Annotated in this window: 85 protein-coding genes and 4 tRNA genes (2 of these 89 cut by a window edge); 52 read left to right on the forward strand and 37 right to left on the reverse strand. The window is 49.3% G+C overall.

Annotated elements, in window-relative coordinates; all coding sequences use genetic code 11:
• Positions 1–334, reverse strand: the start of a protein-coding gene (gene nusB, locus PRU_RS01220; RefSeq protein ID WP_049769049.1) for a transcription antitermination factor NusB. It extends 653 nt beyond the left edge of the window; only the first 334 of its 987 coding nucleotides appear in the window; its start codon is at positions 332–334; the stop codon falls past the left edge of the window.
• A gap of 251 nt (positions 335–585) precedes the next feature.
• On the opposite strand from nusB, the gene PRU_RS01225 reads away from it, so the two are divergent.
• The 10 genes from PRU_RS01225 to PRU_RS01270 all read left to right on the forward strand — a co-directional run bounded on the left by PRU_RS01225 (position 586) and on the right by PRU_RS01270 (position 12,841).
• Positions 586–1,182, forward strand: coding sequence for a 50S ribosomal protein L25/general stress protein Ctc (locus PRU_RS01225; protein WP_013065726.1), 597 nt, complete (start codon positions 586–588; stop codon positions 1,180–1,182).
• Between the two features lie 20 nt (positions 1,183–1,202).
• The gene (gene pth, locus PRU_RS01230) at positions 1,203–1,775 is read left to right on the forward strand and encodes an aminoacyl-tRNA hydrolase (RefSeq protein ID WP_013063468.1); all 573 of its coding nucleotides are present in this window, start codon (positions 1,203–1,205) and stop codon (positions 1,773–1,775) included.
• A gap of 3 nt (positions 1,776–1,778) precedes the next feature.
• Positions 1,779–2,159 carry an RNA-binding S4 domain-containing protein gene (locus tag PRU_RS01235; protein ID WP_013063238.1) on the forward strand — a complete coding sequence of 127 codons (381 nt, stop codon included), beginning with the start codon at positions 1,779–1,781 and terminating at the stop codon, positions 2,157–2,159.
• A gap of 14 nt (positions 2,160–2,173) precedes the next feature.
• Positions 2,174–3,166, forward strand: coding sequence for a calcium/sodium antiporter (locus PRU_RS01240; protein ID WP_013063960.1), 993 nt, complete (start codon positions 2,174–2,176; stop codon positions 3,164–3,166).
• Positions 3,167–3,212: 46 nt separating this feature from the next.
• Positions 3,213–3,908, forward strand: coding sequence for a queuosine precursor transporter (locus PRU_RS01245; RefSeq protein WP_013064422.1), 696 nt, complete (start codon positions 3,213–3,215; stop codon positions 3,906–3,908).
• A gap of 78 nt (positions 3,909–3,986) precedes the next feature.
• Entirely contained in the window at positions 3,987–4,448 is a 462-nt protein-coding gene (gene queF, locus PRU_RS01250; RefSeq protein ID WP_013065205.1) for a preQ(1) synthase, read from the forward strand.
• Positions 4,449–5,148: 700 nt separating this feature from the next.
• Positions 5,149–6,930: an oxaloacetate decarboxylase gene (locus PRU_RS01255; protein WP_013063508.1), complete on the forward strand. Its 1,782-nt coding sequence runs from the start codon at positions 5,149–5,151 to the stop codon at positions 6,928–6,930.
• Positions 6,931–7,089: 159 nt separating this feature from the next.
• Positions 7,090–7,629 (forward strand): HD domain-containing protein, encoded by a 540-nt coding sequence (locus tag PRU_RS01260; protein WP_041385505.1) that lies wholly within the window; start codon positions 7,090–7,092, stop codon positions 7,627–7,629.
• A gap of 121 nt (positions 7,630–7,750) precedes the next feature.
• Positions 7,751–10,564 (forward strand): putative LPS assembly protein LptD, encoded by a 2,814-nt coding sequence (locus PRU_RS01265; RefSeq protein ID WP_373314248.1) that lies wholly within the window; start codon positions 7,751–7,753, stop codon positions 10,562–10,564.
• 12 nt (positions 10,565–10,576) lie between these two features.
• Positions 10,577–12,841: a cation:proton antiporter gene (locus PRU_RS01270; RefSeq protein WP_013063506.1), complete on the forward strand. Its 2,265-nt coding sequence runs from the start codon at positions 10,577–10,579 to the stop codon at positions 12,839–12,841.
• Between the two features lie 45 nt (positions 12,842–12,886).
• On the opposite strand, the gene pepT is transcribed toward PRU_RS01270, so the two are convergent.
• The gene (gene pepT, locus PRU_RS01275) at positions 12,887–14,110 is read right to left on the reverse strand and encodes a peptidase T (RefSeq protein ID WP_013065617.1); all 1,224 of its coding nucleotides are present in this window, start codon (positions 14,108–14,110) and stop codon (positions 12,887–12,889) included.
• Between the two features lie 82 nt (positions 14,111–14,192).
• Positions 14,193–15,221: an acyltransferase family protein gene (locus tag PRU_RS01280; RefSeq protein WP_013064729.1), complete on the reverse strand. Its 1,029-nt coding sequence runs from the start codon at positions 15,219–15,221 to the stop codon at positions 14,193–14,195.
• A 111-nt stretch (positions 15,222–15,332) separates the two neighbouring features.
• Here PRU_RS01280 and PRU_RS01285 point away from each other — a divergent pair, with 111 nt between their 5' ends.
• Positions 15,333–15,605 (forward strand): D-Ala-D-Ala carboxypeptidase family metallohydrolase, encoded by a 273-nt coding sequence (locus PRU_RS01285; protein ID WP_041385506.1) that lies wholly within the window; start codon positions 15,333–15,335, stop codon positions 15,603–15,605.
• 68 nt (positions 15,606–15,673) lie between these two features.
• Positions 15,674–17,635: a heavy metal translocating P-type ATPase gene (locus tag PRU_RS01290; protein WP_013063186.1), complete on the forward strand. Its 1,962-nt coding sequence runs from the start codon at positions 15,674–15,676 to the stop codon at positions 17,633–17,635.
• Here the strand turns inward: PRU_RS01290 and PRU_RS01295 are convergent.
• From PRU_RS01295 to PRU_RS01310, 4 genes are all read right to left on the reverse strand, one after another.
• Complete coding sequence (locus PRU_RS01295; protein ID WP_013065300.1) at positions 17,632–18,534, reverse strand: DUF4956 domain-containing protein; 903 nt, start codon at positions 18,532–18,534, stop codon at positions 17,632–17,634. The genes PRU_RS01290 and PRU_RS01295 overlap by 4 nt on opposite strands.
• A 1-nt stretch (position 18,535) precedes the next feature.
• Positions 18,536–19,291 (reverse strand): polyphosphate polymerase domain-containing protein, encoded by a 756-nt coding sequence (locus tag PRU_RS01300; RefSeq protein WP_013064521.1) that lies wholly within the window; start codon positions 19,289–19,291, stop codon positions 18,536–18,538.
• Positions 19,292–19,379: 88 nt separating this feature from the next.
• On the reverse strand, positions 19,380–20,351 hold the full coding sequence (locus PRU_RS01305; protein WP_013064941.1) for a Gfo/Idh/MocA family protein: 972 nt from the start codon (positions 20,349–20,351) through the stop codon (positions 19,380–19,382).
• Positions 20,352–20,378: 27 nt separating this feature from the next.
• Positions 20,379–21,278: a helix-turn-helix domain-containing protein gene (locus PRU_RS01310; protein WP_013064332.1), complete on the reverse strand. Its 900-nt coding sequence runs from the start codon at positions 21,276–21,278 to the stop codon at positions 20,379–20,381.
• A gap of 159 nt (positions 21,279–21,437) precedes the next feature.
• On the opposite strand from PRU_RS01310, the gene PRU_RS01315 reads away from it, so the two are divergent.
• From PRU_RS01315 to PRU_RS01325, 3 genes are all read left to right on the forward strand, one after another.
• Positions 21,438–22,457 (forward strand): efflux RND transporter periplasmic adaptor subunit, encoded by a 1,020-nt coding sequence (locus PRU_RS01315; protein WP_013065312.1) that lies wholly within the window; start codon positions 21,438–21,440, stop codon positions 22,455–22,457.
• Between the two features lie 66 nt (positions 22,458–22,523).
• Complete coding sequence (locus PRU_RS01320) at positions 22,524–25,634, forward strand: efflux RND transporter permease subunit (protein ID WP_013063006.1); 3,111 nt, start codon at positions 22,524–22,526, stop codon at positions 25,632–25,634.
• Between the two features lie 72 nt (positions 25,635–25,706).
• Positions 25,707–27,092 carry a TolC family protein gene (locus PRU_RS01325; protein ID WP_013063756.1) on the forward strand — a complete coding sequence of 462 codons (1,386 nt, stop codon included), beginning with the start codon at positions 25,707–25,709 and terminating at the stop codon, positions 27,090–27,092.
• A 52-nt stretch (positions 27,093–27,144) separates the two neighbouring features.
• On the opposite strand, the gene PRU_RS01330 is transcribed toward PRU_RS01325, so the two are convergent.
• Genes PRU_RS01330 through PRU_RS01340 form a run of 3 tightly spaced genes read right to left on the reverse strand, consistent with a single transcriptional unit; the run spans position 27,145 to position 33,853 of the window.
• Positions 27,145–29,580 carry a glycoside hydrolase family 127 protein gene (locus PRU_RS01330; RefSeq protein WP_013064602.1) on the reverse strand — a complete coding sequence of 812 codons (2,436 nt, stop codon included), beginning with the start codon at positions 29,578–29,580 and terminating at the stop codon, positions 27,145–27,147.
• A 13-nt stretch (positions 29,581–29,593) separates the two neighbouring features.
• On the reverse strand, positions 29,594–31,906 hold the full coding sequence (locus PRU_RS01335) for a family 43 glycosylhydrolase (RefSeq protein ID WP_013065386.1): 2,313 nt from the start codon (positions 31,904–31,906) through the stop codon (positions 29,594–29,596).
• A gap of 9 nt (positions 31,907–31,915) precedes the next feature.
• The gene (locus PRU_RS01340) at positions 31,916–33,853 is read right to left on the reverse strand and encodes a glycoside hydrolase family 97 protein (RefSeq protein ID WP_224083005.1); all 1,938 of its coding nucleotides are present in this window, start codon (positions 33,851–33,853) and stop codon (positions 31,916–31,918) included.
• A gap of 223 nt (positions 33,854–34,076) precedes the next feature.
• On the opposite strand from PRU_RS01340, the gene PRU_RS01345 reads away from it, so the two are divergent.
• From PRU_RS01345 to PRU_RS01380, 8 genes are read left to right on the forward strand one after another with little or no spacing between them, the layout of a single operon-like run.
• Positions 34,077–36,479: a glycoside hydrolase family 127 protein gene (locus PRU_RS01345; RefSeq protein ID WP_041385507.1), complete on the forward strand. Its 2,403-nt coding sequence runs from the start codon at positions 34,077–34,079 to the stop codon at positions 36,477–36,479.
• A gap of 45 nt (positions 36,480–36,524) precedes the next feature.
• Complete coding sequence (locus PRU_RS01350) at positions 36,525–39,575, forward strand: SusC/RagA family TonB-linked outer membrane protein (RefSeq protein WP_080517154.1); 3,051 nt, start codon at positions 36,525–36,527, stop codon at positions 39,573–39,575.
• A gap of 15 nt (positions 39,576–39,590) precedes the next feature.
• On the forward strand, positions 39,591–41,318 hold the full coding sequence (locus PRU_RS01355) for a RagB/SusD family nutrient uptake outer membrane protein (RefSeq protein ID WP_013065653.1): 1,728 nt from the start codon (positions 39,591–39,593) through the stop codon (positions 41,316–41,318).
• Positions 41,319–41,352: 34 nt separating this feature from the next.
• On the forward strand, positions 41,353–42,876 hold the full coding sequence (locus PRU_RS01360) for a DUF4859 domain-containing protein (RefSeq protein ID WP_013063998.1): 1,524 nt from the start codon (positions 41,353–41,355) through the stop codon (positions 42,874–42,876).
• 6 nt (positions 42,877–42,882) lie between these two features.
• Entirely contained in the window at positions 42,883–45,117 is a 2,235-nt protein-coding gene (locus PRU_RS01365; RefSeq protein ID WP_013064492.1) for a DUF6055 domain-containing protein, read from the forward strand.
• A gap of 18 nt (positions 45,118–45,135) precedes the next feature.
• Positions 45,136–46,497: a CotH kinase family protein gene (locus PRU_RS01370; protein ID WP_049769050.1), complete on the forward strand. Its 1,362-nt coding sequence runs from the start codon at positions 45,136–45,138 to the stop codon at positions 46,495–46,497.
• A gap of 1 nt (position 46,498) precedes the next feature.
• Positions 46,499–47,749, forward strand: a complete 1,251-nt coding sequence (locus tag PRU_RS01375) for a DUF6055 domain-containing protein (protein ID WP_013065345.1) — start codon at positions 46,499–46,501, stop codon at positions 47,747–47,749.
• Entirely contained in the window at positions 47,746–51,690 is a 3,945-nt protein-coding gene (locus PRU_RS01380) for a hybrid sensor histidine kinase/response regulator transcription factor (protein WP_013064163.1), read from the forward strand. Before PRU_RS01375 ends, PRU_RS01380 begins: the two co-directional genes overlap by 4 nt.
• Here PRU_RS01380 and PRU_RS01385 read toward each other — a convergent pair whose 3' ends face one another.
• A complete protein-coding gene (locus PRU_RS01385; RefSeq protein ID WP_013064545.1) occupies positions 51,691–52,473 on the reverse strand; it encodes a ZIP family metal transporter in 783 nt (260 codons plus the stop codon).
• 86 nt (positions 52,474–52,559) lie between these two features.
• Complete coding sequence (locus PRU_RS16215; RefSeq protein ID WP_218140796.1) at positions 52,560–54,482, reverse strand: DUF4890 domain-containing protein; 1,923 nt, start codon at positions 54,480–54,482, stop codon at positions 52,560–52,562.
• 469 nt (positions 54,483–54,951) lie between these two features.
• On the opposite strand from PRU_RS16215, the gene PRU_RS15135 reads away from it, so the two are divergent.
• On the forward strand, positions 54,952–57,024 hold the full coding sequence (locus tag PRU_RS15135) for a PP2C family protein-serine/threonine phosphatase (RefSeq protein ID WP_049769051.1): 2,073 nt from the start codon (positions 54,952–54,954) through the stop codon (positions 57,022–57,024).
• Here the strand turns inward: PRU_RS15135 and PRU_RS15945 are convergent.
• Positions 57,021–57,122: a smalltalk protein gene (locus tag PRU_RS15945; protein ID WP_155267502.1), complete on the reverse strand. Its 102-nt coding sequence runs from the start codon at positions 57,120–57,122 to the stop codon at positions 57,021–57,023. The two genes, PRU_RS15135 and PRU_RS15945, sit on opposite strands and share 4 nt — an antisense overlap.
• Positions 57,123–57,191: 69 nt before the next feature.
• Complete coding sequence (locus PRU_RS01410) at positions 57,192–57,512, reverse strand: hypothetical protein (RefSeq protein WP_041385509.1); 321 nt, start codon at positions 57,510–57,512, stop codon at positions 57,192–57,194.
• A gap of 208 nt (positions 57,513–57,720) precedes the next feature.
• Here PRU_RS01410 and PRU_RS01415 point away from each other — a divergent pair, with 208 nt between their 5' ends.
• Positions 57,721–58,467: an MBL fold metallo-hydrolase gene (locus PRU_RS01415; protein WP_041385510.1), complete on the forward strand. Its 747-nt coding sequence runs from the start codon at positions 57,721–57,723 to the stop codon at positions 58,465–58,467.
• A gap of 102 nt (positions 58,468–58,569) precedes the next feature.
• Positions 58,570–59,409, forward strand: coding sequence for a transporter substrate-binding domain-containing protein (locus tag PRU_RS01420; RefSeq protein ID WP_224083007.1), 840 nt, complete (start codon positions 58,570–58,572; stop codon positions 59,407–59,409).
• Between the two features lie 12 nt (positions 59,410–59,421).
• On the opposite strand, the gene PRU_RS01425 is transcribed toward PRU_RS01420, so the two are convergent.
• From PRU_RS01425 to PRU_RS01445, 5 genes are all read right to left on the reverse strand, one after another.
• Positions 59,422–60,033, reverse strand: coding sequence for a class I SAM-dependent methyltransferase (locus PRU_RS01425; protein WP_013064146.1), 612 nt, complete (start codon positions 60,031–60,033; stop codon positions 59,422–59,424).
• Positions 60,034–60,168: 135 nt separating this feature from the next.
• The gene (locus PRU_RS01430) at positions 60,169–60,681 is read right to left on the reverse strand and encodes a hypothetical protein (protein WP_074684013.1); all 513 of its coding nucleotides are present in this window, start codon (positions 60,679–60,681) and stop codon (positions 60,169–60,171) included.
• A 9-nt stretch (positions 60,682–60,690) separates the two neighbouring features.
• Positions 60,691–61,977, reverse strand: a complete 1,287-nt coding sequence (locus PRU_RS01435; RefSeq protein WP_013064710.1) for a M18 family aminopeptidase — start codon at positions 61,975–61,977, stop codon at positions 60,691–60,693.
• 88 nt (positions 61,978–62,065) lie between these two features.
• Entirely contained in the window at positions 62,066–63,112 is a 1,047-nt protein-coding gene (locus PRU_RS01440) for a hypothetical protein (protein WP_041385512.1), read from the reverse strand.
• A gap of 315 nt (positions 63,113–63,427) precedes the next feature.
• Positions 63,428–63,499: transfer RNA gene (locus tag PRU_RS01445), tRNA-Arg, on the reverse strand.
• Positions 63,500–63,640: 141 nt separating this feature from the next.
• Here PRU_RS01445 and PRU_RS01450 point away from each other — a divergent pair.
• Positions 63,641–64,204 (forward strand): hypothetical protein, encoded by a 564-nt coding sequence (locus tag PRU_RS01450; RefSeq protein WP_033151431.1) that lies wholly within the window; start codon positions 63,641–63,643, stop codon positions 64,202–64,204.
• Positions 64,205–64,219: 15 nt separating this feature from the next.
• Here the strand turns inward: PRU_RS01450 and PRU_RS01455 are convergent, their stop codons facing one another.
• On the reverse strand, positions 64,220–66,265 hold the full coding sequence (locus PRU_RS01455) for a sensor histidine kinase (protein WP_041385513.1): 2,046 nt from the start codon (positions 66,263–66,265) through the stop codon (positions 64,220–64,222).
• 116 nt (positions 66,266–66,381) lie between these two features.
• A tRNA-Ser gene (locus PRU_RS01460) sits at positions 66,382–66,466 on the reverse strand.
• A gap of 131 nt (positions 66,467–66,597) precedes the next feature.
• Here PRU_RS01460 and PRU_RS01465 point away from each other — a divergent pair.
• Complete coding sequence (locus tag PRU_RS01465) at positions 66,598–69,171, forward strand: endonuclease MutS2 (protein WP_013063296.1); 2,574 nt, start codon at positions 66,598–66,600, stop codon at positions 69,169–69,171.
• Between the two features lie 227 nt (positions 69,172–69,398).
• Positions 69,399–69,845 (forward strand): lytic transglycosylase domain-containing protein, encoded by a 447-nt coding sequence (locus PRU_RS01470; protein WP_080517156.1) that lies wholly within the window; start codon positions 69,399–69,401, stop codon positions 69,843–69,845.
• A 140-nt stretch (positions 69,846–69,985) separates the two neighbouring features.
• Here PRU_RS01470 and PRU_RS01475 read toward each other — a convergent pair.
• Positions 69,986–70,058: transfer RNA gene (locus PRU_RS01475), tRNA-Met, on the reverse strand.
• Positions 70,059–70,272: 214 nt separating this feature from the next.
• Between PRU_RS01475 and PRU_RS01480 the strand changes: the two genes are divergently transcribed.
• The 18 genes from PRU_RS01480 (at position 70,273) to coaW (ending at position 92,776) form a co-directional block, all read left to right on the forward strand.
• On the forward strand, positions 70,273–70,866 hold the full coding sequence (locus PRU_RS01480) for a TetR/AcrR family transcriptional regulator (RefSeq protein ID WP_013065131.1): 594 nt from the start codon (positions 70,273–70,275) through the stop codon (positions 70,864–70,866).
• 32 nt (positions 70,867–70,898) lie between these two features.
• The gene (gene fabG, locus PRU_RS01485) at positions 70,899–71,636 is read left to right on the forward strand and encodes a 3-oxoacyl-[acyl-carrier-protein] reductase (RefSeq protein WP_013064524.1); all 738 of its coding nucleotides are present in this window, start codon (positions 70,899–70,901) and stop codon (positions 71,634–71,636) included.
• A 27-nt stretch (positions 71,637–71,663) separates the two neighbouring features.
• On the forward strand, positions 71,664–72,335 hold the full coding sequence (locus PRU_RS01490) for an RluA family pseudouridine synthase (RefSeq protein WP_013064336.1): 672 nt from the start codon (positions 71,664–71,666) through the stop codon (positions 72,333–72,335).
• A 94-nt stretch (positions 72,336–72,429) separates the two neighbouring features.
• The gene (locus PRU_RS01495; RefSeq protein WP_049769052.1) at positions 72,430–77,013 is read left to right on the forward strand and encodes a translocation/assembly module TamB domain-containing protein; all 4,584 of its coding nucleotides are present in this window, start codon (positions 72,430–72,432) and stop codon (positions 77,011–77,013) included.
• On the forward strand, positions 77,003–79,339 hold the full coding sequence (gene tamL, locus PRU_RS01500; RefSeq protein ID WP_041386497.1) for a translocation and assembly module lipoprotein TamL: 2,337 nt from the start codon (positions 77,003–77,005) through the stop codon (positions 79,337–79,339). The genes PRU_RS01495 and tamL overlap by 11 nt, the downstream gene beginning before the upstream one ends.
• Before the next feature lie 92 nt (positions 79,340–79,431).
• A complete protein-coding gene (locus PRU_RS01505; RefSeq protein ID WP_013065641.1) occupies positions 79,432–80,373 on the forward strand; it encodes a glycosyltransferase family protein in 942 nt (313 codons plus the stop codon).
• Positions 80,374–81,405 (forward strand): DHH family phosphoesterase, encoded by a 1,032-nt coding sequence (locus tag PRU_RS01510; protein ID WP_013064015.1) that lies wholly within the window; start codon positions 80,374–80,376, stop codon positions 81,403–81,405.
• 63 nt (positions 81,406–81,468) lie between these two features.
• The gene (locus tag PRU_RS01515; RefSeq protein ID WP_033151423.1) at positions 81,469–82,116 is read left to right on the forward strand and encodes a DUF4827 domain-containing protein; all 648 of its coding nucleotides are present in this window, start codon (positions 81,469–81,471) and stop codon (positions 82,114–82,116) included.
• A gap of 18 nt (positions 82,117–82,134) precedes the next feature.
• Positions 82,135–83,508, forward strand: coding sequence for a phosphoglucosamine mutase (glmM, locus tag PRU_RS01520; protein WP_013063379.1), 1,374 nt, complete (start codon positions 82,135–82,137; stop codon positions 83,506–83,508).
• Positions 83,509–83,591: 83 nt separating this feature from the next.
• Positions 83,592–84,374 (forward strand): hypothetical protein, encoded by a 783-nt coding sequence (locus PRU_RS01525; protein WP_013063997.1) that lies wholly within the window; start codon positions 83,592–83,594, stop codon positions 84,372–84,374.
• A 105-nt stretch (positions 84,375–84,479) separates the two neighbouring features.
• The gene (locus tag PRU_RS01530) at positions 84,480–84,752 is read left to right on the forward strand and encodes a co-chaperone GroES (RefSeq protein WP_013064936.1); all 273 of its coding nucleotides are present in this window, start codon (positions 84,480–84,482) and stop codon (positions 84,750–84,752) included.
• Between the two features lie 80 nt (positions 84,753–84,832).
• Positions 84,833–86,464 (forward strand): chaperonin GroEL, encoded by a 1,632-nt coding sequence (gene groL, locus PRU_RS01535; RefSeq protein WP_013065434.1) that lies wholly within the window; start codon positions 84,833–84,835, stop codon positions 86,462–86,464.
• 313 nt (positions 86,465–86,777) lie between these two features.
• Complete coding sequence (gene sppA / locus PRU_RS01540) at positions 86,778–88,574, forward strand: signal peptide peptidase SppA (RefSeq protein WP_041385515.1); 1,797 nt, start codon at positions 86,778–86,780, stop codon at positions 88,572–88,574.
• A gap of 16 nt (positions 88,575–88,590) precedes the next feature.
• Positions 88,591–89,775 carry a tetraacyldisaccharide 4'-kinase gene (lpxK, locus tag PRU_RS01545; RefSeq protein WP_013063956.1) on the forward strand — a complete coding sequence of 395 codons (1,185 nt, stop codon included), beginning with the start codon at positions 88,591–88,593 and terminating at the stop codon, positions 89,773–89,775.
• Positions 89,660–90,532 carry a purine-nucleoside phosphorylase gene (locus tag PRU_RS01550; RefSeq protein ID WP_013064423.1) on the forward strand — a complete coding sequence of 291 codons (873 nt, stop codon included), beginning with the start codon at positions 89,660–89,662 and terminating at the stop codon, positions 90,530–90,532. Before lpxK ends, PRU_RS01550 begins: the two co-directional genes overlap by 116 nt.
• Positions 90,523–91,629 carry a thiamine-phosphate kinase gene (gene thiL, locus PRU_RS01555; RefSeq protein WP_013063349.1) on the forward strand — a complete coding sequence of 369 codons (1,107 nt, stop codon included), beginning with the start codon at positions 90,523–90,525 and terminating at the stop codon, positions 91,627–91,629. Before PRU_RS01550 ends, thiL begins: the two co-directional genes overlap by 10 nt.
• A gap of 110 nt (positions 91,630–91,739) precedes the next feature.
• Positions 91,740–91,812: transfer RNA gene (locus PRU_RS01560), tRNA-Phe, on the forward strand.
• A 136-nt stretch (positions 91,813–91,948) separates the two neighbouring features.
• Positions 91,949–92,776 (forward strand): type II pantothenate kinase, encoded by an 828-nt coding sequence (coaW, locus tag PRU_RS01565; RefSeq protein WP_013064480.1) that lies wholly within the window; start codon positions 91,949–91,951, stop codon positions 92,774–92,776.
• 4 nt (positions 92,777–92,780) lie between these two features.
• Here coaW and PRU_RS01570 read toward each other — a convergent pair whose 3' ends face one another.
• The 8 genes from PRU_RS01570 to PRU_RS01605 form a co-directional block, all read right to left on the reverse strand.
• Positions 92,781–93,368: a GNAT family N-acetyltransferase gene (locus tag PRU_RS01570; RefSeq protein WP_013065153.1), complete on the reverse strand. Its 588-nt coding sequence runs from the start codon at positions 93,366–93,368 to the stop codon at positions 92,781–92,783.
• A gap of 1 nt (position 93,369) precedes the next feature.
• A complete protein-coding gene (locus PRU_RS01575) occupies positions 93,370–94,491 on the reverse strand; it encodes a hypothetical protein (protein ID WP_013064097.1) in 1,122 nt (373 codons plus the stop codon).
• A 26-nt stretch (positions 94,492–94,517) separates the two neighbouring features.
• A complete protein-coding gene (locus tag PRU_RS01580) occupies positions 94,518–95,618 on the reverse strand; it encodes a hypothetical protein (RefSeq protein ID WP_013064902.1) in 1,101 nt (366 codons plus the stop codon).
• Positions 95,615–96,862, reverse strand: coding sequence for a condensation domain-containing protein (locus PRU_RS01585; protein ID WP_013065045.1), 1,248 nt, complete (start codon positions 96,860–96,862; stop codon positions 95,615–95,617). Before PRU_RS01585 ends, PRU_RS01580 begins: the two co-directional genes overlap by 4 nt.
• Before the next feature lie 33 nt (positions 96,863–96,895).
• On the reverse strand, positions 96,896–101,404 hold the full coding sequence (locus PRU_RS01590) for an efflux RND transporter permease subunit (RefSeq protein ID WP_013063761.1): 4,509 nt from the start codon (positions 101,402–101,404) through the stop codon (positions 96,896–96,898).
• Positions 101,401–102,450, reverse strand: coding sequence for an efflux RND transporter periplasmic adaptor subunit (locus PRU_RS01595; RefSeq protein WP_049769053.1), 1,050 nt, complete (start codon positions 102,448–102,450; stop codon positions 101,401–101,403). The genes PRU_RS01590 and PRU_RS01595 overlap by 4 nt, the downstream gene beginning before the upstream one ends.
• Before the next feature lie 105 nt (positions 102,451–102,555).
• Complete coding sequence (locus PRU_RS01600; protein WP_013065461.1) at positions 102,556–103,686, reverse strand: efflux RND transporter periplasmic adaptor subunit; 1,131 nt, start codon at positions 103,684–103,686, stop codon at positions 102,556–102,558.
• Positions 103,683–105,044 carry an MATE family efflux transporter gene (locus PRU_RS01605; protein ID WP_013064728.1) on the reverse strand — a complete coding sequence of 454 codons (1,362 nt, stop codon included), beginning with the start codon at positions 105,042–105,044 and terminating at the stop codon, positions 103,683–103,685. Before PRU_RS01605 ends, PRU_RS01600 begins: the two co-directional genes overlap by 4 nt.
• A gap of 198 nt (positions 105,045–105,242) precedes the next feature.
• Here PRU_RS01605 and PRU_RS01610 point away from each other — a divergent pair, with 198 nt between their 5' ends.
• Positions 105,243–106,001 (forward strand): M15 family metallopeptidase, encoded by a 759-nt coding sequence (locus PRU_RS01610; RefSeq protein WP_224083009.1) that lies wholly within the window; start codon positions 105,243–105,245, stop codon positions 105,999–106,001.
• A gap of 215 nt (positions 106,002–106,216) precedes the next feature.
• Here PRU_RS01610 and PRU_RS01615 read toward each other — a convergent pair whose 3' ends face one another.
• Positions 106,217–107,485 carry an ATP-binding protein gene (locus PRU_RS01615; protein ID WP_033151414.1) on the reverse strand — a complete coding sequence of 423 codons (1,269 nt, stop codon included), beginning with the start codon at positions 107,483–107,485 and terminating at the stop codon, positions 106,217–106,219.
• 730 nt (positions 107,486–108,215) lie between these two features.
• Between PRU_RS01615 and PRU_RS01625 the strand changes: the two genes are divergently transcribed.
• From PRU_RS01625 to PRU_RS01640, 4 genes are all read left to right on the forward strand, one after another.
• On the forward strand, positions 108,216–108,725 hold the full coding sequence (locus tag PRU_RS01625) for a hypothetical protein (protein WP_013063121.1): 510 nt from the start codon (positions 108,216–108,218) through the stop codon (positions 108,723–108,725).
• A gap of 77 nt (positions 108,726–108,802) precedes the next feature.
• Complete coding sequence (locus PRU_RS01630) at positions 108,803–110,257, forward strand: DNA recombination protein RmuC (RefSeq protein ID WP_041385520.1); 1,455 nt, start codon at positions 108,803–108,805, stop codon at positions 110,255–110,257.
• A gap of 165 nt (positions 110,258–110,422) precedes the next feature.
• Complete coding sequence (locus tag PRU_RS01635) at positions 110,423–110,806, forward strand: hypothetical protein (protein WP_041385521.1); 384 nt, start codon at positions 110,423–110,425, stop codon at positions 110,804–110,806.
• Entirely contained in the window at positions 110,803–111,009 is a 207-nt protein-coding gene (locus tag PRU_RS01640) for a hypothetical protein (RefSeq protein ID WP_013064191.1), read from the forward strand. The genes PRU_RS01635 and PRU_RS01640 overlap by 4 nt, the downstream gene beginning before the upstream one ends.
• Before the next feature lie 27 nt (positions 111,010–111,036).
• Here PRU_RS01640 and PRU_RS01645 read toward each other — a convergent pair whose 3' ends face one another.
• The 6 genes from PRU_RS01645 to PRU_RS01670 form a co-directional block, all read right to left on the reverse strand.
• Positions 111,037–111,606: a hypothetical protein gene (locus PRU_RS01645; RefSeq protein ID WP_041385522.1), complete on the reverse strand. Its 570-nt coding sequence runs from the start codon at positions 111,604–111,606 to the stop codon at positions 111,037–111,039.
• A gap of 12 nt (positions 111,607–111,618) precedes the next feature.
• On the reverse strand, positions 111,619–112,581 hold the full coding sequence (locus PRU_RS01650; RefSeq protein ID WP_013065351.1) for an Ntn hydrolase family protein: 963 nt from the start codon (positions 112,579–112,581) through the stop codon (positions 111,619–111,621).
• A 15-nt stretch (positions 112,582–112,596) separates the two neighbouring features.
• The gene (locus PRU_RS01655) at positions 112,597–113,382 is read right to left on the reverse strand and encodes a hypothetical protein (RefSeq protein ID WP_041385523.1); all 786 of its coding nucleotides are present in this window, start codon (positions 113,380–113,382) and stop codon (positions 112,597–112,599) included.
• 93 nt (positions 113,383–113,475) lie between these two features.
• Positions 113,476–114,207: a sigma-70 family RNA polymerase sigma factor gene (locus PRU_RS15140; protein WP_074684007.1), complete on the reverse strand. Its 732-nt coding sequence runs from the start codon at positions 114,205–114,207 to the stop codon at positions 113,476–113,478.
• A 106-nt stretch (positions 114,208–114,313) separates the two neighbouring features.
• Positions 114,314–115,330, reverse strand: a complete 1,017-nt coding sequence (locus tag PRU_RS16225; RefSeq protein WP_224083010.1) for a RyR domain-containing protein — start codon at positions 115,328–115,330, stop codon at positions 114,314–114,316.
• A protein-coding gene (locus PRU_RS01670; RefSeq protein WP_041385524.1) for a hypothetical protein crosses the window boundary here: on the reverse strand, positions 115,323–115,343 show its end. Its footprint extends 600 nt past the window's final position; only the last 21 of its 621 coding nucleotides appear in the window; its start codon lies off the right edge, out of view; it ends in the stop codon at positions 115,323–115,325. Before PRU_RS01670 ends, PRU_RS16225 begins: the two co-directional genes overlap by 8 nt.

The raw sequence follows: 115,343 nt of genomic DNA on the forward strand, positions 1-115,343 counted from the left end.
CGGCATTCTCGTCCCAACCGCTCTTCTGGGTGCTGACAAAGTCGTTAAGCTGCTTATTCTCGGCCAACTGAATGGCAAAACGGTTCAATACAAAACGCTGCGATGGCTCGGGTGTGCCTTCACGCTTGGCACGCTGTACCATCACCTCCATACGGCGGCTTGCTTCTTTATTTACGGCCACCATCAGGGCCAGCATGTAGTTGTAGAGGTCATAAGCTTTCGAGAGACTGAAAAATAACTCTTTTTCAGCCGTGTCGATGTTCTTGTTACCGTTTTGATAGTAGGCGTAGGTTAACTGAACAATCTTAATTCTGATAATTTCTCTGTTAATCATCTCACTTGATGTTTTTTATTATTATACCTATTATATATATAAACTTTTCGTTTAAATCGGCTGCAAAATTAGTAAAAAAGGTCGGAATAAGCAAGAAAAATACAGAAAATTGAGGTTTTTTAGCCAAATATTTGGTTGGTATCAAAAAAAGTAGTACCTTTGCACCGCTTTTTCGGCTTCGTGCCGAGATTCGTGTGATGGCGAATTAAGCAAAACGTAAATTTTTAAACTTAATTTAGAGTAACACATTTATGAAAGAAATTAGCGTAAGTGGCCAGAAGCGTGCCACAACTGGTAAGAAGGCCAGCAAGGAAATGCGTAAGGAGGGTCTTGTACCTTGTAACATGTACGGTGAGGCAAAGGGTGAGAACGGTCTGCCCGTATCACTGTCATTTGCTATTCCTGCTTCACAGCTCCGTCGTGTTGTTTATTCACCCGATGTTTATGTTGTAAACCTGACTATCGATGGTGAGGCTCACAAGGCTGTAATGAAGGAGCTCCAGTTCCACCCAACAACAGATGCTCTGCTGCACGTTGACTTCTATGAGGTAAACGAGGAGAAGCCAATCACAATTGGTATCCCTGTTAAGCTCGTTGGTCACGCTCAGGGTGTACGTGATGGTGGTCGTCTGAGCCAGGCTGTTCGCACACTGAACGTAACAGCTCCTTACAAGCAGATTCCTGAGGTTCTGAATGTAGACGTTACAGAGCTCAAGCTCGGTAAGGCTATCAAGGTAGCTGAGCTGAACTTCGATGGTCTGCAGATCGCTACTCCTGCTCAGGTTGTAGTATGCTCAGTTAAGGCTACACGTGCTTCTCGTTCTGCAGCTGCCCAGGCTGCTGAGTAATTTATCTAATTCGTTTGCGAATGGATAAGTACTTGATTGTTGGACTGGGAAATATCGGCGACGAGTACGAGAACACCCGCCACAATACAGGCTTTATGGTATTGGATGCTTTTGCTAAGGCATCCAATATTCATTTTGATGATAAGCGCTATGGTTTTGTGGCCGAAACATCGCTGAAGGGCCGTAAAGTTATCCTGCTCAAACCATCCACCTACATGAACCTGAGCGGTAACGCCGTTCGTTACTGGTTGAACAAGGAAAATATCGAACAGAGCCGACTGCTGGTTATCAGCGATGATGTGGCGCTCCCGTTGGGTGCTTTTCGTCTGAAGTCCAGTGGCTCGAACGGAGGTCATAATGGTCTCGGACATATTCAGCAGCTCATCGGTCAGAACTATGCCCGTCTGCGTATGGGTATCGGCAATGATTTTCCGCGCGGCATGCAAGTGGATTGGGTGCTCGGCAAGTACGACGAGGAGGATATGAAAACCCTCGCACCAAGCATCGATACTGCTTGCGAAATTATCAAGAGCTTTGTATTGGCTGGTATTGATATTACTATGAACCAGTTTAACAAACTGGGCAAGAAATAGTTTATGGAAGAAGCAAGAATTGACAAGTGGCTTTGGGCATCGCGTATCTTTAAGACCCGCTCTATTGCAGCCGATGCTTGTAAGAACGGTCGCGTTACCATCGGTGGGGTGAACGTAAAACCCTCGCGTATGGTAAAGGTAGGCGAGACTGTAAGCGTGCGCAAACCGCCCATTACCTACTCGTTCCGTATTCTGAAGACTATCGAACAGCGTGTAGGAGCAAAACTCCTGCCCGAAATCTACGAGAATGTGACGGCTCCCGAGCAGTACGAACTGCTGGAGATGACGCGTATCAGTGGTTTCGTTGATCGTGCCCGTGGTACCGGTCGTCCCACCAAGAAGGATCGTCGCAGTCTGGATGCATTTATCAGCGACATGGAATAAAAACCGAGAAAACTATGACATTATTTAACATCGGACTGATCGTCGTAGGTATCATCCTCGTTATCTGGGGAGCCGATCGTATGACGGATGGAGCCTCAAAGCTGGCCCGCGACATGCGTGTGCCCGAAATCGTGATAGGTCTTACCATTGTAGCTGCCGGCACTTCGGCGCCCGAGTTGTTTGTGAGTCTGATGTCGGCCCTGAAGGGTACACCCGATCTGGCCGTAGGTAATGTGATAGGTTCTAACATCTTCAACACCCTGCTCATTGTGGGTTGTTCGGCTGCAGTAGCACCAATCGCTGTGGCACCCAACACGGTTAAGAAGGATATCCCCTTTGCCATAGGTGCTTCGTTGCTGCTCTTTATGCTGTGTGCCGACGATATGGGCTCGGTACACCTGTGGGGTAACGAAATCAGTCGTTCGGATGGTATCATCCTGCTCATCGGCTTTGTGGCCTTTATGGTTTACACCTTCCAGATGGCTGCAAAAGATGGAAAGTTGGATTTCCTTGACGAGGAGCTGGGTGTGGAGCGCGAAAAGCCCAAGAAGGATTATACGCACCTGTGGCGTAACCTGTTCTGGATTGGTCTCGGACTGGGCTGCTTAATCGTGGGCAGTCATATCTTTGTAAACGGTGCTACTTATGTGGCTTATCGTTTCGGTATCCGTCAGAGTGTGGTAGGTCTTACCATCGTGGCTGGCGGTACGTCGCTACCCGAGTTGGCTACCAGCGTGGTGGCTGCTTACAAGGGTCGTTCGGCCATGGCTATCGGAAATGTCATCGGCTCGAATGTGTTTAACATTCTGCTTATTCTCGGCATCACTTCGGTGGTTCACCCCATGCGCATTATGGGTATCACCATCGTCGACCTGATGATGATGCTGATTAGTATTGGACTGATGTGGATATTCGCAATCACCAAGTATTTTGTATCGCGCCGCGAGGGATGGGTACTGATACTTACCTTTATGGGTTACATGGGTTGGTTGCTGTATCTGTTGTAATGGATAACAGGGGTACTTGAACACCCCCTTTAAAAAAACAAGAAATATGGAAAAATTAAAAGACAATCAGAGGATCAGTGTGCTGTTTATGTTTTACGGCATACTGTTTTGCGTGTGCCTGATTACGGCAAACGTATTGGAGACAAAACAGATTTCGTTTGGACCTGCTAACATGACGGCTGGACTCATTGTGTTCCCCGTAAGTTACATCATCAACGATGTGGTTTGCGAGGTGTGGGGATACCGTCGTACGCGTCTGCTCATCTGGCTGGGCTTTGCCATGAACTTTATGTTTGTGGTGTTTGGTGCCATCGCCGACTGGATTCCTGGTGCCTCGTACTGGCATGGCGAGGAGGGATTCCATCAGATCTTCGGATTGGCACCTCGTATCGCCGGTGCATCGTTCCTGGCTTTCCTGGCAGGATCGTTTATGAATGCCTACGTGATGAGTAAGATGAAGTTGAGCTCGAACGGTAAGAATTTCTCGGCCCGTGCCGTGATGAGTACTGTCTGGGGTGAGCTTACCGACTCAATCATCTTCTTCCCCCTGGCGCTGGGTGGTGTTATCCCCTGGGAGGAGATGCCATCGCTGGTTATCACACAGGTAACACTGAAGACGGTTTACGAAATCATTGCACTTCCTGTAACCATCCGTGTGGTAAACTTTACCAAGAAGCACGACCACGAGGATGTGTTCGACAAGGATGTAACGTACAACATCTTCAAGGTCAAGGAACTTTAATGTTTAATGTTTCGCTCGGCTTTGCCGCTTGGCATCGCCAAGAATGTTTAATGTTTAATCTTTAATGTTTAATGTATTATGAACAGAGAAGTAGAAGGTTTGCAGGCACTCGGCAAGAAGACTGAGTACAAGAGCGATTATGCACCCGAGGTGCTTGAGACGTTTATGAACAAGCATCCTGAGAATGATTACTGGGTACAGTTTAACTGTCCTGAGTTTACATCGCTGTGTCCAATCACGGGTCAGCCTGATTTTGCTGAGATCAAGATTATGTATATTCCGGGTGAGAAGATGGTTGAATCTAAGAGTTTGAAGCTCTATCTGTTCAGCTTCCGTAACCATGGTGATTTCCACGAGGATTGTGTGAATGTGATAATGAAGGACTTGGTGCGCCTGATGGATCCCAAGTACATCGAGGTAATCGGTCTTTTCACTCCCCGTGGTGGTATCAGCATTTACCCCTATGCCAACTACGGTCGCCCCGGCACCAAATTCGAAGCCCTCGCCGAACAAAGACTGATGAACCACACGTTTAAGTAGTCCTCGCGTGGGTCGAAAAAGAAAGTAGTCCCAAAAACGTCCTGGCTCGGAGGCCGGATGTCCGATTATCGTAATCATTCGGAGAACTCGCTTCGCTCAAACAGCTCCTCATGTCGATTTGCTTGTCTCGCTCACGCGATACAAGAATCGAAAATGATTCCGATAATAGTACATCCTATAAATACCTCCTCGTGCGGAATGTTTTTGGGATTACTTTCTTTTTCTCTAATTTCTTTGTCCTCGCACTTCTTCGTTGGGATAAAACGTTCGAAAACATTCTTGGCTGTGCCAAGCGCTTCGCGATTACCGCACTTCGCGCTCCATGTTTCCTCACTCACTGCGTTCGTTCGAAAACATTCCGCATGAGGAGGTCTTTAGAGGAATGCAAATTCTTTGAATCAACATTGAGTCTCTGATTGCGGAACGCAATCTGAGCAACGAAATACGAAAAGCTGTTTGAGCGGAGCGAGTTCTTTGAGTGATTTGAAGAATTTGTGTTCCGGCCTCCGAGCTCAGGACGTTTTCGCACCTTTCTTTGTTTCGTTTCTTTCGGTGACGAAAGAAATGAAAATCTTCTGCATACTTAATAAAGAAAAGCCTATGCCACTACTAAAAATTATAAAATTTGTAGGATATTTGCCGCTATGTGCAGAAAAAGTGCTATATTTGCATTCAAATTTCGAAAATAAGCTTATAAAATATGGCAAAAAAGAAGATTCAATTCAGTCTCGTTTACAGAGACATGTGGCAGAGTTCAGGCAAATTCCAGCCTCGTAAAGACCAGCTGGAACGCATTGCGCCCGCCATTATCGATATGGGCTGTTTTGCCCGAGTAGAAACCAATGGTGGTGCCTTTGAGCAGGTGAACCTGATGGCAGGTGAGAATCCTAACCTGGCTGTTCGTGCTTTCTGTAAGCCTTTCAACGAGGTTGGCATTAAGACTCACATGCTGGATCGCGGTCTCAACGCACTCCGTATGTATCCTGTACCCGATGATGTTCGTGCACTGATGTATAAGGTTAAGCACGCTCAGGGTGTAGATATCACTCGTATCTTCTGTGGATTAAACGATACCCGTAATATCATTCCAAGTATCAAGTGGGCCAAGGAGGGTGGCATGACACCTCAGGCTACACTGTGTATCACCACTTCGCCAGTTCACACCGTTGAGTACTATGCTGCTATTGCTGATGAGGTAATCGCTGCTGGTGCCGAGGAGATCTGTTTGAAGGATATGGCTGGTATCGGTCAGCCTGCTATGCTGGGTGCTCTTACCAAGGCTATCAAGACCAAGCACCCCGATATCATCATTCAGTACCACGGTCACTCAGGTCCTGGTTTGTCTATGGCTTCTATCCTCGAGGTTTGTAACAACGGTGCCGATGTAATCGATACTGCTATCGAGCCTCTGTCATGGGGTAAGGTTCACCCAGATATCATCTCGGTTCGTTCTATGCTGAAGAACGAGGGCTTCGAGGTGGCCGATCTGGATATGAACGCCTATATGCAGGCACGTACACTCACTCAGGAGTTTATCGACGACTGGTTGGGTTGCTTCATCAACCCTGCTAACAAGCACATGTCATCACTGTTGCTTGGTTGCGGTCTGCCTGGTGGTATGATGGGATCTATGATGGCCGATCTTGGTCCTATCCAGAAGATGATTAATAAGGAACGCGAGAAGAAGGGTGAGAACGCACTCACTATGGACGATATGCTGGTTAAGCTGTTCAACGAGGTTGAGTACGTATGGCCAAAGGTAGGTTATCCCCCATTGGTAACACCATTCTCTCAGTACACTAAGAATATCGCTCTGATGAACCTCCTCACCATGGAGCAGGGTAAGGGTCGTTACGTGATGATGGACGATGCCATCTGGGGTATGATTCTTGGTAAGAGCGGTAAGGTGCCCGGAACAATCGCTCCCGAGCTGGTTGAGCTGGCCGAGAAGAAGGGACTGAAGTTTACCGATGCCGATCCTCACACCCTGCTGGAGAACTCACTCGACACCTTCCGTAAGGAGATGGACGAGAACGGTTGGGACTACGGACAGGACGACGAGGAGCTGTTCGAGCTGGCTATGCACCCTGAGCAGTACCGTCCATTCAAGAGCGGTCAGGCTAAGAAGCAGCTGCTGGCTGATATCCAGAAGGCTAAGGATGCCAAGCTGGGTGGTGGTCAGAAGATTTCGCAGGAAGAGATCGACGCTATCAAGCATGCTAAGGCCGACGCTGTAAAGGCTCCTCTGGCTGGTCAGCTGTTGTGGGGCTTCGGTGGCGAAGGTGTACTGGCACCATGCGTTGAGCCATTCATCGGTCAGAAGTACAAGGAGGGCGACACCTTCTGTTATCTGCAGACCAAGTGGGGCGAGATTGTATCAATCCCTGCCGCTATGGGTGGTAAGCTGGTTGATATCAGCGTTAAGCCTGGTCAGAACATTCGTCAGGGCGACACCATCGCCTGGATTGAGCGCGAAGCTTAAACTTTAAGATATTAGGCACGGATATGTTTTAGGCACGGATTTACACGGCTTTAATTTTATTAAAGACACGGCTGTAGTGAAAAAGCAGTGTTTCTTATAAAAGAGCCGCGTTAATCCGTGCCAATTTATTATTTCCATCCGTGCCAAATTTTTTTTTCTATGGATTACGAAAAGATTATTGATAAATATTATCCTGAGGATAATGAGCTTAAGCGTTTGCTGATGCATCATTCTCGTCAGGTGGCGGATAGATGCTTGAAGATTGCCAAGCAGCACCCCGAACTACGTCTGGATACCGAGTTTTTGGAAGAGGCAGCCATGCTGCACGATATCGGCATTTTTCGTTGTAATGCCCCCAGTATCCAGTGTGTAGGCACCGAACCTTACATCTGTCATGGTTATTTAGGTGGCGAGATACTGCGCAACGAGGGCTTTTTGCGCCACGCGCTGGTATGCGAACGTCATACCGGTACCGGTCTTACCCGTACACAGATTGAGCGCCAGCAACTGCCATTGCCTCTCGACCGTAGTTACGAGCCTGAGACACTCGAAGAGCAGGTGGTGTGCTATGCCGATAAGTTCTATTCAAAGTCGCATGTAGCCCACGAGCGTTCGGTAGTAGAAACAGCACAGAGTTTGGAGAAATTCGGTGCCGAAGGCGTGCAGAAGTTCCTGAAATGGGTGGATATGTTCGAATAAAGTAAAATTTTTGTGATAATCTCTGTTAATCTATGGCGAAAATCGCAGAATTATTTGTAATTTTGCACCCGTGAAAAGAAAATCGGTATTGATTGTGTTCGCTTTCGTTATCCTTTTGGTGATGGCGGAAGTGCCCATGAAGATGGTTTCCAGAGTTCAGCAAGGCTCTGGTAACAATGATAGTATTCCCACAGATAGCATCGTAAAGGATACCATCAAAGCAGCCTTCGACACCATTAAGGCTACCATCGATACCACTCAGATGGACTCTATTCAGCTCGCCATATATCGTCACAACAAAGCTATCGACGATTCGTTGGCGCAGGATAGTATCAATAAGCGCCGCAAAAATGGTATCGATTCACCAGTAGAGTATTCGGCTGAGGACTCGCTTACATACGAGGCAGCTTCGGGTTTGGCACATCTGTATGGCGACTCGAAGGTGAAGTATCAGAATATGGACCTGCAGAGCGACAAGATTTATATGAGTCTTGACAGCAGTTTGGTACATGCCACAGGTAGTTTCGATTCTACAGCCAACGGACTCAAAGGTACCCCCGTTTTCAAGATGGGTAACGATGAGTACCAGAGCGATACCATGGCCTTTAATTTCAAGACCAAGAAAGGTTTGATTTCGAGCGTATATACGCAGCAGGAAGAAGGCTTCCTTACCAGCGAACTGTCGAAGCGCGGTGCTGATGGCGAGATGTTCCTGCAGCACGGTCGTTATACCACTTGCGACGATCCGCATCCCGATTTCTACCTCGCCATGTCGCGTGCCAAGGTGCGCCCTGGTAAGGATGTGGTGTTCGGTCCTACCTATCTGGTTGTGGCCGATGTGCCTCTGCCATTGGCTATCCCTTACGGATTCTTCCCCTTCACCAAGAGCTACTCAAGCGGACTCATCATGCCTACCTATGGTGATGAGACCGAGCGTGGTTTCTATCTGCGCGATGGTGGTTACTACTTTGCCATCAACGATAAGATGGACCTGAAGCTGATAGGTGAAATCTATACCAAGGGCTCGTGGGGCCTCTCGGCAGCCTCTAACTATCGCAAGCGTTATCGCTACAGCGGTTCGTTCATGGCCAGCTATCAGAACACCATCAACGGCGAGAAGAATATGCCCGACTACACCAAGCAAACCAGTTTTAAGGTAGTGTGGAGCCATCGCCAGGATGCTAAGGCCAACCCTTACTCGCAGCTCTCGGCAAACGTAAACTTTGCCACTAGCAGTTACGAGCGCAATAACCTTACCTCGATGTACAATCCGCAAACGCTCACACAGTCAACACGTACCTCATCAGTATCGTGGAGCACCACATTCTCGAGTATCGGTATGACATTGAGCTCAACCACCAACTTAAACCAGAACATGCGTGATAGTACTATCTCGCTCACACTGCCCGATCTGAATATCTCAATCGCCCGTTTCTATCCCTTCAAGCGCAAAAAGAGGGCAGGCAATGAGCGCTGGTACGAGAAAATCTCGATGCAGTACACGGGTCAGATCAAGAACGAGATAACCACTAAAGAGGATAAACTGCTGCACTCGTCGCTCTCAAAGGACTGGAAGAACGGCATGCAGCACAATATACCTATCAGCGGTAACTTTACCCTGTTCGGCTATCTCAACCTCAACCCTTCGTTCAACTTTACCGACCGTACCTATTTCAGTAAGGTACACAAGGGCTGGGATGCCGCTGCTCAGCGCGAGGTAGTAGATACCCTGAGTGGTTTCTATAACGTTTACAACTGGAACTTCAGTGTTGGCGCCTCTACCAAGCTTTACGGTATGTGGGTGCCCAACCGTAAGATATTCGGCGATAAGATTAATGCTATCCGCCACGTGGTTACCCCAACCGTTAGCTTCAGCTATGCACCTGACTTCAGTGCATCGCGCTATGGCTATTACGACTACTATCAGAAAACCGATGCCGATGGTAAGGTAACCATGGTTGAGTACTCACCCTATCAGATTGGTACCTATGGTGTGCCTGGCAAGGGTAAAACCGGTAGCCTCTCGATGGACCTTTCGCAGAACCTCGAAATGAAGGTTAAGAGCGACGACGACTCTACAGGCTTTAAGAAGATTTCGCTCATCGACGAGTTCCGCATGTCGATGTCGTATAACTTTGCTGCCGATATCCGTCCTTGGAGCGACCTGTCAACCAGTTTGCGACTCAAACTCTCTAAGAACTATACCCTGAACCTCAACGCTGTGTTCGCATCGTATGTTTACGAGGCCGATAGCGTGGGTGCCGTACCACGTGTATCTGAACACAAGACTTATTGGGGTATGGGTAAACTCGGACGATTCCAGGGTATCTCGCAGAACCTTTCTTATACCCTCAGCAACGAGAAGATTGCCAACTTCTTTAAGCGCTTACGTGGCGAGAAAGTGGATAAGAAAGAACGTAAGAACGACGATAACGACGATGACGAGTGGGACGACACCCTCGAGTCGAACGTAGATAAGGATATGGAGAAAGCCAAGCATGGGGCTAATCGTAAAGGTAGCGGTTCGAAAGCCGAGACCGACGAGGATGGCTATATGGCCTTCCAGATGCCTTGGAGCCTGAGTATCGGTTATGGTGTTACCATGCGTGAGGACCAGACCCTCTCAAAGTTCAACTACAACACCATGCGCTATCCTTATAAGTTTAGTCAGAACCTCAATATAAGTGGTAACCTGCGCATCAGCGACGGATGGAACATCTCGTTCTCATCTGGTTACGATTTCGATAATAAGAAGATATCTATGACAACGGCCTCACTTAATCGCGACCTCCATTGCTTCAATATGTCGTGCTCGGTAGTGTTGGCACCATACACTAGTTATAACTTCTCATTCCGCTGTAACGCGTCAACGCTTACCGATGCGCTTAAGTACGACAAGCGCTCAAGTTATTCAAACGCTGTGCAGTGGTACTAAACTTAGTACGCTATGGCAGAATTACCCCCAATGATAGCCGACCTGGCACTCATCCTGATGGTGGCAGGTGTGGTTACGCTCATATTTAAACGCTTAAAGCAGCCCCTTGTGCTGGGCTACATCGTGGCAGGTTTCCTGGTTAGTCCTAACATGACCTATACGCCATCGGCTGTTGATATGGCCAACGTACACCTGTGGGCCGATATCGGTGTGATGTTCCTGCTGTTCTCGTTGGGATTGGATTTCTCGTTCAAGAAGATTCTTAAGATGGGCGCCTCGCCCGTCATATCCGCTATCACCATTATCTTCTGTATGATGATGCTCGGTATCGTGGTGGGCCATGTGTTCGGTTGGGGTAAGATGGACTGCATCTTCCTTGGAGGTATGCTCGCCATGTCGAGTACCACCATTATCTATAAAGCTTTCGACGATCTCGGATTGCGCCAGCAGCAGTTTGCCGGCATGGTTATGAGTGTGCTTATACTCGAGGATATCCTGGCTATTGTCATGATGGTGATGCTGAGTGCCCTGGCCAGCGGTTCTGATATGGGTGGCGGACAGCTTTTGCAGTCGGTCATGCGTATCGGTTTCTTCCTGATACTATGGCTGGTGGTGGGTATCTTTGCCATCCCGCTGTTTTTGCGCCGCGTGCGCCGACTCATCAATAACGAGGTGCTGCTCATCGTAGCCTTAGGCTTGTGTTGTGCCATGGCGGTGTTCTCAACCAAGGTAGGCTTCAGCTCAGCTTTCGGTGCCTTTATCATGGGTAGCATCCTGGCCGAGACCATCGAGGCCGAGCGTATCGAGAAACTCGTCGAGCCTGTTAAGAACCTCTTCGGTGCCGTGTTCTTCGTGTCGGTAGGTATGCTGGTCGATCCAAAGATTCTGGTCGAATATGCCATACCTATTCTCTGCCTGGTACTCACCATTATTGTAGGGCAGAGCGTGTTCGGCACCATCTCGTTTATGTTAGGCGGCCAGTCGCTCAAGTCGGCCATGCGTTGCGGCTTCTCGATGGCGCAGATTGGTGAGTTCTCGTTCATCATCGCCTCGTTAGGTTTGTCGCTGGGCGTTATTGGCGATTTCCTTTACCCCGTGGTGGTAGCCGTATCTGTCATCACTACCTTCTTAACCCCTTATATGATTCGTCTGGCCACGCCAGCCTATAATAACCTTGAGAAGCGTTTGCCTGGTAAGCTTATCAAGTCGCTTAACCAGTTGGCCATGGGCAATACGCATAGTCAGGAGGAGAGCAAGTGGAAACGCCTGCTCACGCAGATGACCATCAACACCATTGTTTACTCCATCCTTTCGTCGGCATCCATTGCCATGATGTTTGCCTTTGTGCTGCCCGTAACCCGCAAAATGCTGCCCGGCTGGGAGCTCCATTGGTATGCCAACGCCATCACCGGTGTGCTCACCGTGGCACTCATCGCACCATTCCTGCGTGCCATGGTCATGAAGAAGAATCACAGCGAGGAGTGGAAAGCCCTGTGGGCCGAGAGCAATCGCAACCGTTTGCCATTGTTGTTCACCATCCTGGTGCGTTTCCTCATTGCAGTCAGCTTTATCTTCTACATCTGCAATTTCCTCAGCCGATTCACCAATGCCTTGATGATTACCATCGGTTTCGTAGTCATCGTGCTCATCATCCTCTCACGCCGTACCAAGCACCGTAGCATTACACTCGAGCGCCTGTTTATCCAGAACCTGCGTTCGCGCGATATCGAGGCCCAGGTGCATGGCAAGAAACGTCCGCTCTACGAGGGCAAGCTGCTCGATCGCGATATCCATATTGCCGATTTCACGGTGCCGTTCAACTCCACTTGGATGGGACAGTCATTGTCTCAGCTCAAGCTGGGTACCAAGTATGGTGTGCATGTTAGTAGTATTCTGCGTGGAGGCCGTCGTATAAACATCCCCGATGGTTATAACATCCTGTTCCCAGGCGATGTACTTCAGGTCATCGGTAGCGACCAGCAGTTCACCGCTTTCCGCGATGCCATCGAGAACGAGGTGCTGGGTATCGATGTAGATGTAGAGATGCGCGAGATGAAGTTGCGCCAACTCATTATCGGTACCGACAGTCCGTTTGTGGGTCAGACCCTCATCGAGAGTCGTATCCGCGATCGCTTTAGCTGTATGGTGGTAGGATTAGAAGAGGGAAAGGAAAGTCTCTCCCCCTATAGTCCAAATCGTAAGTTCCGTGCAGGTGATATCATCTGGGTGGTAGGCGAGCAAGACTCGCTCGACGCCCTCTTTAATATTAAGGATTAAACATCAATCTTTAATGTTTAATGTTTAATGTTTAATGTTTAATGTTTAAAGATTAAAGCCGGCAGTGAGTTCGCAGATTTTAATGATCACCTCTTTTGCTTTTTCCATTGATTGGATACTTACAAACTCGTAAGGTCCATGAAAGTTCACGCCGCCCGCAAAAATGTTAGGGCAGGGCAATCCTTTAAAACTCAGCTGTGCACCATCCGTACCACCACGGATAGGCTTTACTTTCGGAGCCACACCGCAGTCCTGCATGGCGCGCAGCACCAGGTCTATCACGTGCATCTGCGGGTCAATCTTCTCCTTCATATTGTAGTACTGGTCCTTTGTTTCAAGTGTTACAGTACCCTCACCATATTTCTCGTTCATTGCAGCCACCACGCTGGCCAGTGTGCGCTTGCGCTCCTCAAAACGGTCGCGGTCGTGGTCGCGTATAATGTAGTGCATGCTCGCCTTCTCAACACTTCCCTGTACACCCAGCAGGTGATAGAATCCCTGATAACCCTCGGTAGTCTCGGGGCGCTCATCGGCAGGCAGCATCGCAGCCAGTTCCATCGCCAGCAGGTTGGCATTCACCATCTTGTCCTTGGCATAGCCAGGATGCACGCTTACACCTTTTATATATATCTTGGCGCTGGCAGCATTAAAGTTCTCAAACTCCAGTTCGCCCACATCGCCGCCATCCATGGTGTAGCCCCATTCGCAACCGAATTTCTCTACATCAAAGTGGTGCGCGCCCATACCAATCTCCTCGTCAGGGTTAAAGGCCACGCGAATATCGCCGTGCTTTATCTCCTTGTGGTCGCGCAGGTAGCACATCGCCTCTACTATCTCGGCTATGCCTGCCTTGTCGTCGGCACCCAGCAGTGTGGTACCATCCGTCACAATCAGGTCCTCGCCTGTGTGCTGCAGCAGCTCGGGGAATTTGGTGGGACTCATCATAATACCCTCCGAAAGCAGAATATCGCTGCCGTCGTAGTTGCGTACAATGTGTGGCTTGATGTCAGCACCCGAGCAGTCGGGGCTGGTATCGTAGTGCGAAATAAATCCGATGGTAGGAATCTCATCTTTCGTGTTGGCCTTCAGTGTAGCGTAGATGTAACCCTTCTCGTCCATCTCCACATCACTCAGTCCCTCATGTTCCAGTTCTTTCTTCAAGTACTCGGCAAACACCAGTTGTTTCGCCGTACTCGGTACGGTGTCACTATCCTCAGCCGACTGTGTGTCAAACTGGGTATAGTTTATAAATCTTTCTGTAATGTCCATAATTGCCTGCAAAGATAGTGCAAATTGAGTGAAATACCAAAGAAAAACGTTTTTTTCTTTGTATTTGCGAGATACAACCCATTTATGCATTTAATCCGAAGCATCGACGAATCCACCGGTACGGTATACGCTCAATCACCCTACTCATCAGTATGGGTAGGTACAATCCAGCTAGAATGTTCAGCACATAGAATACATATACATACCCGCTGGGACATCCCAGCCTTCGCCATAATATCAACTCCACAAACGCCTGAAATGCAATACCGAACAGATATATAGGGAACACATAATTGCGTATCGACGACAATGCCTGCGGTATTCTGTCTGCTATGATCATGCTGGTGCTAATCATAGCCATCACACCCACCACACTCATCAGCAGCCACCATGGTTCGCCGTGCGGTGTCAACATATACATCGTGCAGTATGCAGCCCAGCAGGTGCACATAGCCAAAGCAGACCGCAGATATCGAAACAGCCTGTACTTGTATGTAATGATGCCCAGAAGAAAAAAAGGCAAGTGCTTGTTAAGCGTAAATGCATAGCACCAGTTGGTGTCTACCCAATCGGTAAAATCTACCAGATAAACTGCGATGGTCGCTGCAACTGCCATTACCTCAGCCTTCACTCCCCTATCAGATATATACCGATAGCATGGGTACAGCGCCATTATCCACACTAGCGACACCAGGTACCACCTGTGAGGCCAAGGCGTAGTGTCATAATCCAGCAGGGCGTATAGCAGTGTATCTATCCCTATCACCTTCGGATGCTTAACCACACCGTTAAACACCGCTTGACTGGCGCATCCCAGTACCGTACAAAACAGCAACGGAACTATCAGTCTTGCCGTCTTATCCTTATACAGCTGAAACGTTCTCCACTCGCTACTCATCCTGGTATAGTATAGCAGCATGCCACTAATAAAGAAGAATGTTGCCATAAAGAACGGCTGAAACACATCGCGTATCCGATGCACAAAAGCATAGTCGTCACCAATTGACGCATCATACAGTCGCACATGGTTCATCACTACAAGTACAATAGCCATGCCCTGCAGTGCCGATATCCAGTTTATCTTAGCCGATGTATGTATACTCTTCGTCATAAATATCTCGCCGCAAAATTAATAAGAAATCCTTAAATGCCAGCATCTTTCCCCGATTATTGGCATTTATTACATAAAAAATCGGAAATGAACTAATGAACTAATGTACCAATGTTGATAGCTGGTTATCGATCACCTCAGCTTAACAGGAAGGTTGGAGGGGCGGCGAACTCGAATCACTTAACGGGGTGCGCGGTGGATATACGTACTTCGGGCTATGAACAAGCGATAGTTTATGCGGCCATCCTGATTAATTATGCCAAAGAGTCGCAGCAGGAGTTTGACGAATTGTTGATAGAACGTAATAGATATGGGGCTGTATGGGTACATTTTGCGGTGCGGCCCAAGGACAATCGGCATAGGGTAAACTTTATCAATGCGTAAGTTTGCAACTTGGTTGCAGAAAATACTGCGTACCTTTGCAGCGCGAAACAATAAAAAGGAATAAGAATATGGAAAAGAATTGCGAATATTGCGGTGTACATGCACATCATGATGAGCATCATGAGCACGAGCACCACCACGAGCATAACACTCGTGAACAGTTGAGGCTGATTATTATCACAGCCGTGCTGCTGATAGGAGCGGTAATAGTAGAACACCAGTTTGCACTCGAAACCTGGCAGCTGCTGTTGGTATATCTGGTACCTTATATCATAATAGGTCATGATACCTTGAAGGAGGCGGCTGAGGGTTTGCTGGAGGGCGAGCCGTTTAACGAGCACTTCCTGATGAGTATTGCCACCATCGGCGCCTTGTGTATAGGTTTCCTGCCAGGGGCTGAAACACAGTTTCCCGAGGCGGTGTTTGTGATGCTGTTTTTCCAGGTGGGTGAGCTGTTTGAGGGTTATGCTGAGGGTAAGAGCCGCGACAGCATTGCGCACCTGATGGAGATAAAACCCGACTATGCCACACTGTGGAGTAAGGACGAAGGAGGAAGGGGTAAGGAGATGACAGTAGCGCCCGACGAGGTGAAGGTGGGCGATACGATTATTATTAAGCCGGGCGAGAGAGTGCCCTTGGATGGTGTGATCATCGACGGTACGAGTGCGCTGAATACGGTGGCGCTGACAGGCGAATCGTTGCCCCGCGATGTGGCCGAGGCCGACGAGGTGATATCGGGATGCGTAAACCTGAGTGGCGTGCTGCGTGTACGCGTGACCAAGCCCTACGGTGAGAGTACGGTATCGAAAATCATCAAGCTGGTTGAGGATGCCGGCGAACATAAGTCGCAAAGCGAAACCTTTATTACCCGCTTTGCCCGTATCTACACGCCTATCGTGGTGTTTGCCGCCATCGCCCTGGCCGTTGTGCCTACACTGCTGGGTGGGACCTTCAGCACCTGGCTGTACAGAGCGCTGATGTTCCTGGTAGTATCGTGCCCCTGTGCGCTGGTAATCAGCGTGCCGCTGACATTCTTTGGTGGTATCGGCGGTGCCTCGCGTCGTGGAATATTAATCAAGGGTGCGAACTACATGGATGTGCTGGCGAAGGTGCGTACGGTGGTGTTTGACAAGACGGGTACGCTCACTCACGGCAAATTTGCCGTAACGGCCGTGCATCCGGATGCTATCGACGATCACCAGCTGCTGCACCTGGCGGCTCATGTGGAGCACTTTTCTACTCATCCCATTGGTGCGGCCCTGCGTGATGCATTCCCCGATGAGGCTACGGATGGCTGCGAGGTGAGCGATGTGCGCGAGATGGCCGGACAGGGCATCATAGCCAAGGTGGGCGATCGCGAGGTGGCTGTAGGTAACACCAAACTGATGGATGCCATCGGTGCCAAGTGGCACGACTGTCACCATACGGGTACGATTATCCACGTGGCCATAAACGGTACCTATGCGGGTCATATTGTGATTAACGACCAGATAAAAGCGGATAGTGCCGAGGCCATTGCTGCCCTGCATACACTGGGTGTGAACCGTACGGTGATGCTGACCGGAGACCGCCAGGAGGTGGCCGATAACGTGGCCAAGCAGCTGGGACTGACCGAGTACCATGCCGAGTTGATGCCTGCTGATAAGGTTTCGAAAGTTGAAGAACTATCAACTGTAAACTATCAACAAGCAACTCCTCTTGCCTTCGTAGGCGACGGCATTAACGATGCCCCTGTATTGGCACGTGCCGATATTGGTATAGCCATGGGCGGACTGGGTAGCGATGCGGCCATTGAGGCAGCCGACGTGGTGCTGATGGACGATAAACCATCGAAGATAGCTACGGCCATCGGTATAGCCCGCAGAACTCTGGCGATTGCACGACAGAACGTATGGCTGGCCATCGGTATTAAGTTGGCTGTGCTGGTTCTGGCTGCCTTTGGTGTGGCAACCATGTGGATGGCCGTGTTTGCCGATGTAGGCGTAACGGTGCTGGCCGTGCTGAATGCGATGCGTACCCTGCGCGCTTAGAACTTATACGTGTATCCCAAACCCAGGATGTGACGGTTGCCGTCGGTATCATCCTGGCCAAAGGGATGCTGGTACATGTATTTGATATCGAATGCGTGCTGCTTGTTCAGGCGTAACTCGGTACCTACGGCATAGCGAATCTTATCCCATCCGTTTGACATGTAGGTTTCGACATTGGCATAGGGGCGGAACAGGTTGCCAAGCTTATATTTGGCCTGCAGGCGGTTACGCCACACGTTCTTGCCTTTGCCACTGTAGGTATGCTCGTCGGCCTCGGTGCCATTAGCGGTGTAGTACACACGCAGCACGGCCATATCGCGCAGAAAGTCGATGGCACCCACCTTTACATCGGTTACGGCAATGCCCAGGCGCAGTTCCAGATCGGCTATCAGTTCCTTTCGTTTCTCGGGCTTAATAAGTTCGATGCGGTCGTACTGCACCAACTTGGAGGTTTCCATCTTCAGCGTGCGCTCTAACAGCGTGATGGCCAGCATGGTAATCACATCTATCACCACCAGCTCCATCACCGGGGTGCCAATCAGTCGCCCGTTGACATCGATACCCAGCGAGTCGGCCATGGCATGAACTACCGACAGGCAGATGACCACAAACAGATACGTCATTTCGCGTACAGGCATGGAGTCGGTGCGGTAGCGCATAATGGAAAAGATACCAAAAAGGCCTAACCCTACGCCCATGGTAGCCTTACCGCGATCCATACCCATCATGAGGTACACTAAGAAATAGATGGCTACCGAGATGACCATGAAGGTAAAGTAAAAATCCTGTCGTTTGCTTTTCTTGAAGTACAGGAAGTGTACGATAGCCCAGTTAACTAAAACACAGATGGCGAACCTGAGAAGTGTGTCGCCGAAGCCGTTCGAAAAAATGTCTTGCATATTATGAATTGTTTACTAGTTTTCCTATTTCGATGAGTTTGCACTTAAAGCGGTTTACCTGCAGTTGCGGATTGGTGAGTGCCGACCCGATGCTGTATTTGGAGAATCCGTGTGGATGGATGCGCAGCTGGCGCAGCATGTGGAGAATAGGCGAGTAGATGAGTCCGTCGCGTTTCAGTTCGATAATCACCAGGTTGTCCATCTGTTTGTTAACGCCGCTGATGAGGTTATGAAAGCACAGCTGCTGGTCGATGGTAAGGCGTTCGGTCTTGGCTTTGTTGACGAGAGTGATGCGACGGAAATGATTGTTGAGTGCCGGCTGTAAGGTATCGACATCGTAGCGCAGATGTCGACCGAGAAACAGGCGGCACTGTTGCTCGGTAACATCCATATGGCTTACCTCTATACGTTTTTTCTTGGTGCGCCCGTGATTGTTTTTGGTCTTAACCTCCATAAACTGCAAACCACTTACGCAGTAGGTGCGGAACCGTATCTTCTGTCGGTTGGTATGGTTCCACTGGTGCTGGTTGTACATGTCGAAGTTATAGGTATCAAAGTACGTGGTGTCGTACTCCGGATTTCGTTCGCCATCTATCTCCTGCACATCATAATCGGCTTGTGCCATCTGCAGCAGCAAGCGCAGCTTAGCCATGTTTGTAACAAACTTGGTATCGGTGCGATTCATGAGCTTTACGCTGCTCATCTGCTCGAGTGTGATAGGAGCAAAGGTGCCCAGTATGTTGTTGATTGTTGTCATAAGCGGTGGCAAAAGTAATGCATTTGCCCTTATCCGCCTAATTTAATCAACCAAGCGCTTAAGTTCTTCAGCGAACCCGAGAATGCTGTCAGTTGTCCATCGGATAGCGCACGCCCCATTTACGGCGTAGCTCGTCCATCAGTTGCATCACGTAGAGTGTTTCGGTATGTGGCATCTCGCGGGGTTCAGTCAGCTTGTCGATGAGTGCCTGTCGGCAAGCCAGGAACTGGTATTCGTAGCCTGTTATCTGCTGTGGCACGTGGATGGTTTCAACAAACGTGCGGCCGGGACCGTTGAGGGTTATCGTTTGGGGGTTGTTGATGTTGTCGATGATGATGTTGCCCTGGGTGCCTGCTATCACACCGATATTGTCGCCCACGCATTGGGCCGACGACTGCACGTTGGCCAGGATGCCATCCTTGAGAATGATGGTGATGGCGTTCGTCAGGTCCATCCCTGTATCGCTCTTCACGCAGTGGCCGTCGATACTTTCGATATCGGCATCGCAGAACATGCGTACAAAGTTAAGGGCATACACGCCCAGGTCGAGTAGGGCACCGCCGCAAAGGTCGGGGCGCATGATGCGAGGCTTGTTACCCATCGAATAGCCAAGGGTGGCTGTCACCATTCGTGGCTGTCCGATACGTCCGTCGGCCATCAGTTTCCTCACGATGCCCACGGCAGGCTGGTAGCGTGTCCAGATGGCTTCGGCTAAGAACACTTGCTTTTCGTGTGCCAATCGGATGATATCCTGTGCTTGGGTGGCATTGGCCATGAATGCCTTCTCAACCAAGCAGGGCTTGCCTGCCATGATGGCCTGGCGCGTTACATCGTAATGGTGCGAGTGCGGGGTGCCGATATACACCAGGTCGATATCCTTATCGGCTATCAACTCAGTATAACTGCCGTAAGCTTTGGGGATGTTCCACTTGGCAGCAAAAGCGTCTGCCGTTTCCTGTTGGCGTGAGCCCACCGCATAGGCCTCACAGTTGTCCAGTCCGTTTAAGGTGATGGCTGCCTTCTCAGCAATCCATCCTGTTCCGATAATACCTACTTTCATCTTATCCTTTAGTTTGGTTTTATTGTTTTAGCCTTTTCTGAATTCCATCGGTGTCATGCCGAAGTGGTCCTTTACGTACTTACCAAAGAACGATGGGTTAGGGAATCCAAGCTGGTTGCATATCTGCTTGATGCTCAGGTCGGTCTGCTTCAGATAGTAGCGTATGTCCTCCAATACATGTTCGGTAATCCACTCGTTGGCCGTTTTACCCGAATTCTTTTTGCAGATGGTGGTAAGATATTTGGGCGAGATGTACAAATCGTTGGCATATGCCTCAACGGTGCGATGCTTCACATCGGTAGAGTGCAGCAGGTCGAGAAAACGCTGGAAGTGACTTTTTCCAGTTGATAATTGATAATTGATAATTGACAATTGATTATCATTTTGCGACAGCATCCACTTCATGGTGCCACAAAGACCAAGGATGGCCGAACGGAGCAAAGCCTGGATAATCTCAGTGTGATAAGGGTTCTCCTTGCCTTTCTCAATGGCCAGCGTGAGCATGTCGTAGAAGTGGGTGTAGAATAGAATCTCGTCTTCGTCCATCGTTACGATATGCTGGCGATGGATATACATCATGTCGTTCCAAACGCTGATTTTCTCGTTCAGGAAACTACGCAGAATACGGTTGGTAAGGAACATACCTTTTACGTCGAAGTCGGGACTTACCATCACATCGGTCACCGTTACGTTCTGTGGGATAATGGCAATCTGATTTCTATGTAGTTCCATCTGTATGCCGTTCATCTGTGCCTGCGCTTTTCCGCTGGTACAAATCACAATGGTGTTCATGCCCACATGAGCGCTGCTTATCTGCGTAAACTGCTGGATACTATCCACAACCACAATTTCGTTGTCCGAATAGCCAATCTGTACGTCCTCGTTGTTAGCTAATGACTGAATTGTAATCTCTTCTTGTTGTTTCATGTGGCAAAATTAATCATAATTTCGCATATCTGGTGTTTTATTTAGTGTTTTTTATGTTCTATTTGGTGGTGTGTGGTTAATTTGGTAATATAAGTGGTGAAATCGGATATAGATAATGATTGATTTTGCACTACCTTTGCAACCAGAATTAAATATTTGATGATGAAAAAGAGTATTTTGATGCTGCTGGGCGTGATGCTGATAAGTAGCTGCACAAGTAAGAAGGAGCAGAACACAAAGGCTCCTACGAGAGTTGAAACAGAAGTGGTATCTACTGCTATGAATGCAAGTGGACAGTCGTATGTAGGTATGGTAGAGGAGTGTGAGGCTACTGCCGTTAGTTTTACGGGCATGGGCGTGGTAAAGCGCATGCTGGTAAACGAAGGACAGGCAGTGAGTCGCGGACAGCTGATAGCCGAGATGGACGACACGCAGGCGCGTAACCTATTAAGTGGTGCCGAGGCTCAGATGACGCAAGCCAATGATGCCCTGACACGCTACAAGATGCTGCACGATAACGGATCGCTACCCGAGGTGCAGTGGGTTGAGATACAGAGCAAGGTGGCTCAGGCCAAGTCGCAACTGGAGGTGGCTAAGAAGAATCTGGCCGATTGCCGATTGGTAGCCCCTGTGAGTGGTATCGTTGGCAAGCGCCTGGTAGGTGCTGGCGAAACGGCTATGCCCTCGCAGGCGGTAGTCAGCATTCTCGATATCTCAACCGTTAAGGTAAAGGTGGCCATCCCCGAGGCCGAAATCAGTGGTATTGGTGCCAACACCTCGTCGACCATCAAGGTCGAGGCCGTGAATGGCAGTTTTACTGGTGGACGGATTGAAAAAGGTGTGCAGGCCGATGCGCTCACACATACCTATGATATACGCATACACGTGGCCAATGGCAATCGCAAGTTGCTGCCTGGTATGGTGGCATCGGTTCAGTTTGGCAATTTAGAGAAACCCACCAAGGAGCTGAGCGTGCCCGTAACAGCTGTGCAGCGCAAGGCTGATGGCTCGCTGTTTGTATGGACGATTGCCAACGACAGTACCGCCCACCGTGCCATCGTACGCACGGGCGAAACGATGGGCAACCGCATTGCCATTACTGATGGCATGACCGAAGGTGCTCGTGTAGTTACCGAGGGTTATCAGAAACTTAGTGAAAACACCAAGGTGGTTTATTGATTTGACAATTGGACCATTTACGATTGGACAATTAAATAGTGAAATTGTAAAATAGTGAAATTGTAAATGAAAAATGTGAATTGGCTCCGATGGCCTTTGGAGCATTACTCGATAACATTGCTCATCATCGGCATATTGTTTGTGATGGGCATCTACGGCATGTATATTATGCCTAAGGACGAATTCCCCCATGCCACCATCCGTCAGGGTGTGGTAGTGGCAGTATATCCTGGTGCCACCAGCGAGGAGGTGGAACAGCAAGTGGCCCGTCCGCTTGAGCGTTACCTATTTACCTATGGTGAGGTGAACCGTGTAAAAACCACCACACAGAGTCAGAATGGCATGTGTATCGTGATGGTGAAACTGAACGACGACGTGAACAATAAGGACGAGGTGTGGAGCAAAATCAAACATGGACTGAATGGTTTTAAGGCGCAGTTGCCAAGTGGTGTGCTGGCCATCGTGGTGAACGATGACTTTGGCAACACCTCGGCCCTGCTCATCGCCATCGAGAGCGACCAGCGCAGCTATCGTGAGTTGAAACAGTATAGCGACGACCTGAGCGATCGTCTGCGTCGCATCCCCTCGGTAGCCAACGTGAAACTGTTTGGCGAACAGAAGGAGCAGATCTCGCTCTATATCGATCGCCAGCGCATGCAGGCCTATGGTATTGGTCAGCAGATGCTTTTCTCGCGCCTACAGGCACAGGGCATCACCACCATGAGTGGCGCTATCAGCGACGACGACCAGCAGATACCCATCCACGTTGAGGCTCAGGAAAACTCCGAGGAGGAGATAGCCAACCAGATTATCTTCAGCGACCCAGTGACAGGTAAGGTGGCACGTGTTCGCGATGTGGCCCGTGTGGTGCGCGAGTATGAGCCAAACGCCAGTCGTATTGAGCAGGACGGACACCCTTGCGTGCTGCTCTCGATGGAGATGACGCCTGGTAACAATGTGGTGCAGTATGGCGAGCAGGTGGATAAAGTACTGAAGGAGTTCAGTCTGAACGAACTGCCCGAGGACGTAAAGGTTACCCGCATTGCCGATAAGCCCAAAGTGGTAGCGATGAGTGTGAGCGATTTCTTGCGCGATCTGCTGATATCGATGGCTATCATCATCCTGGTGATGATGGTACTGTTCCCTCTGCGTTCGGCTATCGTGTCGGCCATCACCATTCCCTTGAGTACCTTTGTGAGTGTGGCAATCATGTATATTATGGGCATCGAACTGAACATCGTGACGTTGGCAGCGCTCATTGTGGTGTTAGGAATGATTGTTGATAATTCGATTGTGGTGATTGATGGTTATCTGGAATATCTGGGTAAAGGTTTCAAGCCTTTCGATGCCGCCATCGAGTCGGCCCGACAGTACTTCATGCCTATGCTGCTGGCCACCATCTGTATCTGTGCCATCTTCTATCCGTTCCTCATCACCATGAAGGGTATGTTCCACGATTGTTTGGAGGACTTCCCCGTTACCATTACCATCAACCTCATGGTGTCGCTGGTGCTGGCCGTAACGGTGATTCCGTTCCTCGAAACACGTATCATCAAGCCCGGCAAGGTGAGCACCGATGGTAATGCGATAACAAAATGGGTGCAGAAAACCTACAATAAGGTGCTTGATTTTACCTTTGCACACCCTTGGTTAACCATTGGTGGTGGTATTGGCGTTATTCTGCTGTCGACGTTGATTGCTCCTACGCTGAAGATACGTCTGTTCCCATATGCCGATCGCGACCAGTTTGCCGTAGAGATATTTTTACCCGAGGGTAAGGGCATGGCCGAGACCGAGGTGATTGCCGATTCTGTGCAGCATGTGTTGGCAAAGGACGAACGTATCACAGGCATCACGGGCTTTATCGGCTGTTCGTCGCCACGATTCATGGATGCCTATGCACCCCAGATGGCTGGTAATAACTATGCGCAGTTTATCGTGAATACCAAGAGCAATAAGGCTACGCTCGACCTCTTGGCGCAATATCAGCCCCAATTGAGCGAGGCGTTCCCCAACGCTTACGTCAAGTTCAAACGTTTGGACTATCTCGAAGTATCCGAACTGGAGTATCGCTTCTATGGCGACAACCTCGACTCGCTGCATGTGGTAGTCGAGCGACTGATGGAACGCATGCGGAAGATGCCCGAACTGGAGTGGGTACATACCGACTATCTGCAGCCGTACCCCATCATCAATGTCGAACTCGATCCTGTTACTTCGGCCCAGTTAGGCATCACCCGTACCACCGCCCAGCTGGCTTTGAGTGCCACATCTTCCGACCTGCGTGTGGGACAGATTTGGGAGAAAGATTATGAACTACCCATTGTGGTGAAGGACGATGCTGATATGACCTTCTCAGACATCGCGAACCTGGGTATCGCATCGCCCGCATCAATGGTGTCGGGAGGTCTGCGCAGTACCAATTCCACCGTTCCGTTGCGCCAGATAGCCAAGGTGCAACCCAAGTGGAGCGAGAGTCGCATCATGCATCGTGGTGGCGAACGTTGTATCACCGTTACTGCCCAGTTTGCACAAGGCGTATATACCGCACCTGTAGAGAAGGAGATTGCCCGTATGATGAACGAGGAGATAAAACTGCCACAGGGCGTCCGTGCCGAGGTGGGCGGCGAGATAGAATATGGAGACGAGGCCATGCCGCAGATTATTGGTGGCATCACCATTGCACTGATCATCGTGTACTTCTTCCTGTTGTTCAACTTCAAGAAGTATGGTGTTACCACCGTTTGTATGGCAGCTTTGGGATTGATGATTCCTGGAGCGCTCATTGGTCTCGGACTGATGAATCGCGCCCTTGGTCTGACCTCTATCTTCGGACTCATCACGCTGATGGGAATGATTATGCGTAACGAAATCCTGATTTTCGAGCACGCGATTGACTTGATTAAGAAGCATGTGGCCGAACATGGCGACTGGAAAACAGATCGCCAGGCTTATAACGCCGCTGTGCGCCAGGCAGCCTACGATGCCGGTAAGCGTCGTATGGTGCCCATTTTCCTCACTACGGCAACCACTGCCGTTGGTGTGGTGCCGATGATTATCGCCCAGAGTTCGTTCTGGATGCCCGTGGGTGTAACCATCTTTGCAGGTGGTATCGGCTCGCTCATCATGGTAGTCACCATGCTACCCGTTATTTATTGGAAGGTTTCGACTAAGTGAGAGAAGTAAGAGCTTGCTCTCACTTCCGAACGTGAGAAAGCTCAACGTAGTTAAAGTAAGTACTAAGTAATTATGAAAAAGATATTATCACTGATAGCCTTAGGCTGCGTAATGTCAGCCTCGGCTCAGACTTATACCCTAGAGCAGATTAAGGATTCTGCTTTACAAAACAACTTTGCCATCCGCAGCGCCAAATATGGCGTTGAGGCTGCCCAACAGCAGCGCAAAGAGGCGTTTACCAAGTATTTCCCTAGTGTGAGTGGTACAGGCGTGTGGTTTAATGCCAACAAGGGTATGGCGCAGACCACCATCAACCCTTCGGCTAGTATATCACCCGAGCTGGGTGCTGCTTTGGCTCAGTCGCTGCCCCAAGAGGCATTGGCTGCCTTAGCTAATCCCATCAGCATCTCGATGATGAAGAATGGTACCATTGGCTCGTTGATGGCGGTGCAGCCCGTATTTGCTGGCGGACAGATTGTCAACGGCAACAAACTGGCTAAAGTAGGCGAGGAGGTGAGTAAGCTGCAGTTACAACTGTCGGAAAACGAGGTGGAGAAGACAGCCGAACAGTACTTCTGGCAGTTAGCCTCGTTGCAGGAGAAGATGAACACCATTAATGCTGTAGATACGTTGCTGCGCGATATCCATAAAGATGTGGATGTGGCCGTGCGTGCAGGTGTGGCCATGCGTAACGATCTGTTGCAGGTACAACTGCGCCAGAACGATATTCAGAGTCAGCGCCTGAAGTTGCAGAATGGCATCTCTATCGTTCGTTTGTTGTTGTCGCAATACTGCGGCCTCCGCGATACGTCGTTCGCCATTGACCATTCTTCATTGACCATTGACCATTCTGCTACGCAAATGGAGAAGGCTAATAATGGTCAATTGTCAATGTTCCGCTCCAGCTCTGCTGGCTTGCAAGGCAAGAATGTTCAATGTTTGCCCGAGTATCAACTCCTGGATAAGCAGGTTGAGGCCGCCCATCTGCAGAAGAAACTGACTGTAGGACAGCAGCTGCCAACCGTAGCTGTGGGTGCCGGTTATAACTACCACAATTTGTTAGATAATAACCACTCGTTTGCCATGGTGTTTGCCACTGTTACTGTGCCCATCAGCGATTGGTGGAGTGGCTCTCATGCCATCAAGCGTAAGAAGATTGAACATCAGAAAGCCGTTGAGCAGTTGGAGGACAATGCCCAACTGCTGAAAATCCGCATGCAGAATGCCTGGAATGGGGTAGAGGAGAGCTATCAGCAGTTGCAACTGGCCAAACGCAGCATCGAACAGGCCGACGAGAACCTGCGCTTGAACCGCAACTACTATCGTGCCGGCACCTCAAAGATGAGCGATTTGCTCGAAGCCCAATTGCTTTATCAGCAAGCACTCGACAAGCATACCGATGCCTTCGCCGACTATCAGAACAAACTCCTGGAGTACAAACAAGCTACAGGTCAGTAGATATAAAAAATCCCAAAGCAAAACGAAAAAGCTTTGGGATTATATGATTCTTTTACTTAACTATCCATTCAAACACTCCTGTCGAATTATCGTTAGGTAATACAACCTCAAGTCGAAGTGCTTTGGTTGTAACAGGCTCAAAGTTTACTGTGCATGCTGTACCTTTATCGGTGGGGTATCCATCGGCGCCTGTTACTGGAATCCAATTGCCTTGGGTGTCCTGATACAGGATGCGCCACGACTGCGGTACGCGGCATCCGCCCCAAGGACCATCGTCGAACCAATAAACGGTGGCACTCTGTACGGTAGCTACTTCGGGGAATTCGTAACCTAACCATTCGGTACTGCCATTCTTAGGCCACCAGTGGGTATAGGGTACGCTACGGTCGTTCTCATCCTTTGGCACCAGGCGGTCGTTGATGGCTGTAAGGGCTGGCATTTTTTCGGTAGAGCTACTGATCTTACTCTCACTGGCCAGTGTGGCTGGCTGCGATGGATTAGTAGCATTCAGGTCCTGAGGCAACCAAACACGCATTTTTCCACTACCACGATGACACCAGGCATAGTAGGGGATGAGTGTCAGTTTGTGGTCGGTAGTCTGCAGTTTCCCCTGCTTATCGAAACTTAGCGTCTGAGCATCGGTGACGATGGTCTGTACGGTAGTTCCTGCAATCTCGGTCTTACCCAGACTGAACTCTGGATTCTGATTCATCAGGGCGCCCATGATATCAAAGGTGTTGTCAGGGTGCTCGGCACAATAAACCAGCGGGCCGCGCTCTACGCTAATCTTACCACGATCGGCCTCTACCTTGTTGTTGGCACGTACAGTGCGAGTCTCCATATCGAAGTGAATCTGCACCTTGTCGCCTTTCTTCCACTTGCGATTGATGGTATAATAGCCATCCTCTGTTACCTTTGCTGCTGCAGTCTGGCCATTCACGGTGATGGTATAGCCCAGACGCTTGCCATCAGTATATTGATAGAGGTTAGAGGGCACCACCTGGCTGCGCACCCAACCTGGAATACGGATTTTCATGGCAAACTGGCCTGCCGCATTCTGGTCAACATTTACAGTGATATCACCATTCCAAGGGTATGCAGTTGTCTGACTCAAACCAACCTTCTTGCCTGCAACAGTCAGGTTGCTCTTGTTAGAGAGGAACAGGTTGACATATACATTGCGATCCTTAACGGCATAGATATAACCGGGCAGCGAGGGGATGAAGCGACAGATGTTGCTGGGGCAGCAGGCGCAGCCGAACCAAGCCTGACGCTGGTGCTGTCCCATCGACTCCAGTGGGTTGGGGTAGAAGAAGCCATTGCCTTCGAGCGATACGCCGCTGATGAGTCCATTGTAGAGTGTGCGCTCCAATACATCGTAGTACTTGGATTCGCCATGCAACAGGAACAGACGATAGTTCACATACACATTGCCGATGGCAGCGCAAGTCTCGCAGTAGGCACTCATGTTGGGCAGTTCGTAGTTCTTGCCAAAGGCCTCGCCATTATTAGTGGCACCGATGCCACCAGTAATGTAGAGTTTCTTGGTAACGATGTTGTCCCAGATGGCATCGATGGCCTTGATGTAATCTTTATCGCCAGTCAGCGCTGCTACATCGGCCATACCTGCATACATATAGGCTGCACGAACGGCATGACCTACGGCCTCGTCCTGTTCGATCACAGGTTTATGAGCCTGAGAGTAATCATGTACGATAGTGGTCTTGCCGCGATAGTCGAGGAAGAATTTGGCCTCGTCGAGATATTTTTTGTTGCCAGTAACAAGATAAAGCTTTGCCAGTGCCATCTCTGCTATCTGATGACCAGGTACTACACAAGCCTGACCAGGGTTGGGTCCCACCTCCTTGCATACCACATCGGCATAACGGATAGCTATATCAAGGAACTTTCTTGAACCTGTGGCCTGATAGTGAGCGATTGCCCCCTCAACCATGTGGCCGAGGTTATAAAGCTCGTGGCTCAGGTCCTCTTCCTTCACCCAGCGCTTGTCGCCAGCCCAGTGGTGCGGGTCGGCAGGATTCTGTGTGCGGGCAGTATAGAGATAGCCGTCAGGCTCCTGTGCCGAGGCGATGACATCGAGTACCGAATCAATGTACTGTTTCAGTTTCTTGTCAGGATAGGTCTGCAAGATGTAACTGGCACCCTCAATAGTCTTATAGGGGTCGGTATCGTCGAACGAGTAGCCCACACCGTTCACCTTGAATACCTTTGATGGGTCTTTCAGGTGCTGGGCTGCATTCGAGAAGTTGGTGTAACGTCCAGTCTCCTCGCATTTCGCGAAGGCCAAGGGGATGGTTACTTTACGACTGGCTTCCAATCGTTGTCCCCAGAAGGTGCCAGGTGTTACTTTTACTGCGGTAAAGGGTACAGGACTGATGGGATAACCATGAGTCGCTGTCTGTTTTTTCTGTGCGCTAATGGGGAGCATGATGGCTACACCCAGCGCAATAGTCATAAGTTTCTTCATAAATTATCTATTGTCAATTATCAATTATCACGTTGTCCCAAAGTTTCAGACTGTGCAGATAGCCGCTAAACAGCCATTCACGTTCGGCGTTTCGGCCTAGAGTAACATACTGCGAAGGCTTCAGTAGCAGTTGGATGTCTTTACGGCTGATAACTTTTCCATTAATGCTGACAGTTTCGATACGTCCGTCGAAGGTCACGATGATGTGTTGCCATTCGCCTTCCAGCTGTTTGATATCTTTGTAGCCAGCATCCTCGTACCATCCATAGTGGTTCACTACGCCGCAACGAGGCTCTGTGCCGCTAATCAGCATAATCTTCTCTAGTTCGTCGTGAGTGGTGGTAAAATCAGCAACACACTCGTTCATGGCCATTTGGGGATTCAGCACCCAAGCCTCAAGGGTATAAGGTGCATTATCGCGCATAGTGGCAGGCAGGGCAAACGACGACTGATACACCTGTAGCGAGTCGAATCGTAGGGCTTTCTTGCCCTTGATTTCTTCAACAATACAAGGTGCTGTCAGCGTTTCAAAATAGCCATCCACGCCATGATTCTCAATATAGGAAATGGTGTCGCCTGTCAGGAAATCATCGGCTGTGATGCTAACAATCAGACCTTTCTTCTGATTATCGGCCACTGGCAGGCGTACGATGTCGTTTTGGGCATCGTATGCTTTCTCGGCCTCGGCCTGCTGCCAGCTGTAGTGGCGCAGATTGGTGAGGGTGAGTGGCTCTTTATCGGCCTTGATGGTTTGACAGTAAACAGCACTCTTAAATTCCAGTTCGGTGCCAGGCTGTAGTACCAATATATCCTTGTCCTCCTGATGCTGACGGAATACGGAGCCCGTTTTTAACTTAAAACTACCTCCAAGCATACCTTCGTTATTTAGCCACTCGCGCCCGTTCCAGTCGGCAGGCGTCAGGCCGAGCCATTGCTGGGGTAAGGCATCTTCAATCTCAGGATAAACCTTGATGTTCCAGATGGCACCACCAAAGCCGTTCTTCTGTCCGCCAAGATAGGTCAGTCGCACATAGCGGGCCTTAGCGTTACCAAAATCTACCATCGGACTGCCCGCCAAGCGGTTCTGACTCTTATCAGCAAACACCTTCCAGTTATGTCCGTCGGTAGATGTTTCTATCAGATACTGGTAGAATTGTGTACCATATTCAAACTGCGTCATGATGGTTTTGATTTTCTGCGTCTTGCCCAAATCAATCTTCAGCCATTCGCTACCTGTGCCTTTGGGGCGCCAGAGTGTGCCGTTATTGTCATCCACAGCATAGGATGGCTTAAAGTCATCATCGTAATACGATGAAGCCTCGACCTTGCAATCTAAGGCCAGATTTCTTGAACGTATAACTGATGGTGCCAACAAGCCAATGCCATCGTGAGTAGGGGTAATTGTTTTGATGCGTCCGTCGGGCAGGAATTCCATCTTATCGATGCATACCTGACGATGAAAACCGCGATTGGAGTGCGGGTTGTCGTGGCGGTGATAAACAATGTAGTAGTTATCGCCCTCCTGCAATACGCTATGATGACCTGGACCATGAATGGTACCATCGGCATTGGTCTCGAGTATGCATCCTTGGTATTTATAAGGACCAAGCGGCTTATCGCTGGTGGCGTACTGCACACGATAGGTATGATCGTGGCAGGAACCCGATGAGTACATGAAGTAGTACACGCCATTGCGCTTTAATACAAATGGGGCTTCAAAGAAATCAGTTACCTCTGTGTTTGGAATCAATCGTGTCTCAGAGAAACTCTTCTTATCGTCATTCAACTTGCCTGCACCACAGCCAAAACCTTTGTATATGCCCCAAGTGCCCCAGTACATATACACGCTACCATCATCATCCACAAAGGTCTGTCCGTCGAGTGTGATTGCGTTGGTTACAAAGCGGTCGGGCACCAGTACGGCATCGCTCTTGCCAAGGACGTTCTTCCATGGTCCGCGAGGCGTATCGCTTACACCCATGTGCAACTGGCAGGGCTGACAATACACCATGTAATACTTGCCATCCTTGGCATCGTGCATCACGTCGGGCGCCCAGATCCAGTGACTGTCGGGCCAGTTCATCGGCATCAGAGTCCAGTTGCCGAAGTCTTTACTTGTCCACACCTGAGCTGGTCCGAATCCTGCGCCGCTACCATCTGTGGTGGCATATATATAATAGGTGTCGCCGAACTTTTTTACAGTAGGATCGGCAAAGTATCCTGGCAATATGGGATTGCCTGTAGATGGGGCATTATAGGCTTTCTGTTGTGCGCTAATACTAAGCGTACAACAGGCAAGTGCCCCTATAGTCAGTAGTTTCTTCATATCTCGTTTTTACCTTTTTATGAGTTTCACAACGAAGCCTCCGCCGCTGGCCATTCTGATGTTGAGTTTGTCGTTGGTGGAGAGTGTTTTTGATTCTATGCGATAGTCTTCGGCATTGTGGTTTGCGTTGACTCCATCTGTAACGATTGTAGCCTGATATGACTCGCCAGGACGTAGAAAGTCGAGAGATATATCGACTTTCCTTTCGTCCCAGTTCGTTTGTCCGCCTACATACCAGTCGCTACCGTTGCGGCGGGCTGTTATCATATAACTACTAATATATCCTGAAAGGATTCTTGTTTCGTCCCATGTGTCAGGAATCGATGTGATGATGTCTACGCACTCCTGTTCGCGCTCATAGTTGGTTGGCGCATCGCAGAGCATGGTGAATGGTGAGTCGTGCATTACGTAGCAGGCCAACTGATGGCATCGTGTACCCATCGAAACAGGGTTCTGATAGCACTCCACCCAGTTGTGCTTGGTGCCGTTGCGCATGGCACCAGGAGTAAAGTCTACACTTCCTGCCATCATACGGATAAATGGGAATGTTACGTCGTAGCGCGGCATATCGGTTTCCTTCTTGGCCCAGCGGGCTTCCTCCATACCAAACACGCCTTCGTAGTTCAGTATGTTGGGATAAGTGCGGTTCATGCCTGTTGGGGTGTAGAATCCGTGGTAATCTACAAACAACTTGTATTCTGCGCAAGTCTTTGCCAGGCGTTCTGCCATTTCTACAGCCGTCTGGTCGTTGCGGTCCAGAAAGTCTATCTTCCAACCAGCTATGCCCATCTTGGTATATTTTTCGCAAGCCTCTCGCAGATGTTCGTCGAGCACGTTGAATACAGTCCAAAGCACTATGTTTACGCCCTTCTTCTTGCCATAATCTATCAGCTGTTGCAGATCGATGGCGGCAATTGGATTCATTATGTCTGCTTTCGAAGAGTCGTACCAACCTTCGTCGAGCACCACGTATGGGATATGATTTTTGGCGGCAAAGTCTATATAATATAGATAGGTACGCGTGTTGATGCCTGCCTCGAAGTCGACACCTTTTAGATTCCAGTCGTTCCACCAGTCCCATGCCACTTTGCCAGGACGTATCCAACTGGTATCGCCAATCTGATTAGGTGTGGCGAGGGCATAAACCAGGTTGTTTACTGGCATCTCTGTATCCTTTTCGGTGATTGCCATCACTCGCCAAGGGTAAGTCCTGGCGCCTGTCGATTTTGCGATATAATCCTCTGTATCAGCTACATAGGTCATGCCTCGCCATGGGTAGCGGTCCAGAGTCTTGGGATATTTTGCAAAGGCGGCTCTCAGTTTTAGCCCGTCGGCTTTCATGAACATGCCTGGATAGGCGCGCAGGTCGCTCTCGAGTATTGTTACTTTTACTCCGCCGCTCTGGATAGTGGCTGGCAGAAATATGTATTTATCCTTGGCCTTACTTAGCAGCGTTTCGTCGTAGAAGTTCTGAAAGGCCATAGCGAAGGGCTTTTCGTCGTTGGTAGAGTAGGCTAGCCAGGCTTTGCTGTCTTCAGGGAAACAGAAATCGGCCGTCTCGTCGAAGATGACCGTCTGCTTCTTGTTGGTCGTACAGAATCGATAGGCTACCCCTTCATCGTAGGCTCTTATCTGCAGACTAAATCCATCGTTAAGTTTAACATCCATCTGATTGCCTGCGATACGAATCTCCTTTTGCCTGTAAAACGGCGCCTGAATCGTTTCGTTGATGTTTTTGGATTTAACAGAAGCAATTTTTAATCCATCGCGAATGCTTGCCTTTACCGTTACCACTTGCTTTCCATCATGTGAAACTGTGATATTAAGTCCATCATCCACCGTCGCCACATTCTTTCCGTTGGGCGAAGTTACGATGTGGTTCTTGGCTTGTAGCGAACCACATATTATTAATAAGGTGGCGAATGATAAGATACGATTCATCTTCATTTTTCGTTAGAGTTTTGATTTCAGGTGCAAAGATAGTAACTTTTGGCAAAACAGAATAAAAATATCGTCTAATCTCAATGTAAAAATAGTCCAAAAGCCCCCATTTTATCCATATTTAGACTATTTTGTTAGTATCTTGGACTATTCTTTCATCCGTTTCCGTTGTTTTTTTGTTATTTTGCCGTCGAAACTCTAACGATTACTAACAATAAATAAGTATAATATGAACAAGCTATTGTTATCCGTTATCGGGGTTGCAAGCATCAGTCTTTCGACTGTAGCTCAGACACAGATCCAAGAGGTGCCTTTCACGCAGGTACATCTTAATGATGGTTTCTGGTTGCCTCGTATCGAGATCAATCGTACCGTCAGCATCCCTTCTGCCTTTCATGAGTGTGAGGTGAATGGACGTTTCGACAACTTTGCCATCGCCGCTGGACTCATCAAGGGCGAGCACAAAGGTGACTTCTCGTTCGACGATACCGACCCTTACAAGGTTATCGAAGGTGCCAGCTACTCACTCGCTGTACACTACGATGCCAAACTAGATCATTATCTTGACTCAGTTATCAACATCATCGCCAAGGCTCAGGAACCAGATGGTTACCTGACTACGTGTGTTACTAATAAATGTACGCGCCTGAGTGGATGGTGGGGAACCCACAAGTGGGAGAAGATTAACTCGCACGAGCTCTACAACTCAGGTCACCTTATCGAGAGTGCCGTAGCCCACTATCGTGCTACCGGCAAGAGGACCTTCTTGAATGTGGCCATCAAGAATGCCGACTTGGTTTGCAAGACGTTTGGACCAAACGAAGGTCAGATTCATCGTCCAGGCGGACATCCCATCATCGAGATGGCACTCTGTAAGCTGTATAAGGTAACTGGCAACAAGAAATATCTGGAAGGCGCCAAGTATTTTGTGGACGAGACGGGGCGTTGTACCGATGGTCATCGCCCTTCAGAGTATTCGCAGGACCACATGCCTATCCTGCAGCAGCAGGAGATTGTAGGTCATGCCGTGCGTGCAGGCTATCTGTACAGTGGTGTGGCCGATGTGGCAGCACTCACTGGCGACAAGGCTTATCAGGAGGCCCTGGAGCGTATCTGGGAGAACATGTCGTCGAAGAAACTCTTCATCACGGGCGGTATCGGCAGTCGTCCGCAGGGCGAGGGCTTCGGCCCCGACTACGAGCTGAACAACCATACCGCCTACTGCGAGACCTGTGCAGCCATCGCCAACGTGTACTGGAACTACCGCATGTTCCTCGCTACGGGCGAGTCGAAGTATATCGACGTGTGCGAGCGTGCCTTATATAATAATGTGTTGAGCGGCGTCTCACTCTCTGGCGACAAGTTCTTCTACGACAACCCACTGGAGAGCGACGGCGAGCACGAGCGCCAGAAGTGGTTCGGTTGCGCCTGCTGTCCAGGTAACATCACGCGGTTCGTGGCCTCCGTGCCTGGCTATATCTATGCCCGTCAGGGTAAGGACATCTTCGTGAACCTCTATGCCCAGGGCAAGGCCAAGATCGGCAACATCGAACTGGAGCAGACCACCGACTATCCCTGGGACGGCAAGATCCGTATCAAGGTGACGAAGGGCAGCGGCAAGTTCGCCATCAAGCTCCGTGTCCCCTCATGGCTGAAGACGTCGCCCACGAACAACGACCTCTATCAGTATCAGGACAAGGCCAAGACCTACAGCGTCAGCGTGAACGGCAAGGCGCTCTATCCAGAGAACCGCGACTATATCGAGATCTCGCGCAGTTGGAAGAAGGGCGACACCATCGAGCTCGACTTCCCGATGGACGTGCGCCGTATCGTGGCTAACGACAATGCCGAGGACGATCGCGGCAAGGTGGCCTTCGAGCGTGGTCCTATCGTGTTCTGCCTCGAAGGTGCAGACCAGACCGACCACAAGGTCTTCAACAAGTATATCCTGGACAGTGCGCCCGTCAGCGCCCATTTCGAGCAGGACCTGCTCAACGGCGTGATGGTGCTCGAAGGCTCGGCCAAGGAGCTCCAGCAGGACGGCGAGGTGAAGGACGTGAAGTTCCGCGCCATCCCTTACTCCACCTGGAACAACCGGGGAAGCGAGCAGATGGAGGTGTGGATTGCCAACACCCCGATGGCAGCCGTCGCCACCCCGTTGCCCACGATTGCCTCGAAGGCCCAGACCTTCTGCAACCGCGGTCCTATCCAGAACGATGCCCCAGAGACGGCCCCCGTCGATTCCTGGGCTGGCGGCGCCAACGACCAGTGGGAGCCCAAGCGTTCCTCCGACACCTCGAAGCCCTACCACTACTGGTGGCTGAAGCAGGGCACGACAGAAGCCATCACCTATCAGTTCGACCAGGCATACGAGGTATCGAACGTACAGGTGTATTGGCTCGACTTCGACCACTATGACGGCAACTTCCGCACGCCCGAGTCGTGGAGCCTCTACTACAAGGACGCCAAGGGCGAGTGGCAGGAGGTCGAGGGTCACACGGCCTATACCGTGCGCAAGGACTGCTACAACAGTGTCGATTTCACGCCCGTGAAGACGACGGGGCTGAAGATTCTCGCCAAGCTCCAGAAGGGCGAGTCGGGCGGTGTCCTCGAATGGAAAGTGAACAAATAATTCATTATAACATAAAACATTAACAAACCTAAAAAACAATTTGGTATGAAGAAACATTTCTTATGTTTGCTTTTGCTGGGCGGCGCTCTTGGCGCACAGGCCACAGAAAGCACTTCTCCAGCCGTTGCTGAGGTCACTCAGCAAGGAGTTTTAGTGAAGGGTGTTGTCAAGGACGCCAAGGGCGAGCCGATCATCGGCGCCACGGTGACTGAGAAAGGCACCAAGAACGCAACGGTTACCGACTTCGACGGTAACTACTCTCTCAGAGTTGCTAACCGCAATGTAACCCTCGTCGTCAGCTACATCGGCTTTACCTCGCAGGAGATCAAGGCCGGCGGCGACGTGACACTCCAGGAAGACAATGCCCTCTTGAACGAGGTGGTCGTCATCGGTTACGGCACCCAGCGCAAGGGCGACATCACCTCTGCCGTCGCTTCTGTGAAGGCCGAGGACTTCAACGCAGGTAAGATAGGTGACGCTGCCGAACTGGTGAAAGGTAAGATTGCCGGTCTGACGGTGGTCAACTCAAGTGGCGACCCGAAGGCCACCTCTTCTATCCGTCTGCGTGGTGTGACCACACTGGTCGGTAGTCTGACACCGCTCATCCTTGTGGATGGCATCGAAGGCGACCTGACGACCGTTGCCGCAGAGAATATCGCCTCCATCGATGTGCTGAAGGATGCCTCCGCAGCCGCTATCTATGGTACGCGTGGTGCCAACGGTGTCATCCTGATTACCACCAAGAGCGGACGCCGAGATACACCTGCACAGGTTTCATACAACGGATACGCCTCTTTCTCTAAATGGAGTAAGAAGCAAGACTTTATGGATGTCCACGATGTCATCTACGGTAAAACGGCTCAGGACTACCTCGGCTACGAGACAGATTGGGTGAAGGCCGTAACTCGCAAGGCAGGTTTCAAGCACAACCACGACCTGAACATCAGTGGCGGTTCAAAGAATGCCACCTATTCTGCCAACATCTCGTATGCAAAGGAAGAAGGTATGATTCGTAAAACATTCAACGAGAACTTCAAGATGCAGATGGACTACACACAGTTTATGTGGAACGATGTGCTAAAGTTCAACCTGAATGCTTTGGTAACCCGCCAGAAGTATTCAAACGATAACTTGAATACCTATTCCCATGAGAATCCCTATCGCCAGGCTTTGATTCACAACCCCTCGGAGCCTGTCTACAATGAGGACGGTAGCTATTACGAGAACTTCAACAAACTTCAGTACTATAACCCCGTGGCCCTGATTAATGAGAATTTTGGTGATAACCGCCGCCGATTTTCACAATTAGTAGGTAACGTGACCGTGGAACCGATACATGGTTGGAAGACCAACCTGATGATTTCTTGGGGCGAGGGCGTGGACTCGTATGAGAACTGGACATCACCTCTGCACCAGTCTATCGTCCGCACAGGTGACAATGGTGTCGCCAACAAGAGCGAAGGAACATGGGTTGACAAGAATCTGGAACTAACCTCCCGTTATGATGCCCAGTGGGATGAGCATCGCTTTAACGCTCTCGTGGGTTACAGCTACCTTTATAAAGAGTCAGACGGCTTCAACGCTGGCAACCGTGATTTCTCCACGACGGCCTTCCTCTGGAACAACCTCGGTAACGGTTCTTGGATTAATGACAAGGACAACCATGCTTGGATGGGTAGTTATAAGAATGACAGCAAACTCGTTGGTTTCTTCGGACGTATCAGCTATGGCTATGCCGACAAGTACAATGCACTCATCAGCATCCGCCACGAGGGTTCTTCTAAGTTTGGTGACAACCACAAGTGGGCCACCTTCCCCTCACTCTCTCTTGGATGGAACATCATGAACGAGGAGTTTATGAAGGATACTCGCTCTTGGCTCGACAACCTGCGCCTCCGTGTGGGTTACGGTGTAACGGGTATCACACCGGGCGACAATTATCTGGCACAGAATATATACGGCTATGCCGACTACGGCGATGTAATGCTGATGGATGGCAAGTGGGTACGTAGTCTTGAAGTGAAGCAAAATCCTAACCCCGACCTGAAATGGGAAGTTAGTAATGAGTGGAACTTCGGTCTTGACTACGGCGTACTGAACAACCGCATCCACGGTTCACTGGATGTCTATGTGAAAACCACCCACGACCTGCTGTTCAGTTATCGTGTTCCCATGCCGCCCAACCTCTACAGCGAGACGTTAGTAAACGTGGGCGATATGCGCAATACTGGTATCGAGTTTATGATTGAGGCCATTCCCGTACAGACGAAGGACTTTGAGTGGACTACCACACTGACGGCCTCACATAATGCCAATAAGCTTCTCAAACTCAGTAATGACCTCTACGAGACAGACAATTTCCAAGAGCAGGGTTGGGCTGGCGACCCCATCGGCACCCCTACCCACTGTATGGAGGTCGGGAAAGGCCTTGGCGACTTCTGGGGATTGAAGTCGGTTGGTGTTGACCAAGACGGCTTTGTACTGGTTGAGGCAAAGGATGCCAATGGCAACTGGACAGTAATGCCCTTTAATACAAATCTGAACGTACAAGAGAACCGCCAGCGTCTGGGTAGCGGTACACCAAAGGTCATCCTCGGCTGGGGTAACACCTTCAAGTATAAGGACTTCGACCTCTCGATGCAATTCACCAGCCAACTCGGCTACAAGATTTTGAACCTCTCTCGCGCTTACTACGAGAACAATTCGATTGCCTATAACCGTTTGAAGACGGCTGCCGACTTGCACCCCGCCATCAATACCGACGGCACACCCGTGCTTGATGAGAATGGCAACCAGAAGATGGTGAAACTTTCCCAGTCTATGCCACAGGGATGGTGGAGCGACCATTTGGAGAACGGCGACTTCCTGAAGTTGACTAATATTACGCTTGGCTATACCTTCACGCCGAAGGGTACGCTGGCCAACTATGTAAAGAAGGCTCGTATTTATGCGAACGCCACGAACCTCTTCTGTATCACGGGCTATAGTGGCATCGACCCTGAGGTAAGCAACTACTATATGACACCGGGTATTGACGACCGAGACAAGTACCCCGTGACCCGCAACTATACCGTAGGACTTTCATTGAACTTCTAAAAACGAGATTGCAATATGAAAAAGATATTTAGTAAGGTTCTGATCGCCTTTGCAGCAGGAAGCATCAGCCTCACATCGTGTACTGACCTCGACGAGACGCTTTATGACCGTCTTAACGAGACCAACATTGACCTCTCTAATGAGAAGGATTTGTCTCTGCTGCTGAGTGCTGTTACCGCCCAATATCGCTACTTGGTAGAAGACTGGTTCGGCATGTATCACCTGCTCGAAGAGAGCTGCGACCAGTATATGGTGCCTGCTCGTCCTGGTGTGGGATGGGGCGATGCTTACATCAATTTGCATAAGCACAACTGGGGACCCTCTGTTGGTCAGATTTACAACCCCTGGCAGATTGCCTACCGTGGCATCGGCTACGCCAACTCCGTGATTGATGCCATCAACCCGGATGACCCTGCAATGGTCAGTAGTCTGGCTCACGCTCGCTTTTTCCGTGCGATGTTCTATTATCACCTCTTTGACATGTTCCGCAACATACCCTTGCAGACCACTCAGAATGTAGAGGCTGGCTATTTGCCTCAGCAGGTGAGTCCGCAGGAGATGTATGACTTCATCGTGCAGGAGTTGATAGCATGCAAGGAAGGATTTGGAGACAGTGAGTTCTGGGGTTATGGCAACAAGTATGCCGCCTCTATGGCTCTCGCCAAGATGTATCTGAATAAGAATGTCTATCTCGGCACCAGCGGTAACGATGGTTATGAGGCTTGTCTGGCAGAGGTGGAAAGCATTATCAACTCAGGCAAGTATAGTCTTGCTCCTACTTATAAGGAGAACTTTGCAGAAGACTTGTCAAAGAATCCAGAGGTGATTTTCGTGGTGCCCGGCGACCGTACCCACACCGTGCAGTTCGGTCTGCAGAGCTACTGCTTCCCGCAGTCGGGTATCGAGGCCTACGGCTCCACCGCTCCCGGATATAATGGTTCTTGCGCCATCCCTCAGTGGATCCGTACCTATGACGAGGCAGACAAGCGTCTGGCTGATACCTGGGCTGGCGGTCCACAGTATAAGGCCCTGAAGCAGGGTGATACCTATATCCCTAATGGCGACAAGGACAATCCCATCATGTTCGAGGCTGACGACTGGACAGGTACGGGTATCCTGACCTACAACCTGAACGTACACTCCATCGACAAGCCCGGTGCCTACCAGCAGGAGGGCTATCGCCTGCACAAGTACGAGATTATCGGTGGTACCGACGACGGTACGACGGCCGATGACGTGGCCATCTTCCGTTATACGGATGTCCTGATGATGAAGGCCGAGTGCCTGCTGCGCTTAGGACGCAACAAGGATGAGGCAGCATCACTGGTGACCCAGGTACGTGCCCGTTCCTTCGACTCTACTGCCAAGGCCACCCGCACCGTGGCTGACCTCGAAGGTGGCTCTGTCTATGCATACGGACATGATGAATATACCGTAGCCGAAGATGCTCCCGCTGGCTATAATGACTGGTCGAACCACATCACTACCTACGAAGGCGGTGCCGATATTGAACTCGGAGGTCTGCTCGATGATCTGGGCTGGGAGTTCTGCTGCGAGTTGCATCGCCGTCAGGATTTGCTCCGTTTCAAGATGAAGGACGGACGTAGTGTTTGGGATGGAAAGTCTTGGTTCTGCAAAGATGCTACCAGCACGACCACTTATGATATCTACTCTATCCCCGATGAGGCCATGAAAGCCAACATTTCCCTCAAGCAGAATCCTGGCTATTCTGGTGCCGAATAATATATAGGTATAACGTAATATAAAAAGACAGAATATGAAAAAGTTATCATATATCTTGAGCGGTCTGCTGATGTTAGGCACTTCGGCCATCTTCAGCAGTTGTGGAGACAACGAGGATTTCTGGGGACCGCACCAGCTGACAGATGACGAGGCGGCAGAACTGGCCCGTCAAGAACATATTAGAGACTCTCTGCGTAACAGCATTGACGCGGGACTCGTACTGGAATATACGGCTGATATTACCATCAGTGCGAGTTCATACGATGGTGTGGAAATTGCGATTGACTGCAATAGGATTGCCGACTTCTTTGGCATTACCACAGAACAGTTGCTTACTGGTAAACTTGCGGGCAAGGATAACGGTGTGGATGTCTCTGGCTTTGCCATCGAAGGTTCTAACCATGCTGACAATCTGACAATGTCCACTTCTGGTGCACCTTGGGGACACTGGTGGAATCCTGATGGCAATGTCACATCTTGGAAGAATGAGGCAGAATGGCCCGACTATAAACCGACAGTTTTCACCGAGTTCAATGCCGAAGAGGGAATTATGACCGTAGGACAATATCCAGGGAAGTTGGCAGAAGGACAGACCATCAAGGTTATTGATGCCCTGAAGTATCAGGACAAGCGCGTGGCCGTTGTCATCACTATTACAGGTAAGGCACGCGAAGAAGTAAAAGCAACTGTAGTGGCTTCCAACAAGTTGACCCTTGAGACGGCTCCTAACGATGCCTATGCTACCGTTGCCGTAGAAGGCTTCGATGCTGCCGCTGCCCTCTCTGCCCTTGGTGCAGGTTCTTGGGCCGATGTAGCTTGGGTAGCTACCAATGCCGACGGCTCTTACGCTCAGGAGTATAGTGCCGATGCACCTGGATTCTGGTACGACAAGGAGGGCTTCGCAGGATCTTGGGGCGACAATGCCAGTGTCTTCGCTACCTTCCAGGAGGGTCAGATTCTCGTGGGACAGATGCCTGGTCAGATGACGGCTGGTTCTTCTGTCACCATCAACTTCAGCGCCATGTACAATGGCAAGATCGTTGAGAACATCATCACCGTGAACATCATTGGTTACGAAGATCCTGAGACCGCTCCTGAGGGAGAACCCGCTTCAACATCTAAGGACATAACGGTAACTCAGGCATGGAACGACACTTATGCTGCAGTAGAATATGATGTTAAGGAAGAACTCCGTCAGACCTTCAAGATGACTACCTATCAGATTTTCAGTGCTATCAAGAGTGGCGACCTGAAGATGTGGATTGACGAGGTCGGATCACCTGCAAATGAAAACGGAACTCCTGGTTACACTGGTGGTGCCCCAGGTTATTGGCTCGATGCCAACGGAAAGGCTGTAGGGTATGGAGATGGCTTGGTATATGGTGAGTTGCACAGCAGCGAAGAAAGCCTTGTGCTCGCTTTTGGTAACCACCCGGAGAACTTCTCGCCCAATGGTGGCCAGGTGAAAACCAAGTATGTCATTGAGTTGAATGGTGTGACGGCTACCTATAACATCACGTATGACGTGACTGCAGCCGCTGCTGCTCGTAAAAGATAATAAGTGATGAAAAGAATTTTCAGATATTTCTTCCTGCTGCTTGCAACGGCGACTATCGCCGCTTGCAGCAGCAGCGATGATACCGAACCGGTATCAGTGGCTCCAACACTCTCTGAGACAGAAGTCAATGTGGAGTATGATGTCACCTGGTACAGTCTGACCGTTACCTCGCGTGCCGTATGGAGTGCGAAGGTAGAGAATGGCGGCGACTGGCTGACACTGAAGGATGCAAAGGGAGTGGGCGGTTCTGAGAAGTTGAGTTTCGAGATGAAGCGCAACACCACCAAGCAGCCCCGTGTGGCTAACATCACGGTGACCAGCGGCACAGCCAGCACAAACCTGAAAGTGACGCAGGGTCCGACGACCATCGAGATTATGGATCAGAGTCAGGTAAAGGACTTCGACAAGTACTATAAGCCAAAAGAGTTCAACTTCGACATGTTGCGCAACGATGCTAAGTGGTCGTGGTTCCGCTCTAAGCAGAGTGAGCACTTCTTTGTGTTCTGGGATGCCTATTTCGGTGACGATCCTAACAGCAGCAGTCTGGCTGAGGGCGACCGTGTCGATGTAGATGACCTGCTACAGAAGGCAGAGCAGTTCTACAAGACCAACATCGACCGTCTCGGTATGGTGGTCACTGGTCAGGGCAAGTCTTATCTCGACCAGTATAAGATGGAGATCTATCTGCTCGACCCGACACCTGAGTGGTGGGTGGCAACGGGTTCTGGTTACGATGATGTGATTGGCGCCCTCTGGGTGACACCATCTACCTGCAAACCCGTCGGCAGTGTCATTGGACATGAGATAGGTCACTCCTTCCAGTATCAGACCTATTGCGACAACGTGAAGAACGGTGCTGCCAACGACTTCAAGTCGGGCTTCCGCTACGGCTACGAGGGTTCCAACGGCGGCTGTGGCTTCTGGGAGCAGTGCGCCCAGTGGCAGTCGTATCAGGACTATCCGCAGCAGGCTCTCAACGACGACTGGAACGCTGTGTGGTATCAGCAGTGCCATCGCCATTTCGAGCATGAGTGGCAGCGCTATGCTTCTTACTATCTGCAGTACTATTGGACAGAACTCCACGGCGATAAGACCTTGGGCCGCATCTGGAACGAGTCGAAATATCCTGAGGATGCTTCAGGCGCTTATATGCGCATCTTCGGTGTCAACTATGAGAACTACAAGAAGCAACTCTTCGCTTATGCCCAGCGCTGTGTCACTTTCGACTTCGACGGCACACGCAGCTATTTCACGAACCAGAACACGCTCTATAAGACCACGCTCTACAACCAGGATGGTTACTATCAGATTGGCTATGAGCAATGTCCGCAGCCTACTGGTTTCAATGTGATCAACCTCGAAGTGCCTGCCGCCGGCACCAAGGTAACGGTGAGCATGGAGGCGCTGAAGGCTGGCAGCAAGCTGCCCGATGCCGATCCTGGTAATCAGGTTAATGGCGACTTCCAGGTAGTAGGCAATACCTCTACTTATAATAAGGTGGGTAGCGATCAGGCCATCGCCTACGGCTTCGTGGCTCTGAAAGAGGATGGTAGTCGCGACTATAGCGAGATGAGCCTCACCGATGCCAAAGGTACGGCCGTCTATACGGTGCCTGCCAAGACCAAGATGCTCTATCTCGTCGTGCAGGGCGCTCCAAAGAGCTATCGTCAGTGCCCTTGGGATGACAAGGAGGAGACCGATATGCAGTGCCCCTATCGCTTCAAGATCGATGGTACCGACCTCTACGGCAACTTCTCTATCGACGAGACCAAGGATCCTGCAGATGTCGCTTTCACCTTCGACGTGAAGTGCAATGCTGCTTCCGAAGACTATATCCAGGGGAGCATCCAGTTGCAGGGCAGCGACCTGAAGAAAATGGCTCAGGCCTTCGTGATGCAGCCTTCTGTTCTCAGTGGAGCCACACTGCCTATCGCCGCAGGGCAGACAGCAGAGCCCGCAGAGGGCAAGGTAGCCCTCGGACTTATTCAGTCCGATGGTAAGATTACCTATCAATATACGGCCAATGTCGGCTTCTGGTGTAATGCCAAGGGCGATCTCGACAACTGGGGTGATACGGCTCCCGTCTATGTGGAGTACGATAAAGACAGCTTTACGCTCACTTACGGTCACCGTTTCGGCGTAAGCAAAGTTGGTGAGAAATATACTTTGAAACCTGTGTTGGTCTATACCAAGGGTGGCAAGCAGTATAAAGCTACGTTCACACTGAATATGCAATTCTAATTTTTTCGATAAGCTAAGATGAAGAAGTTTTTTCTTTCGGGTCTGACAGTGCTGTTTATGGTTGCCTGTTCGTCGGAAGGCGATGTGCCGGAGCCAAGCCCCGTTGTACCTACGCCGTCGACAGTTGATACAACTAAGGTAGATACTTCAAAAACCGATCAGAATCCTGTTGCGGTGAAGTTTGCTGCCAAGTATCGAGTGGCAAAGATGCAGATTACAACGGATGGACAGCAGGCTGTCGACTCGAAAGAGAAAGCTGATTATCGCAATTGTACGATTAAAATAGAGAGTGATACGGCAGCATGGAACTACGAGGGCCGTGGACGTATTCGCGGCAGAGGTAACTCAACATGGATCTGGTATCCCAAGAAACCATACCGTATTAAACTCGACGAAAAGGCATCAGTACTTGGTCTTGATGCTAATAAAGACTGGGTGCTGCTGGCCAACTATCGCGACCCAACCCATCTGATGAACACCTTTGTGTTCGAGATGGGGTATGGGTTGAATATGCCTTTTACCAATCATACACGCTATGTAGAGGTTACGCTTAATGGCGATTATATCGGTCTGTATCAGTTGACGGAGCAGATAGAAGTAGGAAAGAGTCGTGTGGATATTGGTAAGAAGAAAGGATGGCTACTATCACTTGATGTCGACGACGGCCCTGCTGAGGCTCGTACCGCAGGCGACAATTTCTGGTCGCAGGTATACCGTATGCCAGTATGTGTAAAGAGTCCTGAAGCTGAGGATTATGCTACCCCCGAAACCCTATTAGATGATGCAAAAAAGGCACTTGGCGACCTTGAAAACGTAATACATAGTCACGACTACGAAGCACTTAAGAAGGTGCTGAATGTTCAGTCGATGATTGACTATCTGCTGATTCAGGAGTACGTTTACAATGTCGAAGTGTCTGCACCGCGTAGCATCTACATCCACAAAGATAAAGGTGATGCACTCTGGACTTTCGGACCGCTATGGGACTTTGATGCCGGTTTTGATTTCGACTGGGGACATATGTACGATGGACACGGCTATTTCGCTGATTATCGCGAGACGGTTCTTGGTACCGATCCTGCCCGTCATGTCAGCAATTACGATTATGTGCCGAGTTTCTTTACTGACATGTGGAAGAACAAGGCATTCGTCAGCGATGTAAAGGCGCGTTGGAAGGAAATAAAACCGCGTATTATCGCTGAGTTCTGGGCAGAGACCAAGCGCTATGCCGACGCTGCTGCCGAGGCGATGGAGCGCGATGCTAAGCGCTGGCCCATCGACAAGAAATACACTACAGAAATCAATCGAATGGAGAAATGGCTCAACTCAAGAGCTGTTTATATGGACAATATTGTAAGCAACTATCCAAGTGGAAACTGATATGAAACGAATAATACTATTGGCATCGTGCGTATTTGCAAGCTATACAGCATTGCACGCCCAGAAGAAGATATACATCCCTGAGGACCTGCGAAAGATGGATTTGCAGGCTGATACCTCGCAGTGGTCGTTTAAGCGTAGTATCGAGACCGACGATCTGATACTGATGTGGGAGCGAGGTTTTGGCAGCGATACAAGCAATCCGCCGATGCTTGAGGGCAAACCTATGAGTTTCAACCTCACTAATCTGCGCGACCGTGTGCAGGAGTTTTATCACTTCTTCCGCGATACGCTGGCTTTCTCGTTGCCTGGGTCTAAGGCCGATAAGTATAAGATGATGGTGATGGTAAATTACTCGCTCGACGGTACGGCCTATGGTGGCACCTACGACAATTTTATTGGCGCCCTATGGGTGGCCCCCAACCGTATACAGGATGCCAAGATGAACTGCATGGCGCACGAACTGGGACACTCGTTCCAGTTGCAGATACCCGCCGATAGTGTAGGTGACGCATGGGGAGGATCTGGCTTTTTCGAGATGACATCGCAGTGGATGCTGTGGCAGGTTAATCCTGGTTGGTTAACCGATGAGAACTACCACTTCGAGGCATTCAAGCAGCTCACCCACAAGGCCTATCTGCATCTCGATAATATCTATCACTCGCCCTTTGTTATCCAGTGGTGGAGCGATTTGCACGGGCGCAAGTCGATAGCCGAACTGTATCGCCAGGGTAGGATAGGCGAGGATCCTGTGATGACCTATAAGCGCATGTACAATATGAGTCAAAAGCAGTTCTGCGACGAGATGTTCCGCGGCTATCAGCATCTGGTAAACTTCGATTTCAACCATGCCCGTAAAGAAACCCGCCAATATGCCTGCACATTCGATACCGAGACAGAAGGCGGAAAGTGGCTGCGCCCCAAGAACTATCCTGAGGAATACGGATTCAACGCCATCAAACTAGATGATAAGGTAAACCTTAATGCCAGAAAGTTCAGACTGAATATACAGGGCGATAACCTGCGTTATGGTTTTGTAGGCATAACTACCGATGACCAGTCGGTTTATAGCGATGTGAATGCCACAGAGTTCGTCGTACCAAAATCAAAACGCCTTTCTCACCTCTATCTCATTGTGATGGGAGCTCCTTTGCAGCACTATCACATACCGATGCCTACAGACGAAAATTATAAAAATCCACAAAAACTTTTGGAGTTTCCATATAGTTTTCGTATTTTTGCCACCCGATGAGAAAGTTATTGCTACTGATAGTTTGTTTGCTTGGTATTCTGACTTCAGAAGCCAAGAGCGATTTTAGTTTTCGCAACCTGACGATGAATGATGGTTTGACGGCTAACGCAGTGCGCAATATTGTACAAGATAGGAATGGCTACATCTGGTTTGGTACCGATAATGGCTTATGCCGTTACGATGGCCGACGGGTGTTGCCATTTCGTATCAATGAACTGGGGCTCAACCAGTATATATCAGCACTCCAAGTGGCTGATGAAGGACTTTTTGTAGGCACTTCCATCGGTGTGTTCTATATCGACTACCAATGTCATACTTTCGAGAAACTGCCGATGGGCATCCGCACTACCGTCACCTCGTTTGCGATGGATAAAGAGGGGGCACTCTGGATATCAACGATGGGGCAGGGGGTATGGCAATATAATATCAAGAGCCGACAGCATAAGCAATATCCTATTCATACCGCCGGAAACGTGGTGGCCCAAGTGTTGGTGGATAATAATAACCAGATATGGACTGTAACTAATTGGGGAGCGCCTTACGTACAGCGTCTGAACCGATTGCATAATCAGTTCGAACCCGTTAGTCTGAATTTCCCCGCTGCCTATAGTGCGCTCAGTATGCTGCAAACCCGCGATGGCCGCTACTGGCTGGGAACTTGGGAGCAAGGGTTGCTGTTGATGCATGGCGATGGCCAGTTGGAACAGGTTCTGGATCTGCAGCGTACCAAAGTAGGCTGGCACATACATACCCTGTTCGAACTGAATGATGGACGCATCTGTATCGGTTGCGATGACGGTTTGATTATCCTGAATCCCAAGACAGGCGATTGGCGCAAGTTTGATGATCGTTTTGTCTATGCTATCACCAGCGATACCGAGGGCGGTATGTGGATCGGCACCTTCTATAATGGTGTTCGCTACATATCACCTGTAGGTAAGCGTTTCGAGGGCTTCTCGATGGCTGATGGTTTGCCTGGTAATGTTATCTCACGTTTTTGCGAAGACAGGCAGGGACGTATATGGATTGCCAGCGATGATGGTGGACTGATGTGCTATCTGCCCAAGGAGCAGCGATTCAGCGATTATCCCCATCAGGACATCCTGAGAAAACATAATGTCCACGCCCTCTGCCTGAGTGGCAACGAGCTGTGGGTGGGCACCTATACGAATGGTGTGCAGGTGATGAATCTGGAAACGGGACAGTTGCACCAGTACACCCAGACCAGCAGTCCCAACTCGCTTGATAATTCGAGCTGTTATGCCCTCTACAGCGATGAGCGTGGGTGGATTTGGGTAGGTACGATGGAGGGATTGAATCTGTATAACCGTACTAAAAACCAGTTTGAGCGTATTGCTAATCTGAACGCGATGGTCATCGATATCGACAAAGACCGGGCGGGCAACCTCTGGATATCAACCCAAGGTAATGGCTTGTGGAAATACCATATAGCCACTAAGAAACTGAAACAATACAAACACGAAGATGCTGATAAGCAGTCGCTGCCCGACAATCAGGTGAACTGCTGCTTAGTTGATGAGGCGGGCAAACTTTGGGTGGGAACCCTTGATGGCCTGTGCAGCTATAATCCCAGAACTGATGACTTTACCTATGTGGAGCTCGACGTACCCAACCACGATGTGATGGGTATCATCGAGGATCAGGGGGCGTTGTGGCTTTCTACCGAGCGGGGCATCGTGAGATTTGAACCTGGTAGCGGCGAGGTGGATTCGGAGAAGCATCCGTTGACACAGCCACAGACTCAACGGTTCACCCGTCATGACGGACTCGTCAGCGAGCAGTTTCAGCCTAATGCCTGTCTAAAGACCAAAGATGGGTGTATTTATTTTGGTAGTACAACAGGCTTTAATAGTTTCTATCCCTATCAGATCAAGACCAATAGTGTGATGCCACCTGTTTATGTCACCTCGTTGGAGATTCTGAATTGTGAGGAGCGTAATGCCGATGGATTGCCCATCGACCTGACGCTGACCAAGCAGATAACAATAGGCTATAGCGATTCAAAGATGGTCACCCTGTCGTTTGCATCACTCAGCTATTGTTCGCCCGAGAAGATTCAGTATGCCTATATGCTCGAAGGCTTCGACCGTGATTGGAACTACGTGGGCAACCAGAACCGCGCCACCTATACCAACCTGCCCGCAGGCACTTACACCTTCCGTGTAAAGGCCACCAACAATGACGGCATCTGGAGCGACAACGAGGCCGAACTTAAAATCATCGTGCATCCTCCGTTCTGGTGGAGTTGGTATGCCAAACTGCTATATCTGGTGCTGATGGTTATGGCGGTTTACTATTATGTACAGCTGCGATTGAAACGTGCCGGACGACAGCACCAGCGCGAACTGCAGTTGCTGAACGAACAGAAAGAGAAAGAGGTACGCGAGGCCCGACTGAACTTTTTTACGATGATAGCCCACGAGATACGTACGCCCGTTTCGCTGATTATCGGACCGTTGGAGAAGATGCTGAAACACGGCACACCATCCGACGACTTGAAGGTGATCGACCGCAATGCCCATCGCCTGCTGGAGCTGGTCAACCAGTTGCTCGACTTCCGTAAGGTCGAACAGCAAAGTCTGGTGATGCATTTTGCTACACATAATATCTACCAGTTGATGGTGTCGGTGAGCGAGCGCTTTGCTCCCACCTTCGAGCAGAATGGTAAACACTTCACCGTGGAGTACCCCAGCGAGCACTTCACTGCTATTGTTGATAAGGAGGCCATCATCAAGACCATCAGTAATCTGCTGACTAATGCCAACAAATATACGAAGGACCAGGTACGCCTATCATGTAGCGAAGACCCCGATGGCGAGCACTTACGTATCAGTGTGAGCGATAATGGTGTGGGCATCCGGCAGGTCGATCAGGAGCGCATCTTCCAGCCTTTCTTTCAGGCCGAGGGCAACCAGCCCGGCACAGGTATCGGACTGAATATCGTTAAGAATATCGTTACCCAGCACCACGGCACCATCAGTGTTGATTCAGAGATAGGCAAGGGTAGTACCTTTACCATCATTCTGCCCGTAATCCAGACCGTTACCGAGCCCATCGAGCCTGCAAATCCGTCGGAGCCAAAGGCGATCGACGATCACACCGCTCCTGCTCAATCGTCCAACACAACTATCAACTATCAACAGTCAACTGTCAACAATCAACAGTCTATGTTAATCGTCGACGATTCCGAAGACATGCGCCAGTTCCTCGAGAATAATTTCAAGGATAAGTACCATATTATTACTGCTGGCGACGGTATCGAGGCGCTCCACTTGTTACAGCAACACCAGGTAAGTATTATCATCAGCGACTGGATGATGCCCCGTATGGATGGTGCCGAATTCTGCCGTCGTGTGCGTCAGAATCCGCTCACTAGTCATATCCCGTTTGTGATGCTTACTGCCAAGACCGACGACAACTCGAAGGTGAAGGGTATGGATGTTGGTGCCGACGCCTACATCGAAAAACCCTTCTCTGTGCAGTATCTCGAAGCCTGTATCCGCAATATCCTTCAGATACGTCGCCAGTTGATGGAGAAATTCTCTACACAGCCGCTTGAGCCTGTAACAGAGATTGCTCAGAACTCCACCGATAACGAGTTCCTTAAGAAGATGAATCAGATTATCGAGGAGAACTTCTCCAACTCCGAACTAAATGTTGATTTCCTGGCCGAGCGCCTTAATATCAGTCGTAGCGGATTGTTTGCTAAGATTAGGACCCTGGCCGATGTAACGCCCAACGAGATGATACAGATTGTGCGTCTGAAACGTGCCGCCCAGCTATTGCACGAGGGTGGCCACATGGTTAGCGAAGTGGGGTATATGGTAGGATTCACAAATCCCTCATATTTCTCCAAATGCTTCCAAAAGCAATTCGGCATCCGTCCTGCCGAATACATGAAATCAAACGGTAAAAACTGATTATCCCATCACCACGTCGAGCACCATCATCAGCACAAAACCAATGGCAAAACCGATGGTGCTGAGGTTGGAGTGCTGACCGCTTGAGGCTTCGGGGATAAGCTCCTCTACTACCACATAGAACATGGCGCCTGCGGCAAAGGCCAGCATATAGGGCATCATGGGCATGAGTAGCGATGCCAGCAACAATACGGCAATGGCACCGATGGGCTCAACGGCTCCACTCAACGAGCCTATCAGGAATGAGCGCCGCTTACTGTTGCCTGCTGCACGCATAGGCATAGAGATGATGGCACCTTCGGGCACATTCTGGATGGCGATACCCAATGATACGGCTACCGCACTGGCCAGCGAGATACTGGTGATGCCACTATCGGCTCCAGCAAACACCACGCCCACAGCCATTCCCTCAGGCAGGTTGTGGATGGTTACTGCCAGGGCCAGCATGGCCGTCTTCGACAGATGTGAGCGCATACCCTCAGGCTTGTCGGTGCCTATGTGCAGGTGTGGCGTCAGTTCGTCGATAAGCAGCAGGAATCCCATACCCAACAGGAATCCTACAGCTGCAGGCATCACACTCCACTTGCCACTATCGGCTCCCATCTCCATCGCCGGAATCAGCAGCGACCATATCGATGCCGCTACCATCACACCCGAAGCAAATCCCAATAAGGATTTCTGCAGTCTGTCCGACATTTCGCCCTTCATAAAGAACACAAAAGCCGAACCGAGCATGGTGCCCAGTAGCGGAATAAGCAATCCTATGATTAATGTTGTAGTCATAACGCCGGCAAATATAAACAAAAAATCCCAAAGCAGTGCTATTATGCTTTGGGATTTTAATGATTATTGATAATTTGTTATGATATTCACTGTGCAATACTGAGTTGCTTGCCGTTTACATACAGGCGGTGACCGTTTGACTTGATACATGATACATCGCCTGTGAATGAGGTGATGTGGGTATCGGCGGTGAGGTTCCAGGTGCAGCCGTCGCCCAGCGTTACATCTACCTTGCCTGTCTCGGTTGATACAGTGTCGCCTGCAGCATTGGTAATGTTACCGGCGATGCAGCCTGTAAATGATGAGCCATCAGAAAGAATCAGCGTGAGTTCAGAGTCGCTACCCACCAGGATGTTACCCTCCAACTGCTGGCTGTTGGCATTGAGTGCAGCCTTGTTAGCGGCTCCCTGCCATCCGTCGGCACATACCGAAAGGAGCACTTTCCCAGGGTCGTTGTTCGTCAGTTTAACGCCGTTCAAGGTGATGATGGCGTTGGTGTTTGTAACGTGGAAGAGATGACCCTGACTACTCGTTAATGTGCCACCATTCATGGTGAAATGCGAGTTGCCGCTGGCTGCGTCGCCCGAGAACGATTGGAAAAGCATGATACCGTCGAGGAACTGGGCATGACTGTTGCGACGCGTGTTGCTAACAGAAACCTGGCAGTTGTTTAATGTAATACTGTTCTTACCCTCGATAACAGCGCCTTCTGACATCGTCGACGTAAGTACGGCATTGCTCACGGTAATATCAGCTGTAGAATAAATTACGGGCGATCCCTGACCACTACTGGTATAGCTACCACCCTCTACGGTAACCGTGCCGCCACCGCGGTCGCTACGTATCGGAGCCGACGAACGGCCACTGGTATTCACCGTCAGGTTCTTGGCCTTCATCACACCGCCGCCTGTGGTCATAATACCACCAGAGCCATTGCCGGTTGTGGTAATCTTGGTGTCCTCGATAATGACTGTGGTTCCGTCGCCCTCAGCACCGTTTCGGCCGCCATTGCCACCGTATGAGAATACGCCGTTGGCACCCTTTGCACTACTGGTGATGGTACCGCCCTTGATGGTTGTGGTGCTGCCATCTTTTACCAGCAGCGCTGCGTTCACACCATAGAAACTGCAGTTATCGCCACCGTCGGAGTCGCCGGTCTTGCTGATGGTAGGTTGAGCGATGGTCACAGCCTCGTTGGTCGAGATCAGCAAGGCACTTTCGTCGGTAGTACTACTCTTATAGGCTTTGCTAGTTTCGGATGTTGCAGCTTTCAGAGTTGTTGCCCCCGTGTACTTAATGTTCTTTTGCTGCGGTCCGTGACCACCAAAACCACCTGGAGGCATACCCATCTCGCTGTTAAAGCCGTTGCCGCCCAACAGAAACTCACGGATTCGGCGCTGCGAGTAGAACTGTGGCTTCAGTCGGAGATAGCCTTCGTACTGATCGTCGGATAGCAACTTGCGTAACTTCTTATCATATTTCAGTTGCTGCCTGTCGTAGTTGTAGCTGGCTTGCTGCTGACTGCCCTCACCAGGAGGCATACCGCCTCCAGGACCGCCCTGCATGCCGCCACCACCACCAGGGCCGCCCATGCCGCCGCCGAAACTACCGCCGCCGAAACTACCTCCGCCGAAGCCACCTCCGCCGAAGCCACCGCCTCCAGGGCCACCCATGCCGCCGCCAGGTGCGCCACCACCCTGATTACCACCAGGGCGGCCTTGGCCCATAGGAGGTCGCTGACCTTTCATGTTATCCTGTTGTTCTCCCTCAATAAGCTTCTTGAACTTTTTGTTCAGTTTTGTCACCATCTTGGTTTGCTTCTCGTCTAACATCAGTTCTCTCACCATCCTTCTGGTCATCTGTTCCTGAGTTATTCGCTTCATTCGCTGTGGCCTCATAGCCATTTCGGGCATACCGTCTTTTGGCTGAGTCTCGTCTACACTCTGTGCCATTGCCCCTGCTGTCAGCATCAAGGCAACGGTCATCATTATTTGTCTCATCTGTTTCATATCTATAAGCTTTTATAATTTTCGTGTTGCAAAAATAGCGTATCACCGTGACATTCAGAAATTTATTCAGTTAAGCGTCCGATTCATTCAGCGAACTGAGTGATTGATTACCGAGTTTTAGGTATTGCGCACCTTATTTATTTGGCGTACCTTTGCACTCAGTAATCAAATATAAACAACAATGCATGGGACTACGGTCGCAATGGTAAGGGTTTCTATAACACCTGGTTTGCCCCCGCATGGGCAGTGGCCTCGTTGTGGGAGCTCTATTCTCCAACTCGCACAAAACTTTTTTTCTGATAGTTAGGTTAGTTAGTGGTTTTCTTTTAAAGAGGAGAGGGCGCAACCGTGATGGCTGCGCCCTCTTTGGTAGCGTATTCCGTAGAATGAATAATTTTTTGTGAATATTGCTTTGATTTTTAAGAAAATGTCTGTATATTTGCCGCAGAATAATCTAAAACATCAGCTTATGAAAAAGCTTATCCTTCTTATTTTGATACTTGTGTCTGGTATGATTCCGACTTGGGCACAGTCAGCAGCTGCCGACGACATCGCTCAACTGCAGAAACAGATGTACCAGCTCTACAATAAAAACGACGAGACGGCTTTCGTTGATATTACCAACAAACTGAAGGTAGCGGCCCAGAAGGCTGGCGACGAGCGCACCTTCTATAAGGCGTGGGCCAATCAGGCACTTTACTTTGCCAACCATCAGCAACGCAACAAGGGACAGCTCATCGCCAAGGATATGCAGCAGTATGCCCTGAACCACGACCATAAGTACGGCATCTATACAGGTACACATGTGATGGGCACCATACAGAGCATGATGGGCGACTATCAGGAGGGTATACAGAACTTCAAGAAAGCCATCAGCTATCTGCACGAGAATTTCCCCAAAGAGAGTGCGGCGGCCTCGTGGATAGAGCTGGCCAGAATCAGCCTTACCAACAGAAAAATACATCAGGCTATCCAAGATGCCGAACAAGCCCTGAAGGAACCAAATATCAGTGCCATGCATAGGTTGAACGCATGGTCGGTAATCTGTCTGAGTAAGGTGGACACAGCTTTATATCACGTAAAGGATGCGGCTGAATATCAGAAGGAGTTTGACTACGTTTGGGGCGAGCGCGAGAAAGCCAAGAAGGCATACGGGCGAGATGATTCAAGTGGTCCCGTCATCGCAGTATGGCGAAAAATCAACGACCATCAGTACGACGAAGCCATCGCTCTCTGCAATAAATTGAGATCGCCACTCTTCAGAAATGACTTGCTCAGCCTTATACACAAACGCAAGGGTGATTACAGAAATGCTTACTTTACGCAGCAGAGATATTGGGAGTTGCGCGACTCTATAAATAGCAGACGTAACAACCACCTGCTGATGGAGATGACCGCCACTATGGATCTGGGACGAGTGGAACTAGAGGCTAAGGAGTTGAAGTTGCGTAACCAGCAGATGCGACTCGATATGGCTGCCGAAGAGCTTGAGAACAAAAAGCTGGAGGAAGAGGCCCTGATGCTAAAACTAAAGAACCGTGACGCAGAACTGGCTAACGCTACTATGCAGCTGGAGAACGACAGACTTGAAACCAACAACAAGAACCTGCAACTGAGCGAATACCTATCGAAGATGCATGCCCAAGAGGAGAAGGAGCACGCACATCATATACTTATAGCAGCTGGAGGAGCTATAGCGTTGTTAGTAATCTGCTTCCTCAGCTTCTACCTATACCGCCGTCAACTGTCAGCACGCCGACTGAAACATGCCTACCACCAGCTGGCGGTTGCCTACGACCAGCTTGAGGAAACCACCACCGCCAAGGAGCGCATTGAGAGCGAGTTGCGCATCGCTCGCGATATTCAGATGTCGATGGTGCCACAGGCTTTCCCTGAGCGTAGCGACCTGGATCTCTATGGACTGATGTCGCCTGCGAAGGAAGTGGGTGGCGACCTCTATAGCTTCGAAATCATCGACAATCAGCTATACTTCTGCCTTGGCGATGTAAGCGGCAAGGGCGTTCCTGCCTCACTCTTTATGGCACAGGCCATCCGCCTTTTCCGCGCTATGGCCAAGCAGCGGCGTAAACCCTGCGATATTGCCAACCGCCTGAACAATGAGCTGTCGGAGAACAACGATAACGGCATGTTCGTCACCATGTTTATAGGCGAAGCCGACCTCACCACCGGCCATCTTTACTACTGCAATGCCGGACATAATCCTCCACTGCTCGATGGCGAGTTTATCGAAGTAGAATCGAATGCCCCCATCGGCCTGTGGCCTGAACTCGAATATGTAGGTGAAGAGATAGACAACATCAGGGGCAAAATGCTTTTTATCTATACTGACGGACTGAACGAGGCCGAAAACCAGGCACAGGAGCAGTATGGCGACGACCAGCTGCAACAGATGATGCAACAAATGAAATCAGATACTGCCAAGCAGGTTATCGAAGCCTTCAGCCAGTCGGTAGAGTCGCACCGCAACGGAATAGCACCTAATGACGACCTCACGATGCTCGCCATCAGATGTATCGTCTAAACTCCCATGCACGAGGTAGCTCCCAGTGCCGTCACAATCGCAGTCGCGATGCTCGCAATCATCTGCACAATAAACTTCAATGTCTCCTTCTTACTCATAATGGTTAATGTTTAATGGTTCATGTTTCATGTTTAATGTGGTAGGGTAGGGGCCTTTCGCCCCGTTCCCTAATCGACTCCGTTACCACCGCCTCCAGGGCCACCCATGCCGCCACCAGGTGCGCCACCACCTTGATTACCACCAGGGCGGCCTTGGCCCATAGGAGGTCGCTGACCTTTCATGTTATCCTGTTGTTCTCCCTCAATAAGCTTCTTGAACTTTTTGTTCAGTTTTGTCACCTTCTTGGTTTGCTTCTCGTCTAACTTCTGTTCACTTACCATCTTCTTGGTCATCTGCTCCTGAGTTATTCGCTGCGGTCTCATTTGTGCCGTTGCCCCAGCAGTCAGTATCATGGCAAAAGCCATCATCATTAGTCTCATTTGTTTCATATCTATAACCTTATTTAAATACTTGTACTGCAAAAGTAGCGTTTCTTTGTTGCATCTGGAATTTTTTTCAATCAAGCCCTATATTCGTTCAGCGAACTGGGTGATAACACAATAAATCATAAATCCCAAGGCCAAATGGTATGGCTTTGGGATTTTTTTCTTATATTTGCGAAGATTTATTACTAACCCAAACAAAACAAGTACGATTATGGAGATTAAAGCAATTCGCATGTTCGATGGCGGTTTTATGAACCAGCAGTTTGCCTTTGGCGGTGAAGGTAAGGAAGGTACAGACGAACAGATTATCTACCGCAGCAGTTTGCAGAACTTCTTGATTGACACTGGAAACGAGGTGATTTTGGTTGACACTGGATTCCAGAACGATTTTAAGGCACCCGAGAAGAAACTGGGCGCGCCACTCTATATGGGCGAGAAAGTGAAGGATTATATGGAGGCCTTTGCCGAGTTGGGCTACAAGCCTGAGCAGGTAACGAAGATTCTTATCACGCACAAGCATCCCGACCACTCGGCTGCCATCCAGTATTTCCCCAATGCCAAGGTGTATATTTCGCCCGAGGATGCCGACGCCATGAAACTGCCAGAAGGTGGAAACATCATCCGTTCGGAATACAAGGAATCGTTCAAGAACTTCCCACGAGCCGAAAAAGTGGCCGATGGCATTTGGTTTATCGAGGCCAAGGGGCACACCAAGGGCAACAGCATTATCATTGCTGAGAACGATGGACTTTATTATATGATGCACGGCGACGTGACTTATTGCGATGCAGCCTTGAAAGCCAATAAGCTAAGTATCGTGTTCGAGGATATCGAGGCTGCCCGCATCACACTCGATCGTGTACGCGAGTTTATCCAGCAGAATCCCACCGTTTATCTCTCAACCCACTGTCCCGAGGGCTACGAGAATCTTGAGATGAAACGGGTAATGACGCTGTAATTAGAGACAGAATTCAACAAAAGTTAAATCCCAAGGCCAAATGGTATGGCTTTGGGATTTTTTGTTTATATTTGCCGCGCATTATGAAAACATTAATACCAGATGATGAGAATACAAATGCGTAAATTTATCCTTTTATTCCTCAGTGCCGTATTGTTAGGCAGTATGGTATCGTTTGCCTCGTGTACGGTAGGCAAGGATAATACTATCATTGTAAACCAGCCCACCATCAACCGTATTCAGGAGCGTGGCACCATCCTGATTGGCACTACGGGCGATTATCGTCCGTTAACCTTCCGCGAGGCCGACGGCACGTACTGGGGATTCGGTATCGAGGTGGCTGGTCAGATTGCCAAGCGCCTGGGCGTAAACATACAGTTTGTGCCAACCTCGTGGCCTACACTTTCTACCGATGTTACGTCCAATCCGCAAGCATTCGATCTGGCCATTGGCGGCATCACCATCACCGATGCCCGCAAACAAACCATGCTGATGAGCGATGGCTATCTGGCTAATGGTAAAACCATTCTGTGCCGGGCATCCGAGGCCGACCGCTACCAGAAACTGGCAGATATCGATAAGCCCGATGTACGTGTGATGGTGAACCCTGGCGGACTGAACGAGAAGTTTGCCAACCAGAATCTTACTCATGCCACCATCATTGTGCATGATAAGAACGAGGAGATACCATCGCTCATAGCCGAGGGCCAAGCCGATGTGATGATAACCGAGATTACCGAGGCACCTTATTATATACAGACCGATACCCGACTGGCAGCCCCGCTACTGAATGCCCCCTTTACCCATGGCGAGATAGGTGTACTGATGCGCCAGGGACAGGACGACCTGCTGCAACTGGTAAACGACGTCATCAGTCAGATGAAGGCCGACGGCACCCTGCGCCAACTACACGAGAAATACGGCCTGGTGTATGCTTATTAACCTTTACGTCGATTATGCCTTTACGCCCATAATCGTAGCATAAGTCGGCTTTTTGCGATGGATTTCTGTTTGTATAAATCCTGCATCGTCCAGCAATGTTTTCAGCTGTTCAGGTGTATAGGCCGTCATGCCATCCACAATGCTGGTCCACTTCGAATCGCTATCCACCACCTCTACCATGATGGCAAATTTGCCACCAGGCTTCAGCACACGACGCACTTCCTGCAAACAGTCGGGTAGGTTAGGCCAGAAATACACCGTTTCAACAGCCGTTACAAGGTCGAACATCTCGTCGTTGTAAGGCAACTGTTCGGCTGAACCCTGCGTTACATATACCTGCTTATCCAGTACCTCTGCGTTTACCTGACGGGCTTTTGTTACGCTCTCCTCCGAGATATCGATGCCATACACCTGCGCATCTTTACTCCTTTTAAGCAGTCGGCGTATGGTAAAACCACCTCCGCAGCCCACATCCAGCATCGTCCATCCATCCTGTACGTTCACAAGCTTCAGGCCCCAGTTGGTAAGTGGTGCATGCGTATAATTCATGAAACACAACATGGCACGTCCCAGCGATCCTTCAGGTCGTGCACACTGATTAAAAAACGACTTTAATAATCCCATTCTTGTTTATATTTGATTACTGCGTGCAAAATTACGGCAAAATAATAAGGTGCGCAATACCTAAAACTCGGTGTTTAAAGCATTGCGCACCCGTGGGTACAAATCGTATTAATCAAAAGTTGGTATCCCGCACCATCATCGTGTTTCGGCGATGTGGCGAATGCAGTCGGCCTTGTGATTGTCGAAGTCGGCTAACAGCCATTGGTCATCCACAAACTCCATCATTAGCTGGTGCTCCTCGATGTCGGTTGTTTCGTCAAAACTTCCGTTCTCCCACTTCTGACGTACTTTGATGGTGGCTGTGGCATGGGTGGCATCGGTGATATCTACGCTTGCCACCTCGTAGTCGGCTATGGTGCCGCCATTGCCTGTTACAAAGTAGTACAGCCACTCGTGATCCATGGCCTCGTGCTCGGGCAGATGATTGAACATGGTGTCGAGCACGGCATAGAAATCCTTGGTGAGATAGGCTTCGGAGCCCGCACGTAATTCGTGGTCGGGGATGTATTGGCACAACTCGGCAGCGCGTTCCATGAGCTGCTGCTGGCTGATGTCTGCCGTAGCACTTGCTTGAGGCTTGCGGCTGCACGATGATGGCACTATGATGGCCATCATCGCTGCTACTGCCGCAACTATTATCTTCTTCATTGTATCGGGTTACTTAAAAAACTGCGTAAAGGCCTTAACCGTATAAAGGTGATCGGCCACGCTGCCTGTTTCGCGACAACTGTGCATGGCCAGAATGGCATTACCCATATCTACACCTCGCAGAGGGATAGACGAGGCTAAGATGTTTCCCAGCGTGCTGCCACCTGCCACATCGGAGTGGTTTACAAAGCGCTGACAGGGCACGCCGGCCTCGCGACAAATCTCGGCAAACACGGCTGCCGAAACGGCATCGCTGGCATACTTCTGTGCGGCATTAAACTTGATAACCGGTCCACCACCCAGCACGGGATGGTTGGTGGGGTCGTATTTCTCGCTGTAGTTGGGATGCCAGGCGTGGGCATTGTCGGCCGAGATCATAAAGGCCCGCTCGATGGCCTGGTACCAGGCTTCGGCACTACCGCTTTGGGCCTGGGCGATGCGCTGTAGCATCATGGCCAGGAACGGACTGCCTGCACCCTGCTTGGTTTGCGAGCCTGTTTCCTCGTTGTCGAAAATGGCCAGCACCTTGGTGGCATCGGCTGTATCGGTATCAATCATGGCCTCGAGTCCGGCAAAGCACATCGACAGATCGTCTAAGCGACCCGACGACAGGAACTCATCGTGTACACCAAACGTGCAGGCTGGGGTGGCGTCGGCCAGATACAGGTCGAAATCGAGTACCTCCTCGGGCTTGATGCTGAGTTCGCCGCAGATGATATTCATCAGCAGATTGCCCTTTTCGAGTTCATCGTTGATGATGCCCAGGATGGGGAGCATATCCTTTTGCTTGCTGAGCTTCACACCATCGTTTACCTGACGGTTAAAATGGATGGCGAGATTACTGATTTGCAGCAGCGGACGTTTTACGTGCAGCAGCAGTGTGGTGGGGTTGAGGGCATCGCTGCCACGCACAATCACACGACCTGCGATGGTGAGCGGACGGTCGAACCAGGTTGACATAATGGGACCACCATACACCTCGGTGTTCAGCTTTACGATGCCACCCTCGCACAGCATCTCGGCGTTGGACTTGATGCGGAAGGTGGGCGAGTCGCAGTGGGCACAGATCATGCGGAACCCAGCCTCGGCCATAGGCTTACGGCCGATATGGAAGGCATAGACCGACGAATCGTTCTTGGTTACATACAGTCTGTCGCCTGCCTTCACGTTACCAATCGGCTCGTGAGGGTCGAGTTTACGATAGCCAGCCTTTTCAAGTTCGGTGGCGATATTTTGTGCTGCCAGGAAGTTTACTGGCGAAGCATCCAGGAAATCTAATAATCTTTTTACGCGCATTATATCAAATTTATGTGGGTATTACTTAATAAACTTTACCTTTTCGGTATTGCGAGGGTGGGGGTGATAGTTTTAAAAATATAGCGAATTATTTAATTGTAAGCACTACTTGACCTTGGGTGTTGGTGGTTACGATGGCTGTCATCTTGCCCTGACGCCAGTTTTTCTGATCGGTGCTAGTGAAGCCGTAGGTTTTGAGGTCTTTGCAAAGGGCTTCGGCATCGTCGGTAGCGGTGAGGGTGATGGCGGTGATGGCCTGCTTGCGACGGGCGAGCGAGGCTGTGGCCTGATAGCCATCCATCTTAAATGTGGCGGGCAGCACTTTGGCTGTGGCCTTACCTGCTGTGTAATCGTAGCTGGCCAGTACCGATTGCGCGCCTTTCAGGGTGCGGTTCTGATACAGCAGCACACCCAAACCAACCAAGTCGGTATGGTTGCAGGCAGAGGCCAGTCCGCTGGTGATGGTGCGTGGAGCTGTCTCGTACTCCTTGTCGTCCATCTCGTTATAAGCCATCTGGTAGGCCTTGGCATCGTCGAGTGCAAAACCAAAGGTATAGCTGCTGGTGAGCGACCCACGCTCGTAATGCAGGTTAACGGTGCCTAACTGGGTCTGGATGGTGTAGGCCTCGCCTTGATTATCTACAAAGCCACGACCGTAAACCTTAACCAGTTCGGCCTTTACTTTGGCAAATCGGGCCTTTACCTCTTTTAACGAGGGGTAGATGGTATCTTCGGTTACATCTACGGCATATACGCGGTCGGTCTCGTCGCTTACGGCCAGTGTAACGGTACACTTGGCACCATACACCTGGCCGTCGTAGGTGTACGACTTGGCGGTGTGCTTGCCTTCGAGTACACGCTCGGTGAATCCTTTCTCAATTAGCTGCTTCTCGAACAGGCTGGCCTTGATGCCCAAGGGGATGCCCATAAAAGCATTGCGATTATTGGTGTTATCGGCCAGTGTGGCTATATCGGCCATTGCAATCTGTGCTGCATCATCGATACCATCGGCACTCTTCTTGGCCTTTTTCTCGGTCTTGGCCTTCTTCTTAAAAATCTTCTTGAAAAACTGTGCATCGGCGGGCTGGCAAACCAACACTGCTGCCAGCAACGCAAAAATAATCTTCTTCATCATATTACATAACATATTAAAATCAGGGGCAAAGGTAAATAAAAAACTACGATAAAACGTGCCTTTGCAGCGAATATTAGGAAAGTTTAGAACTTATGCACCTTTATTTTTATGTGGTTTTTGTTGATTAAAAAAGCCCGTTGGCTGAAATTATTTGCGCAGAATAATGAGTTGTTTTACTTTTGCAGCGTAATTAAACAAATAAACATAAAATACAAATGAAACAGATTTTTGGGGTAATCGTGCATCTGATTGGGTATGTGTTACTGCTTGGAATGTTTGCGATAGCATTGATTAGCGTTGTGTTTGAAAAACCAGTACACCCGCACGGAATCGAACCGTGACCAACGGAACCGGAATCCGTTATTCTATCCTTTAAACTACGGGTGCATGTGTTGCCAAATGCGGTGCAAAGGTACTAAAAAAAAATAATTTAAGCATATAAATACCAAAAATGTTGGTGGATTAAGTTTAATTTAGTACTTTTGTGCCGCAATTCAATAAAACCAATTAACAAGTAAAAAAGGTAAAATGAAAAAGGTTATAACAACAATCGTGGTTCTGGCTGTTATAGCAGCGGGAGTTTTCTCGCTCTCGTCATCGTCGGATGATACGGGACAGGAGATTTCTCTTACCAATCTGCTCGACTTGCTGTACAACTACGAGGGCACAGGCAGGAGGCCTAATACACCTCTGCAGTTTATCTGTAGAGACGATGTACAGGAAGGCGACAAACACTATGCCGAAGTGGTTTATGGTCACGGCGTGAAGAAGGGCGACAAGAAAGATGTGGGCTACGAGATTACTACCTCATCGCCTCATGCTTATTTCTTCTGCATGAGTTTCGATTCGTCAGTAACAGCAGGTCTTTATTACGTAGACAAGGGCGATGCCGAACGTTTCCTGGCACGTATTGCTCAGGAGAAAACGGTGCAGTTTAACGGTAAGACCTTTAACGTGATTACCAAGCCCGACGATAAGCGCCTGTATATTACCAACCCTTGGGGCGACGGCAATTATGAAACACAGTTTGCCGTGTACCCAATAACAAAGGAAGGCGATTTTTATCGCATTGAGATAGAGGTATACGATTAAAACAATATTTGATTATTAAATCGGTAGCTGCATGATAAAGCGTGCGCCGGCAGTATAGGTGGTATCAAGTTTGATATCACCTTTTAAATTGCGTGCCAGTGAGCGTGCTATCGAAAGACCGATACCTGTACCATCGGTGTACTCGTCGAGCTGCACAAACTCGGTAAAGATATTCTCGGCCTGATCGGCTGGCACGCCAATACCTGTATCTTCTACGCTGAAAATCACGTTCTGTCCGTCGATGTTTACATTGAGTACCACGCTGGCCTTGCCTTCGGGCGCCTTGCCCTTAAAGGCGATGGGCTGGGTAAACTTCTGGGCGTTGTCGAGCAGCAATGCCAAGGCCTTGACAGCCGATTTGAGATGGGTGGTGAGGATAACCTGACTGGTGCGTGCACCCAGCTTAAGATTAAAGTCGAGGTGGGTGGCCTGTGTAATGCCTGCCTGCTGGGCGGCCTGATAGGCGATGTCGGCAGGGCATATCTTATCGTTACACTCGGCACAGGTATGGGCGTTAACCATACTCAAGTCAAGCATCTTATCAACCAAACGGGTGATGCGCTCGCTGTTTTCTACAATCTTCTTGCTGATTGACTGCAGTTCGTCGGCGCTGATCTCGATATCAGGGGCTGCCAGTACCTGCGTAAAGCCCGAAAGTACATTAAGCGGTGTGCGCACCTCGTGTGATATCTGATGGATAAACTTACTCTTCATACGCTCTGATTCCTCGGCACGCTCGTTGGCCTCGATAAGCTGTTTGTTGGTGTCGCTCAGCTTCTTGAAGGCTTTGCGGCGCTGTACCAGATGCAGGTGCAGCAGGATGATGAATACCAGACTTACGCCAATTACCCAAAGCATGCGTTGCTGACTCAACTGGGCACGTTGCTCGGCTATCTCGCGCTCTTTGCCCTCGGTATCGTAAACGGTAGAAAGCAGATCGGCATCGATAATCTTCTGGCGCACCAGGGCCGAATCGTACAGATTGGCAATCCTGGTAGCCACCTGGAGTGCTGAATCACAATGACCCGCCATCAGGTTGACGTGGAATTTAGGTATCATAAAGCGACCGATATTCTCAAGGTCGGCCTCTTCGTAGGCACCCTCGGTCATAAACTTATCAAGCTGGGTCATGTTTTTGGCAGCCTCTTCGTATCGGTGGGTGGCCATCAGGTATCGGCAGCTGTTAATCAGGCTGCCTGGCTGTTTCGAAGTGGCTGTAGATGAGTATTCGGCAAATGCCTTCTCGGCATAGTCGATACGTCCCAAAGCATGTGCCTGCATGGCGCGGGTGTAGCTGATTTCGGCCTTCATCTCATCCAGATAAACAGGGTCGGCCTTGGGAAGTTTCAAGGCTTGTTCGTACAGTGAGTCCTGGGCCAGGATCCATGGAGTTACCTCGCTATAGTAACCACGACGCATGTAAACGGTGGCGATGGCATTCATGGTTTTCTGGCACTCGCGCAGATCGAGGTCGCCGTTGTTGGTCTTCAGACGTTCCTTGATGGCTTTCAACGACTTTTTGAAGTTTTGCATGGCATCGGCATTCTGTCCCAGACAGAGCTGGCACTCGCCAATCATCTGGGCAATGTCCTGATGGTCGGTAAACGCATTGTAGCCAGCAGCCCTTAGTTTGCGGTCGGCATTACGAGCCTGTCGCAGGGCGCGATCGTAGCGGCGCATATCGCACAGCATGCGTATATAATCCTTACTTGAGTAGATATATGATTCGAGATCGGCCTCGGTAATCAGCTCGCTCACGTTCACGTCGGCCAGCTGGTTGTAAAGACTCAGCGAGGCGCGGTATTTGCCCATCAGGTTAAACGCTACGGTTTTATAGAATATGGCTTTTACCCTCGAAATATCGCCTGTCTGCTGGAAACTGTCGCAGGTAGCCAGGAATTTGGGCCAGTCGCGTTCGTCGCTAATAGCCGAAACAATCGAGTCGGCTATCCCATAACCATCGGCAGCCTCGAAATTATTATTTTGTTTCTTTTGCTCGCAACTACCAAGAGTTGACAGTGCTAAAGTGATGAATATCAGTCTGATACAGAGTTTTGTCATCGTTAAGTTGTTTTTTATGGCGCAAAGGTACAAAAAAGGAACGAAACCCGCAAGCGAAAATCGAGTTTTCTGCTCGGACACAAAAAAAGAGCTCAGCGTTTAAGCTAAGCTCTTAGCGGAGAGAGAGGGATTCGAACCCCCGGTGCCTCTCAGCACGGTAGTTTTCAAGACTACTGTAATCGACCACTCTACCATCTCTCCAGTGCTCTTCTGTCTCGAAAGCGGGTGCAAAGGTAAGGAGATTTTTTTGAATAAACAAATTTTTCGCCAACTTTTTATAAAATATTTGTGATTTTGCGCATTTTTGCTCCATTTTTACTACCTTTGCACCCGTGATTTATCCAAATAACTTTGAGCGTAAGCTCGGATTCGATGAGATTCGTAGGTTGCTGAAGGCACGTTGCCAGAGCACCTTGGGGCAGGAGAAAGTCGACGAAATGGCTTTCTCGGTTGATGCCGATGTAGTAAATGAATGGTTAACGCAGGTGCGCGAGTTCCGTAGGTTGACTGCCGAACACGATGATTTTCCCATGCAATACTTCTTTGATGTGCGCGAGAGCATTGCGCGCATACGATTGGAGAATACCCATCTTGAAGAGGATGAGGTGTGGGATTTGCGTCGCTCGTTGGAAACAATTGCCAACATTGTGCGCTTTTTGCAGCGCGATGGCGACGAGAAACCTAACGGCGAGGTGGTGTATCCGTATCCGGCCCTGTACCGTTTAACTGATGGCGTGGCTACCTTCCCCGCTATGATTCGTCGTATCGACTCTATTCTGGATAAATTTGGTAAGGTAAAGGATTCGGCCTCGATGACGCTGGCTGGTATCCGTCACGACTTAGAGAAAACGCAGGGTAGTATCTCGCGTACATTATATACTATATTGCATGCGGCCCAGCGCGATGGGTTGGTAGATAAGGATGCTGCCCCCGCTATGCGTGACGGACGACTGGTGATACCAGTGGCTCCACAGGTAAAGCGCCGTATTAACGGTATTGTGCACGATGAGAGTGCTACTGGTAAGACGGTGTTTATTGAGCCGACCGAAGTGGTTGAGGCAAACAATAAGGTGCGACAGCTGGAGGCTGAGGAGCGTCGTGAGGTGATTCGTATTCTGACGGTATTTACTGATGAGGTACGCCCGCACGTGCGCGAGATAATCGACTCGTATCAGCTGTTGGCTATGATCGACCTGATTCAGGCCAAGGCCAAGTGGGCTGAGCTGACTCTGGCTTTTGAACCAACCGTAAAGGCCGAACCTGTTATCGACTGGATTCGTGCCATCCATCCCTTGCTGCAGCTCTCGCTGGAGAAGAAGGGTGGGCATGTGGTGCCTCTGGATATTATGCTGAACCGTGCAAAGCGACTGCTGCTTATCAGTGGTCCTAATGCTGGTGGTAAATCGGTATGCCTGAAAACGGTTGGCTTGCTGCAGTATATGTTGCAGTGCGGCTTGCCTGTTCCTATCGGTGATCGCTCTACCGCAGGTATCTTCGAGAGTATCATGATTGATATCGGCGATGAGCAGAGCATCGAGAACGATCTGAGTACCTACTCGAGTCATCTGATGAACATGAAGCAGATGATGAAACAGGCTGGCGAGCGCTCGCTGTTGCTGATAGATGAGTTTGGTAGCGGTACCGAGCCCGCCATTGGTGGTGCTATTGCCGAGGCCATGCTGAAGCAGTTCTGGAAGAAGCGTACCTTTGGTGTGATTACCACTCACTATCAGAACCTGAAGCATTTTGCCGACGATCACGAGGGTGTGGTGAATGGCGCCATGCTGTACGACCGACATGAGATGCAGGCCTTGTTCCAGCTGTCGATTGGTCAGCCTGGTTCGAGCTTTGCCATCGAGATTGCCCGTAAGACGGGTATCCCCGAAGAGGTGATTAAGGATGCCAGTGATATCGTGGGTCAGGATTATATCCAGAGTGATAAATACCTGCAGGATATTGTGCGCGATAAGCGTTACTGGGAAGGTAAGCGACAGACTATCCACCAGCACGAGAAGAAACTGCAGGCCAGTGGTGAGCGCTTGGAGGCTGCTGTAGAAGAGATTGAAGCAGAGCGCAAGGCTATTCTGCGCAAGGCCCGAGAGCAGGCCGAGGAACTGTTGCGCGAGAGTAATAAGAAGATAGAAAACGCCATCCGTGAGATACGTGAGGCCCAGGCCGAGAAGGAGCGTACCCGCAAGATTCGCGAGGAACTGGATACCTTTAAGGAGGAGCTGGCTCAGGTTGATACCCGTGCTACTGATGAAGCCATTGCCAAGAAGATGCGCCAGATTCAGGAGCGTAAGGAGCGCAGAGAGAAACGTAAGGCCGAGAAGCTTTCGAAGAAAGAGGAAGGTGGAAAGCGAGAGGATGCCGCAGCTGTAGCAAGTGCTCAGTCCTCAAAGGCTAACATACCACTCCAGAAAGGCGATACCGTGCGTATCAAGGGTCTTACCAGCGTGGGTGTTATCGATAGTATCGATGGCGGAAAGGCTGTGGTAGTATTTGGTGGTATGAAAACCAAGATGCGCCTGGAGCGCCTGGAGCATGCCGAGAAACCCAAGGAGCAGCAGACCAAGGCCGAGGAACGTAACAGCAATATTGCTGGCTCGTATGGTGTGGTATCGAAGGATACTCGCAATGTGATTGATAATCGAAAACTGAACTTTAAACAAGATATAGATGTGCGCGGTATGCGTGGCGACGAGGCTATTAATGCCATTACCTATTTTATAGACGATGCTATACTGGTAGGAGTGAGTCGTGTACGCATTCTGCATGGTACCGGAACAGGTATTCTGCGCCAGTTAATCCGACAGTATCTGGGCACTATTCCTAACGTTTCGCACTACCGCGACGAGCATGTGCAGTTTGGTGGTGCAGGCATCACTGTTGTGGATTTAGAATAAAAAATCAATACTTGATTTAAATCGTGAAACTTCCCAATAATGCTTAAAAAAGCTAAAAATATTTGGGCGGTAAGGTCATTCGTCGTATCTTTGCACCGGTTAAGCGTAACTAAGCGCTGATATGAACGCATTTCCGACGTGAAGTCGGTACTCTCAATTTTAATGAATTTATCTAAAGGATAACGCGGTTTGTTCGCGAGAACCCTCCGCCTAAAGTATAGAGATTTATGATTGGTTTTATTAAGAAGGCAGTTTTGAGCTTAATGGCTCTGTTCTTGGTAACTCTGTCGGTTTCGGCCGAAGGTTTCGGTACACGGAGCAACAAAACGTTAGGCTTTGACTGGAATCCAGTGATGGATGCAATTATTAAAGTGGAAAGCGAAGGAAATCCTAAGGCCGTGAGTGGAAACTCGGTAGGCGCGATGCAGATTACTCCAGTACTCGTTAAGGAATGTAATAACATCCTGAGTAAACGTAAGAGTAAGAAGCGATACACATTAGCTGACCGTTATAGTGTAGAAAAATCGAAAGAGATGTTCCTTCTGATTCAAAGCTATTTTAACCCGGAGAACAGCGTCGAGAAGGCTATACGTTCTTGGAATGGTGGTATGAATTATGGTATAAAAACTACTAACAGTTACTACCGAAAGGTTATAGCAAGAATGAAAAAGTAAATCTGATAATCCGATTGTCGAGGGCCTGAGCCCTGACGATCGGATCATTTTTTTTGTATGCGGTTTAATCTGTCAGTAAGTCGGGGGGGGAGGGATATAAACAAAAAATGCAAGCCTTTCAGCTTGCATCTCCTCTTTAGTTGCGGAGGCAGGATTCGAACGTGCGACCTCCAGGTTATGAGCCTGGCGAGCTACCAACTGCTCCACTCCGCGATGTTAAATTTTCGCTGCATTTCAGGGTGTTTCCTGATTTGCGGGTGCAAAGGTACGACTATTTTTTGAATTGGCCAAATTTTTCGGCCATTTTTTTGTAAATTTGTTGTTTTTGTAATATTTTTCCTCGTTTTTCTTGTCAGTTTCAAATAAAAGGCTTACTTTTGCACATCGTAGAATAGTGTGCAATTTTAAAATTTAGGAGGAAACAGACATGTCTATATCCAAGACAAGACAGAAACTAGTAGATGTAGCACGCCAGCTGTTCGCCAAGAACGGACTGGAAAATACGACGATGAACGATATTGCCCTGCAATCGGGTAAGGGTCGCCGTACGCTATATACCTATTTTAAGTCGAAAGAGGAAATCTACTATGCTGTTATCGAGAGCGAGTTGGAGCGATTGAGCGACAAGCTCGATGAGGTGGCTGCCCGAAAAATCCGTCCACAGGACAAGATTATCGAGCTGATCTATACCCATCTCAGTATGATTCGCGAAACGGTGGTTCGTAACGGTAACCTGCGTGCAGAGTTCTTCCGTAACATCTGGATGGTAGAGAAAGTGCGCCGCCATTTCGACGATGCCGAGATTGAGCTGTTCCGTAAGGTTTATGCCGAGGGTAAGGACGATGGCGAGTTTGATATCGACAACGTGGACCTGGTGGCTGATATTACACACTATTGTATCAAGGGCCTCGAAGTACCTTATATATATGGACGTATTGCCCATGGTATGAAGGAGGAGGACACCAAACCCCAGGTGGCCAAGGTGGTTTATGGTGCGCTGGGAAAGATTCAGAAAAGATAAACATTACACATTATTAATAATAGAAAACAATTATGGGATTATTAGAAGGTAAGACAGCGCTGATTACAGGTGCTGCACGCGGTATCGGAAAGGCTATCGCACTGAAGTATGCCTCTGAAGGCTGTAACATCGCATTCACCGACCTTGAGGTGAACGAGGAGACCGAGAAGGAAATTGCTGCTCTGGGTGTAAAGGCTAAGAGCTATGCTTCGAACGCTGCCGACTTTGCTCAGACCGAGGAAGTAGTTAAGGCTGTAAAGGAAGAGTTCGGATCAATCGATATTCTGGTTAACAATGCTGGTATCACTAAGGACGGACTGATGCTGCGTATGACTGAGCAGCAGTGGGATGCTGTTATCGCAGTAAACCTGAAGTCGGCCTTCAACTTCATCCACGCTTGTGTACCCGTTATGATGCGTCAGCGTGGTGGCTCTATCATCAACATGGCATCAGTAGTAGGTGTTCATGGTAACGCTGGTCAGGCTAACTATGCTGCCTCAAAGGCTGGTTTGATTGCTCTGGCTAAGAGTATCGGTCAGGAGATGGGTCCTAAGGGTATCCGTGCTAACGCCATCGCTCCTGGTTTCATCGATACAGCTATGACTCAGGCTCTGCCCGACGATATCCGTAAGGAGTGGATCAACAAGATTCCTCTGCGTCGTGGTGGTCAGGTTGAGGATATCGCTAATGTTGCTACCTTCCTGGCTTCTGACCTCTCAAGCTATGTAAGCGGTCAGGTTATCCAGGTTGATGGTGGTATGAACATGTAGTTCATTGAACATTGATTATTGAACATTATGGAGGTCGTTTACGAAGACAACCATATCATCATAGTCAACAAACAGAGTGGGGAGATCGTACAGGGCGATAAGACTGGCGATCGCCCCCTTTCTGAATTGGTGAAAGACTATATCAAAGAAAAGTACGCCAAGCCAGGTGCCGTTTTCCTGGGTGTGGTGCACCGCCTGGATCGTCCTGTTTCAGGGCTGGTGGTGTTTGCCCGAACCTCGAAAGCGCTTACCCGACTGAACAAGATGTTTGCCGAGGGACAGGTGCATAAAACCTACTGGGCGATAGTGAAAAATCGTCCTAAGGCCCTCGAGGGAACGCTCGAGAACTGGCTGGTGCGTAACGAGAAACAGAACAAGAGCTATGCCTACGATAAGGAGCGCCCCAATGCCAAGAAAGCCCTGTTGAAATATCGTGTGATAGGACAGACAGATAACTATACGGTGCTTGAGGTGAACCTGATGACGGGTCGTCATCACCAGATACGCTGTCAGTTGGCTGCCATGGGCTGTCCCATTAAGGGCGACTTGAAATATGGTGCGCCTCGCAGCAATCCCGATGGCAGTATCTCGCTCATGTCGCGTAGGGTGGAGTTCGTGCATCCTGTTTCGAAAGAAACCATTATCGTAGAGGCACCGTTGCCCAACGATCCGTTGTGGCAGGCTGCATCAACCAGATAAACAAATGAAGAAAGTCCTGAAGTGGTTGGGGATAGCGGTTTTGGTACCCATACTGCTTATTGTGATTCTAACCGCGCTACTTTATTTGCCGCCTGTGCAAAATTGGGCGGTAAAGAAGGTGGCCGCCATCGCCTCGGAGAAAACGGGCATGGACATCACAGTAGAACGGGTATGCCTGGAGTTCCCGCTCGACTTAGGCATCGAGGGCTTTCGTGCTTTGCATCAAAACCAGACCGACACCATTGCCGATGTGCGCAAGATGGTGTGCGATGTGCGCTTGATACCCTTGTTTAGCAAGCGTGTGGTGATAGACGAGCTATCGCTGACAGATGCCAAACTGAATACCAACGGCTTTATTGGCGACCTACGTATCAAAGGTAATCTGCAGGAACTTTGGCTGTCGTCGAATGGTATCGACCTTGACCAGGAAACCGTAGAAGTGAATGGTGCCCGACTCTCAGAAGCCCAACTGGATATCGCCCTGAGCGATACAGCGGCTGTTGACACCACAGAATCGACAATGAAATGGATAGTAAATGCCGATTCGGTGAGTATCCTGAAGAGTAATTTCATGGTCCACCTGCCAGGCGACACGCTGAACGCCCAAGCCTATATGGGTAGGGCAGTGGCACGCGAAGTGCTGGCCGACCTTGGTAACAAGATTTATAAAGTGGGCAGTCTGGACTGGAACCAGGGACGCCTGAACTACGACAACCGCTACGAGCCAGAGGTGAGCGGACTGGATTATAACCATCTGGCACTTACGGATATCAATCTGCGTATCGATTCGATTGAATACGTAGAGCCTAACACCTCTCTTATTATTAGAGACCTGAGGGCGAAGGAGAAAAGCGGTCTGCAGGTAAACCACCTGTCGGCCCGCGTAACGATGGACGACAAGCGACTCACCATCCCCCAACTGAGATTGCAAACGCCTGATACAGATATCGAGACCGAGCTGGCGATGGACTTTAATACCTTCGACACCCAGCAGCCTGGTGCGATGAAGCTGCGTTTGAATGCGCAGATAGGTAAGCAGGATGTGATGCGTTTTGCCGGCGATATGCCACAGGCCTTTGTGCGCAACTATCCTAACCATCCCATCAGCATCAAGGGTTCGGTAAACGGAAATATGCAGCATATGGCGTTTACGGGGCTCAACATCCATCTGCCAACTGCCTTCCGCATCACAGCTACCGGTACGGCTGATAACGTAACTGATATCACCAAGCTGAAGGCTGATATCGCCCTGAATGCCAAGACCGAGAATCTGAATTTTGCCTTGGCTTTGGCCGATCCTGCCTTGATGCGTAATTATCGCTTGCCAGGTATGGCGATAGATGGTAAGCTGAAGGCCGATGGCACCCGCTATGCCACCAATCTGACACTGCGCGAGGGTACAGGCATAGTAAAACTGAAGGGTAGTGCCAGCATTCCAACCAATGCTAAAGGTGATTTGCTGATGGCTGGCATAAGCTACGATGCCGATATGAGCATCAACCGTCTGAATCTGCACCATTTTATGCCACGCGACTCTATCTATACCATCACAGCCGATGTGAAGGCCAAGGGATATGGTACCGATTTCCTCTCGAACAAGAGCAAATTGACAGCCAGTGCCAAGATACACCAGTTGCAGTATGGCAGTTGGGACTTGAAGCAGATGAATGCCGAAGCCACCTTGGCTAACGGACATGCGTTGGCATCTATCACGGGTCATAACCAGTTGCTGCAAGGCACCATAGGTGTTGACGCCCAGTTGAATACCAAGAAGCTGATGGCTACCATCAGTGCCGATCTGGATAAGGCCGACCTGTACCGCATGCGTTTGGTTGATATGCCATTGGCGATTGGCTTATGCGGTTCGGTAGATGTGGTTTCGGATATGAAACTCACTCATCGTGTAACAGGCTTGGTGGATGAAATCTACATCAAAGGTAAGAACGAAACCCTGCGACCCGATTTTATCGGACTGCATGTCAATACTACGGTAGATACCGTGATTGCCCGTATTCAGAGTGGCGACTTTATCGTGAAGCTGGATGCCAAGGGCAACTACGAGCGCCTGCTGAAGAAACTCACCATCTTAGGCGACTCAACTGTGGCGCAGATTGATAAGCGCATCATCGACCAACCTGCCATCAAGCGTCTGTTGCCCGAGATGAAACTGCATGTCGAGAGTAAGCGCGACAACCCGATGGCCAGTTTGCTCAAGGCGTTAGATGTTCAGTTCAAGGAGCTGATGCTGGATGTGAATACCTCGCCTGTAACAGGTATTAATGGTCAGAGCTATCTCTACTCGTTGGTTTACGATAGTACCCGTATCGATACCATCCGTTTGAACCTCACACAGAAGGGCGACCGCTTAACCTACCAGGGTCAGGTGCGCAACAACAAGCGTAATCCGCAGTTTATCTTCAATGCCCTGATTGATGGTACCGTCCACCAGCATGGTGCATTGGTAGGCTTGCGCTTTTTCGACCAGCACGATAAAATGGGCTTGCGTTTAGGCGTGACAGCCGAGATGGAGAACGATGGTATCCGCTTTAAGCTGTTGCCCGAGCGCCCAACTATTGGTTATAAGGAGTTTAACCTGAACAAGGACAACTTCCTGTTTATGGGTCGCAACAAGCGCTTGCAGGCAAAGGTGGACCTGATTGCCGACGATAAGACGGGTATCAAACTCTATACCGAGAACCAGGATTCTACCATGCTGCAGGATATCACCCTGAGTGTGAACAGTTTTGATTTGGGCGAGCTCACCTCGGTAATCCCATACCTGCCCCGTATTACGGGTAAGCTGAATGGCGACTACCATATCCTGCAGGATAAGAACGAGAATATCTCGGTGGCCAGCGATATGGCTGTGCGCCAGATGACCTACGAAGGGTCGCCCATTGGTAACATCAGTACCGAGTTGGTTTACCTGATGAAGGAGGACGATACCCATGCCGTAGAGGCCCGCCTGATGCTCGACGACGAGGAGTTCGGTTTGCTGAGCGGTATCTACAAGAGTCAGGGCGAAGGCTTTATCGATGCCAACTTTACGATGACGCGCCTGCCTCTGTCGCTGGTAAATGGATTTGTGCCCGACCAGTTGGTTGGCTTAGAGGGCTATGGCGAGGGTAGTGTAACCATTCGTGGCACCACCAGTCATCCCGAGGTGAATGGTGAGATGTACGTAGATTCGGCCTATCTGGTCAGCATCCCCTATGGCATCCGCATGCGTTTTGATAACGACCCCGTGCGTATCGTGGGCTCTAAGCTGCTGCTGGAGAACTTCGGACTCTACTCGAGCAATAACGACCTGCTGAACCTGATGGGTAACATCGACTTCTCGGATACCGAGCATATCATGATGGATATGCGTATGCGTGCCAACAACTTCCTGCTTATCAACTCTAAGCGTCAGGCCAAGAGTGTGGCATGGGGTAAGGCCTACGTTAACTTTATGAGTCGTATGCAGGGTCCGCTCGAGGCGCTGAATATGCGTGGCCGTCTGGATGTGCTGGGTTCTACCGATATGACCTATATGCTGCTCGATTCGCCTCTCTCAACTGATAACCGTTTGGAAGAGCTGGTTAAGTTTACCGACTTCAGCGATTCTACCACCACGGTAGTTACGCGTCCTGCACCATCGGGCTTGAATGTTGATCTTACCATCAACGTATCGCAAGGTGCTCACGTGGTGTGCGACCTGAATGTAGATGAGAGCAACTACGTAGATTTGATGGGTGGTGGCGACCTGCGTATGAAGTACAACGCCGAGGGTATCCACCTCACAGGTCGTTATACCTTGTCGAGTGGCGAGATGAAATACTCGTTGCCTGTAATCCCGCTCAAGACGTTTACCGTTAAGGAGGGCAGCTATGTAGAGTTTACGGGCGATCCGATGAATCCTAAACTGAACATCACGGCTACCGAGCGTACCAAGGCTAATGTAACCAACGAGGGTGGTGGCACCCGTTCGGTACTGTTTGATTGTGGTGTGATTATCACCAAGACGCTGAACGATATGGGTCTGGAGTTTATCATCGATGCCCCAGAGGATCAGACGGTGAGTGGCGAGTTGACCACCATGTCGAAGGAGGAACGTGGAAAAATGGCTGTGGCGATGCTTACCACCGGTATGTATCTGGCCGATACCAACACCAGTGCCTTCTCGATGAACTCGGCCTTGAGCTCGTTCCTGCAGAGCGAGATTAACACGATAGCAGGTTCGGCCTTGAAGACACTCGACCTGAGCTTGGGTATCGATAACACTACCGATGCCTCAGGAGCGATGCATACCGACTACTCGTTTAAGTTTGCCAAGCGATTCTTCAACAATCGTCTGCGCATAGAGTTGGGTGGAAAAGTATCGTCGGGTGCTAATGATGCGATGGGTGGTCAGAACCAGTCGTTCTTCGATAATGTCACGATGGAGTATCGCCTGAATCAGGATGCCACCAAGAACCTGAAGCTGTTCTATAACCAGAACGTTTACGATTGGCTGGAGGGCTACACAGGCGAATATGGTATAGGTTTTGTTTGGCGCCGTAAGCTGAACTCGCTGAAGGATGTGTTTAGCTTCTGGAAGAAGGAGCAGCCCATGCTGATGCCACGAACCACCACGCCTCGCGATACCATCCGTAGGGATAGTGTTCCATCCACAAACAGAGAACGCCATGCTAAATAATATCAAGTATATACCCCTAGTGCTTTGTCTGGCTTCGTGCTCAATGACAAAGAATATCCCTGAAGGCGAGCAGCTCTTTACGGGACTTACCAAGATAGCCTACGACGATGCGAAGGAATACGATGTTGAGGCTTACGACACCCACTTGGAGAATACCAAGGTTGAGCTCGAGGCCGCCTTGGCTACCGAGCCCAACGGATCGCTGTTTGGCAGTAGCTATTACACCGTGCCCTGGTCGTGGCACCTGTGGGTATATAATAAGTACGCGGGTAAGGATTCGGGCTTTGCACGCTGGATGACCAAGACGTTTGGTAAGCCACCCGTTCTGATGAGTCAGGTTAACCCCGAGCTTCGCAGTAGTGTGGCACGATCGGTATTGCGCAATAACGGCTATTTTCGTGGCGATGTAACTTACGAGCTGGTGCCACAGAAGAATGCCAAGAAGTGTAAGATTGGCTATACCGTACATCTCGACTCGCTGTTTACACTCGACTCTGTGAGCTATGTTAACTTCCCGGCTCCCATCCAGGCATTGATTGATTCAACCCGCGACGAGAGTCTCATCAAGAGCCAGTCGCCCTTCAGTATCAATAACCTTGATGCCGAGCGCACCCGTATCAGCACGCTGCTGCGTAACAATGGCTACTATTATTACAGTCCTAGCTATGCCTCGTACCTGGCTGATACCTTTGCTGTAGATAACAAGGCCCAGCTCAGGTTCCAGCTGGCACACGGCCTGCCCGATGTGGCCCTGCGCAAGTGGTATATCGGCAAGCTGGATGTTAACTTCCGCAAGTCGGCCCGCGAGGTGCTTACCGATTCGGTACAGCGCCGTTATCTCACCATTCATTTCAATGGTAAGAAGTCGCCCATCATGCCTCGCGTGGTGTTGCGTAACCTCAGTCTGCGCCCACGCCAGGAGTATAGCTACGAGAAATATATGGAGTCGGCCAGCAGGATTAACGCCACAGGTGTGTTCAGTAGTACCGACTTCCAGTTCACGCCCCGTCCCGATTCTGATACCCTCGACCTGCGCCTGAACTGCACCTTTGATAAACCCTACGATTTCTATATCGAGTGTAATGCCATCGGACGTACCAGTGGCCGATATGGTCCTCAGGCCCGAATCGGTCTTACCCGTCGTAATGCTTTCCATGCCGGCGAGAAACTTGATTTGAACCTGCATGGTGCCTACGAGTGGCAGAAGAGTGCCGATGCTGATATGAACAGCTATCAGTATGGTGCCGATGTGTCGATTGAGTTCCCACGTATCATTGCACCTTTTGTTCATAGCGATCGTGTGCGCCGCGATAAGAATGGTCGTGTCATCCGTCGCCATTTCTATTCTACACCTACCACCTATGCCAAGGTGTCGAGCGATGTGATTCGTCGCCCCGATTATTATAAGATGCATATCGTAAGTGGCGAGTGGACCTATCGCTGGCAGTCGTCGGTCAATAGTCGCCACGAGTTCTCGCCCCTCACGCTCAAGTATCAGTTCGTAAACAGCCATACCGATAAGTTCGACTCGGTGATTGTTGAGAATCCCTATCTGGCAGCCTCGATGGAGGACTGCTTCATGCCTAAGATGCGCTATACCTATATGTACACCAGTCCGTCGTCGTTGCGCCATCCCATCCGTTGGGAGGTAACAGTCGAAGAGTCGGGCAATCTGGTATCGCTTTGGGATTATGCGTTCGGGCGCTCTTTCAGCGAGAAGGATAAGGAGCTGTTTAAAACCCCATATTCGCAGTTTCTGCGTTTAGAGGCCGATTTCTCAAAAACGTGGAATCTCACCCCAACCTCACAGCTGATAGGGCATTTCAATGGTGGCATTATCTACTGTTATGGCAATAGCAGCGAGGCACCTTACAGCGAGTACTTCTATGTGGGAGGTGCCAATACCATCCGTGCCTTTGGCGTACGCTCCATTGGTCCTGGTCGCTTTGATGGTCGTGGGTTAGGTCGCCAGCTCGATTATCTGATACAGAATGGCGAGACAAAGCTGGTGGGTAACCTGGAGTATCGCACCAAGCTGTTTGGCGATTTGAATGGTGCCGTGTTCCTGGATGCTGGTAACGTATGGGACTTTACCGACGAGTATGTCGAGGGAGGCAAATTCCCCACATCGCTTAAGCAGTTGGTAAAGACCACGGCGCTTGGCACAGGTGTGGGCTTGCGATACGATCTGGGCTTCCTGGTTATCCGCTTAGACTGGGGCTTAGCCATCCACTGTCCGTACGATACGGGTAAGTCGGGCTATTTTAATGTGCCCAGCTTTAGTGGTGCCCATACTTTGCATTTTGCAGTTGGTTATCCGTTCTAACGCATTTTTTTCGATTCTTTTGTGCTTAAGTCCAAAATATTTTGTACCTTTGCACGCAAAAAATTGATATAACTCAAAAAATTTTAGAAAAAATGAAACCGACTTTGTTTTTGCTCGCAGCTGGTATGGGTAGCCGTTACGGCGGTTTGAAGCAGCTCGACGGTCTGGGCCCAAATGGCGAGACCATTATGGATTATAGTATTTACGATGCCATCCAGGCTGGCTTTGGCAAAATTGTATGGGTTATCCGTAAGGATTTCGAGGAGCAGTTCCGCACCCAGATTCTCGCTAAGTACGAGGGTAAGGTAAAGTGCGAACTCTGTTTCCAGGCACTCGACGCACTGCCCGAGGGCTTCAGCGTTCCCGAAGGCCGTCAGAAGCCATGGGGTACCAACCACGCTGTACTCATGGGTAAGGACGTTATCAAGGAGCCTTTCTGTGTAATTAACTGCGACGATTTCTACAATCGCGATGCCTTCATGGTTATTGGTAAGTACCTGGCAAATCTGCCCGAGGGTGCTAAGAACCAGTATGCTATGGTAGGTTTCCGTGTAGGCAATACCCTCTCTGAGAATGGTACTGTAGCACGTGGTGTCTGCTCAAAGAACGAAAAGGGCCACCTGACAACTGTAGTAGAGCGTACCGAGATTGTACGTTGCGCTGAGGATGGTTCGAACGCAGGTGCCGCTAACGAGCCTGTTCGTTATAAGGACGAGGACGGCAAGTGGGTAGCTGTCGAGGATAACACTCCTGTATCAATGAATATGTGGGGCTTCACACCCGATTACTTCCAGTATTCTGAGGAGTACTTCAAGGAGTTCCTGAGCGATCCAAAGAACCTCGAGAACCTTAAGGCCGAGTTCTTTATCCCCCTCATGGTTAACAAGCTCATCAACGACGGTACTGCTACTGTCGAGGTTCTCGATACCACCAGCAAGTGGTTCGGCGTAACCTATGCAGCCGATCGCGACGCTACTGTTGCTCGTATCAAGCAGCTGGTCGACGAGGGTGTATATCCTAACAAATTGTTCTAAATGAATATAAACATTTTAGATACTAATCAGCTGGCCCTGATGGACCAGCTGATTTCTGATGCAAATACGGTACTTGTGGTTTGCCACAAGAGTCCTGATGGCGATGCTATCGGCTCGTCGTTAGGATGGGCTGAGTATATGCGCTTGCGCGGAAAGGATGTTACCGTGATTGTGCCCGATCAGTATCCCGACTTCCTGATGTGGTTGCCCAATACTGATAAGATTGTGCGTTACGATAAGCATCGCGAAAAGTGCGATATGCTGTTTAAGATTGCCGACCTGGTTTTCTGTCTCGACTTCAATACACCAAGTCGTGTCGACGAGATGGAGCAGGCCTTGGTAAGCACTAAGGCCAAGAAGGTGCTTATCGATCACCACCTGAAGCCCGATGTACCTGCCGACCTGGTAGTGTCGCAGCCCGAGGCTTCGAGCACTTGCGAACTGGTGTTCCGCATTGTATGGCAGATGGGCGCTTTTGCCCAGCTGGATAAGGCTTTTGCCGTACCCGTGTATTGTGGAATGATGACCGATACAGGTGGCTTTACCTTCAACAGCACCCGTCCCGAGATTTTCCAGATTATCAGCGAGCTGCTCACCAAGCGCATCGATAAGGATCGTATCTATCGCAACGTGTATCATAACTATTCCGAGGATCGTATCCGCTTGATGGGGTATGTGATGTACGAGAAGCTGGTTTATATGCCCGAGTATCATGCCGCCTACTATTCGATTACTCGCGACGAGCTGAAGCGTTTCAACTATATCAAGGGCGATACCGAGGGCTTGGTAAACATGCCCCAGCAGATTAAGGGGCTTAAACTGTCGATCTCGTTGCGCGAGGATACCGAGAAGAATATGGTTTGGGTTAGTCTGCGCTCTGTCGACGACTTTCCCTGCAACCTGATGGCCGAGGAGTTCTTTAATGGTGGCGGACACCTGAATGCATCGGGCGGAAAGGTTGAAGGAACCATCGAAGAGGCGATTGAAATTACCAAAAAGGCAATTTCTGCCTATGAAAACAAGTTAAAGTAGCCTAATATTGTTGGTGTTTACGAAAATATTCGTATTTTTGCACCATCAAATAGTAAATGCAAGATGAAGAAGATACTGTTTATCATGATAGCCATGGCCGCTGTTCTCAGCAGTTGTAACGACTATGAGACCTACGGCGATAAGAAGGAAAAGGAACGTAATGCTATTGCAAAGTTCATTTCCGACCGCTCGATTGTTGTTATTAGCGAGGATCAGTTTAACCAGCAGGGTTTCACCACCGATACGGTTAAGAACCAGTATGTAAAGCTTGATAAGAGTGGTGTGTACATGCAGATTGTTCGCCCAGGCTGTGGCACCCAGCTGCAGGATGGCGAGAGCACTCGTCTGGTAGCCCGATTCGCTGAGTATAATATCCTTGAGGATACCACAACTATCTGCAACAACAATCCACGCTTGTCGTATAGTGGCATTTCGGTGGTAACACTGCCCGACATTATATCAGTATCTCGCTCAGGTAGCTCTTTCACTGCATCGTTCGAGAGCGGACTAATGTATAAGGCTTATTCGAGTGCTTCGGTACCTTCAGGCTGGTTGGTTCCCCTTACTTATGTAAAGGTGGGCCGCCCTCAGTCGCTTACCGACGAGTGCGCCAAGGTGCGCCTGATTGTGCCTCATTCTCAGGGTCATGCTACAGCTTCGAGCTATGTAACACCCTATTATTATGAGCTCACATTCCAACGTGAATCTTAAGAGAATTATAAACATATTATGACATTAATCAAATCTATTTCCGGCATCCGTGGTACAATCGGCGGACGCACAGGTGACACGCTTAATCCTTTAGACATAGTAAAGTTTACCACTGCTTATGCCCAGTTTATTGGTGGCAAAAAGATAGTAGTGGGTCGCGATGGTCGTATTTCAGGCCTGATGGTTCGTAACGTAGTAGTTGGAACCTTGATGGGTATGGGCTACGATGTAATCGATATTGGTTATGCCACTACACCAACCACCGAGTTGGCTGTACGTATGGCAGGTGCCGATGGTGGTATTATCATTACCGCCTCGCATAATCCCCGTCAGTGGAATGCCCTGAAGCTGCTCAACAGCGAGGGTGAGTTCCTTACAGCAGCCGATGGCGCCGAGGTGCTCCGTCTGGCCGAGGCCGAGGATTTTGATTATGCCGAAGTTGATCAGTTGGGTTCTTGCACCATCGACGATAGCTTCAACCAGCGTCATATCGACTCAGTGCTGGCACTTAAGTTGGTTGATCGCGAGGCCATCAGCAAGCGTAAGTTCCGTGTGTGCGTAGATACCATCAACTCAGTAGGTGGTATTATCCTGCCCGACCTGTTTAAGGCGCTTGATGTAGATTACGAGATTCTGAATGGCGAGTGCACAGGCGACTTTGCCCACAACCCCGAGCCATTGGAGAAGAACCTGCATGGTATCATGGATAAGATGAAGAAGGGTGGTTTCGACCTGGGTATCGTAGTTGATCCCGATGTCGACCGTCTGGCCTTTATCTGCGAGGATGGCACCATGTTTGGCGAGGAGTACACACTGGTATCAGTAGCCGATTATGTGCTGAGCCACACAGTAGGTAATACCGTTTCAAACCTCAGCTCAACCCGCGCTCTGCGCGACGTTACCGAGCAGCACGGTGGCCAGTACACCGCTGCAGCCGTAGGCGAGGTTAACGTAACTACCAAGATGAAAGAGGTAGGCGCCGTGATTGGTGGCGAGGGTAATGGCGGAGTAATCTATCCCGAGAGCCACTATGGTCGTGATGCCCTCGTAGGTATCGCCCTGTTCCTGTCAAGTCTGGCTCAGAAGGGTTGCAAGGTAAGCGAGCTTCGTGCCACCTTCCCCGACTATCAGATTGCCAAGAACCGCATCGACCTTACTCCTGAGACTGATGTTGATGCCATCCTGGTAAAGGTTAAGGAGATGTTTGCTAAGGATAGCAGCGCTGTAGTTAACGATATCGACGGTGTGAAGATCGACTTCCCCGATCGTTGGGTACACTTGCGCAAGTCTAACACCGAGCCTATCATCCGCGTGTATAGCGAGGCCCAGACCATGGAGCAGGCCGACGACCTTGGTAAGCAGCTCATGCAGGTGGTTTACGATATGCAATAATACATTATTAAATATGATTTCGAATCCTCGCCAGTCAGTGGCGGGGATTCTTCAATTAAAATTATACGTTCAACTATAAATTTATGGATTTGGTTTTATATCAAACTGTACTTTATGCAGCATGCCTGGTAAATTTTCTGTTAGCCCTTTTGCTGTTGTTTAATAACTACGAGTATCGTAAGTACGATATCTATCATCGTAGTTGTAAGATTACAGCCATCAACTATATCAACTTTGCCATAGGTTTCTTTATTCATGGCTATCTTACGTTGCGTTTTCAGAATCCGGTAGCAGCCTCGGCTCTCAGCGTGTCGTATTTCCACGTTGGTGCTGTTATGTTCAGCTGGAGCCACACCCCGTTGATGTGCCCCAATTACCTTACCCGCCGGATTGCCATTCGCGATATCTGTATCTTAGGCGTTGGCATCATTACCTATTGGCTGCCAATTGTTATCCCTGTACTCAGGCCCTATAGCGAGTGGCCGTTTGCCATCTTCTTCCTGCATGGCGTGTATCTGTCGTATATGTTCCTGAGCAACTATTTTAAAACGCAGAACAGCATTGAGCAAACCACTGTCGAGGCTAACGCTCCCAGTTGGTGGACGCCCGAAACCAAGCGCCGTTTGCTTAGCAAGCACCACTCGTTTATCACAGGTTGCGTTCTCATCGTTATTTTTGGTTTGGGCAGTATCGCCATTACAGCAGCCTTTCCTACTCAGGTTTGGCCTTACACGCTGCTGTCGGGTGGAGGCATGCTGGTGTTCTGGTTCCTCTACTATGCCGTCAGCGAGTATGGTGGTGTCATCGAGATTGCCACCTATGCCATGAAGATTAATAGCCTCGACGGTTCGCACCGCCCGAAATAGGTGTTCTTTTCTGCCAATGTGTCACATTAACCCGTATTTGGCACGGTTTTGGCAGCTATCATGGCAGAAATAAAAAAGTTTAAACATAAAAAATAAAGTAGTATTATGAACATCAAACCATTAGCAGACCGTGTGTTGGTATTGCCAGCACCTGCAGAAGAGAAGATTGGCGGTATTATCATTCCCGACACCGCAAAAGAGAAGCCACTCCACGGAACCATCAAGGCCGTAGGTCAGGGCACAAAGGATGAGGCTATGATTCTGAAAGAGGGCGACGAGGTGCTCTATGGTAAGTATAGTGGCACAGAGCTTGAGTTCGAGGGAACCAAGTATTTGATGATGCGCCAGAGCGACGTCTTGGCGATTATTGAAAAATAATCGTATTTGACGATTGGACAATTTCACGATTTCACAATTTAATAGTCAAATAGTAAATAGTCAAATAGTAAAATAAAACCATGGCAAAAGATATCAAATTCAATATTGAGGCCCGCGATGCTATGAAGCAGGGTGTGGACCAGTTGGCAAATGCAGTAAAGGTAACACTTGGTCCTAAGGGCCGCAACGTGGTTATCGAGAAGAAGTTCGGTGCTCCTCAGATCACTAAGGATGGTGTATCTGTAGCTAAGGAGATTGAGCTCGAGGATAAGTTCGAGAACACAGGTGCTCAGCTCGTTAAGAGCGTAGCTTCAAAGACTGGCGACGACGCTGGTGACGGTACAACTACAGCTACCATCCTGGCTCAGGCTATCGTATCAGAGGGCTTGAAGAACGTTACCGCTGGTGCTAACCCCATGGACCTGAAGCGTGGTATCGACAAGGCTGTTAAGGCTGTTACTGAGCACATTGCTAAGAGCGCCGAGCAGGTTGGCGACAACTACGATAAGATCGAGCAGGTAGCTACCGTATCTGCCAACAACGATAAGGAGATTGGTGAGCTGCTGGCCGAGGCTATGCGTAAGGTATCTAAGGATGGTGTGATCACTATCGAGGAGAGCAAGAGCCGCGACACACACATTGGTGTAGTTGAGGGTATGCAGTTCGATCGTGGTTACCTGTCAGCTTACTTCATCACCGATAGCGAGAAGATGGAGTGCGTGATGGAGAACCCATACATCCTGATTTACGATAAGAAGATTTCAAACATCAAGGATTTCCTGCCTATTTTGCAGCCTGCTGCCGAGAGCGGACGCCCCTTGCTGGTAATCGCCGAGGATGTTGATTCTGAGGCTCTTACCACACTGGTAGTAAACCGTCTGCGTGGTGGTCTGAAGATCTGTGCTGTTAAGGCTCCTGGCTTTGGCGATCGCCGTAAGGCCATGCTCGAGGATATCGCTACACTTACTGGTGGCGTAGTTATCAGCGAGGAGAAGGGCTTGAAGCTTGAGCAGGCTACACTCGAGATGCTGGGTACTTGCGATAAGGTAACCGTAAGCAAGGATAACACCACTATCGTTAACGGTGCTGGCGACAAGCAGGCCATTCAGGATCGTATCGCTCAGATTAAGAAGGAGATCGAGAATACAACCTCGTCTTACGATAAGGAGAAGCTGCAGGAGCGCCTGGCTAAGTTGGCTGGTGGCGTAGCAGTACTCTACGTAGGTGCTAACTCTGAGGTTGAGATGAAGGAGAAGAAGGATCGTGTCGACGATGCTCTCTGCGCTACCCGTGCTGCCATCGAGGAAGGTGTTGTAGCTGGTGGTGGTACAACCTACATCCGCGCTCAGGAGGCTCTGAAGAACGTGAAGGGCGACAATGCCGACGAGCAGACAGGTATCAACATCATCTGCCGTGCTATCGAGGAGCCTCTGCGCCAGATTGTTACCAACGCTGGTGGCGAGGGTGCCGTAGTAGTTCAGAAGGTTCGCGAGGGTAAGGGCGACTTCGGTTACAATGCCCGTCTCGACAAGTACGAGGATCTGCGCGAGGCAGGAGTTATCGATCCTGCTAAGGTGGCCCGTGTTGCACTCGAGAATGCCGCTTCAATCGCCGGTATGTTCCTTACTACCGAGTGCATTATTTGCGACAAACCCGAGAAGGAGCCCGCTATGCCAATGGCAGGTGCACCAGGCATGGGTGGCATGATGTAATTTTGCAAACCTTGCATAACAATTTAGGGGATGGATTCTGCAATCCGTCCCCTTTTTTAGGTATTTTAGCCAAAAAATGCGGTTTTTAATCACAAAATTTTTGCGGGTTACATAAAAACACGCTAATTTTGCAACCGCAAATAATAATTTTTTTGATTTGTTTTAGTAGATTAGTTTTTAAGTAGTTTGTTTTTCGAGAACCGGGTGTCGTGATGACAGCCGGTTTTTTGTGTTATTTTTCGTTTATTTGTTGGCTGTATGCAAAAAAGTTGCTATCTTTGCAAACTGTTACGTAACCAATAAAAGACATTTTATGAAGCAATTCCTGAAAATGACATTGGCCACTATCTGTGGTGTTGTTATCCTCAGTCTGATTACCGGACTGTTCTTCGTTATTTCTTTGGTAGGCATGGTTGCCAGCGATTCGGCTGCAACTAAGGTCAAGGAAAACTCTGTGTTCGTGCTTAAACTCAGTGGTTCTGTCAACGAGCGTTCTGAAGAGGGTACACCGTTCGACGATTTCTTAGGCTTAGGCGATACAGGCTCTATGGGTCTCGACGATCTCATTGCCAGCATCCGCAAGGCTAAGGACAACGATGATATCAAGGGTATCTATATCCAGGGTGGTTCGGCTGGCTTCGATAGCCCTGCCACAGCCCAGCAGCTGCGCGATGCACTCAAGGACTTCAAGACCAGCGGCAAGTGGATTGTGGCTTATGCCAATAACTACTCACAGGCCTCGTATTATGTAGCTACCGTTGCCGATAAGATCTACCTTAATGGTCAGGGCTCGGTAGATCTGCGCGGTCTGGGTGGTAAGAGCGAGTATTATAAGGGATTGTACGATAAGCTTGGCATCAAGTACCAGGTGGCCAAGGTTGGAAAATATAAGAGCTATGTAGAGAGCAACACCCTTACTGGCATGAGCGATTACGATCGCGAGCAGCGCCAGGCCTACCTGGGTGGTATCTGGAAGTACTGGCTCAAGGAGATGGCCGAGGGCCGTAAGGTTAAGGCCGACGAGCTCGACAAGCTGGTTAACGATAGCCTGCTGGCATTCACACCTGCCGAGCAGCTCATCAAGAGCAAGCTGGTTGATAAGGTGCTCTTCCCCGAGGAGATAAAGGCCGAGATTAAAAACCGCCTCAAGCTGGGTAAGAACGATGAGATTAACCAGCTTACCCTGAGCGACATGCTCAACGTAAAGAGCAAGCAGAAGGAGAATGGCGGTAAGATTGCTGTTTACTATGCCTATGGTAGCATTGTAGATAGCGAGGCCATGAACATGCTCGAAGGCGGTGGTCACTGCATTGTAGGTAAGACCGTAGCCGACGACCTGCGCAAGCTGGCCGACGACGATGATGTGAAAGCCGTTGTGTTCCGTGTAAACTCAGGTGGTGGTAGCGCTGTGGCTTCCGAGTATATCCGCCATGCCGTTAAGCTCATCAAGGCCAAGAAGCCCGTTGTAGTATCTATGGGTGGTGCAGCCGCCTCGGGTGGTTACTGGATTAGCTCACCTGCCAACTATATCATTGCCGAGCCTACCACTATCACTGGTAGTATTGGTATCTTCGGTCTGATTCCTAACGTCAGCGGTCTGGTTACCGATAAGTTGGGCATCACCTTCGATGGCGTGAAGACCCACCAGTTTGCCGGTTACGAAACCGAGCTGGTAGCAGGTAAGGACACCCAGGAGATTATGCGCCAGATGCAGAACTACATCAATCGTGGTTATCAGAATTTCCTGAATGTAGTAGCCGAGGGTCGTGGTCTTAAGCCCGAGCAGGTTAACGAGATAGGTCAGGGCCGTGTATGGCTGGCCAGCGATGCCCTTGGCATCAAGCTGGTTGACAAGCTGGGTAGCTTGGACGATGCTGTTAAGAAGGCTGCCGAGCTGGCTAAGCTTCAGGAGTATCACACCGCCGCTTATCCTGCCGAGCCAGGATGGTTCGAGAAGCTCATGAACAAGGAGCCTAAGGGTTCATACCTCGATGGTCAGATTCGCGAGCTGTTGGGCGATGCCTATCTGCCACTCATGCAGATTCGCAACGATCTCAAGAACAATAGTCGTATGCAGGCACGTATGCTCGACGACATTCGTGTGAAGTAAAAAAGAAAATAAAGTTTTGGAAGGCGATTTCATCAAAATCAATAATAAGCTGCTGGGCCTGGCCTGGTTCTATGGTCTGGGCGTGGGTATCAGGAATCTGCTGTTCGAGATGGGCATCTTGAAGAGCCGTTCCTTCAGTACCCCCGTTATCTCTGTGGGCAATATCACTGTGGGTGGAACAGGCAAGACCCCACATGTTGAGTATCTTATCCGGTTGCTGAAGGGCAAGCATAACGTGGCTGTGCTCAGTCGTGGCTACAAGCGTAAAAGCAGCGGGTTTGTGCTCTCCGATAAGGATACCCCCATGCCTATGATAGGCGACGAGCCATTCCAGATGAAACAGAAGTTTCCCGATATCACTGTGGCTGTAGATCGCAAGCGCACCCGTGGTATCAGCAAGCTCACTGCCGACGAGAGCGGGTTGGATATCGATGTGGTGCTGCTCGACGATGCTTTCCAGCACCGTTATGTCAAGCCCGGTATCAACATCCTGCTGGTAGATTACCATCGCCTGGTTATCTACGATCGCCTGCTGCCTGCCGGTCGTTTGCGCGAACCCGTCAAGGCTAAGGACAGAGCCGACATCGTGATTATCACCAAGTGCCCCAAGGACCTCAAACCCATGGAGTTCCGTGTCATCACCAAGGCTATGAATCTGTATCCCTATCAGCAGCTGTTCTTCTCAACCTTAGAGTACGATGCCCCGCGCCCCGTATTTACCAACGAGCCCAATATGGCTCCCGTGGATAGCTTAGAGGCGCTAGCAGGCAAGAATATTCTGCTCCTTACAGGCATTGCCTCGCCCGAGCAGTTGATGCACGATCTGCAGCAGTATCACTCGCAGATTACACCTCTCACCTTTGGCGATCATCACGACTTCAAACGTAAGGATATCCTGGCCATCAACGAGACCTTTGCCCAGCTGCCTGAACCGCGACTGGTGCTTACCACCGAAAAGGATGCCACGCGCCTGATGGTGGTTGATGGACTTACCGACGACGTGAAGCGCCATCTTTATGCGTTACCGCTGCGTATTGCTATCATGCAAGGCCAGCAAAAAGAGTTTAATCAAAAAATTTTAGGATATGTATACAAAAATTCAAGAAACAGCATCCTGGCTAAAAGAAAGGATGACCACAAGTCCCAAAACAGCGATAGTACTGGGGACAGGCCTCGGACAATTAGCTTCAGAAATAACTGATACTTACGAGTTTCCTTATCAAGATATACCCAACTTCCCTGTGTCAACCGTCGAGGGTCACAAGGGTAAGCTCATTTTTGGTAAGTTAGGTGGTGTCGACATCATGGCCATGCAGGGCCGTTTCCACTTCTACGAGGGCTACTCTATGAAGGATGTCACCTTCCCCGTTCGCGTCATGTACGAGCTGGGCATCACCACCCTGTATGTGTCGAACGCAGCAGGCGGTATGAACCCCCAGTTTAAGATTGGCGACCTGATGATTATCACCGATCACATCAATCTCTTCCCCGAGCATCCGCTGCGTGGTAAGAACTTCCCCACAGGTCCCCGATTCCCAGATATGCACGAAACCTACGATCACAACCTCATTGCCGAGGCCGACAGCATCGCCAACGATCTTAATATCCCCGTGCAGCATGGTGTGTATGTAGGCGTTCAGGGCCCCACCTTCGAGACCCCTGCCGAATATAAGATGTATCGCATCTTTGGTGGCGATGCTGTAGGTATGAGTACCGTACCCGAGGTAATCGTAGCCCACCACTGTGGCATCAAAACCTTTGGTATCTCGGTCATCACCGACCTGGGTGGCTTCGACGTGCCCGTCGAGGTAAGTCACGAGGAGGTGCAGGAGGCTGCCAACATGGCACAGCCCAAGATGACTGCCATTATGCGCGAGATGATTATCCGAGCCGAGCGTATCCAGGCTCACAACCAAGACAAGTTTAATACCGATCACCCAACTGAAGGATGGAAATAGCAAAATTAGGAGAATTCGGTCTTATCGACCGTTTAACAAAGGATATCGAAATCAAGAACGCCAGCACCGTAAAAGGTGTTGGCGATGATTGCGCCGTACTCAGCTACCCCGATAAGCAGGTACTCGTTACCACCGATATGCTGATGGAGGGCGTACACTTCGACCTTACTTATATCGACCTCAAGCACCTGGGCTACAAGTCGGCCATGGTAAACATCAGCGATATCTTCGCCATGAACGGCACACCCCGTCAGCTCACCGTTTCGCTCGCCATCAGCAAGCGTTTCAGTGTCGAGGATATCGAGGAGTTCTACAGCGGACTGCGCCTGGCCTGCGATAAGTGGAATGTAGATGTGGTTGGTGGCGACACCACCTCATCCTATACCGGCATGGCCATCAGCATCACCTGTATTGGCGAGGCTGCCAAGGAGGAGATTGTGTACCGCAATGGCGCCAAGGATACCGACCTGGTATGCGTAAGTGGCGACCTGGGTGCAGCCTATATGGGCCTGCAGCTCCTTGAGCGCGAAAAGAACGTTTACTACGGTCAGATAAACGATCTGCAAAAGAAGATAGCTGAGGCCAAAGCCGCCGGCAACGATGCAAAACTGTCAACTCTCAACTCTCAGCTGTCAGCTCTCAAGGATTTCCAGCCCGATTTCAGTGGTAAGGAGTATCTGTTGCAGCGCCAGTTGCAGACCGAGGCCCGTGGCGATATCATTCAGAAGCTGCGCGAGGCAGGCATCCGTCCTACCGCTATGATGGACATCAGCGATGGCCTCTCAAGCGAACTCATGCACATCTGTAAGCAGAGTGGGGTAGGCTGCCGTATCTACGAAAAGAATATTCCTATCGACTATCAGACAGCCGTAATGGCCGAAGAAATGAACATGAACGTTACTACTTGCGCCATGAATGGTGGCGAAGATTACGAATTATTGTTCACCGTTCCCATCGGCGATCACGAGAAGATTCAGCAGATTGATGGCATTAAACTCATTGGTCACATTACCGACGCAAAATTCGGTCAAATACTCGTAACCCGTGATAATCAGGAGTTTGCGTTAAAAGCACAAGGCTGGAACCCTTTGGCATGAAAAAATAAAGTGTTAAAAGGTGTTTAAAAGTTTGGCGGGTTCGAAAAATAGTCGTACCTTTGCACCCGCAAAACAACGAAAGGATGTTTGCAAAACGAATTTGAAATGTTGGTGCCTTAGCTCAGTTGGTAGAGCATCGGACTGAAAATCCGTGTGTCCCCGGTTCGATTCCTGGAGGTACCACTCCTCCTTTCATTAGCCCGGTCTTGTAGTTATCTACAGCCGGGTTTTTTCGTATATATACCTAAAATGTTTAATGTTTAATCTTTAATGTTTAATGTTTAATCTTTAATGTTTAATCTTTAATGTTTAATGTAACATGGGCATAGTTATTGGTATCGATGTTGGTATTTCAACTACAAAGATTGTTGGAATCAAGAATGGCAAGGTGTCAGCTCCAATCAGCATCACCGCTGCCGATCCTATCACGTCACTTTTCGGAGCCTTTGGCAAGTATCTGCACGATAATGATATCAATCTGCAGGATGTCGATCAGGTGATGCTCACAGGCGTAGGTGCTGCTTATATCGATCAGCCCATCTACGGATTGCCCACCGCCAAGAGTCAGGAGTTCGTTGCCGATGGTCTGGGCGCCCGTTTCGAGTCAAAGCTCGATCACACCATCGTTGTGTCAATGGGTACTGGTACCTCGTTTGTGCGCTGCGATGGCAACGATATGCGCCATATTGGCGGTATTGGCGTGGGTGGTGGTACCTTGGCAGGCTTAGCCCGCATTATGCTCAACACCAGCGATATCAAGCAGGTGGCCACCATGGCCAAGCACGGTAACATTCGTAATATCGACCTTACCATTGGCGATATCAGCGCCATCCCCGTGCCAGGACTCACCATGGATACCACTGCCAGTAACTTTGCCAACGCCCAGAGCGATGCCTCAAAGGAGGATATTGCCGCAGGATTGATCCATATGGTACTGCAGTCGATAGGCTCAGCCGCCTGGCTCGCCTCTATAGGCAGCGATATACGCGATTTCGTGCTCATAGGCAACCTCTCGCTGCTTCCCCAGTGTAAAGAGGTGTTCCCCGCCTTAGAAACGCTTTACAACATCCGTTTCCACATCCCCAAGTACTCGCAGTATTGCACCGCCATCGGCGCCGCCCTCGATTACACCGCCAACCACAAATAAGTAATTAGTGCATATCACAAGGAGCAGTACTGATTATCAGGTGTTTCATGGGGTGACCGCCCCATAGATTGTCGTCAAGGTACTCGAATCCCACTTTGGTATAGAGTGCCTCACCGTCGGGATTGCCTTTATCAACCAGCAGTCCCACTCTGGGCAGGTGTAACAGGTAGCCTCGTTCCCTGGTGGCCATCAGTAACTGCTGGGCTATACCCTGCCTACGATAGGCTGGTAGCACGGCCAGCGAGTCGAGATAGAGCTCGCCAGCCTGTGTCTCATCGTCCATACCAGTATGATCCTTACCGATGTACGTCTTGGCGGCCTCGATAAAAGCACACCGCAACTCGTGCAGGCGGCTTCCATCGTAGCTTACCGATACGCCTACCACCTGCTTACCGTCCATCGCCACCAGCGTGTTCTTGTAACTGTACTGCGAGTCATCACGTTCTACGAGGTGGCACATCATCCGGTAAAAGTCGTCCAATCCGTAGCCCTCGCCACAGAAAAACTTACAACACTCGTCTGTCATTGCCATCATTATCAGTCGGGCAATATCCTTGTTCTGTTCCTTTATCGCGTTCTTAATCTCTATCATCTTAACCATCAATTTGGAAATAGCGCATGATATTCTTTTTGAACTCTTCGAGACTGAAAGGCTGCTCCTCTATCTCGAAGGTAAGACCTATCTGCTTGAGCAAGGCATCAATCTTCTCGGGCATGATCTGCGACAGTTCGGTCATGGTGTGAGGGTGGTCGGTGCTGGCGGCATCGAGCAACCGATAGGCAATCCAGGCTCCTGTGGCAGTCTCCCAGCATACGGCATTGGTGCCGTAGCGTTTCCAGGTGGTCTGGTTGGCCACCACACTCTTCACCCAGTAGAGCCTTTCTTTTGTGTCCCAGAAAAGTATGCCCGCCTGATCCTCGCCTTTCAGGCAATGGGGTACGGGGATAGAAAGCAACTCTTCATCGGTGATGTCGGCGCCCCGTTCCAGAAAATGCTGCTGCATGCCTCGTGGGGCCTGATAGATATTAGCCGTGCCCAGCAGGTTCTCGTCGCTGTGCAGCATGGAGAGCAGTTCCTCATGGGGTACGGGCAGATAATGGCGCTCGCTGCCGTGATAGGTGAGGCGTATGGTGCCACCTTCGTCATTCAGTTGCTGTGTCACATCGATGACGTTCTGCCTGGTTCCAAACACCAACTCGGCGCGGCAACTCTCCTCGGCATACATGAATGGCGACCAGGTGCCAAATACCTCATATTCATCACTCACAGAATCGTCGTGTTCCAGTTCGAAGGCATAGTGTGGCTCCTGTGGTTTGTATCGCTGATAGACGTGTTCGAGTATGCCTGGATTGATGCCAAAGCCGAACATGATACGGCTGTGCGTAGGCCAGCACAATATCCGCTTCATTTCCTCTATATAGACGGGCGTAGATACGGTATCATCCGTTTCTATGCCGTCAGCGAAGCCAGCCACGTCGATACAGTCAAGGCCGTAGTCTATGCACATACGGGCAATCTCTATGCTGTTGGCCACCGATGTATTGACCACCACATCGAACTCATCGTGGTGACGGGGCAGAAAGTCGAAAATGTCTTGTCCTTCTTTCAAGTCGCAGACAGTCAGTTTAAAACTGTCTTTTGGCTCCTGCTCATACATTATTTTCTCAAAGGCATGGGCGATATTACCATAGCCTGCTAATAAAATTCGTTTCATAGCGTGATAATTTTTAAGACGTGAAATTAAAAATAGCGCATGATATTCTTTTTGAACTCTTCGACGCTGAAAGGCTGCTCCTCTACCTCGAAGGTAAGACCTATCTGGTTGAGCAAGGCGTCAATCTTCTCTGGCATGAGCAGCGACAGCTCCGTCATGGTGTGAGGATGGTTGGTGCTGACGACATCGAGCAGCCGATAGGCTATCCAGGCTCCAGTGGCCGTCTGCCAGCAAACAGCATTGGTGCCGTATCGCTTCCAGGTGGTCTGGTTGGCCATCACGTTCTTCACCCAGTACATCCTATCGCGTGTGTCCCAGAAGAGCATTCCCACATGATCATCACCCTTGAGGCAGTGAGGCACGGGAATCTTGAGGAACTCCTCAACCGTCATTTCAGTGCCATGGTCCAGAAAGCATTGCTGCATTCCTCGTGGGGCCTGAAAGAGATAGGCCGATCCGAGCAGATTCTCGTCGCTGTGCAGCATCGACATCAGTTCTTCGTGAGGTATGGGGAGATACTTGCGTTGCTCGCCATGATAGGTAAGGTGCATGGCGCCACCATCATCCTTCAGCTGCTGTGTAATGTAATTGATCTTATCTTTGTTTATCACGACCAACTCAGCACGGCAACTCTCCTCGGCATACATGTACGGTGACCAGGTGCCAAATACCTCATATTCATCACTCACAGCATTGTCGTGTTCCAACTCGAAGGCATAGTGCGGCCCCTGTGGCTTGTACTTCTGATAGACGTGTTCGAGGATACCGGGATTGATGCCAAAGCCACACATGATGCGGCTGCGGGTCGGACATTTCAGCAGCGGATCCAAAGCGAACAAGAAGTCCACAGCCGTCGTACCATCACCCATACCTTCATCTACACCCATATCAATATAGTCCAGGCCGTAGTCGATGCACATCTGTGTAACATCACAGGTCTCGGCCTGCGACGTGTTTAATACGAGATCAAATTCGTTATGATGCTCTGGCAGATAACTGAGAATCTCTTGTCCATCCTTCAAGTCGCAGGTAGTAAATGTATAACTTCCACTCGGTTCCTGCTCTTTCATGATTTGTACAAAGGCATGGGCGACATTGCCATAGCCTGCTAACAAAATTCGTTTCATTTCTTATAGAATATAATATTACTTATAGTTTCTTCTTGGTTGCCTACAAGTCGGAGTGCCATCTGGCCGGTTATTTCCGACAAGGTGTCGATCTGTTGTTGAGTATATAGGGCACTGCTACAATCAGTAAATACCTCGTATAGATCGTCACGACGTGTGACGTAGGTAGATGAGTGCTCGCCTGTGAGCGATGGATCTATATGATAGGTGTTCCACAGTTTGCCGTCGATATTGATATATTCTGAGATAGTGCTGGCATTATACCCCATCTCCGCACCATCGTCGAGACCAATTTCGCGCAGCAGATGATATTCAGGGTAGATGCGGTAGCGCATGGAACAGAATAACTCTCTGCGTGTCTGGCTAAGCAGTTCGGTCACGGTCTGACCTGGATCTGTATCGATCATGATAGGCAGACTGGTTAAGTAGTGACCATAGACATGGTCGGTGAGTCGCCGGTCGCCGCGCCCATGATTAAAGGTGTAGAAAGCCACACGCCTCTCGCCCGACATATAGGCTAATGCCAAGGCATAGGCAGCATAGAAAACAGTGGTGGGCGTTTGACCTATGCGTTGACAGCCTTCATCGATGATAGTGGCCGACACCATGGGGTGCGAACTAATGGCAGGTCCCAATGGGTTGTCGGTCTCACGACAAAAATCAGTCACTTGTAGGCCCTCGAACTTCTTCAAATAGTATTCCCTGGCACGGCGATAGGCATCGCTGTCGTAGCTGGCGATTTCCTGACGTGTTATTTCTGCGGCAATGTCTCCCTGCTGATAGAGGGGCTTGCCCTGCAGCGCTTCTTCAAAAGCATTCCACAGTGCTCTTTGAGATATACCGTCGAAGAAAAGGTGATGGTTTTCCATGACAACGTAGCACTTACTGTCGGTCTCTACCAGAGAGAGGTGAACGCAGGCCTCGTTGAATATGTCGAAGGGTTTTGTAAACGTGGGTTCTGCAGCCTCCCATTCCGCATCGCTCATGCGATAGTAATGCACGTTGTTGGGCATCTGCCAGTCCTCACAAATCATGATGTCGTCACCCTGGCGAACTAGATGTATATGCAGGTAACGCTGCTCATCCAGCATCCGCTGCATGGCTCGCTGAAAACGCTGTGCTGACGAGCGTTCGAAGGGCATACATAATGTAACGTTGTGCTGCGTCAACTCTGGGGCTTGCATAAATTCCTCATAGCACTCCCACTGTATGGCGTTCAATGGGTAAGTAATATTTTCTTTCATAATCTTTGTTTTAGGGTTATATTATTTGTTGTTTCACTTCATTTTGCTGTCCATACCACCTCCCAGTGCTTTATATAGCTGAATGTGTGCAGCTATCATTTCATAGCGGTGGGCCAGTAGTTGCAGACGGGCTTCGAGCAACGACTGGCGGGCCAGCAGCACCTGCAGGTAGTTCACGTCTTCATCGTACTGCATACGAACCTTCGAGGCATCGGCAATGCGCTGCAGCTTCTCAACTTGTTGCTCGCCCAGGCTGATGGCCCGGCGTGCGTACTGCTCTGTAGCCAGGATGTCGTTCACTTCCTGACCAGCCTCTAACACCGTCTGACGGAAGGCTACTTTTGCCGCCTCCTGTTCAGCTTTGGCACGCTGCACCTCGGCACGCAGTCGGCCTCCTTGGAAGATAGGTTGTGTAAGCGAGCCTAAGGCGCTCATCAGCACACCTGCAGGACTGACAATCTCTCCAACATCATTCGTCCACCCGATGCTACCAGAGAGCGACAGCGATGGATAGAGCGCTGCGCGTGCCTCGTTGGTGGCATAGAATGCAGCCTTCAGCTCAGCCTCGGCCTGACGAACGTCGGGACGCCGGGCCAGGGCACGGATGCTGATCGACGGCATACTGCTGATGGCGATGCACGATGAGCCCAGCGAGTCGCGGTCGATATGCTGACAGGGACGCCCCAGCACGGTACACAGGGCATTCTCGGCCTGACGTAGTTGCATGCAGAGTTCCTCGAGGGTGGTCTCAGCTTCGAGCTTGGCAGCCTCCGACTGGTCGACATCGTCGCTGGTAGCCTCGCCTACAGCCAGTAGCACTTTTTGGGTGGCGATACCCTCCTCCCAACTCTGGATGATGGAGCGGGTATCGGCTATCTGTGCATCGTACATCTCCAGTTGGTAGTAGGCCGCAGCCACAGTAGCAATAAGTTCGGTGCGAACAGCCTGCTCGTAGGCCATCTGCTGTTCTACAGTGGCAGCAGCACCTCGCTTGGCATTGCGCACTCGTCCGAATGCATCAATCTCCCAACTGGCCTCTAAACCTACGTTATAGCCAGAGGATGTAGCAGTAAAATCGCTGTTTTTAAATCGCGAATTGCTCTTCTCGGCCGTCAGCCCTATGGCGGGAAACAGTTCGCCTTTTGCACCACGGAGCAAGGCTTTGGCAGCCTGTACTTGCAAGTGGCCCTGCTGAAGGTCGCTGTTGTGCAACAATGCTTCGTCGATGAGTGCAACCAAGCGGGGCTCGGTAAAGGCCTCGCGCCAGTCTGCTGGCAAATTGCCTGCCACGCTGTCGGCAGTAGAAACACCCGCTGCATTGAGTTGCGCTTTCAGTACATCATTGGCTGTAGAGTCAGAGTGATAAGATGAGTAGGTTTTACAGCCCGACAGCATACAGATGGCGGTAAGCACAGCTAAGGTTGTCATGGCCTGACGCGGTCGTAGCCTTTCTTCCATCGTTTGGAAGAGAATGAAGAACACAGGCACAAAGAGCAGCAGGGCCAGCGTACCTACCAGCATACCGCCTACCACACATAAGCCCAGCGTAACGTTACCCATGGCACCGGCGCCCCGCTCAAAGATCATTGGCATCAGACCTACGATGAGTGTGAGGGCGGTCATCAGGATGGGGCGCAATCGTGCTTTGGCGGCATCGAGTGCTGCTGCAACGATGGTCATCCCCTCACGGCGACGTTCGCAGGCATATTCTGTAATCAGGATGGCAGTCTTGGCCAGCAGGCCGATAAGCATGATGATACCCACCTGCATATAGATATTGTTCTCCAGCTCCGCGAGATTGATGAGCAGGAAGCTGCCAACCAGTCCGAAAGGCACGCTGAACATGACGGCCATAGGAATGAGCAGACTCTCGTATAGGCAACAGAGCACAATGAAAACGAGCAACAGGCTGATGGCAAACACCCAGGCTGTGGATGATGAGGAAGCGGCTTCCTCGCGAGCCGTACCAGTGTACTCATAGCCATAGCCCTGTGGCAGGGTGGCAGCCGACACCTCGCTCACCACATCAATCACATCGCCCGAGGTGTAGCCCTCGGCAGGCGTCAGTTCTACGCTGATGCCCTGGAATAGGTTGAAGCGATTAATCGACTGAAGGCCATAGGTCTTCTTCAGCGTGATGAGTTCAGTGATTGGCGTGTAGGCACCCTTCTCCGTGACAACCAAGATGTTGTTCAGGGCGTCTTTGTTCATGCGCAATTTGGGATCTGACTGCAGCATGACGTGATAAAGCTTTCCGAAACTGTTGAACTGTGAGGCATAGTTACCGCCGATATAGCCGTTGAGCACACTGAGCACGCTGGCAGGCTCGATGCCATAGCGCTTACACAGCGAGGCATTCACCGTGACGGTATATTGCGGATAATTCACCTCGTAAGGGGAGTAAACCTCTTCTATCTCAGGTCGTGCTTCCAGTGCCTTCATAAAGCTGTCAGACACTTCCTTGAGTTTGGTAATGGAACCGCCGCCGTAGTCTTCAACATACAGTTCCACACTGTTGCTATAGCTATAGCCAAAGACGGTAGGGAGCAGGAATACAAACATCGAACCACTCTTCACCTGATGGGTGGCTGCCTCTATACGGTCGTAGATGCTGAAGATGTCGTGGCCATCGTCCTGACGGTCGTCCCAGTGCTTCAGACGTCCCATCACCAGGCCGGTGTTGGGGCCCTCTCCGCCAAGGATATTCCAGCCGGCTACCGAACCTGTGGCCCGCACATCGGGGTCGTTCTCAATGATTTCCGACATCTCCTTCACCGTCTTTTGTGTTTGTGCCAATGTAGAACCCGATGGTGTGGTAATGTCGACAAAAACAATGCCTGTGTCCTCGTCGGGTACCAGACCAGTAGGGGTGCTATAGAGCATCCAGGCCAACAGGACGATGCTAACAGCAGTCAGCACACCTACGAGCCAGCGGCGACGGATGAACCAGCCCATAGCCCGACTGTATTTTCCTAACAGCGCGTCGAAAGCCTTGTTGTAGGCACGGCGGAAGCGTACTGACCACGATTGAGCCTCCCCACCCTCTGGGGACCGTGGCTTCATCAACAGCGCACACAGAGCAGGACAGAGCGTCAATGCACAGAATGTAGATATGGCTACAGCCACAGCCATCGTCAGTCCGAACTGTCGGTAATAGGCTCCGCTGAGTCCACCCATAAATGCGGCGGGAATAAACACACACATGAAGACAATGGTGGTGGTGATAATGGCAGTCGAGATGTTATGCATCGCCTGGATAGTGGCATTCTTGGCTGTTGCAGCCGGATCTTCCAGTTTCTCCTGCACCGCCTCCACCACCACGATGGCATCGTCTACCACCGTACCGATGACCAGTACCAAAGCAAAGAGGGTAATGAGGTTGAGTGTGAAACCCACCATATACATAAAGGCAAAGGTGCCCACAAGCGAGACGATGATGCTTATGGACGGAATGATGGTGGCGCGCCAGTTTTGCAGGAACAGCAGTACCACGAGAATGACGAGCAGCAAGGCCTCAAACAGTGTCTTGTAAACCGCATTCATCGAGGCATCGAGGAAGTCGTTGGTGTCTAAGAGCACCTTGAACTCCAACCCTGCCGGCAATTTCGGCTCCAACTCGGTCATGAGCCGGTCTATTTCATGGTTCACCTGTTGGGCGTTGGCCCCGGTAGCTGGGGTGATGATGGCAATGGTACCATTGTGAGAGTTCACCCAACTATCGCAGGCATAGGTTACCGTACCCAATTCTACGCGAGCCACATCTTTCAGGTGCAGGTCGTTAAAGCCATCGGTCTTTAAGACAATATCCTCAAAATCTTGTGGATTTTCCAAGCGCCCCCTATATACCAATGTGTACTGGTAGGTACCCTTTGAATCCTCACCCAACGTACCGATGGCAGCTTCCACGTTTTGACCTTCCAGGGCTTTGATAATGTCTTCTGGATTCAGTTGGTACAATGCCATCATCTTCGGGTCCATCCATATACGCATGCTATAAACATTGCCCATCAACTGAATATTGCCAACACCGGCGATGCGTTGCAGGCGTGGCTGCACGTTGATATTGAAATAGTTGGTGATGAAGGCATTGTCATAGCGATTGTCGGGACACTCCAGGGCGATGATGCGCAGCATGCCCTGTTCTTCCTTCTCCACCTGCACACCAATGTTCAGCACCTCGGCGGGCAGATAGCCTTTAGCCTCCTCTACACGGTTCTTGACACGGATCTGTGCCAGGTCGGGGTCGGTGCCAGGTCGGAAGGTAACACTGACGGTAGCTATGCCACTACTGGTTGACGATGAAGTAATATACTCCATGCCCTCCACACCATTGACAGCCTCCTCAATAGGCGTAACCACACTTTTCATCACAGCCTCGGCGCTGGCTCCAGTGTACTCCGTATTGATAGTGACCACGGGTGGTGCCACATTCGGGAACTGCTCAACAGGCAGATTGATATATCCTACAATGCCCGCCAAAAGGACAAGCACTGAAAGGGCGCAGGCAAAGATAGGACGATTGATAAAGAAACGACTAATCATGATTGTTTTCCTCCTTTCTTGACTTTCTTTTCTGTTACCTCTATTCCGTCGGTTACAAATCCGGCTCCCTCGGCAATGATAGAATCGCCTTGCTCAAGACCGGCCGTCACAACAAAGTTTTGTCCGTCATTATAAGGCAAAATTGTCACCTCCGTTTCCACTGCCTTCCCATCGACCACTTTATAGACGAGATATTTATTGTGGATATCAACGACCGCTTCCTGTGGAATGACAACGACATGGTGCTGGATGTAGGGTAATTCGATATAGCCGTTACTGCCATTACGCAATCTCTCCGTGGGATTATGGAAGGAAGCACGTATATAAGTGGCACCATTGTTCAGATCAATGGTTCCACTGATGACATCAATATGTCCCTTTTCCTCTAACTTATAGCCCCAATTGCTATAAAACGTGACAGGTGGCAGCTTTTCAAGAAGCTCGTCGGCAGAGTTACAGTTGAAGTCCTTAAGAAGTTCAGAGAGTGTCTCCTCAGAGAGGGCACCATATGCATGGAGATTGTTGTTGTCTGAAACGATTACCATGTGGTTTTCGCCGTCGGTTTCAACAAGATCACCCACACGGTATTCAATCATACCTATGGTGCCATCGACAGGACTACAGATCGTAGTGTAGTCCAATTGGGTACGCGCAGATTCTAATTCAGCCAGTGCCGCTTCCAACTGTGAATAGGCTTCTTCCTTAGCATGACGGGCACGAAGCAGGTCGGACTCCCCCACCATTTTTTGTGCATATAGCTTCTCCTTGCCATCTAAGTTCAACTGGGCAGAGGAGAGTGCAACGCGAGCAGTGGACACCTGAGCTTTGGCGGCATCAACAGCAGCAATATAAGGGCTTTGGTCGATAACGAATAGCGGCTGCCCCTTCTTTACATGAGCACCTTCCTTTACTAAAATCTTAACAAGTCGTCCACTGACAAGTGGGCGAACATATATACTATGTAAAGATTCCATCTTCACAATAAAGTTGCGAGTCAGGGTGATGTCTTGCCGCTGCACACGCAACAGGCGGTAACAATCCTTCACCGTGGGTGTGGCCTCTTCACCACAGTTGCTGCAGAGTATCGACAGAGTCAGCACGGCAACTACAGATATAACATGGTATAATCTATGATGCATAACAGATTGTATTTAAAGTTCTTTCTTTCCTGTTTCCTGGGCAACAGCCATTCCCTCAGTCACCATTCCGGCTTTCTCGGCAATGATGACATCGCCGTCATTCAGCCCACTGCTCACCACATAGTCCTCATCGTTGGCAGAAATGCCCTTCACCTCTGTAGAGACGGCTCTGCCATCGACGATACGATAAACAAAACATTTGTCCTGAATGTGGATGGTGGCATCCTGCGGTATAACAAAGACCCCATGCTTTGTGGTTGGCAGCACTACATATCCATTACTACCGTTGCGGAACATCTCCGAAGGGTTGTCAAACGACGCCCGGATAAGGACGGATCCTGTCGAGATGTCTGCTTCACCGCTAACGGCATCGAAGTGCCCTTTCTGCGGAAGTTCTTCACCCCAGGTAGTATAGAGCGAGACAGGAGGCAACTTTTTCAGCAGTTCGTCGGAAGTACTGCAGCCGTACTCATCGAACAAGTTCACGAGCAATTCCTCTGACAACGTGACATAAGCATAGATATGCTTGTTGGCCGCTACGGTGGCAATAGGCAGACTGCTGGTAGGGAACACGACATTATCTTCGAGGAAATTCAGAATACTAATGGTTCCGTCAACAGGGCTGTAGATGGTAGTGTAATTCAGGTTGGAACGCGCAGATGCCAGTTCCGCCTGGGCAGCCTCGAGTTGGGCCGCAGCATCTTCTTTGGCATAACGCGCCCGGAGTAGGTCATTCTCACCCACCATCTGCTGTGCATAGAGCTTCTCTTTACCATCTAAGTTCAGTTGCGCCGTGGAGAGTGCAGCACGGGCTGTCCTCACCTTGGCTTTTGCGGCATTGGCAGCAGCGATGTAGGGAGCTTGGTCGATGATGAAGAGCGGCTGCCCTTTCTTCACGCGACTACCTTCCTTCACGCAAACCTTCTTCAATGTCCCTCCAATAAGAGCACACACATCCACATTCTCTTTGCCCTCTATCTTTGCCACAAACCGGCGCTCTAACGTGTAGTTCTGTTTCTCTACACGCAACGTCTTATATGTGTTGGCGGGGCTGGATGCTGTTTCCCCGCAGCCGGTCACCAATGTCTGTATGCACAAAAGCATCAGAAAGCTCCATAAAGTGTATCGTGAAAATCTTTTCATACTTTATTATTTTGAATGTTCTTGTAATTCTGAAGCAATTTGAATAGGATGATCACTGTTACAGTTCCAACCACGACATCAGTCGCAGGCTGTGCCAGGAATACACCCATATCGGCATGATCTGTCAGTAGGCGAGGCAGGAGCCAAACAAAAGGTACAAGCAGAAGCAATGTACGTGAGATGCCTATCCAGAAAGTGAGTACGGGCCGGTTCATGGCCTGCAGCGTACACTGGCTGGCAAACTGCACTGTAGCCACGAAGAACACCACGAACGAGAGGCGAACCATCGGTACGGCGTAGTCCACCATAGGACCATCGCCAACAACCAATCGTACCACCGGCTCTGTCAGGATCATCATCAACAGGCACACCATCATGGACCATACTAATGTAAATGCGAGCAACAACTTGACATTGTCCCATACCCGCTGCCATTTTCCAGCCCCCAGATTATAACTCGTTATTGGTTGGGAACCATAAGCCATGCCACGGACAGGAAAGAAAAGGAAGTCGTGAAGCATGATGACGAGTGCCATCGTGCCAACGCCCCAATCGCCAGCCAGATGGTAGAGTGTCTGGTTGTAAACGCCCATCTGCGCTGTTTCGGCCAGCATCATCGCCATGGGTGCTGTTCCCAAAGCCAGGCAAGGCACTATATGCCGCCAGTCCAGACTCAGAAGCTTCATCCGGATCCGCAGATTGCCCACACGTGCAAGCATCACAATAGCGACGACGGCAGAAGTTACCTCAGCCACAGTGGTAGCCCATGCTGCTCCGGCTATACCCCAACCAAACAGGAATATAAAGATGGGGTCGAGTATCATGTTAATCACGATACCAGACCCGATTACAAAGAGTGCTTCGTTGGAGTATCCCTGAACGAGCAGAAACGGTGCCAGCATGCTTGATATGATGCATGCCGCATTGCCGGGGGTGGAAATGCGCAGATAGCACTCGGCCATGGCAGCTGTCTGTGGACTACCGCCAAAAATACGTATAAGTTCGGGGCAGAATACTTCTACTAAAAGCAAGGTGAGTATGGCTAACAAAATACTGAACGCCATCATGCTGCCAAGTGTGCGTTCGGCCTGATGGTGATGGCCCTGGCCCAATATCAAACCTACACGCGATGAGATGCCCGTACCCGTCAGTTCGGCTAGCGCAATAATCATATATACAATAGGTACGCAAACCCCCGATGCCGTGAAAGCCAACTGCCCCACGTCGGGTATATGGGCTATCCAGATACGGTCCACAACATTATTCAGCAACATCAATAGTTGCTGTAACACCACTGGCACCGTCATCGATACGAACAGCCTGCGGATGGGTTCCGTGCCTAATCTCTGGTCAGTCAAAATCGTCAATCAATTAGAGCCCCTATTTGGGCGTTTTTGGTTTTGATAACAAATATAAGCAAAAGAATCCACACCTCCAAGTTAAAATGGTGTGGTGATTTGTATTTTACGGTTTTTTAAATAATTTTGCAAAATTTGGCATTTTGAACGGCTGAATGTAAGGGATTATACCTTATATTTGCAAAAAATATAAATATTATGAGAAAGGTTTTTAATTGGCTGATGGCTGCCATCCTTACATTATGCGGTATGGGTGCGTTGGTGTCGTGTGGCAATAGTGATAATCGTACCACACCCAATGTAACACCGCTCACAAAGTGGCAGGCCGGTAAGATCGTAAGTGCTGAGGCTATAGAAGCCTACGGTGGTATCGACAAGTGTTTTGCTGCAGAACCGATACCCGACGACGTTTGGGAGCGCATGCAGGGCAAAACCTACAAGGAGAACCCCTATATCGGACGCGACGACCTGCGCCATGTACGCGCTCTGCATTGGGACTACGACAACCGTATGCACGTGGGCGAGATGGTGTGCAACAAGCAGATAGCCGACTGCGTGGCTGGTATCCTGCGAAAGCTGTTCGATGCCAAATATCCCATCCAGCGCATGCTGTTGCCCGATGTGTATGATGCCGACGACGAGACACAGATGCGCGACAACAACTCGTCGTGTTTCTGTTATCGAAGTATCGCTGGCTCTGCCAATCTGTCGAAGCATGCCCGCGGTTTGGCCATCGACATCAATACGCTCTACAACCCCTATTATAAGGTGCGCCAGGATGGCACATTGTTTGTCCAGCCCGCCACGGCAGAGGCCTATTGCAATCGCGACTGGGACTTCCCCTACAAGATAGACCACGACGATCTCTGCTTCAAGCTCTTCATTGAGGCTGGTTTCGAGTGGGGTGGCGACTGGACCACGTGTAAGGACTATCAACATTTTGAATTAGTAGAATAACAATTCGTCCCACCATCACCAACGGCCTCATGGCCTGTTTCGTAACCGAAACGGAGAAGTGAAAAATCCAAAAGTAGGGGCAAAAAATCGCCATTTTTATCCAAAAGTAGGGGCAAAAACACTATTTGTTTAATGAACTTACAAACTGCGCTAAATTATCCACACAGTTTGTACCAAGAAAATGGATGCAGGCCGCTAATCGCGCCTGCATCCATCTATTTCAATAACCACTTCCAAACAGGTATGACCTCGATGGTACCGTGCTGATCGGTGATGGTTTCTTCTTCATCGTAGGTAAGTATAATACGACGGTTGCATGTCAGACGGCGAGGGAGCTTCTGGAGAGCTTCCGTCTCGCGTTTTCGGGTGTCTTCATCGTGCAGGGAGTAACTTACTTGGATAGCCAGCTCGGCTTCAGGAACATAAAAGTCAACTTCAAAGCTATCGTTATAAAAGAACACACGCTCGTTTTCTGGATCGTGGCCATAAATGCGGAACAATTGGAGGGCTACAAGATTCTCGAGCTGCATGGCGTCTTTGTCGATAAGGAACAAACCGAGTATGCCGGTGTCGATGAAATAGTATTTGCAGTTACTTTCCTTATCTGCTAATGCTGATGAGTAGTTACGCAGTCGTAGTAACAACCAGGCATCTTCGCAGTATTCTACATATTTGATAGTAGTGGCAAGGCTGAGCTTACCGCCAACACTTGAAAGCAGGTTGTTTATGCGGTTATAGGAGATTGGACGGCATACGCTCTCTGCCATTTTCCTTACCAATACACGGATACCAGAAACGTTGGTAATCTTGTTACGGGCGATGATGTCACCCATGTATATCTTTTGATATACACTGCTCAGATAGTTGCGCTTGGCTGGTAGCAGTGCAGCTGCGGGCAATCCGCCATCGTGAAGATAGTCATCGAAACAACGTATAATTTTAGCGCGTCCTTCGGTAGAGAGAATGTCTAATTCGGCAGTAGGCACCTGATGTACAGCCAAGAACTCCTTGAAACTGTAGGGATAGACTTCGGCTATTAGAAAACGCCCACCAAGGGTGGTGTTTATCTCACCCGAAAGCATCTTTGCGTTTGAACCAGTGATAAAGATGGTATATTGGCTGTCGGCCATTCTTCGTGCAAATTTGTGCCAACAATCAATGTTTTGAATCTCGTCGAGAAAAAGCATGGGGCGTTTGCCATACATCTCCTGATGACATTCCAACAGACGGTTGAAGTCGTCGGTATCGAAGTTTTCAAGGCGCTCATCCTCAAAACTGAGATATAGCATTTCGTCCCACTTATGTCCTTGGGCAAGTAATTGCTGGATGACATGATATAGCATATATGATTTGCCAGCTCTGCGCACACCAACCAGTACTCGACAGGGAAAGTCGTCGAGCTTAAGGTCTCGAGGTTCTACTACATATCGCTCCACCTCCTGTTGATTGTCCCTAAGGATCTGCTTCAAAATCTGCTTGTCCATTGTTCGTTCGTTTTATAAATCTGGGAGCAAATATACGAATTGTTTAATGAATTTACAAATAATTCGCCATTTTTATTTAATGAATTAAACAAAATTACACAAAAATCCAAAAGTAGGGGCAAAAAATCGCCATTTTTATCCAAAAGTAGGGGCAAAAACACTATTTGTTTAATGAACTTACAAATATTTCCTTGTTTTTGTTTAATGAGTTAAACAAAACAGGCTATAAGTGGTGCCTCCGATAAAATATCCCTTCCTGTTTATGTGAATAAATGAATACTTGAATATATTCATACGTATGAATTGTTTTTCTGATTTCCATCCAACATACTATACTTAATCCTCAGAAACAATAATACTGTTGCGTATGAGATACAATAAACAAGTCTGGGGCGGTGTGTGGAAATATACAAAGCTGTATTTGTTTATTTTCCTTTTTACCTATTTCGCTGCTGACGTGTGGCGTCTGGCAACAGGAGATCTGTTCCCCCTAAGGAAGAAAGGCATACTGGTCGAATGGCTGGTTCAAAAATCCGACGACCAAGCATACACAGCCGTCAGGGTTACATACACATACCACGAACCTCTTCCTGTACATGTGAATAAATGAATATTTGAATACTTTCCTTGTTAGATATTTCCCTTTTCGTGTACTAATACTATAGAATGTTTCATTAAAAACGTAATAATTATGGCTTTATACAGTATTGAAAGCGAGCAGTGCCTCGGAATGTCCCATCACGGTGCAGTAACAGTAAACGGTGAGAGTGCAGTAGAACTCTCTGACGAGGAAGTGAACATCCTCGTCCAGCTTATCAAAGAGAAGGGAACCACCGATGTCGATGAGCTTGGCATCGCTACAACTCATCCTGATCTTTACGAGAAACTCGACGATGCTTATCGTAATATGGCCTACAAAGCTGAAGAGCTCCACTGGCTATGGGAGGGTTATCACAACGGGTACTTTGAGTATGATACCGAGGAACTGATGAACTATTGCGAGCAGGAACTTGGTTTTAGTTTTGAATCTGATGAGACAGACTGCGATTCTGATGATGTTGAAGAAGAAAAGTATGATGCCTTCTATGAGTGGCTCGATGACTACGTCAACGAACTGTCGGATGATGAGGCTGCATCCTTCTTCTATAATCATATGAATGCTAGTCTTGACATGGACTATGTGGAATATTCTGTTGAGATTCCTGCAGGTATAATCAAAAAATCTCAGGAGGTGTGTTAGAATTTCCATATCTTGTGTACTAAGTATATGAAGGTTGTTAAAACTAAGATTATTGTTTAATTTAAATTGATATAATTATGGAATTAATGATTATTGCAATTGTGAGTGTTGTTTTTGGCGTGTTAGTGGGAGTTTGGGCTATGCAGAACCGCCAGAAGATGCTTCAGAACCAAGTAGAGAATCTTCAGTCTCAGATGCAACATGTCAAGGATGAGGCTCAAGAGAAACTGGAAACTGTCTTGGCTGAAAAGGATAAGGCCTGTGAGAACATGATTGAGGCTAAGGACAAGGCCTGCAATAACCTGATTGATGCTCAGGAGAAGCGACATCAAGAAAGTATCGCTGCCCAGGAAACGCGTCATCAGCAGACACTTGAAGCTCAGGAAAAGAGGCACAAGGAGGCTATTGCTGCGCAGGAGAAGAGACAGCAAGAAGCACTATCAGCCCAGCAGTCACGCTTCAATGAAACTATGCAGAAAGTTACTGCACAGGTCAAATCGGCTACCGAAGATCTTCTGAAAAAGCGTCAGGAGGAGTTTGCTGCGGCGAGTAATGAGAATATTGGCCAGATTGTAAACCCACTCAAGGAGTCGCTCGACAAGATGAAACGAGCTATGGATGAGAGTACCCTTAAGCAGACAGAAATGGGGGGAGAGATGAAGTCTCAAATTTCTATCATGATGAGACAGAGTGAAGCTGCCAAGAAGAGTGCTGATGAACTTGCAAATGTCCTCAAACACCGTTCAAAGGTACAGGGTGACTGGGGTGAGACTGTTCTCGATGAATTGCTGGAGTCTCAGGGACTTACCAGAGGTGTACATTACGATGTGCAGCCCTATCTCAGAGACAAGAATGGCGACATCATTGTGTCAGACGAAGGTTCGAAGATGCGCCCAGACGTGATACTTCACTTGGATAAACAGCGCGAAGTGATTATCGACTCAAAAGTGTCGTTGACAGCTTTTATGGACTACGCGAATGCAGAGAACGAGGAAGATAGGGATAGATTCCTGAAGGCACATGTCGATAGTATTAACAAACATGTGAAGGAACTGTCAACTAAAGACTACTCTTCATACATCAAGGCGCCCAAGGTTAAGATGGACTACGTCATCATGTTTGTGCCTCACACTGGTGCCCTTTGGACTGCACTGAATGCACAACCCGACCTTTGGCGAAAGGCTATGGATAAGAATGTGTTCATTGCCGATGAGCAGTCGCTGTTCGCTGCACTGCGTATCATCAATCTTACCTGGACTCAGATCGCCCAGGCTCAGAATCAGGAGGAAGTATTCAGACTGGCTAATGAGATTCTCGACAGAGTAGGGCAGTTCATGAAAAAGTATCAGGCTATCGGCAAAGCCTTGAGTAATGCTACTGAAGCCTACAATGATGGCGAAAAGAAGCTGCAGCCCAGCGGTCAGAGCATCCTGCAGTCTTGTGGCAAGCTCATTAAGGTCGGTGCCAAGCAGAGTGTCAGGAATCCATTACCACAGCTTGCTGACGACGGAACTGATGTTTTATGTGCATAGCACTTTTCGCTCTGTTTCTCAATAATCAGGTCTTTCAAATGGGCGGATCTTCATGATTCGCTCATTTTTTTCGTCCATGATGTTAGATTTGTACTTTTCTGTGTACTAATACATATGAGAGCTGTTTAAAACGGATTTATTGTTAAATTAAAAAATATTACAATTATGACAGAACTGAGAAACAATTCCGAGTGCATGACACCCAGCATGAACGCCCCTGTGCGTAACATCCACATCATCCCTGCCGGTGACATCCCTTATGAGGTGCGAATGAAGTACATCCTCAGAGCTTATCGTAAAGACAAGGAACGTCTCGAGCAACTTCAACGCTATGCTGAGGGGCTAGAAGAGGAAAACGTTGCCCTTCAGAAGCAGCTCGAACAGAAGAAACTGGACAAAGAGGTTTCTACTAAGAGAAAGAAGAAAATCTTTGAATTGACGCATCTTACCCAGAGTCAGAAGGTCTATATCGGTAGTCTTCAGCTTCTTCTTGCTGAACACGGTATACCTTTCCATGAAATGAAAACATTAATAACAATAACGAAATGAGATTTTATAAAAAAGTTTGGGGTATTATCTGGGAGTTTAACTCCATAGGTGAGTATATTAGTTTCTGCATTGGTAGGCTCTTGGGCGCCATCATATTCTTTGTTGGCCTGTATCTACTGGTAGAGTGTAGTGGCTCCGATGCCACTACCAATCCAGAATACGACTACGAGCCCATCCCCGCCAGTTTCTATCAGTATGACTAAGAGATGGGCCCGCCTTGTTGTGGTATTCTATTCGAATGAGATTCTTCCGCTGCCTATTTCACTATATGCTTTTGCTGAGAGACTGCCGATGTGGAGCTTTCCGGCTGCTACACGTTCGCCATTATCCCTGATAAAGTCTTCGTTGGTGCCGATGAGATAGGCAACTTCTTCTTCAGCAGGCTTATATAGGAAACAATCCTGATTGAATATTTCCGAAAGCTTATACAGGTTCTCGTAAAAGTCCGGATCATTGTTCCGGTCGAATACCAGAAAACTATTTTCCTTGCTCACATCTTGACCTACTTCAGCATAAAAACCTTGGAGCTTGATAATTCCATAACCCATGGCACGAAGCGCTTCCTGGAGTTTGCGGTTATTCGCATCATTTTCTGCACGTTTATTGCCAGACCTCCACGCAGTGATGTTGGCACAATCGGTTTTGTTTATCCAATACACTGCCCGATTAAGCGATGCATTTACAGGAAGAACACTCAGGTCTATTTCTTCTGCCTGAGGAGTGGGGGCTTTTGCAACAGCCTGTTCTTCTACGAGATCTTCAATCTCAAAAACTGGTAATAATACTTCAATTTTTTTCATGCTTTTTCGAATTCAAATACCAAATTTACCATATTGTCCGCCTTTCGATGGTTCATACCAACTTTTTCGGTTGAGCCATTGAAAACCATCTTCGCGAGTAATGACTGCGAGGTCGACAAGACCACCTACAGATTCTTGTCTGGAAGTTATTTTTCGATGTAATTCTGTGGCCTTAATCAGATTCTCTGCTAGGCAGGCCATTTTCTGGAGATCAAATTCTTTTATGGCTTCCAGGTGTTGGCGCAAATGCTCACGTCCACTTTCTTTAATAATGTCCGTTACCTCTTGACGAATAGCGGGATAGTTTATCTTGCTTTTTAGGGAATCAAGCATGTTCTCATTTAGCAGATTATCAATGAGATCTTGGAATTTTCTGCGGATAACACTAACACGGTCATCTTGTATGCCCAATTCTATGGCATCGATAATGTCGGATTGGCCACTCGTGAAAATATTGCTTTCTTGCTCATCTGATATGCTAGCACATCCGCAAGATTGCCATTGTAGTTTCGATTTGGATATTCCGATAACCTTATACTGGCAGATACTAGGGTAGGACTCTTCTTGACCATATCCAGCAAATACCAGATGTGTTATTTCTGCTTCTTCGAATGAATACTCCTTATTTATATACTTTGGTATTATTTCTGATTCTATAAACTCTTTGAAATTATTAATATAGTCTTGAAATGTGGGAAAACCAGAACTATCATTCTGCTTGCGATACCACCTGATGATGACATCCCATGGAAGTTTTGTCAATAAAGCGTTGCCAACAATCATAACAGCAACAGGCTGTTTATCTTTTAATCGTAGCATTTTATCGCCAGAATTAACAACCTTGTCTTTGATTGAAATCACTTTTTCATTCTTATTCTGAATGGTGACTTCCTGAATTGCATTGGTAAACGTCACAGCACTGTCGGCTGCGATGGCAATGCCTCTCTTATTTAAAATACCTACTATCGCTGTCATATTTACTCCTTTCCTTTAAGCACCATAGAGACTATGTTTGATATATACGAAACCTTCTGCAAGGGTTACTATTCCAATCTCGCGTGTAGGAGAAATGATAGAATCATTTGAACCAAGCAGACCTTCTGTCTCAATAAGATTCTCCGCCATTGACACCATGTCTTTAATGGTGAAATCAGAGACAACTTGAGTTACTTTTGCGTCTTCCTGTATTTCCGTGAACATCTTTGCAATACTGTTTCTATCTCCTTCAATTAGGCCTGCGGCGGCATCCTTGTTGCCCATTATATTGCCTAGAGTCTTATGTAACAAACTGCCCATTTTGTTTATAATATCTTCAGACACTCCTCCAGACAAAATACGGATATTCTCACAATTGCCTAGATTTATTTGAAATACTGGTTTTCTTAAGCTTATTTCGTATTCATTTTTAAAGATGTTGAAGCCTTTTTCATTAGCAGAGATGTTAATAACTCCTGCACGAGGAAAAATGTCCTTAGGTTCGTAACCTACGCACACGATTATTTTATTGTTTTCCTTAGCCATGGTGTCTTTATCTACATGACTAAACGCTTCTTTAAGATAGTAGTAGAAGTCTTTTACGCTTTCATCGAAAGTGTTTTCTTGTGTAAGGCTTTTCTTGGCCTGATAGGCCATGATGATGTCGTCCCACCTTAGTCCAGAAGTCGGATCAACCATAATCGCAAAAGGTATTTTTTCGCTGTAGCGAAAAATGGTGTGGTCGCGACTGGATGCGCATACTGCACCATGCATGTTCATCATTAAAATTGCTGCTGCCATATTGCTTCAGATTTTTTTGTTACTTCTGATTGCAAAAGTAACAAAAATACCTGAAACAACAAAACAGAAAAGAGAAAAAGTACGTTCTTATATTTACGCCGCCTTTGCGTAGGCCTTCTGCAGTTGGTGCAGAATAGCCTTCTCGCGAAGGTCGGCAATGATGGCCTTCATTCTCCTGATGGGCAGCCCGTACTTCTTGGCAAGGTCGGAAACGGAATACCCGTCATACACCATCTGTGCCAAGTCCATCATCAGGTTTACATCGCTGGGATAGTACCACTTACTTAGGAAAGAGCGCAGCCCCTCCTTGGTTTCCTCAAAGTCGCGAAGCATTTCACTGCTCAATGGTGCAGCGGGTATGCGGTCTATAAGGTCGCGGCTCCAGTTGTCATCATCTGTATCGTGACAGTCGTCAAGCGACAGACAGGCCTGAAGCCCCAGAAGGAGATTGGGGGTCTTGACGGAACATGTCCAGGTCCTGATGGCCTCGCTGATGGCTCTGCGGATGTGGTGTACCGCATATGAGCAGAAGTGATTATCGAATGAAGGGTTGTAGCGTGCAGCTGCTATGGTCAGACCGTAGTTGCCAGCTGCGATGAGTTCCTCGATGGGTACGAAGGGAGTGGCCATGTCGATGGCGCAGGTGAGTACAAAGCGCAGGTTGGCTTCGATGAGCTTGTTGCGAGCAGTGGTGTCGCCTGCCATGATGCGGCGGCCCAGTTCCTGCTCTTCTTCCATAGTGAGAGGCTGATTGTTCTCGATTTGCTCAAGGTAGACGTTGAAACCTTCGGCATGATTCTCAAGGAGGTGATGCATTTTACTCATAATTCTACAGTTTTAATGATTACTATCTATAGTATACAGACACCAAAACCCCGAAATCTAACAAAGATCTCGGGGAAATATGCTTAAAAGATGTTAATACTGCAGATTATTTATCTTTTGTGATTCTATACCCTAGACGCTGCACAAGTTCGAGAGTGCCTCGTGCCATAATACGATCGTATTTCTTTTCACTTTCAGTTAGATCGCTGTAGGGAACAAGGTCAGGGTGTTTCTTATGTTTGTCATCGCGTACGTCACCATATGTCCACTTATCTTCTATTCTGGCTTTTGCCCAAATGTCATGAGCATTTTCGGCTATGGCTTCCATTAGCTCCTCTAGATCTCCTTCAAGTTTAAAACTACTTGCATCAATGGGAGATGGATTGTATTTCCGAACACCTCGCTTTGTTACAGATATAATATAATAATGTGAATCCTGCCATGCAAACATAAAGTTAGTAGTAGGATGAGTTTCTTCCTGGGCATGCTGTGGGTCGTAGATACGTACCTGTTTGTCGTTGGCAGATAGAACCACTACGGCATGATTAGGTATATTCCGTTCCGTATTGTTGCTATATAGTTTGTCGGCATTTACAACTGCTATGATTTTACATCCATCATTTAACTCTTTGTTAATGAGATCGTATTCGCAATCGTAGCGGCGTACTACCGAGAGACGATAAAATTCTGACAGTAGTCTACCGATATGGTGTAGTGGGGTGCCACCAACCTTAAGCCAACCTTTTCCTCGTGATTGTTCTGTAAGTGATTCTACCGTAGTTTTTATGCCGAATTGTTGTAATAAGTAATGTTCACAACGAACCACGCAATCGTTAGGAGCTTTCATGTCGTGACCATACTCTCTGCTTTTGGCCGCCAGCCTGTACATAGGGAGATATGTTGCCGTCATCGAAATGACATTTGCAGGCGATACCTTTTGGGTTCGCTCTTTACTGATGTGTATATCTGCCAACTTGTTTGATATTGACATCATGATTTCTATTTCTTCCTTTAGGTCGGGATTTTGCTCCGCCGCTAGGAGTATCATTTCGGTTTCTTCGCCGGTTGCTTTTCCTGCATAAAACCGCGACATCAGTTCGTTTGTTATTCTTTGCTTAGCCATATATAATCTTTTT

Origin of the sequence: Xylanibacter ruminicola 23 (assembly GCF_000025925.1) — a bacterium.
In the GTDB taxonomy this organism is placed as follows: domain Bacteria; phylum Bacteroidota; class Bacteroidia; order Bacteroidales; family Bacteroidaceae; genus Prevotella; species Prevotella ruminicola.

Bases quoted from the DNA above. Each gene is read 5' to 3' on its own strand.
- PRU_RS01225 (WP_013065726.1), top strand. From the start codon at position 586: ATGAAAGAAATTAGCGTAAGTGGCCAGAAGCGTGCCACAACTGGTAAG.
- pth (WP_013063468.1), top strand. From the start codon at position 1,203: ATGGATAAGTACTTGATTGTTGGACTGGGAAATATCGGCGACGAGTAC.
- PRU_RS01235 (WP_013063238.1), top strand. From the start codon at position 1,779: ATGGAAGAAGCAAGAATTGACAAGTGGCTTTGGGCATCGCGTATCTTT.
- PRU_RS01240 (WP_013063960.1), top strand. From the start codon at position 2,174: ATGACATTATTTAACATCGGACTGATCGTCGTAGGTATCATCCTCGTT.
- PRU_RS01245 (WP_013064422.1), top strand. From the start codon at position 3,213: ATGGAAAAATTAAAAGACAATCAGAGGATCAGTGTGCTGTTTATGTTT.
- queF (WP_013065205.1), top strand. From the start codon at position 3,987: ATGAACAGAGAAGTAGAAGGTTTGCAGGCACTCGGCAAGAAGACTGAG.
- PRU_RS01255 (WP_013063508.1), top strand. From the start codon at position 5,149: ATGGCAAAAAAGAAGATTCAATTCAGTCTCGTTTACAGAGACATGTGG.
- PRU_RS01260 (WP_041385505.1), top strand. From the start codon at position 7,090: ATGGATTACGAAAAGATTATTGATAAATATTATCCTGAGGATAATGAG.
- PRU_RS01265 (WP_373314248.1), top strand. From the start codon at position 7,751: ATGGCGGAAGTGCCCATGAAGATGGTTTCCAGAGTTCAGCAAGGCTCT.
- PRU_RS01270 (WP_013063506.1), top strand. From the start codon at position 10,577: ATGGCAGAATTACCCCCAATGATAGCCGACCTGGCACTCATCCTGATG.
- pepT (WP_013065617.1), bottom strand. From the start codon at position 14,110: ATGGACATTACAGAAAGATTTATAAACTATACCCAGTTTGACACACAG.
- PRU_RS01280 (WP_013064729.1), bottom strand. From the start codon at position 15,221: ATGACGAAGAGTATACATACATCGGCTAAGATAAACTGGATATCGGCA.
- PRU_RS01285 (WP_041385506.1), top strand. From the start codon at position 15,333: ATGTTGATAGCTGGTTATCGATCACCTCAGCTTAACAGGAAGGTTGGA.
- PRU_RS01290 (WP_013063186.1), top strand. From the start codon at position 15,674: ATGGAAAAGAATTGCGAATATTGCGGTGTACATGCACATCATGATGAG.
- PRU_RS01295 (WP_013065300.1), bottom strand. From the start codon at position 18,534: ATGCAAGACATTTTTTCGAACGGCTTCGGCGACACACTTCTCAGGTTC.
- PRU_RS01300 (WP_013064521.1), bottom strand. From the start codon at position 19,291: ATGACAACAATCAACAACATACTGGGCACCTTTGCTCCTATCACACTC.
- PRU_RS01305 (WP_013064941.1), bottom strand. From the start codon at position 20,351: ATGAAAGTAGGTATTATCGGAACAGGATGGATTGCTGAGAAGGCAGCC.
- PRU_RS01310 (WP_013064332.1), bottom strand. From the start codon at position 21,278: ATGAAACAACAAGAAGAGATTACAATTCAGTCATTAGCTAACAACGAG.
- PRU_RS01315 (WP_013065312.1), top strand. From the start codon at position 21,438: ATGATGAAAAAGAGTATTTTGATGCTGCTGGGCGTGATGCTGATAAGT.
- PRU_RS01320 (WP_013063006.1), top strand. From the start codon at position 22,524: ATGAAAAATGTGAATTGGCTCCGATGGCCTTTGGAGCATTACTCGATA.
- PRU_RS01325 (WP_013063756.1), top strand. From the start codon at position 25,707: ATGAAAAAGATATTATCACTGATAGCCTTAGGCTGCGTAATGTCAGCC.
- PRU_RS01330 (WP_013064602.1), bottom strand. From the start codon at position 29,580: ATGAAGAAACTTATGACTATTGCGCTGGGTGTAGCCATCATGCTCCCC.
- PRU_RS01335 (WP_013065386.1), bottom strand. From the start codon at position 31,906: ATGAAGAAACTACTGACTATAGGGGCACTTGCCTGTTGTACGCTTAGT.
- PRU_RS01340 (WP_224083005.1), bottom strand. From the start codon at position 33,853: ATGAAGATGAATCGTATCTTATCATTCGCCACCTTATTAATAATATGT.
- PRU_RS01345 (WP_041385507.1), top strand. From the start codon at position 34,077: ATGAACAAGCTATTGTTATCCGTTATCGGGGTTGCAAGCATCAGTCTT.
- PRU_RS01350 (WP_080517154.1), top strand. From the start codon at position 36,525: ATGAAGAAACATTTCTTATGTTTGCTTTTGCTGGGCGGCGCTCTTGGC.
- PRU_RS01355 (WP_013065653.1), top strand. From the start codon at position 39,591: ATGAAAAAGATATTTAGTAAGGTTCTGATCGCCTTTGCAGCAGGAAGC.
- PRU_RS01360 (WP_013063998.1), top strand. From the start codon at position 41,353: ATGAAAAAGTTATCATATATCTTGAGCGGTCTGCTGATGTTAGGCACT.
- PRU_RS01365 (WP_013064492.1), top strand. From the start codon at position 42,883: ATGAAAAGAATTTTCAGATATTTCTTCCTGCTGCTTGCAACGGCGACT.
- PRU_RS01370 (WP_049769050.1), top strand. From the start codon at position 45,136: ATGAAGAAGTTTTTTCTTTCGGGTCTGACAGTGCTGTTTATGGTTGCC.
- PRU_RS01375 (WP_013065345.1), top strand. From the start codon at position 46,499: ATGAAACGAATAATACTATTGGCATCGTGCGTATTTGCAAGCTATACA.
- PRU_RS01380 (WP_013064163.1), top strand. From the start codon at position 47,746: ATGAGAAAGTTATTGCTACTGATAGTTTGTTTGCTTGGTATTCTGACT.
- PRU_RS01385 (WP_013064545.1), bottom strand. From the start codon at position 52,473: ATGACTACAACATTAATCATAGGATTGCTTATTCCGCTACTGGGCACC.
- PRU_RS16215 (WP_218140796.1), bottom strand. From the start codon at position 54,482: ATGAAACAGATGAGACAAATAATGATGACCGTTGCCTTGATGCTGACA.
- PRU_RS15135 (WP_049769051.1), top strand. From the start codon at position 54,952: ATGAAAAAGCTTATCCTTCTTATTTTGATACTTGTGTCTGGTATGATT.
- PRU_RS15945 (WP_155267502.1), bottom strand. From the start codon at position 57,122: ATGAGTAAGAAGGAGACATTGAAGTTTATTGTGCAGATGATTGCGAGC.
- PRU_RS01410 (WP_041385509.1), bottom strand. From the start codon at position 57,512: ATGAAACAAATGAGACTAATGATGATGGCTTTTGCCATGATACTGACT.
- PRU_RS01415 (WP_041385510.1), top strand. From the start codon at position 57,721: ATGGAGATTAAAGCAATTCGCATGTTCGATGGCGGTTTTATGAACCAG.
- PRU_RS01420 (WP_224083007.1), top strand. From the start codon at position 58,570: ATGATGAGAATACAAATGCGTAAATTTATCCTTTTATTCCTCAGTGCC.
- PRU_RS01425 (WP_013064146.1), bottom strand. From the start codon at position 60,033: ATGGGATTATTAAAGTCGTTTTTTAATCAGTGTGCACGACCTGAAGGA.
- PRU_RS01430 (WP_074684013.1), bottom strand. From the start codon at position 60,681: ATGAAGAAGATAATAGTTGCGGCAGTAGCAGCGATGATGGCCATCATA.
- PRU_RS01435 (WP_013064710.1), bottom strand. From the start codon at position 61,977: ATGCGCGTAAAAAGATTATTAGATTTCCTGGATGCTTCGCCAGTAAAC.
- PRU_RS01440 (WP_041385512.1), bottom strand. From the start codon at position 63,112: ATGATGAAGAAGATTATTTTTGCGTTGCTGGCAGCAGTGTTGGTTTGC.
- PRU_RS01450 (WP_033151431.1), top strand. From the start codon at position 63,641: ATGAAAAAGGTTATAACAACAATCGTGGTTCTGGCTGTTATAGCAGCG.
- PRU_RS01455 (WP_041385513.1), bottom strand. From the start codon at position 66,265: ATGACAAAACTCTGTATCAGACTGATATTCATCACTTTAGCACTGTCA.
- PRU_RS01470 (WP_080517156.1), top strand. From the start codon at position 69,399: ATGATTGGTTTTATTAAGAAGGCAGTTTTGAGCTTAATGGCTCTGTTC.
- PRU_RS01480 (WP_013065131.1), top strand. From the start codon at position 70,273: ATGTCTATATCCAAGACAAGACAGAAACTAGTAGATGTAGCACGCCAG.
- fabG (WP_013064524.1), top strand. From the start codon at position 70,899: ATGGGATTATTAGAAGGTAAGACAGCGCTGATTACAGGTGCTGCACGC.
- PRU_RS01490 (WP_013064336.1), top strand. From the start codon at position 71,664: ATGGAGGTCGTTTACGAAGACAACCATATCATCATAGTCAACAAACAG.
- tamL (WP_041386497.1), top strand. From the start codon at position 77,003: ATGCTAAATAATATCAAGTATATACCCCTAGTGCTTTGTCTGGCTTCG.
- PRU_RS01505 (WP_013065641.1), top strand. From the start codon at position 79,432: ATGAAACCGACTTTGTTTTTGCTCGCAGCTGGTATGGGTAGCCGTTAC.
- PRU_RS01510 (WP_013064015.1), top strand. From the start codon at position 80,374: ATGAATATAAACATTTTAGATACTAATCAGCTGGCCCTGATGGACCAG.
- PRU_RS01515 (WP_033151423.1), top strand. From the start codon at position 81,469: ATGAAGAAGATACTGTTTATCATGATAGCCATGGCCGCTGTTCTCAGC.
- glmM (WP_013063379.1), top strand. From the start codon at position 82,135: ATGACATTAATCAAATCTATTTCCGGCATCCGTGGTACAATCGGCGGA.
- PRU_RS01525 (WP_013063997.1), top strand. From the start codon at position 83,592: ATGGATTTGGTTTTATATCAAACTGTACTTTATGCAGCATGCCTGGTA.
- PRU_RS01530 (WP_013064936.1), top strand. From the start codon at position 84,480: ATGAACATCAAACCATTAGCAGACCGTGTGTTGGTATTGCCAGCACCT.
- groL (WP_013065434.1), top strand. From the start codon at position 84,833: ATGGCAAAAGATATCAAATTCAATATTGAGGCCCGCGATGCTATGAAG.
- sppA (WP_041385515.1), top strand. From the start codon at position 86,778: ATGAAGCAATTCCTGAAAATGACATTGGCCACTATCTGTGGTGTTGTT.
- PRU_RS01550 (WP_013064423.1), top strand. From the start codon at position 89,660: ATGTATACAAAAATTCAAGAAACAGCATCCTGGCTAAAAGAAAGGATG.
- thiL (WP_013063349.1), top strand. From the start codon at position 90,523: ATGGAAATAGCAAAATTAGGAGAATTCGGTCTTATCGACCGTTTAACA.
- coaW (WP_013064480.1), top strand. From the start codon at position 91,949: ATGGGCATAGTTATTGGTATCGATGTTGGTATTTCAACTACAAAGATT.
- PRU_RS01570 (WP_013065153.1), bottom strand. From the start codon at position 93,368: ATGATAGAGATTAAGAACGCGATAAAGGAACAGAACAAGGATATTGCC.
- PRU_RS01575 (WP_013064097.1), bottom strand. From the start codon at position 94,491: ATGAAACGAATTTTATTAGCAGGCTATGGTAATATCGCCCATGCCTTT.
- PRU_RS01580 (WP_013064902.1), bottom strand. From the start codon at position 95,618: ATGAAACGAATTTTGTTAGCAGGCTATGGCAATGTCGCCCATGCCTTT.
- PRU_RS01585 (WP_013065045.1), bottom strand. From the start codon at position 96,862: ATGAAAGAAAATATTACTTACCCATTGAACGCCATACAGTGGGAGTGC.
- PRU_RS01590 (WP_013063761.1), bottom strand. From the start codon at position 101,404: ATGATTAGTCGTTTCTTTATCAATCGTCCTATCTTTGCCTGCGCCCTT.
- PRU_RS01600 (WP_013065461.1), bottom strand. From the start codon at position 103,686: ATGAAAAGATTTTCACGATACACTTTATGGAGCTTTCTGATGCTTTTG.
- PRU_RS01610 (WP_224083009.1), top strand. From the start codon at position 105,243: ATGAGAAAGGTTTTTAATTGGCTGATGGCTGCCATCCTTACATTATGC.
- PRU_RS01615 (WP_033151414.1), bottom strand. From the start codon at position 107,485: ATGGACAAGCAGATTTTGAAGCAGATCCTTAGGGACAATCAACAGGAG.
- PRU_RS01625 (WP_013063121.1), top strand. From the start codon at position 108,216: ATGTCCCATCACGGTGCAGTAACAGTAAACGGTGAGAGTGCAGTAGAA.
- PRU_RS01630 (WP_041385520.1), top strand. From the start codon at position 108,803: ATGGAATTAATGATTATTGCAATTGTGAGTGTTGTTTTTGGCGTGTTA.
- PRU_RS01635 (WP_041385521.1), top strand. From the start codon at position 110,423: ATGACAGAACTGAGAAACAATTCCGAGTGCATGACACCCAGCATGAAC.
- PRU_RS01640 (WP_013064191.1), top strand. From the start codon at position 110,803: ATGAGATTTTATAAAAAAGTTTGGGGTATTATCTGGGAGTTTAACTCC.
- PRU_RS01645 (WP_041385522.1), bottom strand. From the start codon at position 111,606: ATGAAAAAAATTGAAGTATTATTACCAGTTTTTGAGATTGAAGATCTC.
- PRU_RS01650 (WP_013065351.1), bottom strand. From the start codon at position 112,581: ATGACAGCGATAGTAGGTATTTTAAATAAGAGAGGCATTGCCATCGCA.
- PRU_RS01655 (WP_041385523.1), bottom strand. From the start codon at position 113,382: ATGGCAGCAGCAATTTTAATGATGAACATGCATGGTGCAGTATGCGCA.
- PRU_RS15140 (WP_074684007.1), bottom strand. From the start codon at position 114,207: ATGAGTAAAATGCATCACCTCCTTGAGAATCATGCCGAAGGTTTCAAC.
- PRU_RS16225 (WP_224083010.1), bottom strand. From the start codon at position 115,330: ATGGCTAAGCAAAGAATAACAAACGAACTGATGTCGCGGTTTTATGCA.